Below are 115,343 nucleotides of genomic sequence, written 5' to 3'. Positions count from 1 at the left end.
TCAAGGTGTTTGCCAGATTGCATGACCAACCTAGCGCATTCACCACATTAAAACAACTACATAAGGATGAAAAATCAGCATGGTGGTAGCCAATCATTCTTTGATATTTACCCGATCTACTCAGACAATCGCCCTACGTATTGTCAATCCTGCATTTGTGCTACCAAAAGTCTCTGATACGACGGTACATATTTTGGCGTCAGGACCGAGCATCCAGACCAATGCCATTGACTTGCTTGGTTGTGAGTCGGTTATATTTGTAAATGGCAGTATTAGCCTGACCGAACACTATAAATTTGATAAGATTGTGGCGTATGTCATCACCGACCCACGCTTTATTAAACATAACTGTAGTATTCCGCTGCAGTATTATCAGGGGGGTTATCCGCTGTATATCAGTGCTTTAGTGGCAGAACAACTATGGCAAGATGCGCCCGATTTTTTAGTTCAATATGCTGACCATATCTATATCATCTATCCAGTCGATAGACCGATTGATGATAGTTTGATTGCCCTTCAGCAAACTAGCCTTTTAGGCAAAATAGCTGTCACACTCAATAAACGTACCCGACTAAAACACCTAAAACATAGCCCTTATCATACTATTAACAAAAAAATTGGGGTGTCTTGGGATATTCGTTACGGCTTTGTTGAAGGGGGAACGGTAGCGTTGGTGGCGTTACAGCTTGCCTATTCTCTAGGATTTCAAGTGATACATCTGTATGGCATTGATTTAATCAATAGCCAGCAGCCACGGTTTTATGAAAACCAAGAAAATGCTGCCCCGACCAAACTTGATAAGGCTATCACCCACCGTATCGTACCGTCGTTTGATTGGGTAGCCCACAACTATCAGCAAAAAGGCGTGCAAATTTATAACCACTCGCCCATTTCTAAGGATTTGTTTACATTTATTCCGTATCGGGCAGATTAGAGGTCACGAATCGCTCAATGTATTGGTTAGCGATATTTTTGGGTAAAAATCGCTCATCAAACGGCACGGCAAACGCCGATGGATTTGCCATTGCTTGTTCTAATAATTGGGCTAAGGCGTCAATATCATCAACAGGGACCAGATTTTGTCTTGGTAACAACTCACTAGGACCATACGGACAGTCGGTGCTTATCACAGGCGTATCCACGGCTAATGCTTCGGCAATCACTCGCCCAAAGCCCTCAAATCGAGAACTTAATACTAAGCATTTAGCGTGTTTGATATACGGATAGGGGTTAGATTTAAAGCCAATAAACACCACCTTGTCGCTAATGCCTAAATCAACCGCAAGCTGTTTGGTTTCTGCCATCAACTTACCTTGACCCACCAAATACAGCGGATAACGTTGCGATGTTTTGGCATAGGCTTTTAGCAGAATATCATGCGCTTTTTGGTATTTAAAGCTGCCCACATGCACAATAAACTCCGCAGTCTCTAGCGGGTATGTTTCTGCCATCGCCTCAATAAGCTTGTTATCAATCGGGTTATAAATCGTAGTAATATTCGTAAGCCCTAAAGTCGCCTTAAAATCCACCGCCACCCCTTCACTAATCGCCACACAAGGCTGCGCATGATAGGTCGTCTTTAGCTGGGCTATATCGATAGGCTTATTGAGAGCTTGGGCTAATTTCAGTTCTTGAGAAAGAGTATTACGAATCACATGAATAACATTGGGTAACTGGCTATAGCTTAATACCTTGTCCGCCCGTTCCAAATTTGCAATCGTCAAACATGGCTGACCAATATGGGTTAAAATATAGTTATCTAAATATTTAGCAAATTGTTGGTAACGCACCCTATCACTGGGGATTAATTTAAACCACTTAAAGTTGACAATATGAAAATCAATGTGGGGGCTAAGCTCATATTCTGTGGTGGCTTTAAATCGGATGACATGGACTTTATAGCCCAATTGATAAAAGCCTTCTGCGAGCGTCAATACTGACTTTTCTGCCCCGCCCCCCTGCAAGCAGTTGATAACCAACACAATGATATTTGAGGGGTTGCAGCTCACAAGTGGCTCCTTAGGTTTATTCAAAGGTAAGGTTGGTCATATATAGCGGGCGTGTCGCACGCAGGACTTCACGTTTGATTTTTTGTAGCCCTGTTAAGGGGCGTTTAATTTCTCGGCTTCTGGTTGCCTGCAGGCTGCTTGCCAAAGCAACTTGCGGTAATAAATGATGCTCCTGAATCACAATCGCAGGCACAAGCTGATATACAGGCAGGGCTTTGGGGTATTTCCCCACATCAAATAGCATCACATCGACTGCCTCAAGCTGGGGTAGGTTTCTGATATATTGTAATAGATACTGACAAGCGCGATGGGATAGCAGATAGCCTGCTCCGCCTAAATGGCGAGACTTTAATTCATAAATCGTCCGTTTACTCTGAGGTAAAACTATCGGATGAGCCAAATGCACCCTTGGGCTTACCTTTTCTAATTTTAAAATATCGATAGTTTGGCTTTGAAAAACATCAGTTTGACGAATCAACTGCTCGAACTGCTGACCTAAAAAAACATCATCCTCATAAATCCCGATATAATCAAGATTTTCATCCACACAGCGTTGCCACAGGCTAGCATGACTTAAAAAACAGGCAATTTCGGTGTCACTAGATACCGACTTTGTGATATCAATCGCCAGTCGCTGAGCGACTTGGGTATTTTTATCCGGGGTGACCGCCGAAAAAAAAGTAAAAGGTATGTGCTGCTTAGCAAACTCTTGTTGGATATGGCTTTGCCGCTTGCTATGATGAGCGAGACTAATCACATAATTTTTTAGCATCACTTTTCTCGCTTGAGCTTATTCACAATCAACCCCCATAAATGCCAAATACTGACGGGCAACATTTTGCGGCAAAAAAGCTTCGTTAAATGGCACGTTAAACTGGCTAGGATGGCTCATTAATTGGTTGATTTTTTCAGTTAACGTAGGGATATCTGCCACTGCCACCAAATTCTGCGGCGGCAAAATCTCACTAGGTCCTGACGGACAATCGGTGCTAATTGCAGGCACGCCCAATGCCAATGACTCTGCCAATACCAATGCAAAGCCCTCAAAATGCGAGGATAACACAAACCCTGTGGCGTGCTTTAGCAATGGGTAAGGATTCTTTTGAAACCCAGTTAAAATCACTTTATCTTGCAAGTTTAACGCGATAATGTTTTGTTCAATTTGCGCTTGCAGACTACCCTTACCCACCAATACCAAGGGCAATGTCTGTGCCGAATTGGCATAAGCTTGCAATAAAATTTCATGCCCTTTTTGGGCTTTAAAACTGCCCACATGGATAAGATAGCCCTGTCGGGCGACATTGGGTAAATCTGGGCTAGCTGCCTCAGCTAATACACGGATGTTATCACGGTCGATGGGGTTATCAATCGTGGTGGTTTTGGTCGGTTCTCCAAATTGACGGACAAAATCCTGCTCTACCCCGCCGCTCACACAAATAGCAGGATACTTGGTATAAATCCGTTGAAAGTGAGAAAGCTGCTTGGGCGGCAAGATAGCAAGTTTTAATTTTTCACTCAGTTGATTATGGATGACATAAGCCACCTTTTTTTGCTTTGAATAATAAAACACCTCATGTTCACGGTACAAGTTCACGAATATTGCCACAGGCTGACCAATATGTTTACTGATATAGCCATCAACCGCCCGTGCAAAAAAGAAATGCCGAATTTTACCTTTCGGAAAACGTCGATAATTGCGAAAAGGGATAAGATGATAGATTAAATTTTCGCTTAATGTATGTTCGACAATCGGGTCAAATCGGACAATATGCACCTCAAAACCCATCTGGTAAAAGGCTTCTCCCAAGGTCAAAACAAATTTTTCTGCCCCACCGCCTTGCAGGGAATTAATCACTAATACGATTTTTTGTGACTGAACCAATGACATTTAATACTCTATTGACTATTTAAACCAACGACTCAATAAAGAAGGTTTTTTCGCGGGACGAGTCACCGCATTACCCTTGTAACCTTTCTTGTAAGTTCTTTTTGGAAATTCGCCAAACGGCGTAGTGCGATAGTTTTCAATACTATAGCCCGCTTGTATCGCCTCTTGATAATAGGTATCGAAAAGCTCAACCAAATCTTGACGAGGGTGCGGCAAAATCTGCCCATCGAACCAATGCGTTTTGCCCTCGGCTTGTAAGCGCGGTAAGGAATATTTATGGCTAAACTGCGTTCCCATGTCCGAATAATGCAAAATCCGAATATCCTCAATCGCTAAATCTTCGCCATCCACACAATTAAAGCTGTCTTGGTATAGCTGTATGAGTTGCGGATTGGCTTTAAATTTTGCCATCATTTTGCTATGGCTCTCAGGATCGGCTTGTAGCTGGACTATAGGCTCAAGATAATCCTTGGCTTTTTGGCAATCCCATACGCAGGTGCACAGTCGCATCAAATCGCCATCGCCTTTAGCCGCAAGAATCGCCTCATCGGATATCGGATGCTGCCACAATTTAGCGATATCGTCCAACACCACCATATCGGCATCCATATAAATTGCCCGTCCGCTAAAGCCACAATATTCAGGGATTGCCCAACGAAAACCCGAAAACGGGGTCGCCCATTTTTCGGTATGCCAGCCCTCGCCTGTTTGCGGATTGGAATACCATACGCTGCTTGGGTCACGGCTTAACTGCATCCAGATAATCTCGACAGGCTCGCTTGTATGTTTGTGCAAGCTATAATCTAGCACCATCATCTGCTCAAGGTCGCTGTTATTAGGATCACAGCCGATAAAGATTTTGATAGGTTGGTCTAAGTTCGCCATAGTTTATCCTCTATTCTCGCCAATGCGTTGCCACCCAATCAGTCGGCAAAATAAAATGGCGTAAATGCGAAATCGGTTTTTTGATTTTTTCAGCAGTGAATAACTGCCCTAAATGTTCTTTAGCGTTATCGGCAGAATTTTTGTTGTATTGCCCTGCAATCGCATTTTGCGGATACAAATCCCCAGGGAAAATAATAATGCGTGCATCATGAGGCAGTTTTGGCGGAATAAAATAATTTAGCGGAAATGGCTGCCGGCATTTGCGGCGAAAATGCACCACCCACTCTTTAGGAAAAAGTTTAACCCCACCTGGGGCATTGCGCGTGACAAAACGCTGCTCAAAGCGATATTTATCCGCCACGCCTTGTGGATCGGCACGGAATTTTTCTAGCAAACTAACTAAACTACCGACTTTAAAGCGAAAACACGAGGTTTGACCTAGCTTCTCTAAGGGGTTACTTGGGTTATAAGATAAAACTGTCTGATCGTCATCACCAAAACTAAAAAAATCATCAAGGCTACCCACTACGACCACATCAAGATCTAAAAACAATACCGTTCCTGTGACATTGCCAAGCTGTGCATTCCAAAGCCGTGACTTAGGCCATTTACCAAGGGTATTGGTAGGCATCACAATATCGCTGGGCGGCAAATCCTGACATTCTACTTCAGGACGGATGCCATCGGTATTGTCGGTAAAGCAAACAAAGCGAAACGGTGGGGTGATATTACGGCTTACCATCCCATAGAGTTTATTAACGTAATCTGCGCCATATTTGGTGCCCCATTTGATACAAATAATTTGCTTAAGCGGGGTGGTTGCACTCGATGTTGTCATATCACTTCCAAAGTACCGATAATTTTTCAAAAAATAAGGATAGTCATTTTAACATAACTATCCTTTTATTTTCACTTATCTACAATTTTACCGATTATTCATCCACGTAGCTAAGCCAATGCGCGTATTTATCATTTTTGCCTTGTACCACGTCAAAAAATAGACTTTGCAGTTTTTCGGTGATTTCACCACGCGCGCCGCAGCCAATGACGTGGTCATCATATTCACGAATTGGGGTAATCTCGGCAGCAGTACCTGTCATAAAGATTTCATCCGCAATATAAAATTCATCACGGGTAATTCTACGCTCATGCACTTTGATGCCCAAGTCCTGTGCAAACTGTATCACCGTGCGACGGGTAATGCCGTCCAATGCCCCACCTGACAAATCTGGGGTATGCAGTTCACCATCTTTGACCAAAAATAAGTTTTCCCCTGAGCCTTGACAAACATAGCCTTGGGTATCCATCAATACCGCTTCATCATAGCCATGACGGGTGACTTCTTGGTTTGACATGATAGATACTGGGTAGTTGCTGACGGCTTTGGCTTTACACATGGTGACGTTTGGATGGTGATGGGTAAAACTTGAGGTTTTTACACGGATACCTTTTGCCATGCCTTCTTCACCCAGATAAGCACCCCAAACCCAAGCGGCAACGATGGTGTGAATGCTATTATCTTTGGCAGCGATGCCCAATTTTTCAGAACCGACCCAAATCAATGGGCGAAGGTATGCCGATTCAAGGTTATTTTCACGTACCACGGCTTTTTGTGCTTGTAATACTTCTTCATACGAATAGGGTACAGCAAGCTGGAAAATTTTAGCTGAATTTAGCAGGCGCTGGGTATGGTCTTCTAGACGAAAAATCGCCGTGCGTCCATCATGGGTTTTGTAGGCTCGAACCCCCTCAAATACGCCCATCCCGTAGTGCAGTGTATGGGTTAATACGTGGATTTTGGCATCACGCCAGTCTACCATGTTGCCATCCATCCAAATAAAACCATCACGGTCTGCCATGCTGGGAATTGTTGCCATTGATTACTCCTAGTGTTTAGTTTGAAATAAAAAGTGATTTGTTTAAATAATTTGTTTGAAATAAAAATTGGTGTTACATCTATTCTGGGCGCTGTCCAATCAAGCGATGCCATTGTTCATCAACAAAATTACGCAGCTCATGCCACTGGGCTTCATCCACCAGTATCGGCTGCTCTGCCAAAGCCAACTGATGTGTCATACTGCGGATACGAAGATAAGCGTGCGTTAGCTGTTGGCATATTTCGGTTTCGATAATACCTGTGTTGGCGAGCGCTTCAAAGATACGCACATTGTCACTCCAAACCGCCAACGCAGGATAACTATTGGCATACGCCAAGACAGCAAACTGGGCAATAAACTCAATATCAACCAATCCGCCTGCATCTTGTTTCAGATGGAATAATCCTTGCTGCTTGGTGTGCGGTTTGCTGCCCAAATGGTCTTGCATCTTATGCCGCATGGTGGATACTTCGATACGGACACTGTCTTTATCACGCGGCAGACACAATACTTCTTTACGAATTTGGTCAAATCGCGTCATCACCCGGTTATCCCCGCAAATGGCACGTGCGCGAACCAACGCTTGGTGTTCCCACGCCCAAGCTTTGTGCATTTGGTAAAGTTCAAACGCATGGGTAGATACCACCATCATACCCGCTTGACCCGAGGGGCGCAGGCGCATGTCAATCTCATAGACACGACCATCGCGCGTTTGGGTGGTCAAATAATTCATCAGTTTTTGGGCAAGGCGGGCGGCAAACTTCATACCGCTGATGGGTTTTTCACCGAGCGTCATCGCTTCTTCATCAATATCATGAATAAACACAAGATCAAGATCTGAGCTATAACTCATCTCAAGCCCGCCAAGCTTACCATAACCGATAATCGCAAAGCCATTATGCGCCTCACTCACAGGCTCGGCTTGGGCATTGACAGGATAGCCATGCTTTTTTACCAATTCACCAAATACCCGTTGCAACGCTTTTTCAAGCACCACTTCAGCGATAAAGGTGAGTGAATCAGAGACTTTCATCAACGGTCTATCCGCCAACACATCACTCGCCGCCACTGCCAAGACTTGGGTTTTTTTGAAAAAACGAAAGGCGTTGAGTAGCCCTTCTTCATCATTAGGCTCTACCCGTAACAACTGCTGACGCAGAATGTCACTAAGTTCTGCCTTATCAGGTAAATGACGGTATTTTTCACGGATAAATGAATCTAGCAGCACGGGATAACTTACCAATTCGCTCGCAATCCAAGGGCTCGCTGCCAACATGGGAATCAATTTGGCGGCTGCCGTTGGGTTTTCGGCAAACATGACCAAATAAATTGACCGACGACTTACCGCCTCTAGCAATGTCAACATTCTAGGTAACGCCAGGTTGATTGCATCTTCGCTTAAATCAGAATGTAACAACCCATTGATTAGAATCGGATAGGCATCATTTAGGCGAGTCTTGGCTTCTTCACTGAGTCCTGTGATGAGCTTACTTTGCCAAAACTGGCTTAATTTATCTTTATTCTCAGCGCTTAATTTTTGCTCCAGCTCAGATAAATTGTGCTGATGATCCACTTGCAGTTGTTCATCAGACTGTTGGCGATCACTGACTAGCTCGTCAAAAGGTATTTTTACCGTTTGGCGGTATTCATTGAGTTTGGCTACCAATGCCGCCCAATCGGCAAACCCCAATACTTGGGCCAGCTGATGTCGCTGCATGGCGTCTTGTGGTAGTCGCTGGGTTTGTTCATCATTGATGGCTTGGATACCATGCTCCAATCTGCGTAAAAAACGATAGGCTTGTGCCAATTGCTCATGGGTCACAGCATCGATAAAGCCATGTTTTTCTAATTGGCTCATCGCTTGTAGGCAGTTTTTTACTTTGATATCACTGACACGCCCGCCATAAATCAACTGAAACGACTGCACGATAAACTCAATATCACGGATACCACCTGCCCCAAGCTTGACATTGTCCGTATCTTGACGTTGTTCGACTTGGTTTTGAATCAGCGATTTCATCTCACGTAGGGCGGCAAAGGCACTATAATCGACATAATAACGAAATACAAACGGCTTGATAAGGGCTTTTAAGCTATCGCTAAAGGTGACAGGGTTGACGATTCTGGCTTTTAGCCAAGCAAATCGCTCCCACGCTCGTCCATGTTGGGCGAAATATTTTTCCAGTGCCGATAAATGAATTGCCAAGTCACTGCCATCCCCCCAAGGACGTAGGCGCATATCAATGCGAAATACAAAACCGTCTTGGGTGTTTTTATCAAGCAGATTGATGATGCCTTGACCCCATTTGGTAAAAAATTTCTTGTTGTCGATGGATTTAGCAGCTTTTGACGCTGGTTGTTTTAACGGGTCAACCACCGTGTCACCTTGCCCCTGATGAACAAAAATCAAATCGATATCGCTTGATAAGTTGAGCTCTTCTGCCCCCATTTTACCCATGGCGATGATGGCTAAATCATCCTTGTGTGGTTTATTTTTTTCATCAAAAAAATACGGCTCGCCATAGCGACTGATTAAATCTTGATACACATAGTCTTTGGCAAAGATGAGACAATAATCAGCAAATTTTGATAGCTCCCATGTCAGCTGCTCTAGGCTAATCAGATTTAAGGCATCTTGCCAAATCCAGCGCACCATCAACAAATTGCGTAGATGACGCAGCCCTCGCATCACGCTTGCTTCATCCGCCAATTGGTAATCTTCATCTAGCGTATAATCGCGTATTAAATCTTTGATATGCTGGACATCGAGCGTTTGGGAAAGCGGATAGCTTTTTAAAAAGCTTTGTGCAACGTTTGTTTTAGTCTGCCAATACTGATAGCCAAAATTACTAGCTTGCTGTAATACAGCGATTTGTTCTATCGTCGGTAAGAGTTGCGGCATTCTAATTTCCGTGTGACAAATAAATAAACAGACTAAATAAACAGACCCACCTCATCGTGGTATATAGTGGTATATATAAGTACTAAGCATTCACGCTTGCGTATCGATACAATCAATCTTGTACAATCAAGTTTGTACCATCAAGCAAGAAATTCAGCAATTAGCCTTGATTAAGTGCGGTTGATACAGGGTATTTTGCTCAACCTTACATTGCTCAAAGTTATCCTTATAGCCTAGCACAAACCGCTATTCTTGCAAATTTTTTTAGCACACAAACCTATAAATACTCGTTTGCGCGTAGCAAAATGTTTGTAATAAAAATAAAAACGTAAAAAATATTGGTAGTTATCAAATTTTCATATATGATGAAAAAAACAAGGAAGTAAAAGTCAACAAATTTATGTGAATATTCGGTCTATAGATTTTTTGTGACCCTGATTCAATCGCGTGTGACTGATTTTCTAGCCGCATGTGAATGTAAGAAAAACCAACACATTTATTTTATAAACTATCGTAATCATTGATTTTTTTATCACAACCAACAATCACAACAAACAAGGAGCGTACTGTGATGACAACGGACAACTCAACTGCAAATAAAAAAATTGCCCTGGTAACAGGTGCGCTAGGTGGTATTGGCACGGCTATTTGTCATGCGCTAATCCAAGCTGGCTATCACATCATCGCAACCTACACCCCTAAAGCGGATAGCACGGTCAACCGCGGCGAAGCTTGGTTAAAAGAAGAAGGCATGAATGCCAGCGATTTCACCTTTGTTGAAACCAATCTCACCGACCATGAAGCAGCCACCAAAGCCATCCTTGATGCAATTGATAAAGCAGGTCACATTGATGTGTTGGTAAATAACGCAGGTATCACCCGTGATACGACTTTCAAAAAAATGACTTATGAGCAATGGTCAGAGGTGATTGATACCAACTTAAAATCACTATTCACGGTCACCCAACCTGTGTTTAACAAAATGCTTGAGCAAAAATCTGGGCGTATTGTGAGTATTAGCTCAATTAATGGCTTAAAAGGTCAGTTTGGGCAAACCAACTACTCAGCCACCAAGGCGGGTATCATCGGCTTTAGTAAAGCGTTGGCACAAGAAGGCGCTAAATCTGGGGTGACCGTTAACGTGGTTGCACCGGGTTATACGGGTACTAAAATGGTGATGGCGGTGCCGGAAAAAGTAATGGAAAGCATCAAAGCAGGTATCCCAATGGGTCGTATCGCCCAACCTGAAGAGATTGCCGCTGCCGTGGTGTATTTGGTCAGCGATGGCGCTGCTTATATTACAGGTGAGACCATCAACGTAAATGGCGGTCAGTATATGCACTAATGAGCCTGCGATTAAGCTTGCTATCATCAGTTATAAACTAAATGGGCTATGAACTAAATCGGTTATAAATTAAAAAAGACCAGCCATCGTGACTTGGTCTTTTTTATTGTGTGACAACATTGCTGACAGCCGTTAACTTACTGGTGACTTACTTGGCTGTTAATTTTTTCACGCCATCTGCCGTTGCCATCAGCAAGATATCAGCGCGCTGTGCGCTAAATAACCCATTACACACCACCCCAACGATGTTGTTTAACCTTGCTTCAAACGCTGCTACCTGCTCAATGTCCAAGCCGATATCCAAGCCATAAACATCCAAAATCAAATTGCCATAATCGGTGACAAATCCTTCACGGTAGACCGGCTCACCGCCAAGCTGTACTAACTCACGCGCCACATACGAGCGCGCTTGCGGCAATACTTCAATCGGTAGTGGAAAGCCAACGCCTAATTGCTGCACCCATTTGCTTTCATCCACCATGCAAATAAACTGCTTAGATGCGGCGGCAACAATTTTTTCACGGGTTAAAGCGCCGCCACCGCCTTTGACTAGCTGTAAGTGTTCGTTTACTTCATCGGCACCATCAATATATAAGTCTAACTCACCGGTGAAGTTTAAATCCATCACCTCAATACCAAGCGCTTTAAGCTTATCTTCGGTGACTTTTGAGCTTGCCACAGCGCCCTTTAGGTTAACTTTTGGCAATAACTCAATGAGGCAGTTGACGGTACTGCCCGTCCCCACGCCCAAAATCATGCCTGATTCGATATATTTTAACGCGTCTGCTGCCACGGCTTGTTTTTGTTGTTGTTGCGTGCTTGCATTCATCGTACTCATAGTCCCAGCCTTGTTAGGAATTTATCAAAAAAACAGATAGAAAACTTAATGCTATCAATTACCCAACTTATTTTACCGTAAAAGCACTTGCAAGCTAAACCCTAAAGTCCTAATCTAATCACTTATTTTTTACTTCTCTAACGATTTGCTTTGTTTCGGTTATGAAAGCACACAGAGGGTAAAAATAAATCTTCAAACGTATTTTTCAAACTTAGGTCATTATTATGTTATCAGATTGGGTACGCCTTATCCTTCAAGCGACCGTGTATGATGCTGCTATTCAAACGCCGCTTGAACCCGCCAAAAAACTCAGTGAACGGTTTAACAACGATATTCGTTTTAAACGTGAAGATTTTCAGCCAGTGTTTTCTTTCAAGCTGCGGGGCGCCTACAATCGAATTAGCCAGTTGAGCGAAGTAGACAAAGCCAAAGGCGTGATTTGTGCCTCTGCCGGCAACCATGCGCAAGGCGTCGCCTTCTCGGCTAGCCGCTTGGGACTCAATAACATTATCGTGATGCCAACCACCACCCCCGATATCAAAGTCAGTGCCGTCAAGTCCTTGGGCGGTAATGTGGTGCTATATGGCGATAGTTTTGATGAATCTAACCGCTATGCGATTGAACGCGCCCAAACCGATGGCTTGACCTTTATCCCGCCGTATGACGATGAACTGGTCATCGCAGGTCAAGGTACCATTGCCATGGAGCTAGTACAACAATGGCGTAAAATGGAATATGTGTTTGTTGCGGTTGGTGGCGGTGGCTTAATTTCAGGTGTCGCGGCGTTTTTGGGGGAAGTCGCACCGCATGTCAAAGTCGTGGCGGTCGAGCCAGAAGAAGCAGCCTGTTTAAAAATTGCTTTAGCCACTAACGAACGCAAACGTCTGCCCCAAGTGGGGTTGTTTGTCGATGGGGTGGCAGTCGCGCAGCTGGGTGAAATACCGTTTGACGTCTGCCGTATGCCAAAAAGCGATAACTCAGGTCCCGTGGTCGAGCCTGATGTGGTCACTTGTAGCAATGATGAAGTGTGTGCGGCAATTAAAGACGTGTATGATGAAACCCGCACCATCGTCGAGCCTGCAGGCGCGTTGGCAGTCGCGGGTATGAAAAAATACATCGAAGATCATAATCTACAGGGCAAGAACTGTGTGGCGATTTTATGTGGTGCCAACATGAATTTTGACCGGTTACGCTATATCGCTGAACGTACCGAAATTGGTGAGAAAAAAGAAGCGATTTTTGGGGTGACCATTCCTGAGCGCACAGGCGCCTTTTTGGATTTTTGCCGCTCACTTAAAGGTCGCAACATCACCGAATTTAACTACCGCATCAACACCAACCCCAACTACGCCCATCACGCTGCCAATATTTTTGTCGGTATCGCCCTCAAAGAAGGGGAAAAAGAGCGCAAAGCAATCCACCAGTTACTCAATGAAGCCGATGATGCCGCGATTGATTTGACCGATGATGAAGTTGCCAAGACCCATATTCGCTATTTAATCGGCGGACACGCGGGATTAAAAGACGAGCAATTATTTCGCATCGAATTTCCCGAGCGTCCTGGCGCATTGCTTAACTTCCTTGAAAAATTGGGCTCACAGTTTAACATTTCTTTATTCCATTATCGCAATCATGGGGCGGCTGAAGGGCGTATCTTAGCAGGCATTCAAATGGGTGAGCAAACCGCCGAGCAATTACTTGCCAAACTACAAGACATTGGCTATGAGTGCGAAAACCTCACCGATAACTTAGGCTATCGCTTATTTTTACAATAGTTTTTAACGGTTTGGATAAAAAAGGTGTCATCGTGGCGCCTTTTTTTGTGCCAAGTTTTTTATGCCAAGCTATGCACAAAATTCGCTAAATTTCAGCACGGTACATAGCAAAAATAGCCATTTTCTGCTAATCTCAATACTTAAAACTTGATAATTTACCTGATAGTTTCACTGATAAATTAATTAAAAAATTCTGCTATAAGACAACCACTATGTCATCAAAAAAACGTTTTTTAAAACTTGCCGGTATGACTGCCAGTATCGCAGGGAAAGCAGCCAAAAATTCTATTAAGTCTTTTGCAGGCTCTGAAGAAGATAAACTCACAGCCCGTAGCGAAATGCTGCAAACCGTAGGGCTGCAAATCGCCGACACCTTAGGCGAAATGAAAGGCGCGGTGATGAAAGTGGGTCAAATTGCCTCGCAGTATAAAGATGTGTTCCCGCCTGAAGTCTCAAAAGCGCTGGAGAAATTACAAAAAGACGCGCCGCCCATGCCGTTTGCCGTCATCAAACAGCAGGTGGAAAAAGAATTGGGGCAACCGATTGAGGCGTTGTTTGCCCAGTTTGATCAATCACCCTTTGCGGCAGCCTCTATCGGTCAAGTCCATAAAGCGGTGTTGCCAACCGGTGAAGCAGTCGTAGTCAAAGTGCAATACCCCGACGTTGATACCAGTATCGATAGTGACTTAAAACACGTTCGCTTGGCGCTTAAGATAACTGGCGTGCTCAATATGGATAAAACCTTGCAAGATAAAATCTTTGCAGAAATCCGTGATAGCCTGTATGACGAGCTTGACTACAGCAAAGAAGCCCATAACTTAGCAATTTTTGGCAGTTTTCACAGTGAGGATGATGGGCTGATTATCCCCAAAGTTTTTCATAGCCATTCGACCAAACGGATTTTAACCCTATCACAAGAACTGGGTGAAAAGCTTGAAGTGGCTGCCACTTGGGACAATGACATCAAGCAAAAAATCGCCACTCGCCTATTTGATTTTAGTGCCGGTCAATTGTTCAAACTGTATCGTCTGCATTGTGACCCCCATCCCGGTAACTTTGCGTTTCGCCCTGATGGCTCGGTCATTGCCTATGACTTTGGTGGTATCAAATCTTACAGCCATGACGAAGTTGCGTTATTCAAACGCTTTGCCATCCACTGCCTAAGCGGTGATGTGACAGCGCTTGAGCAAGATTTGGTCAGCATTGGCATCAAAAAAGACAATGATGCGCCACTGCCCACGGACTTTTATAACGATTGGTTGCAGATTGGTTTGACCCCGTATGGTTTTACGCAATTGTTTGATTTATCCAAACACGCGCCTTACGACTTTGCCACCAGCCAGACCCATTTTCAAGCAATTGCCAAAGCAAAAGAGTCGCTTAAATACTGGCAAAGCTTTCAACCTGCCCCACTTACCATGATGCTTGATAGAACCATTTCTGGACAGTATTGGAACTTGGTCAATTTAAAAGTAAAAATTGATTTAAGTGAGTTGATACACCGCTACATTGATTTGCCGACATTGCCACGACCTGATGATTCGTCTCGCCCTTAGGTTTGATTTTAACTTTCAATAACATTTCCTGCGATAACATAGGCGCAACCCCCTATCAAAAATCGGGGTTGCTCGTTTATAATAGCGCACGCAAAATTTTGAAAACCAGATTGTTACGTTAGATAGTTAGATAAAGGATACACTCATGGCCGGACATTCCAAGTGGGCAAACATCAAACACCGTAAAGCCAAACAAGATGCGGCAAAAGGTAAAGTATTTACCAAAATCATTCGCGAGCTGGTCTCCGCTGCCAAACAAGGCGACCCAGACCCAGCAAGTAACCCACGTTTGCGTGCGGCGGTGGAAAAAGCCAACTCAGTTAATATGACCAAAGACACTGTAAAACGGGCGATTGAACGTGGTGCAGGCGGCGGTGACAATGACAACATGCAAGAAATCACCTATGAAGGCTATGGCTTGGGCGGTGTTGCGGTGATTGTCGAGACCATGACGGATAACCTCAACCGTACCGTTGGCGAAGTGCGTCATGCTTTTAGCAAAAATGGTGGCAACTTGGGTACATCAGGCTCAGTGGCTTATATGTTTAGCAAACGCGGTGAAATTACCTTTGATGATGTGTCGCTAGAAGACACCATCATGGAAGTCGCGCTTGAAGCAGGGGCAACCGATATTGAAAATAACGGTGATAGTATCACCGTGGTCACTGAGCCAGAGAACTTCGGTGACGTCATGGACGCCTTAGAAAAAGCCGGTTTAAAATCCGACAACGCAGAAGTAACCATGTCCCCTTCCACCATGGCGGATGTCACTGATGTCGAAGATGCTAAAAAAATCATGAAAATGATTGATATGCTAGAAGATTTGGACGATGTACAAGAAGTCTATACCAACGTCAACTTTACTGATGATGTCATGGAACAACTCGATGATTAAATGAAATTTTTCAGCATAAAAAGGCTAAATGTAGATTTAGCCTTTTTTATTGAGCAATTTGTAGCAGTGTCGTGGTGGGATATAAGGTTAAAAACACTCGATAAAACTCACTACCGTGATGCAATACTTCACTTGTGTCAAAAGTTAATAAGCCCTTTTCTTGCTGTTCATTGGTATGAATCAATAACCAGATTTCATCCAACACCCTTTTTTTGCGGTACGCTTGGACTTTATGCGCTTTTTTGCTCATCACCGCATCAATATCACTTTGATTGATGTAGGAATCAATCGGTAAATCTTCGTTTTCATCTGCCATATCGGTAAAAAACGCACTGGGTAACCAACGCATGGTTTTGGCAATACCGTTTTGTAATTTACTACTGAGCGTATGATGTGGCAAATCACTCGATTGCTCAATAAACTGCCGGGATAAATTCAGAATTTTACGGTTATCAATTTTTTGCCAATCGACCCGATTGGCCCAATTAGCTTTGACACCTACTATCTCACCTTTACCATTAAACCGCGTTGGTGTCAATTTGGTTGACACCTGTAGCAGCGACTGCCAGTACCAACGTTTTAGCATTAAATTGTCATTACCGAGTCTATCGCGTAGTCTTGGCAACGTGGTCAATTCGATGCCAATTGCATATTCACCTTTGTCACAATAAAAAATACAGGTAAAATCTGGCTCATTACCATCATCCGTACCTGAGATGGTTTTGGCAGGATGTAAATGCAGCATGGCTAAAAAATGCGCCAAATACACCCATTCACGCTGGCGTTTGAGCTGATTTTGTGACATCCGCATGATGCTTGGCGAATTTTTTTTGCTACTTGCCATTCAGCTACCTGCCATTCATTAATTACCTGATTAGCTTATTCAATGACTCAGTCTAACTTACCTATTTTAATTTACCCAGCCTATTATTTCTTTGACTAAAATATATCAAAAAAATTTTACTTACTTTAACCCCTCAGCTTATCAGCTCAATACGTCAAATACATGACAATAATCTGAACGGTTTTGGGGTCTGTGTGTGTTTTTAGTAATTTATCTGACTATTATGACGTTTAGCCTTGTATTTTAAGCTACTAACCTTATATAATTAACAGTTCATTTGGGGATGTTCTGGCTTCGACGCTGGTAATGAAACTCAATGATGCATGTCGAGTGAGTATGTCCACTCGTAAATAAAATATACATTTTAAACTAGTCGCAAACGACGAAACTTACGCTCTAGCAGCCTAAGGGCTGCTTGGGACGGCACAGATTGCCATTGGTCTGGTTGCTCTCCTTGAAGCGAACGCACGATGGATAGCTTAAATTGTTGTCTCGCCAATTTGAGCAAAACTTAAGAGGCTCGTGGTTGGCATCCTGACTGTCGGTTCGCCAACCATTAAAGCCATAGACAGAATCTAAACATGTAGAGTCATGGGCGTAGTGCTGGCGGACGCGGGTTCAACTCCCGCCATCTCCACCATATATAAAAAAGAGAATGCAATAACTTGCATTCTCTTTTTTTTGCATTTTTTATATCCGATTAGCTACTTAAGATATCATTTTTACACAAAATCAACAGGTTAGAAAAACTAGCTAATATAGTTACATAATTTATATATTTAGCAAAATACATCCCATATTGAAGATTTTGTTTACAATAAAATCTTTGCAATAACATAACTTTGTAATTAGAATACACACCGCTTAAGTGATATTAAACAATATTACTTTGTTTTTACTATGTAAATCACGGGAAATGCCCCTTGATACCTTTAAGCAGTCAGATTATTGACCGCTTTAATTGATAAAAGGAACATCCGATGAAATATATCATTGCCAGTTTGATTGTTACTACTTTAGCCACCCAGCAAGCCAATGCTGATGTTGTTTCATGGTATGGTGGCAAGCATCATGGTCGCACCACGGCATCTGGCGAGAAATTTAATCAACATGCACTGACTGCCGCCAGCAATGTGCACAAATTAGGTAGCCGGCTCAAAGTTACCAACAAAGCCAACGGCAAAAGTGTAGTGGTACGCGTGACTGACACAGGGGGATTTGGCAAATATGGCCGTACGCTAGATTTGTCAAAAGGTGCTTTTAGCAGAATTGCTAATCTTTCAAACGGCCTTGCTAAAGTCGATATCGTTAGATTATAGCGTTATTTTTATTAATGTATTTTACCGTAAAAAAGGGCGCTATTGATTGATAGCGCCCTTCATGTTTTATCACTTAAAAAATTTAATCCTCTAAAAAACGCGTATCATTCGACCATTGCTGCATTTTGATACTTTCATCCAAGTATTGCTCGATAGCCGGCAAGTTAAACCCGTCGTTTTCACTGATAAAGCTAATACTCATGCCTTTATTGCCTGCCCTACCGGTGCGACCGATACGATGAACGTAATCATCAGGACTGTCTGGCAGCGTATAATTGACCACACAAGCCACATCATCCACATGAATACCTCGCCCTGCGACATCCGTAGCCACTAAAATATTGGCATCGCCTTGACGAAATTGTGCCAAATACTTCTCGCGTTTGGCCTGTATGACATCCCCTGACAATATCACTACTTTATACTGACGATTAAGTTTGTCATACAGGCGTTTGACTTGGTCTTTACGATTGGCAAAGACAATCATTTTCTTGGGAGAAATTTTTTCAATAATTTGCTGTAACGCCGCCAGCTTATCCGATTCCATCAAGGTGAAAAATAGCTGCTCGATGTTTTGACTGGTTTTTTGCTCGGGCGCAATCTCTACAAAAATCGGTTGATATAACCAGCGATAAGCTAAATTCATCACATCTTGGTTAAAGGTAGCGGAGAAAAGCAGGGTTTGCCGATGCGTATTGGCAGGCATCATACGAATCAACCGTTTGATATCAGGTATAAACCCCATATCCAGCATTCTATCCGCTTCATCTAATACCAAAATTTCAAGACGATCGAGATACACATGGTGCTGAAAGCAAAAATCAATCAAACGACCTGGGGTGGCGATGATGATATCGACAAACTTTTGATGCAGCTGCTTTGACTGCGTGTCATAGTCTGTGCCACCGAGCAAACAAACAGTATGCAGTTTGGTAAACTTGGTGAGCTCAAGGCAATCTTGATAAATTTGTTGAGCCAGTTCTCGAGTCGGCGCGAGCACCAGCGCACGGGTTTCACCCAAAAAACGATCGCCATCAACCTCAGGGTTTAGAGGATTATTCAGCAATTCATTGATGATGGTGAGTAAAAACGTTGCTGTCTTACCTGTACCTGTTTGCGCCTGCCCAATGGCGTCTTGCCCAGCGAGTGTATTGGGCAATATCTGCGCTTGGATAGGGGTCAGCGTTTGATAGCCTAGTTGGTCAATCGCTTGTTTGAGCGCTGGATGAAGGGGTAATTGTGAGAAAGTTTGAAACACAGAGAGTTAACCTATTTTGACCAATCAATCATTGGCTATGAGAAACAACAAAAACCAAGTTAATTGAATCAACTTGGTTTGCAAAAAGGTCAAAAATAACACTTCAACCCCTTTTTGGCTCAACTTATTCGACTTTGGTAACTTCTTCAGCTTGAAGACCTTTTTGACCTTCAACCACGATGAATTCAACTTTTTGACCATCTTGAAGTGAACGGTAGCCGTCACCTTGAATCGCGCGGAAATGAACGAAAATATCTTCACCGCTGTTACGTTGAATAAATCCAAAACCTTTTGAATCATTAAACCATTTTACAATGCCTTGTTCACGAACTGACATATTATAACTTCCTTTAACACTATTAATGGTAGGTTTTTAAGGTAGTTGCTTAACTAATCAAGACTAGTTAAGTTTAGCTACTCGCTACCTACGCCTGCTAAATAATGTACTAGTTAAGCTTTTGTAATAGTTTGTTAAAACATTTCTCTACAATGTCGCTTACATAGTAAATTGTTCTTATAGCAATCATAGCATGGGTTTTTTACAAAAAAAAGTAATTTCGTAAGAATTGGTTATTTTTTTAAACAGCGATTTTTTAGCCTTATTTAACGGTTTACAATAATAAAACTGCAAGGTTTGCTACTAAAATTGCCAATTATTTTAGCGTCGGTTTGCACACATTGTATGGGCTTATCTTTAGCATTTATCTCATCGATGCCAATAAGTTGATTGATAACTTCCTCACCCAATTCATCTAGCACATCATGTTTTAATTCTTTGATTAATTGCTTATCGACATTCTGATGGGTTTTGATGGAACATTCTTTAAGTCGCCATAGCAGGTTTCGTAAAACTGCTTGATTGACAGCAGGCTTTTGATTCAACCATTGATATTCATGGGGTGAAAAAAAGCGTGAAGCAACCTGATGACTAATTGCGCTGTCTTCAACATCAATGCCGATATTGGCATAGGGCGAAATCAATACTGCGGCATGTTGGCGGCTATGGCTAAAACTGACATACCAAATGTAACCATTAGCGGTTATAAAATGATAAGGAAAGTTTGCCTCCATTAACTCGCCTGTCACATTGAGCGCTTGCTGTAGCTTTTTTAGCAATTGACGACAAGACATCGACCCTAATTTATGGGTTGATGCTGCTTTATTGGTTAATAGCGTAGCCTGTTCACCCAAATTATGGTGAATATCAATAGCCACCCAGCTATGGTGTTTGATTGGATAAAGCTGCATCGGTTATGGTAGTGCCTTATGGTATAAGCAAATTTAACGATAGCTTAAAGTATTAAAGTATTTTTTTATACCAAGGTTGGTTGGCTTTCTTCTTTTGTGCTTGCGCAATCGCTTTACGTTTCTTTTGATACAGTACATTATTACTGATGAGAGTGATAGCGCGAGTGTCTTGCGCGATGACTTCCCCTAAGACGTTTTCAACCCCTACGGTAATGGTATAAGGGTTAGGATCGAGCGTGGTAGTTGCAATAGTATAGCTAGTGGCTTTTATGGTTGCTAAAGTTTGGTTATTGAGTTGATAGACGATTCTATCCCCTGTTTTTAAACTCGGTGTCAAAGCAACGTTAATCTCAATGGGTTGACTACCCCGTCGCAGCGTTTGCCCGGCTTCAGGCGATACAATGTTTAATACATAATCGCCCTGCTGGCTTGCTGAGATGGATTGGGTGGATAAGCGACCAGTTAAGCGATCACCTAAACTATCAGGCAAGCGATTGTCAGTAGCCGTACTCGCTGCGTTATTAACTTCATTGTTCAAGTTATTAGATGTCGTTGTTGATTGATTGGTCGTCGATGATACTTGTGATTGGGTGGGTAATTTATCTAATACGCTGATACTCTTGCTGTTTTTATTGTATTGATAAGCGGTATTAATATTATCAGTATATACCACTTGACCCTCTGAGGTGGTCGTCTTGTACACTTCAGCATGACTTAACTGTGACAACAATAACACGACAGCCGTGAGTATCAAGCTATACCGTAAATCGCTATTATTATTGGTACTATATTTTGTCAAAATCATTTAAGCCTTCCCCTCAAAACCCATTATTGTGCATATTTTAGCAAGCTTGATAATCAATCCCTAAATAATTTTGCCTATTAAACTAAAAATTTCACATAAAAAAACCCAACTTAATGTGAAGTTGGGTTTTTTGAAAAGCGAACTTATTAGCAGCTGTAGTACATATCAAATTCGATTGGATGAACTGATACGTTGTAACGCTCTACTTCTTCTTTTTTCAAGGCAATGTAAGCGTCAAGCATTTCTTTGGTAAATACGCCACCTTTGGTTAAGAATTCATGGTCGTCTTCTAACGCTTTAAGCGCAACTTCCAAGTTCTCCGCAACTGTTGGGATCAATGCTTCTTCTTCTGGTGGAAGGTCGTATAAGTTTTTGTCTGCGGCTTCACCTGGATGGATTTTGTTTTGGATACCATCAAGCGCTGCCATCAACAATGCGGCAAAGCAAAGGTAAGGGTTGGCTGCTGGGTCTGGGAAACGTGCTTCGATACGCTTGCCTTTCGGGCTTGCCACGTATGGAATACGAATTGACGCTGAGCGGTTACGCGCTGAATAAGCCAGTTTAATAGGCGCTTCGTAATGCGGTACTAGGCGTTTGTAGCTGTTGGTTGATGGGTTGGTAATGGCATTTAATGCACGAGCATGTTTGATAATCCCACCGATTGCGTATAAAGCAGTTTCTGACAGCCCTGCGTATTCATCACCGGCAAAGGTGTTTTTGCCATCTTTTTGGATTGACAAGTGAACGTGCATACCTGAACCATTATCACCAACCATTGGTTTTGGCATAAAGGTCGCAGTCTTACCATATTCGTGTGCAACGTTGTGTACCGCATATTTGAACTGTTGTACTTCGTCCGCTTTACGAACTAGGGTATTAAATGATACACCGATTTCTAGCTGGCAAGAGGCAACTTCATGGTGATGGACTTCAACACGGCCTTCACCCATAATCGCTTCTACCGCAGCACACATATCAGCGCGCATATCTTGTGAGCTATCAACGGGTGGTACTGGGAAGTAACCGCCTTTGACGCGTGGACGGTGCGCATAGTTACCGCCTTCCATTTCTTTATCGGTTGACCAAGCGGCTTCATCAGCTGAGATGGTATGACGGGCACCTGACATGTCGATTGACCATTTTACATCATCAAATACGAAAAATTCTGGCTCTGGACCAAAGAATGCGGTATCACCGATACCCGTTGATTTTAGGTATTCTTCAGCACGTCGCGCGATTGAGCGTGGGTCACGGTCATAACCTTGCATGGTTGATGGCTCGATAACGTCACAGGTCACAACAACTGTCGTTTCACGAAAGAAAGGATCGACAAATGCGGTATCGGAATCCGGCATCAAAATCATATCTGACGCTTCAATGCCTTTCCAACCAGCGATTGATGAACCATCAAACATTTTACCTTCTTCAAAAATGTCTTCGTCCATGCTGTCAGCTGGATAGCTCACATGTTGCTCTTTACCTTTAGTATCGGTAAAACGAAAATCTACCCACTTTGCTTCGCTAGATTTGATTAAATCTAAAAATTTATTCGACATTGCTCGTTTCCTTTTACGCAAAAAATGATTAAAAAAACGTTACGCCACTTTATACTCTTTTTGGTGCTGTGACAAGAGATAAACAAAGAGGTGCTTGTTGAAGTTAAACTTTCAAGTTATGTGCCAACTTTTGCACTATCATGCTAAATATTAAATTTTTATATCAAATTCAATGAGTTATTTGAGAGTGGATTTAATGATAAAATTGGCTGATATGACTATCTGCCTAGATAACCTTCAAATCACTATAGGGCCTTAACACTTGCACCATTTTAATTAAAATTTTATCGATATTCACTTTTATGGTGCATAAAATATGTATTTAACTATTTTAGTGAAAATCATTAACATTGATTTCTGCTACTCTGTTTCACTTATTCGGTTTCAGTTACTTGTAGAATGGTTGTGATAAAATAATTAACTAAAATAACGGTGAAGTTTTTTCATCGGCTAACCATCGTCCAATAATTACATGATAGGATTTCTGGATTGCTACTTTTTATTGATAATTACGACAGTTTTACCTACAACTTGGTGCAGTATTTTGAGCAATTGGGACAACCCGTTGAAGTCTGGCGCAATGATGCTTGCAGCAGTGAAGACATCATTCGTTTAAATCCTGATTATTTGGTCATTGGCCCTGGACCTTGTACGCCAAGCGATGCGGGCAATACGTTGAGTTTTATCAAAGACTGTGCCGGCATTATTCCTATATTAGGCGTTTGCTTGGGTCATCAAGCCATTGGGCAAGCATTTGGCGCCCATATTATTCGTTGCCCAACGATTATGCATGGGCGGGTGTCGCAAGTTTTTCATCACCATCAAGGGATATTTGCCGGGCTTCCCTCACCTTTTAACGCCACTCGTTATCATTCTTTAGCGATTGCGGCAGACAGTTTGCCTGCTTGTCTAGAGATTATCGCATGGTGTGATGATATTCACCCACATGATTCTCTGCCATCCCCTACTGTGATGGGCATTAGGCATCAAACATTGCCGATTGAAGGGGTGCAGTTCCATCCAGAATCTATTTTGAGTGAGCATGGGTATGCGATTTTGAAAAATTTTTTAGCTAATTATGAAAACTATCAAAACGCTAACCCTTAGACTGGGGTAATTGATTTCTGCGGGTTAAAGTTTGGCTTTAAAACTTGGCTTTAAAACCTGGCTTTGTTATAGTATACTAGTACAATGATATATCAAGTGTAAGCCATAAAACTCATACGAGACTGACATGACCCATACTGTAACGCCCTATCTTGGTGACATTACCACGGCTATTGAAAACAACCAACCATTAACCCCAGAGCAAACCCAACTACTACTTACCACCGCGCTGGATCGCGCCATCAATACCATTGACCTAACTTATGCAGAAATGCGCGGCGTCATGCTAGCCATCATGCAAGGTCAATGCCCCGATGCCATGATGGGCGCGCTGCTCACCGCGCTGCGTATGAAAGGTGAAAGCATCGAAGAAATCACTGCCGCCGCCCAAGTGATGCGGGAGCTTGCGATTAAAGTGGATTTATCGGATGTGCCCAACGTCGTCGATATTGTGGGTACAGGGGGCGATGGCGCGAATTTATTTAATGTCTCTACCGCCGCTACTATAGTCGCAGCGGTTGCCGGCTGCCATGTCGCCAAGCATGGTAATGGCGGCGTTTCCGGCAAATCTGGCAGTTCCGATTTGCTTCAGCAAGCGGGTATTAATTTGGCGTTAAATACTGAGCAGATTACCCAGTCGATTAAGACCCATGGCATCGGTTTTTTGTTTGCGCCCAATCACCATGTAGCAATGAAACATGCGATGCCCATTCGCCGTACCCTAAAAACGCGCACGGTGTTTAATATTTTAGGACCTTTGACCAACCCGGCGGGCGTCAAAAATGCCATGATTGGGGTATTTAATCCTTCGCTGTGCGAACCGCTTGCCAATGTGTTCAAAAACCTTGGCGCAGAGCATGTGCTAGTCGTCGGCTCAGTGGATAACCTTGATGAAATCTCACTAGCGACTTATACCCACGTGGCTGAACTTAAAGACGGCAAAGTCAGCGTATATGATATCGAACCTGAAGATGTTGGTATCGAATCGCAAACGCTCAAAGGCTTAATCATTGACAGTCCAAGCCAAAGCCTAGCCCTCATCCGCGAAGCACTCGACAACAATCCCAATAAAACCCCCATCGCCAAAAAAGCAGCGGATATGATTGCCTTAAACGCCGGTGCGACCATCTATGTAGCAGGTAAAGCAGATACCATAAAACAAGGCGTAGCCATGGCACAAGATATCATCAGCAGTGGCAAAGCCTTGCAAAAAATGGCAGCATTAGCAAGCTTTACTCAGCAATTCACCTCTCATTAAATTTTTGGAAAAAACATGCCTCATCAAGCAGTCCCCTCGGTATTACAAAAAATTGTCGACACCAAACGTCAAGAACTAGTCAGAGCCAAACAACAACAATCTTGGCACGACCTTGAGCAAATTGCCGCAACGAACCGCGATGACATCCGTGATTTTGCCGCTAGCTTGCGCAAAGCGGGTATCCGTGTCATTGCAGAAGTCAAAAAAGCCTCGCCATCCAAAGGCATCATCGCCCCTAATTTCGATGCTGTCGCCACTGCAGTTGGCTATGAACAAGCGGGTGCCGCTTGCCTATCGGTATTGACGGATACCGACTACTTCCAAGGCTCGGATGAGTATTTATTGCAAGTACGCCAAGCGGTAAGCCTACCTGTGCTACGCAAAGATTTTATGATTGAGCCGTATCACATTTTGCAATCACGTGCGCTTGGGGCAGATTGTATTTTGCTAATTATGGCGTGTTTATCGGATGCGCAAGTCGCTGAGCTACACGAATTGGCGTTAAAACTTGGCATGAGTGTACTCATCGAGTGTCATGATGAGATAGAAGTGGAACGAGCGTTACGCTTGCCAGCCCATCGTCAAAACGTGTATGGCATTAATAATCGCAATCTACATAACTTTGATGTGAGTTTGGACACTACCCTACGCCTAAAAACCCTGTTTCCACAAGATAGCTTATTGGTGACAGAAAGTGGGATTCATTCGGCAGAGGATGTAAAATTGATGCTGGGCCATGACATCCATGCGTTTTTGATTGGTGAGCAGTTTATGAAAACGGGGGATGCAGGTAGTGCTTTAGCAAAGTTATTGGCAGATAGTTTATAGTGTAAGCTTCTAATATCTTTATATTATGTATGACTTAAAAAAGGGTGCATAAAAACACCCTACCATTGAGTATTAAACAGTTTTTAATCTTTAGAAATTAGATAAAGATTATTACAAGCTCACATATATTCTACAAACATTAAAACTTTTAAATTTTCTTCGCTTATTTTCATACCATATTTCTCAAATATTTCTTCCCAACTATCAACGACATTACCTAAGAACGACATAAGTTCAAGAGCATCTCCATCCTTTGTTTCTATTTTAAATGTTAACCTTTCATTATTAGAATTTTTGATAGGATTTCCATTTGAATCTATTAATATATGTTCTGATGCTTGACCATCGACTGAAGTAATATGTTCAATTCTGTCAGTATGAAGTTTAAGGTGCTTAGATGAATTTGCAATTGAAGCACAGTAATTCAACCATTGATTATTAGAATGCTCTTTGTAAAAATCACGTTTATGTGAATCAATTAATCCCAAGTAGGATATACACCAGTCTCTTATAGAGACGGATGTAACGCAAAAGTTAAAAAAATGGTCACTTTTTTCCCTTAAATCTTGTGATAACCAAGTTCTTCTGCCTTCTCTAACTAATTTTCCTAGCATATCCTTTGGACAACTATATACTTGTATTACAGCCATATTTAAAATTCCTAATACTAGTTGTCTCAGAATGACAAACAATATTTTACAATATTTATTCTTAGCAACGAAATTTTATGAGTAATTTTATAGCGTATAAGACGCATCTTACAAAATGACCATAAAATTTTTTGAGTTTGATATAATAGCCGTTTTCTTTACGAGAACTTCTAAAATGGCAGATTTATTTTCAAAAGAAATGCAAGACAAGTTAAAGCAGCTTAAAACCGAACTGGGTAAAGGTCGCAGCCAAACCAAAGAGACCGATGAAAACGGCAAACCGACTGAAACCGTGGGTTTATTGAGCAAGCAACAAGTCGCCAAACAAGTTAAAAAATATAATAGCGAACATCTTGATGATGATAAATTGCTATTTATGCAAGCCATGTCAGGCGTCCAGCCAATCAAAGATAAAAACTTAGCGGATAAAAACAACGCTGGCAATAAGCTTGATGCGACAACACTAGCCAAACGCGCGGCGGCAGTCGGTGGTGACGATGATAGCGGGCATGTATTGTCTGATATGCAAGCGCTGCTCAACCCGGTATCTGGCGATGCTTATTTAAGTTATAAAACCGCAACGTTACAAAACAAAGTGTTTAATGACCTCAAACAAGGCAAGATTCGCTGGTATGATGCTGTAGATTTACACGGTGCCACTATTGAAGAGGCCCGTGAAGCCATGAGTCAGTTGATTTTGCAGGCTCAAAAAAACAATGAAAATTGTGTGAAAATCATTCATGGCAAAGGCATTGATAGTATCTTAAAAACTTGCGTGAATGGCTGGTTGCGTCAGATTCCTGAAGTGCTTGCTTTTTGCTCAGCACCTGCGGCACAAGGTGGCAATGGTGCAGTGTTGGTATTACTCAAAAAACGTGAAAAAGCCAATCGCGACCAATAACCATTGTGCTGCTATTTTGACTATAGGTTAAATTTTACAAAATCATGCATAGAACAATCCATGCATGATTTTTTTAACGAGATTTTTTAATTGTTCATAGTTTATTCTTAGTTTTTGTTTATAATAGGCTCTTTTTTTTCATGGATTAAATGTTCTGCATTAATCTACTCTCAACTGGCTAAAAACAGCGACCATTTGACTTTTGACAGCTGACTGTTTTTAACACCACTGGGTATAGGAGAAAGGTAACTTTGAACAATACCACCACTGCGACTAATTCGCCCGCTAAATTGCAACGTCAATTGGCACTCTGGCACATTATCATTATTGGTTTGGCGTATATTCAGCCCATGACCGTATTTGATACCTTTGGCTTGGTTTCTGAAGCCAGTCATCAGCACGTTCCAACATCTTATATTATTGCATTGATTGCTATTTTGCTTACCTCGCTAAGTTACGGTAGCATGATTCGTCGTTATCCTTCGGCGGGTTCGGCATATACCTATGCCCAAAAATCGATTCATCCCAATGTCGGGTTTATGGTGGGTTGGTCTTCTTGGTTGGATTATTTATTGTCACCGCTGGTGAATATTATCCTAGCGGTGATTTATCTTGAAGCGCTGTTCCCTGATGTCAACAAATGGATTTGGGTATTTATTCTGACGGGATTTATGACCTGGATTAATGTGCATGGCTCCAAAGTCGTGGCTTATTTTAATAGTTGGATTGTGTTTATTCAGCTATTGATTATTGGTGTATTTACGTGGTTGGTGTATAGCAAATTGATGGCGGGCACCAATGCGGATGGCACTATCAATGCCGCAGCTTACCAATTATGGAGCTTAAAGCCGTTTTGGAGTGATATTGCCAACATGACGGCACTTATCAGTGGTGCAACGATTTTATGTTTCTCTTTCACAGGCTTTGACTCACTAAGCTCATTGGCGGAAGAAACCAAAGATGTGCAAAAAACCCTACCAAAAGCGATTTTCTTGACCGCATTGATTGCAGGTATTGTGTTTATCATTAGTACTTACTTTATGCAGATTTATTTCCCACAAACCCCTGACAAATATTTCCGAGATGTGGCTGCTACCCAGCCAGATATTTTGATGTTGGTCGGTGGTTCTGCGTTTCAAGCCGCTGTACTGGGCTTTGCAATTGTCACGGTAATGGCGTCAGGTATTTCTGCGCATGCCGGTGTCTCTCGTTTGATGTATGTGATGGGGCGTGATGGGGTCATTAATAAACGTATTTTTGGTCATATTCATCCAAAATACTTGACCCCAACCTACAATATCTATATCGCGGGTGTGATTGCCTTAACCGCGGGTTTTATTGAGTTTGATGTCATCGCGCATTTGATTAGTTTTGGGGCATTGACGGCGTTTAGTTTTGTTAATTTATCCGTGATTGCGACCTACATCATCCGTGAAAAACGCTACCACAGTGCCTATGATTTGTTGATGTATTTGATTGTGCCGCTGCTTGGCTTTATCAGTGTTGCGCTGATGTGGAAAGAAAGTGAGCCTATCGCCATCAAAATGGGCTTAGGCTGGGCAGTAATCGGTATCATCTACTTGGCATTTAAAACCGGTGGTTTTAAGCGTCACCCACCGATGCACAACGAACATGAATAATGGTTAACGTGGTGAAAAGGTCAGATAAGATTCTGACCTTTTTTATGTCTGTGGCTTTTTGGAAAACCCTATGTTAGAAATTTTATATCAAGATGAATACTGTGTGGCTGTCAATAAGCCTGCGGGTATGCTCGTTCATCGAAGCTGGCTTGACCGTCATGAAACCGAGTTTGTGATGCAGACCCTACGCGATCAATTGGGTCAATATGTTTATCCGATTCATCGCTTAGACCGACCGACGTCAGGGGTGTTACTGTTTGCTTTATCAAGCGAATCAGCGCGGCAACTGTGTGAGCAATTTGAAAACAGGCAAGTGCAAAAATCTTACTTAGCCATCGTGCGCGGATATTTGACAGTTAATGCGCAGACATCCCAGCAGACATCTGGGCTGATTGATTACCCACTCACACAAATTTTGGATAAAATTGGCGATAAACCAAGTTTGCGGGCGCTGCAACAAAGAAAGCTTAGTTCGACAGATATGTTTGATGAATCCCTTAGAAACCCTACTGAATTAACCTTACTGCAACCTGCGCAAACGCATTGGCAATGCTTGGCAACAACTGAGCAGCCGTTTCAAGCGCGCGCACGCTATCCCACTTCACGCTTTAGTCTGGCTAGATTGACGCCCATTACCGGACGAAAACACCAACTACGTCGCCACATGAAGCATGTATTTCATCCGATTATTGGTGATACCAGCTATGGCGATCATCACCAAAATCGCGCCATCCGTCAACATATCGGCGTGCATCGATTGATGTTACATGCGCATACCTTGGCTTTTCATAGACTGACCGACAATCGCCGTGTTGATATCACGGCACCTGTGGATACAGATTGGTTAACGATGTGTGCACAGTTTGGCTTTCATTTGCCTTAATAGTTTGCGATATCATTATTTGGCGACATCCTTTACGCAACCAAGTAATCACTCACTTTGCTACCGAGGGTCGCAAATGTTGCGCCAATGCCTGCCCCCACCAACACATCGGTGGGATAATGTAACCCAAGCACCAAGCGCGATAATGCCACCAGCATTGTAAATGGTAGCAATACCCATAACATCATCGGCACTTGATGACCTATCATGGTAGTAAACAATACTGCTTGCAGCGTATGCCCTGATGGAAAACTAAATACATCCAAAGGCCGTTCGCCTAAAGTAATGGTCTGGTGTACTTGGTAAGGGCGTGGACGCACTGTGTGTACTTTTAAATACTTATACAGCAAATAACCGCAAAAACTGCTGAGTAACACCGCACACACTTTCATAGCAACGATACTAGCGACCAGTCCTTGCGATAATAACGCTACTAACATCACTACCGTCGATAGCGCCCAAAACCAACCATCGCCTAAGCGGCTGATGGTTTTGAAAAACTGCGCAAAAAACTTCAATTGCGACAGTAAATTTACCCGTAAACATAAGCGGGTATCCCATTGCAGCACGCGCTTTTGCAAATGATATAGTTTAGGTTTACTGTGCAAAAACTGATAATAATTGCGCATTAAATTGGGTAAGTTTTCGACAGGGCTAGCAGAGGTACAGGTGAATTCTGAATTGGCAAGTGACAGTTTGGATTTTTTTATGGGTTGATTCATTGATTGATTCATGGCGCCATCCTTTTTTTGCCTATTTGAATATCACGTTTTGGAGAAAAACGCGGCAGATTCAGCGGGTCTTTGGGCTGGGTGACTATTTTGGTTTAAGTGACTATTTTGGGGTGAATGACTATATCGGGGGTGGTTTTTTGCCACGACAGTCGGGTGAACTGACTCAGGTGTGAGGGCGATTGTTGAATCCGCTAGCGGATGTTGAGCGAGTGCTTGAGAAGGCAAAATGGCTGGCGTCACTGTGCTAGCTGTTAGGGTGTTCGTCTGGATTGATAGCACCTCATAAAACATGGTCAACATTTCTTGGGCAGGTTTTTGCCAAGAAAAAGCAGCTACCTTGTGTCGCGCAGCTAGTCGCATCTGATCAAGCTGTTGTTGTTTGGGCAATTCACTAATCATCTCTACAAAGCGTTGTTCTTGCCCAAGCGGTACGGTTTTACCACAACTATCATCCACCAACAGCGCCGCAGCCGCATCATGATAGGCAAAAATTGGCAAACCCGATGCCATCGCTTCGGTGACGACATTACCGAAAGTTTCCACTTGACTAGCAAAGACAAAAGCATCGGCACTGGCATAATAACTTGCCAGCGCCTCACCTGTTTTAAAGCCTGCAAAAATAATGCTTGTATCATTGGCATGCCTTTTAACGAGCGCTTCTTTGTATGGTCCATCACCGACAATCACTAATTTGACATGACGATGCAGCTGCTGTAATTGTAGCGCTTTGAAGCTTTTAATGACGGTATCCATACCTTTTTCAGGGGAAACACGGCTCACACACATTAACACTGTGGTACCCTCGCCCACGCCCCAGCTTTGCCGTAATGCTTGGCTACGTTTGCTCGGTGCATAGCGCACTGTATCAACGCCACGACCGACTTGGTACAAATGCTTGAAACCAAATTCAGCCAGCTGATGTTGGGTGGTCTGGCTTGGAATACACGTAGCATTGCACTGGTTATGAAAACGCTTCATATACGCTAGCAAAGGCACTGAGACAACTTTCCAGCCAAAATATCGGCTAAAATCATGAAACGCAGTGTGATAACCAGAAGAGACTTTAATGCTTTGCTGTTTGCCAGCAATCAACGCCGCAAGCCCCAAAGGACCCTCCGTCACGATATGCACGATATCAGGACGAAGCTTGCGCAGCTGCTTCGTTAAAAATCGGTAACAAGGTAGCCCCATGCGCAGATGCGGATAATAAGGAATGGGCAAACTTGGCACTTGTAAATCAGTGGTAACAGCCGCAGTGTTAAGCCCTGTCGTTAGGGTATGTTGTTCGACTTCATCGCTTTGTTTGGGGCGAATCAACGTAATGCGATGACCCATCGATTTGAGTTCGCGCATGATTTGATAAACGCTTGAGGCTACCCCATTGATATCTGGCAACCAAGTTTCAGTCACCAAAGCGATATGCAATGATGGCCTAGTGTCATGAAAAGGCGTGCCTGCAACTTGAGTTGAGAGATTCATGTGATTTGCTGACGTCGTCTGAGTGTCAGACGAAGCCTGGTAGAAATTAGTGTTTACAGTGTTGTCACTCATAGTATGTTATCAACCATTACAACCGACTGCTTTGTTTGACTACAAAAGCCGTTTCGGTAAATTAAATCAATCCTTTGTATGGGTTAAGCTTATAAGCCGCCATTGACAACCTCATGTCAATTTGATAACAGTTTGATGACAATTGCATCGCAAATAGGGGTCGATTTTGCTAAAATAGCGAGCAGAATGCAGCTTTATAGATTAATGCCTTATTAATGCCTTATAGATGGTTAAATGACTGATTTGATAACTACATCGAATAATACCACCATGCCAAATACTTCGACGTTGGATACACCGATTGTGATACTGATGACACATGCGCCTAGTCATCCGCTCACCAAACAAGCGCTTGAATGCGCCCAATCGCTATGTGCAAACGATAGTAAAACAACCGATGAGCAAAACTCGTTGACTAGTACCGATTTTAAAATTTTCTTATATAGTGATGCGGTGATGTTGGCCAACCGATTAATTTGGCTGCCCGATGATATCGAAAATATGGCAAAAAATTGGCAACACTTTGCTATAAGTCATGATTTAACCATTCAAGTGTGTGTGAGTGCCGCTTTGGCTCGCGGGGTGACAGATGCTGACAATGCGACTAGGCATCAGCTACAAGGTGACAATTTGGCAGATGGCTTTGAATTAGTCGGTTTGGGTGAATTAGCCATGCATCTGCACAGTGCAAAAACGGTTTATCAGTTTTAATTGGGATGGGTTTAGCGATAGCGATTTACTATGAAAATTGTCATTAATATTCACGCTGACACGTTTTTGCTTTGTCATGAAGCCTTATCAATGGCGTTTGCGCTGGCAGCGTTTGATCACCAAATTCAGCTGATTATCGGTGATGGCATGCTAAACTTACTACTTGATGAGCCTACGGGCAAGCTTGCCCATATGCTAGCATCCCTTGATATGTATGATATCCCGTCCGCTTGGCTGGCGCTAGCGGATTTTGATAGATTAAAAGCATGGCAAGCGAACCAATCAACAACCTTCGATTGGTGTGCTCAAGTCGCGCTACAGCCAACCACACCGCCTCATTTTGATACCACTTTTGACTTATAAATACTATGACCCAACTTCCCGAACTTGACCAAGACGGTCATTTGATAGCTCATCAAACATGGTCACCACATATCGCGCAACAATTGGCGAACACGCTGGATGTCACGTTAACCCCTGAGCACTATCAAATCATAGCCGCGGTACGTCAATATTATGATTTATACAGCCATCCACCGACGACCCGTCCTTTAATCAAGTTTTTATCCAAGCAATTGCCCTCATTGGCGATTGATAATGCCAAATTGCAAGCCATGTTTAACACGGGTCTTGTCGCGCGTCATGTCAACCGCATTGCAGGGTTGCCAAAACCTGCAAATTGCTTATAAATTTTGAGATTATTTTGGGTCATAAGGGACGAGATTGTCATAACCGATACTGTGACCGTTATCACCGCCAAACCCCTGCTGACGCCAAACTTCAAATAATGTAATTGCCACGCTGTTAGATAAATTCAAACTGCGAGAGGTCGGCAGCATAGGCAAACGCAACCAGTTGTCTTGCCCAATTGCCGCGCGAATTGGATCGGGTAACCCGGCTGTCTCTGACCCAAATACCAAAGCGATATTTGCCAGTTGCGCAAAATCTTCATCATATAAAGGTTTGCTAAGCTTGGTGGTCAAGGCAACGATTCTTTGTACCCCACTTTGACTTAGGCTGTCCTGTGCATCCTGCCAATTGGCATGTACTTTGACATTTGCCCATTCATGATAATCGAGCCCTGCTCGGCGTAATTTTTTATCTTCTAATTCAAACCCTAGTGGCTCAACCAAATGTAGCGTTGCGCCCGTATTGGCGCATAACCGAATAATATTGCCTGTATTGCTTGGCATCTTGGGTTCAACTAATACTACGTGAATCATATCGACATCCCTAATTAGATTAAAATAAAACAGATTGAAATAAAAAAACGCTAAATGCGAAGATTAATTTACAAAAAACCTATACTTATTGCGTAAATTTAAGTTTTTTTTACAACTTGATAGTTTTGGTTACATTAACGCTATAGCGACGTTAGACTAAACTGCATTACCATGACTCTACCAAGCATGTTTTACTTTATTTTAACTTCTATGAACCAATCTTCTATGAATCAATAAAGTCGCATGATTTAACCTGGTAGCTAAAAACTGTTAAAAAATAATGGATATATCTGAGGAAATTTAAAATGAAAAAATTAATCGCTGCATCAATCGTTGTTATGTTTGCTGTCACAGGTTGTAATACAATCCAAGGTTTTGGTAAAGACGTATCAAAAACAGGTGGCGCAGTAACCAATACCGCACAAAAAACTGAAAACAAAATCTACCGCACAAATAACTGAAAACAAAATCTAATCGTAGATTCTCTGTTTAAGTAAAAAAACCCATCTCGCTGATGGGTTTTTTATTGCCTATTTTATTGGCTATCGGTTATAACCCTAGTAGGTTATAAAACTAGCCGTTTTTTGGCAAATTTTCAGGTAAATAACAACGTAGATAAGCAATCACCGCTGTAATCGCTTCTTGGCGATAGGTATCGGTAATTTCTTTTTCTGAGCGATAGGCTAAAATAAAAATACCATTAATGATACCGTATGCGACTAACAATTGCTGATGAATGGTTTCTAAAGCCGGCATTTTATAATGCTCAGACAACTTATCATACACCATTTGGGCGAGGCTTTTTTCGATTTCACTACCAAACGCATTGCCCTCAAAATCTGGGGTATTGGTCTCATAAATCAAACGGGCAACCGTTAAATCAGATTGAATAATATCAACGCCTGTCTCAATGACTGTGGTGATATAAGCCTGCCAACGACTAAATTGTTTGGCATCGACTTTTTCAAGCTTGTTAAAAATTTCTATTGCATTTAAAAAACGCAATGCCAAAAAAATCGCTTCTACGTTTGGAAAGAAGTGATATGCCGAAGCTCTGGGAATGTCCGCTCGTTCACACACATCCGCCAAACTAATCTCACTGACAGGTCGGGTCGCGCTCAACTCTTTGGCAGCGGCTAATAATTTTTGGCGACGCAAACGACCTTGCTGGCTAGTGAACTTGAATTTGTTAGGGACCAAGCGGCGAGCGAGCTCAGAGTCCACCAACACATCCTCAATTTTTTCATCATAAGCGCTTGACATATTTCCTCTCTATCGACTGATTATGAATAAAGTTTAATTTGTGCCCGTACCAATCCATGATCGGTTGGGCGTTGTTCTACAATAAATTTGAGATGATCGTTAAAATAATCAACTTGTAATACTTCACCGATGTTAAATTTACTATCAGCTAAAAATTGTTCAGATACCAAAATTTGGTCAAGCACTTCTGGCATACCTTGGTGGATATGGGTGTACGCTACATCTTTGAGCCAGTGCATACGGCTTTGTATCGTAGAGGCATCATACAGCACGATATCCCGCATCGACTTATCATAAAATACTTCGCCCGATTCGCTTAAAAGCTGACAAGTGACACTTTGCATCACATCATTCATATCCCCTAACAAAATCAGCGGATGGTTGTTGTGTGACAGTTTTTCGATGACCACTTGGCGAATGCCTGCCGCTTCCGCTGCCCGCATACAAAGACTGCGCAGCTTGGCGCGGACTCGAATTAGCGGATCATTGCGATCTTCTAACGGCTCGCCTTGCGCGTTTTCTAAAAACTCAGGGCGTTTACTTTTTAGATGCGCCACAATCACGGTGACCACCATGCCATTTGGCAATCTGATGTCGGCAATCAGCGGGGGACGATTAAATTGTTGATAAAGCCCAACATCAGGAACGTCCAACAACGCAATCGCAGGCATCTGCGTGAGCAATTGGGTGTTAATAATTTCAAAACGCGATACCAAACCTACGCTAGGGGTGCCAACTGCGCCTCGCCCTTGGGTTAATGGACTATCTGGCTGATTACTGGCTAGTGGCACAGTGACATGATAGTCATTGAGACCGGCCGCACGACATAAGTCAATGAGTGCTTGCTCATCCCAAATTTCTTGGCAACCAATGATATCAGCTTGCAATTGCCGAAAGATGGGGGCAAGTGCATTGATTTTTTGTTGATATTGCTGCGGCGTATACACGTCTTGGTTTCGATAAAAAACCCGATTGGGCAGTGCAAAGTTGAGTAAATTTGCCGTAGCGATAACAAATTGATTGTCCACTGTCATATCCTTAATGTTTAGTTACCAGTTATCCCTGCTTGCTTGTAGCAACATTGTCCAAAAAATTTCCTGACTTTCATCTTCATAATTTTCATCACTGTCAACACAGTGTCGAATTTCGAAGCATTATACATTTTTTTATTCAATTTCTACACAAAAAATCACTTTTTTTAGCCAAAATTTGCTGATATTTTTAAGCAGGGTTTAAAAATTGGGTACATAAAGTGCTTTTTTTTACTTAATGTACTTAATTGCTAACGAAAATCACTCTCGTGTCGAGTCTTTCAAAAAATTTGTCATATAGTTAACCATTTGTTTTTACATTATTTTTATTTTTTTAAAGCTATGTTAATGATTCTCTTGCTTTAATTTTGTTCGTTTAATAGTTGATTAATATAAAACTGCCAACGCTCCACGATGGCTTGGCGTTCAGACAATGCCATCTTAGGCTCAAAGATACGGTCTAACTGCCAACTTTCACCAATGCTAGTGTCATCATATAGCCCCACCGCTTGCCCTGCCAATAGTGCCACCCCTTTTGCGGTACTCTCAGTGGTCGTTGGTCGCAGCACAGGGACATTGAGTATATCGGCTTGAAATTGCATTAAGATATTGTTATTGGCAGCGCCCCCATCCACGCGCAGTTCGTGCAGTGGCACAGGGCTATCTTTTTGCATGGCGATTAACACATCATAAGCTTGTAGCGCAATCGCTTCTAACGCGGCTCTTGCGATATGCGCTTTGGTAGTACCACGTGTCAGCCCGATAAGCCTTGCGGTGGCTTCTGCTCGCCAGTAAGGTGCGCCAAGCCCTGTAAAGGCAGGAATCAGGGTCACTCCTTGGCTATCTGGTACTTTTGCTGCCAAGGTTTCAATGTCCTCACTGCGCGCTATCATACCTAAGTTATCGCGTAGCCACTGCACGATGGCACCTGCCATAAACACACTGCCTTCAAGCGCATATTGTGTTTGCGTGACGCTTGTTTTTTTATTTCGTTGTAAATTTTGTAAAGGTTTTAACAAGCTAGGCAATTTACCTGAGGGTTCATGCCGGTTAGGTTGACGAGTGTGATTCGCCGCTGTGGTTTGCCAAGCGACGGTGGTGAGTAATTGCTGATGACTGACACAGGGTTTATCGCCGGTATTCATTAATAAAAAACAGCCGGTGCCATAGGTAGATTTTGCCATGCCTGCTCGGTTACAGCCCTGCCCATACAATGCCGCTTGCTGATCGCCTAGCACTGCCGTGACTGGGATTTGTTTGCCAAACATCCCTTGTTTGGTGACCCCAAAATCGCCATCCGATGGCTTGATGGTAGGTAACATGGTTTTGGGAATATCAAATAAATCCAATAATTCATCAGACCAGTCGCCTGTTTGCAAAGACATCAGCATGGTGCGTGAGGCATTGGTGATATCAATGCTATGCTCGCCTGTCATGTTAAACAGTAGCCAACTATCCACGGTACCAAAAGCCAACTCACCTGATAACGCTTGTTGGCGAAGCTTAGGGTTTTGGTTTAACAGCCATACGATTTTGCTGGCACTAAAATACGGATCTATACGTAATCCGGTAATTTGCTGGATTTTGGCGTCAAAGCCTTTATCACGCCAGTCTCTGCACCACTGATGGGTACGTCTATCTTGCCAGACAATGGCGGGTGCGACAGGCTTACCCGTCTTTTTATGCCAAATTATGGTGGTCTCACGTTGGTTGGTGATACCAATGGCTGAAATATCTGTCGCCAATAATCCTGCTTTGGCAATCACTTCTTGGGCAGTACTAATTTGGGTTTGCCAGATATCATTGGCATTTTGCTCGATAAACCCGGCTTTTGGGGTGATGATACCCAGCGGCTTTTGGGCGATGGCGATGGGTGTTAATTGGTTATCAAAGATGATACTGCGGCTTGAGGTAGTGCCCTGATCCAGCGCTAAAATAAATCCGTTTTCTGTTTTAGCCATGTTGTTGTCTCAAACGATTGTGTTAAGCGTCAATATGTTATCTTAGCAAATACTTGCCCACCAACTTTTATATTACTGCGGCTGAAACCTTAAGGCAACGATTCGCGAAAAAATAGCCATTGATTTTATCAACAAAAAACCACATCATACTGATACTTTATTACCACTTACCAAGACCTATCTGTTAACTATAAGTGACCCTAAAGCTTAGACTTTAGACCCTGAGCACTGTCACTCTAACTGTCATTGTTTATCTTTCCCACTACCGCTTTTTAATGCGTTGATGAAACTTGTTTTATGAAAAATACCCTTGCAAAATCTGTTCGTACTACCCCTGTTACTTCAAAATCCTCCGCTATCATTACCGATACCATCAAATCTGACAATTTACAGCCTGTTGCAATCTCGCACTTGCGCCGTTATACCGACCCAGCGACCTTGCCAAAAGATAGCCACCATACCAAAACGCTTGAGATTGGCTTTGGGCAAGAGCGAGCCTGTAAAGCGATTGCCACTGCACTTGACATCAATGCCAATGGTTATCATATCTTTGCTGCAGGTGAAAACGGACTGGGCAAACGCACCTTAATCACTCGCCTGCTACAAGCTCACGCCAAACAAAAACCCACGCCCAATGACTGGGTGTATGTGCATAATTTTGTTGATGCGCGCACCCCGATTGCGCTTGACCTTCCTGCCGGCATGGGCAAGCAATTAGCGGAAGATGTCAAAACCTTTTGGCTAACCACCAAACGTCAGCTCAATCAGCGTTTTCGCAGTGAGCACTATCAAAGTAAAGTAGAAGCCATAAAGAATGAAATTAGCCTTCGTGAAGAACAGGTCTATCATGCGCTGCATGAAGAAGGCAAACAGTATTCACTTGCATTGGCGCTGCGACCTTCAGACAATAAACCGATTTTTATCAAATCTGATTTTAGTGACAACCGAGCCGATGGCAATGACAATGACAATGACAATGACAGTTACAATGATAGTGAGCCAAGCGATGGTTATTTATCAATCAAACCTGCTAATAAATTGGGTCGCCAAAAATCCAGTGGTAAAGCACCAGTTTTACCAATTAAAGCCAATCAAACCTCTAGCACCATTAATAATACCTCGAGCGCAACCAATCAAGCCAGCTTTGGCTTAACCCCAAAGTCGCCGTATGTTGCCAATTATCAAGATAAGAACCATATGCAAAAACGCTTGAGCCAATTGACCGTTGAGCTTGAGCAAATTGAAGATGAAGCCAATCAGACCCTACAAGCGCTACACCACTCATTGACTCGGCGTACCTTAAAACCATTGATGGAGCCGTTATTTGACAAGTATCAAGCCTTACCAAAGGTTCGTAAGTATTTGCAAGACGTGCATGACGATATCGTCAATCATGTAGAACGAATCATCAATGAAGATGATGAAGAATTTTTGCCCAGCCATTTTTCGCCATTGCCAGCGCGCTATTTTGTCAATGTGATTGCAAGCCATGCGCCCGATCAAGGCGCACCGATTGTATTTGAAGACTTACCCACCCATTTAAATTTACTCGGGCATGTCGAGCAAATTACCCATTTGGGTACTGTGTCAACAGATGTCAGTCTGATTCGCGCCGGTTCACTGCACCGTGCGAATGGCGGTTATTTGGTGCTTGAAGCAACTAATTTGCTTGAATATCCGTATGCGTGGCAAGGTCTCAAACGTGCGCTGCAAAGCCGCCAAATCAAGATGTCGAGCCTTGAGCAAATGCTGACACTAACAGGCAGTATCAGCCTTGAGCCACAACCGATTAAGCTTGATGTCAAAGTCATTTTACTCGGTGAGCCAGACTTGTATTATGACCTGCTAGATTTTGAGCCTGAATTTAATGCCGTATTCAAAATCCGTGCAGATTTTCATGATCGCGTGGTACGCAGTCACGCCAACGAACAAGCAATGACCGCCAAAATTGCCGACATGATAAGCAAATACCAATTGCTAACGTTTGATAACACCGCGTTGGCGTGTTTATTGGATTATCTTAGTGAGCAAGCGGAAGACCAGCATGAGTTAAGCCTACATGGGGACAGATTGGCGCAGCTATTACTCGAAGCCAATCGTCATGCTATCATCAATCAATCAGAGCTTAGCCCTGCAAACACAGTAACCGCTAGCCATGTCCGCCAAGCCATTGAGGATATTCGCCATCGCTCGGGTTATTTACGGCAATTGTTCTGGCAAGAGCTAGAAAAAGGGCAACAGCTGATTAGCACCCAAGGCAAAGCGATTGGTCAAATCAATGCGCTGACGGTCATCAGCTACGCAGATAGTGAATTTGGTATGCCTGCGCGATTGACAGCGTCAGTGCATCACAGTGCCGCGCACGCCGATATCGTTGATATCGAGCGCGATGTGGATTTAGGCGGCTCTATCCATGCCAAAGGTGTGCTGATTATGAGCAGTTACCTAAAAGCGCTGTTTGCAGAAGACCACACGCTCAACTTTACTGCATCGCTGGCTTTTGAACAAAGTTATGGCGGTATCGATGGCGATAGCGCGACAGTAGCCGAAACCTGTGCGCTGCTGTCTGCCCTATCGCAAACCCCGATTAATCAAAGCTTGGCGGTTACAGGATCGATGAACCAATTTGGTCAAGTCCAAGCGGTCGGCGGCGTCAATGCCAAAATCGCCGGGTTTTATGATGCGTGTGTCGAGCAAGGCTTGACGGGTAAACAAGGGGTGATTGTGCCCAAAGCCAATTTGGCGCAATTGATGCTACGTCAAGATATCATCGATAGCGTGACGGCAGGTAAATTTACCATCTATGCCGTAGAGCATGTCAATGAAGCCATGTATCTATTGACAGGTCTGGCGCCTGATGAGATGACCAAAAAAGGCAAATATCGTAAAAATACCGTTTATGGTCGTATTTATGAACGCTTAGAAACTTGGGAAGAAAAAGATGCAGATGACAAACAATAACGCCTCATTGGGTTATTGTTTATCGCTGATAACTTGCTTGCTCTATATCAAGCAATGTTTGCTTAATCTCAACCCCACCGGTATAACCGCCCAATTTGCCATCGCTGGCAATCACGCGATGGCAAGGAATGATGAGACTTAGTGGGTTGCGGCCATTGGCCTGCGCGACTGCGCGAAAGCCTTTGGAATTATCCACTTGTAGCGCAAGCTGTGCATAGCTGATTGTTTGACCGTAAGGGATTTGTCGTAATGCTTGCCATACTTTTTGCTGAAAGGGTGTGCCTGTTGAGATATCAAGCGGTATGTCAAAAAACTGCCTTTGACCATCCTTATATTCTTTTAACTGTTTGATAGTCTCAGCGAGCACTTTTGCATCCGCATCTGGTGAATCGCTTAAAGCTGCCGAATTCATCGATCCCGATTTTACTTTTAACTTAGAGAAAATTCGATCTGTCTTTTGCGTATGCCAATCGAGCGCAATCAAACAGCCTTGATGTGCCACAAGCGTCACCGTTGGCAAATTTTTCGCAAGTTGATAAGACGTCATTATCATGTTATTCATCTTTTTCAAATAGCGCTTTGACAAAATCATCGGCTTGAAATGGGCGCAAATCATCAATTTTTTCACCCACGCCAATAAAACGAATCGGCACATTGGTATTTTCAGCGATATTAAATACCACGCCGCCTTTTGCCGTGCCATCTAATTTGGTGACGGTCACGCCTGTCAATGGCACGGCTTCATTGAAGATTTCTACTTGATTTAGGGCATTTTGTCCTGTACCCGCGTCGAGCACAATCATGGATTCATGCGGCGCTGTCGGATCGGCTTTTTGCATGACGCGAATCACTTTTTTCAGCTCTTCCATCAAATTGGTTTTATTTTGTAGACGCCCTGCAGTATCGGCAATCAGTACGTCAATGCCACGGGCTTTGGCAGATTGAATGGCATCAAAAATCACCGAGGCACTGTCTGAACCATGACCTTGGGCGACAACAGGGATATTATTGCGCTCCCCCCAAACTTGCAATTGCTCGGTGGCTGCCGCACGGAACGTATCGCCCGCTGCTAACATCACTGATTTGCCTTCGCCTTGCAGACGTTTGGCAAGTTTACCGATGGTGGTGGTTTTACCCACGCCATTGACCCCAACGACCAAGATGACAAACGGTTTTGTGCTAGCATCCACCACTAGCGGCGCAACTTTGGGTGTCAAGATATCGGTTAGTTCTTTTTGTAGCGCTTTATACAGTGAATGAGAATAAATCAAATCACCGCGGGCAGTGGCTTCGGTCAAGTTTTTGATAATGCGATTGGTAGCATTCACCCCAATGTCAGCGACCAACAGTTGGTCTTCGACTTCTTCAAGTAGCTCATCATCAATTTCTTTACCACCAATCAAAATATTGGTTAAGCCTTCGGTCAAGTTTTTACGACTTTTTGACAAGCCTTGCTTCATGCGGCTAAACCAGCCCCCTTTTTGTTCAGGCTCTGCGGTTGGCTCAGCCGTATTGGCAGATGGCTGCTGTGTGGGTGCAGGCTGACTTTGGTGTTGGCTTTGCGGCATGGGTGACACAGATTGAGGTGTCGCAGGTGCTTGCAGCGTTGACGTTTGGGCGGCTTCAGCGATACGCGGCGTTTCAATAATTGGCACATCTTGCACAGGCAGATTGGGCATCGTAGCATCATCAAAATTAGTCGGTTGGTTATTAAAATTAATTACCACCTTATTAGAAGCATTGTTATTAAATTGGTTGCTACTCATATCATCGCCTATGGTTAAATTTGTCATTAAAATATTGAGATGTATAAAATTATAACAGTGTTTGTTCGCAGTTTGAAATAAACATGCTGTCAATCCCTTAAACCCATAGGATGTGTGGTATGGGAAAAAACTGTCCGTTTACAGCTTGCTGCGCTAAAAATTTGCAGCTCGTACTTAGTCGCATGTAGAAGCTCGTATCTAGTCATACTTAATCGTGCAATGGCCTTTCAAATAGCAATCAATGCCAACATCCGTTATCATGGTCTATCTTTTATAATGCCTGCAAACCCCATTGCCCCACAATCAAAAAACCAAATTAAAGATTAAAAGTTAAAGAGAAACTATGTTAAACCGAAACCCTGTGTCAAAACCTACATTTTGTAATCTTACCCTCCTCGCTGCCGCCCTGACCTATGCGCTCAGTGTATCAGGTTGCAGCACTGCGCAGACCATCGCAGCCAAAACCATGCCGACCAAAACTACCCCGACTGTAGCGAATACGCCTATTAAAGTGCATCCAACTGCTAACGCGATAACTGATGCAACCCAGCAAACGCCGAGCCCCACCGATTTTGACAGCGATAAGGCAGCAACACGCCATGAATATACGCTGGCTAATGGCTTAAAGGTGATAGTCAAAGAAGATCACCGCTCCCCTGTGGTGATAAGCCAAATATGGTATCGCGTGGGTGCCGCGGATGAACCCACTAACTTAGGCGGTATGTCGCATTTGCTTGAGCATATGATGTTTAAGGGAACAAAAAACGTGTCCTCAGCAGATTTTGAACGCCTTATTGCCAAATTTGGCGGTAGCAATAATGCCTTTACCAGCTATGACTACACCGCATATTATGAAATTTTCCCTGCCAATCGCTTAGCGCTCGCCCTAGAGCTTGAAGCCGATCGGATGACCGATTTACAGCTAAAGGAGAGCGACTTTACCGCTGAGCGCCAAGTGGTAATGGAAGAGCGCCGCCAGCGGACCGATGATAACCCAAACGCTCGCGCCTATGAGCAGTTTATCAAAATGGCTTATCCGAACAGCCCCAAAGGAGAATCGGTCATTGGTCCCATGGCAGAAATCGAATCCATTGGATTAAAAGACCTAACCGATTGGTATAAAACATGGTATGCACCCAATAATGCGACCTTGGTGATCGTGGGCGATGTCAATCCCACAGAGGCCATCAATGAAGTCAAAAAATACTTTGCCAATAAAAAACCGCAAACCCTGCCAACACGCCCCAGCGTGATACAGCCAGGCTTTCGTGGTTATCAAGAAAAAACCACCCAATTACCGGTACAAGTGCCTATGGTTATGATGGCGTTTAACGTGCCGACGCTTACCACAGCAAAAGACCCCAAAACCGCCTATAGTCTATCGCTACTAGCCGATGTACTCGATGGTGGTCTATCTGCACGCCTAGAAAAACGCCTAGTACGGGAAAAACAGCTACTAGCCTCAGTCGGCAGTGGTTACAGTGCCTTTAGTCGGGGCGATGGGCTATTTTTAATCCAAGCTACCCCGCGAGATGGCGTTACGCTTGCCCAAGCCAAACAAGCAATCATTGCTGAGATTAACGCGCTCAAAACCCAACCGATTGCACAAAGTGAACTGACCCGTGCCAAAACCAACACCATGACCAGCTTGATTTATAGCCAAGATAGTATCAGCGGACAAGCGCAGATGATTGGCAGTCTAAACAGCATTGGGCTTGATGATCGAATGGTGTTTAACCTACCCAAAACCTTAGATACCATCACAGAAAGTGACTTACACGCTGCCGCTAGCAAATATTTGGTTAACGACAATTTAACCGTGCTCAATGTGGTAAAAGAAAATAAACCCAATAAATAACTATAAAACCAGTAACTTAACTTATCCTGACTTAATTTGCCCACATTGCTTGTCAGACCATCCTTAGAATTTTGAGAAAAAAAATGAAACCACGCTTAGCTAAAATCTTATTACTAATGACCACCATTACCACGCAAGGAGGCCATGCCGAACCTGCCACCCATAGCGATGCTCACAGTAGTGGCAATGTTGACCCCACCGCACCTATTGCCGCTTTAGACAAATTAACCAGTCTAAAAACGACGGCACCGTTAAAAGTGACATTACCCGATATCATCCACTTTACGACGGATTCGGGTACCCCAGTGGCTTTGGTACAAACCCACAATTTACCGATTGTGGATGTCAGTGTGTATTTTAATGCAGGCTCGGCTCGTGATGAAGCCATTAAAAAAGGCGGTTTTGGGATTGCCAGTCTGACCGCGAGTATGCTGGATCAGGGCACACGCCATAAAAGTGAAGATGAGATTGCCGAGACTAGTGAGCAGCTTGGGATTGATTTATCTGCCCGTGCTTATAAAGACATGTTTATCGTGAGTTTGCGCAGTCTATCCGATGAGGCGCGTTTATCCTCTGCGCTTGGTTTAATGAGCGATATGATAACCCAGCCTACGTTTCCAAACAAAAATTTTGAACGTACCAAAGCCCAGTATTTAATTAGCCTGCAACAGGCCAAAGAAGACCCAGATAGCATCGCAAGCAAAGCCTTTGCTGCGGCGCTTTACGGGAATCATCCCTACGCCCACCCCACCCAAGGCACGGAAGACAGCATTGCCAAAATTAATACCACCGATCTCAAAGCTTTTAGCCAGCAGTTTTTGGTAGCGAAGAATGCGAATATTGCCATTACAGGCGATATCAGTCTTGAGCGCGCGCGGGCGCTTGCCAATCAGCTAACCGCTCAAATGCCTGTTGGCACAGCTGCCCCAAAGCTTGCCGATGCCAAACCTTTGAGCGTGGCTAAAACGATTCATATTCCATTTGACAGCACCCAAACTACCGTATTGATGGGACAATTGGGTCAAAAACGCGTGGTAGATACTTTAGGCTTACAGCATCAAACCAACTTTGCCATTGCCGATGAAATCGTCGGGGGCGGCAACTTTCAAGCCAGATTGATGGAAGATATCCGTAAAAAACGCGGGCTCACCTATGGTATCTATAGTACCACCACGCCGATGCTTGCCCAAGGTAGTTATACCATTAACTTTTCTACCCGTAACCAAAAGTCGCAAGAGGCGATTGAGGCGACCAAGCAAGTCATCAAAAATACGCTAGAAAAAGGGGTAACGCCAAACGAATTGGCTTTAACCAAAGACAGTCTAATCAACAGTTTCCCCACCAGTTTTGCTAGCAATGCCGCCATGAATGCCACAGTTGGTATGATGGGGTTTTATCAGCTGCCAGATAGTTACTTGACCGAGTACGTGACGCGCGTGCAGCGCGCCGACCTTAACGCGGTCAATCAAAGCTATAAAGACCTCATTGACCCTAACAAGTTTTTGATAGTGACGGTTGGCAGCGCCACGCCAGACACAACAAAAATCGCTAAATAGCCAATGTTAACACCTTAACAGTTGCGACAGGGTTAAAAACGGCAGGGTGATGAGCTTGAGCTATGGCTTGCGCCCCATTTTCGAAAGCCTTGCGTATCAAGATGCACTGAGCCTGTCGGATACAAGCCAAGTCCAAAATTATAGCTTTGCCCGTTGGACTGCCAAAACTGGCAAAGCCCATCAAAGGTACTTTCTATCGCCCATTTGTTGGCTTCGTTTTCAGGTATCCAAATATCAATTGCGCCATTGGTCATGTGCTTACTCTCGCCCGCACCGCCGGCACAATCATTCAATGCAGGGTTTCGATACACGGAGCGTATCACTGTCGAATAAGGCAAATAACCTTGTTTTTGCAGTTGCTGCAGCATTTGCAGGGTGGGCACGATATTTTGCCACAGCGATGCAGGCGGTACTTCATACGGCTCAAAACCACAGCGCCGTGCATCTCTGGCACTCGCGATTAACTGCTCCATCGGCGGAATACTGCCTAATTGGCTTTGCAAGAAATTTTGATAAGCCAACACTTCTGATTGCTGGTAGCTGTGGCTAGCCAGCCAATCCTTAAAATCTGCATCATTGGTATAGACAACGCTACTATTGTATCGTGTGGTATTTTTGAGTGCGCCATAATCTATTGTAGGTCGGGTTGTGTTTTGACGGTTGAGAATAAGACCGCGCATATTGTCAGTCTGCGTGACAGTGGTATTTTTAGGATTTGGCTGGGTTTGACGAACGATGGTCGTAGTAGGTTTTCGGTTATCGACGGGTGTGACAGGATGATTACACGCGATAAGCAATGTCATTATCATCCCTGAGCCAACAATGCCTGTTAAAATCTTGGTTTTGGTATTCTGAGTCTTGGTAGTGTTTATATTCTTGGTCTTGGTATTGGCATACTGGGCTGTTTGCGCGTTGTCTTCGATAATGGTTGGTTTATTTTTGGTCTTGTTTTGATGTGTCATGGACTGCCTATTCACGTTTCGTCAAAATGGAAAAACACCACGGACTTATGAGCAACTGTCAAAAAAGTCGGCTTGATAGGCTCAGTTAATCATACCCACTTGATAGTTATACTCACTTAATTAATAGCTCACTTAATATAGTGACTTATTTCTATGAAACAAGTGTTATAAACTATTACATTATTAAGACTACCAAAATCACATTAAGCCATATAAACTATTGAGCCTATTTTTGTGTCTTTTTACAGACTTATTGTCACCGGGTTAATTTGATGTTTGGTGTGTATGGTAGATAAGATTGGACAGTACCGTTTTTCTAGGCAAGCTCATCACTTTGGTAATGACAGTCTACCCTCCTTTTGGCAGCGCGTGCATTTAGACCCTTGGTTATTGATGCTATTGTTTGTCACGGCTTTATTTGGTTTAGCCATTTTATATAGTGCCTCTACTCAAGACATGGGAATGGTCATCCGTCAAACCATTAGTTTTACCATCGCGTTTGTAGTGATGATTGTCATGGCGCAAATCCCGCCCAGTCTTTACCGTGATTTTACCCCGTTTTTTTACGTGGGTGGCGTGGGGTTACTGATACTGGTCAAAATTATTGGTGAAGTGCGACTGGGTGCGCAGCGCTGGATTGATATTCCTGGGTTTGGTAGTGTGCAGCCGTCAGAGTTTATGAAGCTTGGCATGCCGATGCTCACTGCTTGGTTTTTATCCAAACGCGACTTACCGCCAAGTTTATCAACAGTGCTTATCACGCTAGTGGCGATTGGTATTCCAGTACTGCTAATTGCTGAGCAGCCCGACTTGGGTACCTCTTTATTGGTGGCGTCTAGTGGCTTATTTGTGCTGTTCTTATCGGGTTTACCTTGGTGGATGATTGGCTCTGCGGTGGCACTGTTTATTCCCTTTGTTTTTGTGGCTTGGGAATACCTGCTACACGACTACCAGCGCAGACGCGTGCTAACTTTGCTAGACCCTGAAAGCGATGCCTTGGGGGCTGGATGGAATATCATGCAGTCAAAAACCGCGATTGGCTCAGGGGGACTCACAGGTAAAGGCTACTTGCAAGGCACACAATCTCATCTACACTTTTTGCCAGAAGGTCACACCGATTTTATCATTGCGGCTTTTTCCGAAGAGTTTGGCTTAATCGGTGTGATTTTACTGATGTTTTTGTATTTTTGTATTCTATGCCGCGCCTTATTTATTGCTTACTCCAATACTGCTGTCTATAGCAAATTACTCTCTGGCGCGATTGCCATGTCATTTTTTGTGTATGTGTTTGTAAATGCAGGCATGGTGGCAGGCATTTTGCCAGTTGTCGGCGTTCCTTTGCCATTTATCAGCTACGGCGGTACTGCTTTAATTACTTTGATGGCAGGATTTGGTTTAGTGATGTCAATTGCCTCGCATAATGTTAAATAACTCTTAGACTATTTTCAAAAATTTTTCGTTTGTAAATAGGCTATTTATAAACAATTCTTTATGTAACTATTTATGTAACTTGGTATTTTTAAATGTAAAAAACGTAAAAGAGTTAGCATAAAAGATATCCTTTTTATGAGTAGTTTTAAACAATTATGATGGTAAAACTTAATAATTTTTACCGTTTATCTATTTTTTTATACCGTTTATCTAAATAAATCGTGATTTTAATCGCGTAATTGCTTATTGTGGGTCATCAAGATTGAACAATTACATACCGAAACAAAGTAAAATTTGTAACCTAATTGTTAAATCTAATAAATTTTCTTGGTGCCCTATAAGCGATTTGTATGCATGACATATCAAGGCTTATGTGCTCCCAAATATAAGGCGCTCATTGTAAAGAGCGATTGTTCAGAGGTCATTATGTCAAAGCGTCAATCGAATTTAGCTAATGTAGCGACGTTACTTTGCTTTTGTGGCGTAACGGCGCTTAGCTCAACTTCCCAAGCAGCCACGAACAATTTAGATCACGTACTTAATGAGTTAACCCGCCAGCACAACAATGCATCAGACTTAGTCAAATCAGCCCGCCAACCTCGTAACCTTGCCTTAGACAGCCAACTTATCAGCCAAGACACTTCACAAGCTAGCAAAGATTCAGACGTGTTAGAACGTCTTTCTGCCGTTGCATCCAATACAGTCAATCGCTTTAGCCAAACGGGTGTCGCCTCTTGGTATGGTCGTCAATTTCAAGGTCGTAAAACTGCTAGCGGTGATACTTTTGATTCCAATTCATTGACTGCGGCGCATCGCTCATTGCCAATGAACTGTTATATCAAAGTAACCAACAAATCAAACGGTAAAAGCGTTGTAGTAAAAGTCAATGACCGCGGTCCGTTTTCAAGCCATCGCGTCTTAGATTTATCGTATGCCGCCGCCAAACAAATTGGCTTAGCCAGCACAGGTACAGGCAACGTCGTTATTGAGCGTGTGGCCGGTCCAAACTAATGTTAGCTGACTAGGCAGCTTTTAGCTTAATATCAACTTTTAGGTGACTAGCAGATTTTAGGTAAACTAGCAGCCTATCAGCACAAAAAAAAGCATGAAATTGATTTATGCTTTTTTAATTGCCTTAACAATACTACCGCGCCAAATACTTGGTCATATCTTCAATACCATGCAAGGTCATCGGGTACATATGCCCTTGCATGATATCTTTGATTAAGCCGATGGTCTGGGTGTATTGCCAGTAGCTTGGTGTCTCAGGGTTGAGCCATGCGACTTTATCAAAGTGGTTAGTGATACGTTTTAGCCACGCCTGCCCCGTATCTTGGCTCATATACTCAACGCTACCGCCGACAGATAGCAACTCATAAGGCGACATTGCGGCATCACCAACAAAAATCACCCGATAATCACTGCCATATTTGTGTAGCACATCCAATGTGGGCACGGCACTGGCATTACGGCGGGCATTTTCTGTCCAAACATATTCATACACACAGTTATGAAAATAAAAAAATTCAAGCGTCTTAAATTCGTTTTTAGCGGCAGCAAATAAGCGCTCACACGCTTCGATATAGCTATCCATGCTACCACCGATATCAAATAGCATGAGCACTTTGACACGATTGCGGCGTTCGGGACGCAGCTGCACATCGAGCATCCCCGTTTGCGCGGTTTTCTTGATGGTTGAGCCAATATCAAGCTCATCAGCCGCCCCATCACGGGCGAATTTACGCAGTTTTCGCAGTGCCATCTGCATCGAGCGGGTTTCTAACTGGTTATCCGTGTCCAAATCGCGGTATTTGCGCTGCTCCCACACCTTGACCGCTGAGCGTTTTCGGCTTTCACCACCCACGCGGATACCTTCAGGATGGTCGCCATACGCACCAAAAGGCGATGAGCCGCCTGTGCCCACCCATTTGTTACCGCCTTGGTGTCGCTCTTTTTGTTCTTTTAGCCGTTCCTCTAGGGCTTTCATGAGTGCTTCAAGCGAACCATATTTTTTGAGTAGGCGCCGCTGGGCTTCGGTGAGATTGTTGGGGTCAAGTTTAAGTTCCAGCCATTCTTTGGGGATATTACCCAATTTTGCCATCAGCTCGTCGATATCGAGTGTATCAATACCTTCAAAATAATCTGCCATGGCACGGTCAAATTTATCAAAGTATTTTTCGTTTTTGACCATACATAGGCGAATCAGCTCGTAGAATTGTTCACGGTCGGCAAACACAATGCCTGTTTCTAGCAAAGCATAAAGGTCTAGCAATTCACGAGTGGAAACTGGCACGCCATATGTGCGTAAGGTATAAAAAAGATTGATAAACACACCAATCCCCTATCGACTACGACGCAGCATAAAGCCCATACGTTCAAGTAAACTCAAGTCATTTTCATTCTTTAATAACGCCCCCGCCATGGGCGGTAAGTTATCGCTTGGATTTTTCAACCGCTCAATCGCATTTTGACTGCCCGCTTGCAACTCATCTGCCATCAGCAAACTAATCCAATCTACCAATTCAGAGGTGGATGGCGGTTTTTTTAAGCCTTTGACTTCACGCAGACCGTAGAACACCTTGAGTGCTTCATCCACCAAGTCTGCCTGTAGATTGGGGAAATGCACATCCACAATTTCGCGCATGGTTGCTTGGTCAGGAAAATCAATATAATGAAAAAAGCAACGACGCAAGAAGGCATCAGGCAGTTCTTTTTCATTGTTTGACGTGATAATAACGACAGGACGATGATCGGCGGTAATCGTTTCGCCAGTTTCATACACATAAAATGACATTTTATCGAGCTCATGTAGCAAGTCGTTAGGGAACTCAATATCCGCTTTATCAATCTCATCAATGAGCAGTACCACACGCTCAGGACTGGTAAATGCTTGCCATAGCTTGCCTGCCTTGATGTAGTTAGCAATATCATACACGCGGTCATCGCCCAATTGACTATCCCGCAGGCGTGATACCGCATCGTACTCATACAAGCCTTGTTCAGCTTTGGTGGTTGATTTGATGTGCCAAGTTAACAGTGGCATATCTAAACTTTTTGCCACTTCTTCAGCCAGTAGCGTTTTACCCGTGCCAGGTTCCCCTTTGATGAGTAACGGTTTTTGCAATCGAATCGCAGCGTTGACGGCAAGTTTTAGGTTGTCAGTGGCGATATAACTATCGGTGCTTTTAAAACTGCTTTGGGTTGCGCTGTTTTGGATGGCAGCATTTTGCTGATGGTCAGACATAAAAAAACCTATGATAATCGTCAAAAATGAGTTTCAGACTATCATAAGTTTTAGGGAAAGTTAAGCTGTAAAAGATTAAGCTATAAAAAGTTAAGCGGTTACAGCTTGCTGGCTTATCACTATCATAGCTTAACGGCTAGGCTGGCTGATATTGGCGTTATTTAGCGCATGTTTTTTGTTGGTTTTATCGATGCCCATTCGAAGAATTTGCCAAATAAAACCCAAAATACAGCCCACTGTAATGACAACCATAATTGGTAGCAACCCATTAAAGATAATTGCTGGATCTTTGAGTAAAATCCCATACACCACGGAAATACTCGCTGGTGCGATGTCAGGCGGGGTGCCAAGGGAAGTGGTGGGCGTGAGCAAAATCGCAAATAGAATAATCCAACTCAAGCCTGCAAGCGTTTTTGGCAAAATCCGTACCACTAAAATCCAAAGCAGTAATACCACAATGGAAGATCCCACATAAGCATATAAGGGTAATTTGTCTGGCGGCACACCTTGAACCAGCTGCGCCCACCAAATGATGATTTCGCCTAGCACATTACCGATTTGGTCGAGTGATAAAAATGCAAACATAGTTTTGCCTTGCCAAAAATAGATAGATTATTTTAGCATGATTCAACTCATTTTGTTAAAATTTTGCTACTGCCACTTGTTCTGCTGCGCTTCTGCCATATTCAATTTTGCTTGGCGTAACAGCACATCTTCAGGCGGCATTTGCACAAAATACCCCTGACTTTGCAGTTTTTCTAACACTTCTGCTTTATTGACCCGTGCAAGCTTTGTCGTATTCGTCAAATCCAAATGCATCACAAAGGTTTCGCGCCCAATCGCTTGACGAAAATCCTTGGGCAACACTGACAACCAGTCACGAATCTCGTCCGTGTCATTGGGATAATCTGGGCGAGCAATGTACACATACAGGTCATCTTTTTTGCTAAATTTATAAATATCGCAATGCATCATACAACCCTATTATTACTGTAAAATTTAAAGTGCCTCTATGATACCATAAAATGGTTTGTCTGAAATTAAACCCCTTTTTCTATTAGCGACTTTTGCTATCAGCCCTGTGTACTATTAATCTAGGCATTTCACATGTTAGCTCATAAAAAAAAGAGCAACTAGGGCAATTGCTCTTTTGGGGATAAAAACTATTGATAAATTTGCGCTTTATAAAAGCTAATTAATGATGCTCAGTATCGGCAATCTGCGCTTGTGCCAACGCAGACAAGGCGGCTTTTAACATCGCTGATACAGTGCTTGAGCAAGTGCCGATACCTGAATAAATCTCACCTTCAATATTCAACTGTAAGTAAGCAACGGCATTGGCATCACTGTTGTTTTGGGTGAGCGGGCTTTGACTTTCAACCGTTAACGCATGCTCTGCATAGTTGATAACGTGAATATTTTTGTTCAATTTGGCAGAGATGGCATTAATAAAGGCAGACAACGGACCATTACCATTACCAACGACGTCTATGATATCATCCCCCATGCGCACAGAGCCTGTAAAGCTTACTGAGCCAGCGGTGTTTTTGATTTCATAATCTTGCAACGCCAAAGTAGATTGGTTCAAATAAGTGTTTTCAAACACGCTAATGACATCATCTGATGTCAATTCTGACTGACGGCTCTCGGCCTCTTGCTGAATGACACGGCTAAAGTCAATCTGCGTCCAGCGCGGCAAATGAAAACCAAAGTCACGTTGCAAGATATAAGCAACACCACCTTTCCCTGACTGGCTATTGATACGCACGACATCCTGATAGCCGCGTCCGATATGAGCAGGGTCAATCGGCAAGTATGCCACATCCCACAAGCCTTGGGTAGCTTCGGCATTTTGCTCGTTATAATCTAGCGATTTTTTAATGGCATCTTGGTGCGAGCCACTAAAAGCGGTAAATACCAACTCGCCCACATAAGGATGGCGTGGATGAATCGGTAACTGATTGCACTCACTCACCACTTGGGCGATTTCGCTCATGTTACTAAAATCAAGCTGTGGGTCTACCCCTTGGCTATACATATTCATCGCCATGACCATGATGTCCATATTGCCTGTGCGCTCGCCATTGCCAAAAAGCGTGCCTTCGATACGGTCAGCGCCTGCCATCAAACCCAACTCACTGGCAGCCACAGCACAGCCACGGTCATTGTGGGTGTGAAGGCTCACAATCACATGCTCTCGCATGGGTAAGTTTTGGCAAAAATATTCAATCTGATCGGCATAGATATTGGGCGTTGAGCTTTCTACGGTTGATGGCAAGTTAAAGATTACTTTTTGACCTAAGTCCGGGCGCCAAACTTTACACACCTCATCACAGATTTTGACCGAAAAATCGACCTCGGTTTGCGAGAAACTTTCAGGGGAATATTCAAAAATCCATTCGGTTTCAGGGTATTCTTTCGCCAAATCACGCAATAATGTTGCACCTTCAACCGCAATCGCAATGATGTCATCATAATCTTTTTGATACACTTTTTCGCGCTGCACTTTTGAGGTTGAGTTATACACGTGGACGATGGCACGTTTGGCACCTTTTAGCGACTCAAAGGTACGGCGAATCAAATGTTCGCGTGCCTGCACCAATACTTGCAAGGTCACATCGTCGGGTACGTGTCCGCCTTCGATTAATTTGCGGGTAAAGTCATACTCGACCTGCGCCGCTGATGGAAAACCAATCTCAATTTCTTTGAAACCCACTTGCACCAACAAATCAAAGAAGCGCATTTTTTGTTCAATGCTCATCGGCTCAATCAAGGCTTGGTTACCATCTCGCAAATCCACCGACGTCCATATGGGCGCTTTGGTGATGGTTTTATCGGGCCAAGTACGCTGGGTCATCTTTGGTGCAAATGCAAAGGGTTGGTATTTTTTATGATTAAAAGCCGCGTTTTTGGGTTGTATTGACATGCTAATTCTCCACATTTAATTTTACTTAAAATTCTATGATGAAATTATATCCATTTTTTTGTAGTTGAAGTAACTAAATTTTGCTATAAAAAACACAGAATTTGATATTTATGGCTACTATAATTATATTGTTTAGTTAAAATCACTAATTTTGAGAGTTTGCCATGACTTCATTAGATAAAATAGACAGACAAATTTTAGCGCTATTACGAGAAAATGCACGCATGAGTAACCTTGAATTGGCAGAAAGCGTAAACTTAAGCCCTACCCCCTGTGCGCGCAGAGTCAAGCAATTAGAGGATGCCGGTGTGATCACGGGTTATAGTGTCACCACCGACCCTAGAAAATTAGGCTATCAACTGTCAGTCTATATTGCCATTAGCATGGATAAACATACGGCAGAACGCTTTAGCAATTTTGAAAAAAAACTACGAGAATTTCCTGAAGTGGTCAGCTGTAGTATAGTGACAGGGCGCAGCGAAGACTATCTTATCAAAGCTTTGGTCAAAGATATGGCGCATTATGAAGAATTTTTATTGCATCGTCTAAACCGTATCGAAGGTATCGCACAAGTGCATACCAGTTTTGAATTACGAGAGGTATTTTCTCTTCCCGTTATCACAGATACTATATGATGCTGTATTAATCATATAAAAAAAGATACCCACGAATGAGTATCTTTTTTAGTAATTGACTGAAATTAGAAACGGTAAGTTGCACCGATTTTAGCGATTGGATACCATTTTGAATAATCTGAGTCATCCAAATCTTGTTGTAAGTCAGATTTTAGACGATTATTATCAAATTTTGTAATTTCTTCACCGTTGGTATCTAGAACTCGTGTTTTAGCATCAGTCACTTTTAAGCCACCAGTATAAGCTGCACCGATTTCACCAAATACACCAAAGTTATTAGTGATATTAGGACGGAAACCGATAGTTAAGTATGGATTTAAAGTGTTTTTATTTTCAGCTGACGCTTCAATGTTACCATAGTAAGTGTTACCATTGATTTTAACTGGTTTGGTTTCAGTTGCTTGTTTTTTCAAAGTGATTTCGTTGTCACCAAAAATAGTACCAACACCCACAGTAAACCAATTTCCAGCAGGGCGTAAATTCACACCAAGATACGGATTGCTTGAATCTGTTTCTAAGTCATATTCAACATCTTCAATTTCGATGGTGTCTTTTAAATCACCGATATCGCCGCCAGCCCAACCAGCTACGAGTTCAGTTTTATCGTTTAGCGCCCAACCAATATTGGCACCATAACCTAAAGTACCTACTTCGGCACTGATAGCAGCAGGATTTGTTACGGTATCAAAAAACGTTCTAGTACCAGTAACCAATTGAGTTGTTGTGTTTTTTACTACACCTGCGTTTGGATCGTAAGTGGTAGTAGATACGGCAACAGGCTGTGCAACAACTTGTTGATCAACAACGACAGTTTCAGCAAAAGCAGAAGTTGCGATTAAAGCAGCAGGAATAGCAGCTAATTTTAAAACTTTCATATAAATCTCCTAAGGACAAGATAAAGTAAATTTACCATTTCTCTTAAAAATCTAAAAGACTTTCAAGCGATGAATGACATATAAAGAAAAAGTAAATTAGTTGACATATTTTGTTACGTTTCTCTTAGGTATATTAAAACGTAATTTTTCAGCAATGTCTTTTAATTTTGTATAACTTTTCTATATATTTATGTAATTACATAGGATGAAGTGTAATATTTTATCAAAAATGTTGCTTTTTTAAAAGACTTAAGTTGATGTTGCAATTAAAAGAATGACTTTTATGTTAATTTTTTTTACAATACACCTATCGAGAGATGCTGCAGCTTAAGGTTGGCTTAATTTATATTTGCTTGCCTGAGCTAGGCTCGTTTTTTGTGTTTTAACCAAAATAAATCCAAAATAAATAACCGCATCTGCGTTTTTACTTTAACTTTTTTTACCGGTTTTAAGGAGTGGACGCAGTGTCCCTGTCTATCAATTCTACTGATTCAAATTTTTCTGATTACAAAGTTGCCGATATTAGCCTTGCCGACTATGGTCGCAAAGAAATCAAACTGGCTGAAACTGAAATGCCTGCTTTGATGGGTCTACGCCAACGCTACCAAGCCGAGCAGCCTTTAAAAGGCGCCAAGATTGTGGGCTGTATCCACATGACCATCCAAACAGCAGTATTGATTGAAACGCTCGTGGCGCTGGGTGCTGAAGTACGCTGGACTTCTTGTAATATTTTTTCAACCCAAGACCATGCCGCTGCCGCCATCGCAGCAGCCGGTATTCCTGTGTTTGCTTGGAAAGGCGAAACTGAGGAAGAATACGAATGGTGTCTTCGCCAGCAGATTTTTGAAGGCGGTGAAGCCACGGGCAAGCTGTGGGATGCCAATATTATTTTAGATGATGGCGGTGACTTGACGGCGCTGATTCATAACGACTACCCGCAAATGCTCGACAACATTCACGGTATCTCAGAAGAGACAACAACAGGGGTACATCGTCTAATTGAAATGCTCAATGCAGGCACCTTAAAAGTACCCGCCATTAATGTCAATGACGCAGTGACCAAATCAAAAAATGATAACAAATATGGCTGTCGTCATAGCCTAAACGATGCCATCAAACGTGGTACCGATATGCTGTTAGCGGGTCGTCGTGCACTTGTTATCGGTTATGGCGATGTGGGTAAAGGTTCTGCTCAAAGCCTACGTCAAGAAGGTATGATAGTACGAGTGACGGAAGCCGATCCAATTTGTGGTATGCAGGCTTGTATGGATGGCTATGAATTGGTCTCGCCATTTGTGGAAGGCGACCCTGCCAAAGGTGTCAACAACACCCTTATGCAAGATACTGACTTGGTGGTCACTACCACTGGTAACTACCATGTCTGTAATAGCGATATGTTAAAAGCCTTAAAAGCCACCGCAGTGGTTTGTAATATTGGTCACTTTGATACCGAGATTGATACCCAGTTTATGCGTGACAACTGGAAATGGGTGGAAGTGAAGCCTCAAGTACACCAAGTCTATCGATCAGAAGATGAAAACGATTACTTGCTTTTATTGTCTGAAGGTCGTTTGGTCAATTTGGGTAATGCCACAGGTCACCCATCACGTATTATGGATGGCTCTTTTGCCAACCAAGTATTGGCACAAATGCACTTATTCAAAGAAAAATTTGCTGATTTGCCTGCGGATAAGAAAGCGGACAATTTATATGTCAAAGTATTGCCGAAAAAACTCGATGAAGAAGTGGCAGCAGCCATGGTCGCAGGCTTTAATGGGGTACTGACTAAATTGACGCAGCAACAAGCCGATTATATCGGTGTGCCAATTGAAGGTCCGTTCAAACCTGATAGCTATAAATACTAATAGCTATAACTACTATTTGTTAAAGGTTCAATCAAAGCCATGCCAATGGACATGGCTTTTTTTATGCAGTTTAACTCAATATTTATGCCAAAAAATTCAATTTTTTTACTGTTATACCCGTTATAATGGTGCTATTTTTTATCATTTTGGATACTTTCATGACCACCATGACAACGCCGTTTTCTTTTGAGTTTTTCCCCACCAAGACCGATGACGGTCAAACCAAATTATTGACAACCTTTGATGAATTAAATGCTTTAAAACCTCAATATTTTAGCGTCACGTATGGCGCAGGTGGGTCAACCCGTGAGCGCACCTTAGGCATTGTTAAGGCACTGAGTGAAAAAAGTGACACGCCCATTACCCCGCATTTATCCTGCATTGGCGATGATAAAGCCAAAATTGGCGAGTTATTGGATTATTATAAATCGTTAGGCATTAATCGCTTGGTGGCGCTGCGCGGTGATTTGCCATCAGGTATGGTAGGTCTTGGCGAGCTGCCGTTTGCTGTCGATTTGGTTAAATACATACGTGAGCATAGCGGTGATTATTTTCGTATCAAAGTCGCTGCATATCCAGAAATGCACCCGCAAGCCAAAAGCTTTGAGGCCGATATCCAAAACTTGCTCAATAAATACCACGCAGGCGCGACTGAAGCGATTACCCAGTTTTTCTACAACGCTGACAGCTATCTATATTTGCGTGATGCCCTTGCCAAAAAAGGGGTGACTCAAGATGAGTTCCCGATTATCGCAGGCATTATGCCCATCACCAATGCGTCAAATTTGATTCGATTTGCCGATGGCTGTGGGGCAGATATTCCACGTTTTATCCGTAAACAGCTTGCCGACTATGGCGATGACAAAAAAGCCATTCGTCAATTTGGGTTTGAAGTGGTGGTCAATCTATGTGAGCGTTTGATTGCCGAAGGCGTACCGTCAATGCATTTTTACAGCATGAACCAAGTCAGCCCAAATAAACAACTGATTGAAGCGCTTGGATTGGTTTAAGTGCGTATAGAACTTACGCACTATCTGACAGCAAAAAAAATGACAATGGCGATGTTAAACTGTCTGTTCAACATCGTAAAATTGGGGCATCGCAAGATAACGCTTATCTTAAACAATTTATCTGGAACAGTTTATCTTGAGCAGTTACTGTTCGATAAAATTTTATAGTGCCATTGCCCTGATGGTCAGATGCTTACCCAATTATGCTTACCTAGTTAAATGTCGTTATGCATTAGATTTGCGCCAGTATTTTAACTTTGAAGTGTGACCAATCCCCACATTAAAGGTGTTGGTAGGATCTAGCTTTCGATAAAAATTGGCTAATGCAGGCTTAGCAACATATAAATGACCCACATTGTGTTCTGCGGGATATTCTGCCCTACGCTCGTCTAGCAGCTGCCACATCTGATGTTCAATATCCAGTGGATTAGTGCCTTTTTTGACAATGTAATCTTGGTGAAATACATGACAAAAAAAGTGCCCATAATATAATTTATGCAACATATGTTGTTCGAGATCTGCAGGGATTTTTTCTACCCATTCTCTATCGTTACGTCGTAACGCAATATCCAATGCCACAATATCCTCAACCTCTGCTCGGTGGGTATCACGATATCGTATCGCCGCCCCAGCAACAGCAAAACGGTGTAAGAAAGCTTTGCGACCTTCTTCCTCCGTACAGGCAAAATACGAGCCAGTAGAATGAACGGCAAAATACTCATTTAAAAACTGCTGTGTCTGTTCTGCGCTTTGCTCATCTACTCGTAGAATCAAATGATGCTCAAAACGCTGATGAAACGCTAGCATGCGCTGCGGTAAATGACTAGGTAAGAAAAAGGTAATAGCTTGTAAAATTTGATCAGTCAAACCCCGTATCTTGATTTTCTCTAACCACCCATCGATGCGATCTTTGAGTGCTAATGCTCTGGGTATATTCACCGTGCCAAAACGCTCAATAAACAAGAAAGTGTCTTTGCCATACTTTGCACCAATACTAAAGGCATCACGATGAATATATTCCCCAGCAATCGGCAAGCTGGGTAGTGATGTCAGCAAATAACGACGTATCGCCGTTAAGTCATCATGGTCATTTGAGCCGATATAAAAAACCTTACTCTCAACTTTTTCAAAGGTATCGAGTCGTACCGCAAACACACAGACTTTACCCGCTGAACCCGATGCTTCATATAATCGTGTCGGATCTGCATTAAATCTAGCAGGACTGTCTGCATCGACTTGTTTAACGTCATGGGCATAACGATTGTCTGATGCCAGCTGAGTGGTTTGCGTGGTTATCTGACTGGTTTTATAGTCTTGTTTTTGCAGTCTGGTGAGTATTTCTTCGGCCGTGTTGCCTAAATCAATACCTAGATGATTAATCAATTCTAACTTACCCGATTCATTGACACGCGCATACAACGCCATTTCAGTATAAGCAGGTCCACGACGTACCAGTGCGCCACCTGAGTTGTTGCAGACCCCACCTAAAACTGAAGCCCCAATACATGATGACCCAATCACAGAATGCGGTTCACGATTATAAGGTTTTAAAGTACGCTCAAGATTATCCAAAGTAGCGCCAGGTAAACACACCACTTGTTTGCCATCTAAAATCACTTGAATGCCTTGTAGACGCCGAGTACTCATAATAATAACTGGACGATCATATTCATCACCATAAGGAGTAGAGCCGCCTGTCAGTCCTGTATTGGCAGCTTGCATAATTACCACACAATCTGCCTCAATAATTGTTTGTAGCGCCTGCCACTGCTCAAGTAAAGTACCTGGACATACCACAGCCAACACTTTTCCCTCACCAAAACGTATACCTTGTCGATAATGACGGGTATCTTGTTCATCGATGAGTACATAAGACTTCCCTACGATCTTCGTTAATTTATCGAGTGTCGGTTTATACTTTTTTAACATGATAAATATCCTTATTGATTAAATGAGTCATGAGGTTTTATTGGCGATTATATTGACTTGTTGATAGTTGAACCGGTCTGGTTTTATCAAAGATAGGATTGTGTTCGATGGTAGAGCTACGCATAGCGTTAACATGGTCAAGTGTGCGTTTACCATCGGTGGCTCGATTATAGATGCGGTTATCGCTGATTTGTGGTACTAGATTTTTTATTAGGAGATTTTTTACTACGAGATTTTGTGCTAGATGTGGCTTGGCGTAGTGGCTAAGTGTGTAGCTTTCTTGGGTTACCCGTAAGTATTGGCAGTGGTATAAGCGAGTGATGGGTTTTTGTTTCATCCCTTTATGCTACTATATTTTAATCAATTTACGCAAAAATTTATGCGCTTTGTATCAGCGCTCAATGTAAAAGGAGACTATTGAAGTCCCCTTTTTCACCGCTGTGAGTATGTCTTAGTTTGATGTTAAATGATTACATAGCAGCTGCGAAGATTGCTACGACCTGTTCATGATTTGCCTTGCGTGGGTTAGTAAGCATACAAGCATCGTTTTGGGCATTGGTTGCCATGATGGCAAGGTCTTCTTGTTTAACACCAAGTTCAGTAAGTCCTGTAGGAATACCTACCGATTGGGATAGCTCACGAATTGCATTGATGCCTGCCTTACCTGCTTCTGCCCGAGTCATGCCTTTGATATCAATGCCCATAAATTCAGCAATATCTGCATAACGCTCAGGGGTTGAAATCAGGTTAAACTCACAGACGTGCGGTAACAAAATCGCATTACAGACACCATGTGGCAGATTGTAGAATCCACCTAACTGGTGCGCCATTGCATGTACATAGCCTAGCGAGGCGTTATTAAACGCCATGCCTGCTAAGTATTGGGCGTAGCTCATAGCCTCACGCGCTTCAATGTTTTCGCCATTCGCTACTGCTTGACGCAGCCATTGTTGAATCATTCGAATGGCTTTTTCAGCACAAGCATCTGTAATCGGATTTGCAGCAGTCGATACATACGCCTCTACCGCATGGGTTAACGCATCCATACCTGTTGCTGCAGTTAAAGATGCAGGTTTAGCAGTCATCAGTCGAGGGTCATCAATAGCAATGAGTGGGGTACAACGCCAATCTACAATCGCCATTTTGACGTGGGTATCGGTATTGGTAATAATACAAAAACGTGTCATCTCTGATGCCGTGCCTGCCGTGGTATTGATAGCAATCAATGGCGTCATTGGCACTTTACTTTTATCAATACCTTCATAGTCACGGATATGACCACCGCCTGCCGTCACTAGACCAATCCCTTTTGCACAGTCATGTGACGAACCACCACCCAATGAGATGATAAAATCACAGCCATTATCCTGATACGCTGTGACGCCATCGTGGACATTTTTGTCAGTTGGATTTGGCTCTGCGCCTGCAAATACGTAGCTATCAATACCTTGTTCGCTTAAATGTTTAATGATGATGTCTGGAACACCTGCTTTGTTCAGCCCTTGGTCAGTTACAATAAGCGCTTTTTTAGCACCTAGATCTTTGGCTTTTGAGCCCACTTCTTTGACACAGCCAGGTCCAAATAATGATACACAGGGAATAAAAAAGCCACTGGTTTGATCGGAGATTTGCTTATAAGCCATGATTAAATTCCTTTTAATCTTTTATGTTAGGGGTCTATAGTAATTTTATTCGTACGCCTAGTTTTTTGTCATCATTACAACTAGATAAGATGTACCAATATATTTTTATAAAATCACTATGACTTGATTTTAGTTCAGTCATCCAATGCTCTCTACCTACTATTAACCTACCTTAGTCAAAAAATTATTCTAGTTGATGTATTTTGAAAAAATAAAGCACGCTATTTGCGCTATGTCCCTCATGGCTTATGCTGTTAACGATACAGCAAAAGTCTTGAATCCCTACTCACTTCAATACCAGGTTTTTTTGTATTCGTTCACACAAAAGTCATATTACTATAAAATTGGTATTACCAATTTACAAAAAACCTTATAAATATCGCTGTTTTTTTGAAATTTAATTGAATTAGGGTGTAATATTCTTTATTATTTCACTAATTAAAGACACCTCGACTATTTTGGTAATACCAATTATTTCACGGAGGAAATAATGATGCAACATTGGCAACAAATTTATGATCCCATGGGTAATATTTGGCTTTCAAGTGCCATTGCCCTCATCCCAATTATCTTCTTTTTTCTAGCCTTGGCGGTATTTCGTTTAAAAGGTAGTGTTGCAGGCACTATTACCGTTGTTTTGGCGCTGCTTGTTGCCCTATTTTTATATCAAATGCCGGTGACGTTAGCATTATCATCAGCGATTTATGGATTCTTCTATGGGCTTTGGCCCATCGCCTGGATTATTATCGGGGCGGTGTTTTTATACAAAGTCACGGTAAAAACAGGGCAATTTGATATTATCCGCTCCAGTATTTTATCGCTGACCGAAGACCAACGGTTACAGATGTTACTGGTCGGGTTTGCCTTTGGTACTTTTTTGGAAGGCGCAGCAGGCTTTGGTGCACCCGTGGCTATCACGGCAGCATTATTGGTCGGATTAGGGTTTAAGCCTTTATATGCGGCTGGACTTTGCCTCATCGTCAATACTGCCCCTGTTGCCTTTGGTGCGATGGGAATTCCTATCATCGTGGCAGGACAAGTATCTGGGGTAGAAACCCATGCCATCAGCCAAATGGTCGGACGTCAGTTGCCTTTTATTGTGCCGATTGTATTAGTGTGGATTATGGCGATTATGGACGGGTGGCGCGGGGTTCGTGAAACCTTTCCAGCGATTGTGGTCGGTGGTGGGTCATTTGCCATTGCGCAGTTTTTGACCTCAAATTATATTGGACCTGAGTTGCCTGATATTACCGCTGCTATTGCCTCGTTAGTCAGTTTGACGTTGCTATTTAAAGTGTGGCAGCCCAAGCATGTGTTCCGCTTTGAAAATCAAGTCGATGGCAAAAATCAGATGGGTGATACCACAAGCGTATCAGCACCGTTGCCAACCATCCATTACTCGCCCGCTCAAATCATCAAAGCTTGGATGCCGTTTGCCATTTTGACAGCGATGGTGTCGTTATGGAGTATTAAGCCGTTTAAAGATTTGTTTATCAAAGGCAAAGATGGTCATCCTGATGGGGCGTTGGTCGATATGGTGATGAGTATCAATGTGCCGTATTTGCACAATGCAGTACAAAAATTGCCCCCAGTCGTCACCAAAATTACCGACTATGCAGCCATTTATAAATTTGATTGGTTCTCAGCAACAGGTACTGCCATCGTGCTCGCGGCAATTATCTCTATCGTGATGCTAAAAATGCGTCCTAAAGAAGCGTTAGCGACGTTTGGCGAGACCGTTAAAGAACTACGCACCCCGATTTATTCTATTGGTATGGTGTTGGCATTTGCGTTTATCGCCAATTATTCAGGGTTGTCTGCTACATTAGCGTTAGCATTGGCGCACACGGGCAAAGCTTTTACCTTCTTTTCACCATTTTTGGGTTGGTTAGGGGTATTTTTGACAGGCTCAGACACGTCAGCCAATGCGTTATTTGCCGCACTTCAAGCCACCACTGCTCAGCAAATTGGGGTGCCTGAGGTGTTGTTAGTGGCAGCAAACACCTCGGGTGGGGTGACCGGTAAAATGATTTCCCCGCAATCCATTGCCATTGCCTGTGCCGCTACAGGTTTAGTGGGTAAAGAGTCAGATTTGTTCAGATTTACCGTCAAACATAGTATTATTTTTACCATTATGATGGGCGTGCTCATCACGCTACAAGCGTATGTCGTGCCTTGGATGATTCCACAAGGATAATGATGGGTAAGGTATGAAGGTTGCAACGCAGGTCATTGAACAATTAATTTCGCTAATAGACCGTGAAGGGCTAAAAAATGGCGATAGATTACCTGCCGAGCGCCATTTGTGTGAGCGACTAGGCGTATCTCGTACCGCACTGCGTGAAGCGTTACAGCAGATGAATAGTGTCGGTATTACCGAAAGTCGTATTGGGTCGGGAACGTTTGTCAAAGATGTGCAAACTATCAAACAGCGCCAACCCCTTGTAGCGCTGTCTGATAATCTGATATTACAAACCCTAACCCCGCTATTGGATGCTGATCCACTGTATCGACTTGATGTGCAAGAAGCAAGAATTGTACTAGAAGGCGGTACAGCCTGGTACGCTGCCAAAAGAGCTACAAAACAAGACATTGAGAAAATCCGCTTTTACTACGAGCAGTTAGCAAATAGTCAGGCACATGGCGATACCGAACAAGCCGCTATTGCCGATGCCAATTTTCATTTAGCGATTGCCGAAGCTTCCCAAAATGCGGTATTGTTGCAGATGATGAAAAATGTTTTTCACCTAATGAGACATAACGTGGTATTAGCTCGGCGAAAAATTTACACCGAGCATTATGGCTTTGAAACTTTACATACGCAGCACATGGCAATGATGAATGCGATTATCGCGCGTGATAGTGAATTAGCTCGCAAAGCCGTGGGTGAGCATATTGAGTTTGTGATAAAACAAGTTGCCAAGATTGATGAGGCAACGGCTCGCAGACAGCGAGTTTCCCGATTGGCCACTGATGCTTTTTAATACAGATGCTTTTTAATACTGATGCCTGTTAATGCAGGCGCATTTTATAAACGTATTTTAGTGTAAACAGTTTTGAGTGCCAGTGGCTATTTTTACCATTAATAACTTAAGATAGGGATATTATGATTATTTCTTCTGCCAATGATTACCGAGAAGCGGCTCGCCGCCGTTTACCCCCCTTTTTATTCCACTACATTGATGGTGGCGCGTATGCAGAATACACCCTAAAACGTAATGTTGAAGACTTATCAAGTATTGCCTTACGTCAGCGGGTACTAAAAGACATGACGCAGCTTGATTTATCCACTGAGATTTTTGGTGAGCAGCTGTCTTTGCCTGTGGCACTCTCGCCGGTGGGTTTGACGGGGATGTATGCTCGCCGTGGTGAAGTCCAAGCAGCCATGGCTGCCGATAAAAAAGGCATTCCATTTACCATGTCGACGGTATCAGTCTGCCCTATCGAAGAAGTCACCCCAAAAATCAATCGCCCTATGTGGTTTCAGCTGTATGTGTTGCGTGACCGTAAATTTATGCAAAATGTGCTAGAGCGCGCCAAAGCGGCAGGCTGCTCAACGCTGGTGTTTACCGTCGATATGCCTGTCCCAGGGGCGAGATATCGCGATGCGCACTCGGGCATGAGTGGACCCAATGCCGCCATGCGCCGCTATCTACAAGCGTGCACCCATCCGCACTGGGCAATGAACGTGGGATTGCTAGGAAGACCCCATGACTTGGGTAATGTTTCTAAATATCTTGGTAAAGCAATTGGCTTAGAAGATTATATCGGTTGGCTTGGTAATAACTTTGATCCCTCTATTTCTTGGAAAGACTTAGAATGGATTCGTGACTTTTGGGATGGCGCTATGGTCATCAAAGGTATTCTTGACCCACAAGACGCCAAAGATGCGGTACGTTTTGGCGCTGATGGTATCGTGGTTTCCAATCATGGTGGGCGTCAGCTTGATGGGGTGATGTCAACCGCCACTGCCCTACCCAAAATTGCCGATGCGGTTAAAGGTGATATCAAAATCTTGGTCGATTCGGGTATCCGTAATGGCTTAGATGTGGTGAGAATGTTGGCATTGGGGGCAGATTTATGTATGTTAGGACGTGCGTTTATCTATGCGTTAGCCGCCGATGGTGAGGCTGGGGTAACCAATTTACTCAACTTGATAGACAAAGAAATGCGCGTGGCAATGACATTGACCAGTGCAAACCGAATTCAAGATATCAATCGAGACTGTTTAGTAGATTTTAGTACTGTGACTTGATAGACTGACAGTGACTAGTCAACCTTAGCGTCTCCATGATATTTTTGATTTTGGTAAATGCTAAGATTTTATGGCTAAACTATAAGTTTTTTAAACTAAGTGGGCCACTTGGTTCTTTAAAATCTATCAACTTAATTGCCTAATAACCGCTTATTGTGAGTGGTTGATTGAGCGATGGTGAATGAATTAAATATTGATACTTTTTATTTTCGATAAAAAAACCGCTCTATGAGAGCGGTTTTTGTTGTTTCTGAGCTATCAAATTCTAGAAGAAGCCCATCGGTTTTTCAGAATAGCTGACCAGTAAATTTTTGGTATTTTGGTAATGCTCTAGCATCATTTTGTGGTTTTCACGCCCGATGCCTGATTTCTTGTAACCACCAAATGCGGCATGGGCTGGATAAATGTGGTAACAGTTTGTCCATACTCGCCCAGCTTGAATAGCACGCCCTGCACGGTAAGCAGTATTGCCACTACGTGCCCACACGCCAGCACCTAAACCAAACATAGTATCATTGGCAATACGCATGGCATCATCAAAGTCTTTAAAGGTTGTCACAGACAGTACTGGGCCAAAAATCTCTTCTTGGAAGATTTTCATATCATTGTTGCCTTTAAAAATCGTCGGCTCGATATAATAACCTTCACCCACCTCATGTCTTGCATTACCACCGGTTAAAAGCTCGGCGCCTTCTTGTTTACCTGTAGCAATACAGCCTAAGATTTTGTCTTGTTGTTCCTGAGAGGCTTGCGCACCAATCATGGTTTCCGTATCCAATGGATGACCTGTTTTGATACGTTTTACCCGTTCTACGGCTTTCGCCAAAAAGGCATCGGCGATACTTTCATGCACTAAGGCTCTCGAAGGACAGGTACATATTTCACCTTGATTGAGCGCAAACATAGTAAAACCTTCAAGCGCTTTTTCTAGGTAATCATCTTCTTTATCCATGACATCGGCAAAGAAGATATTGGGTGATTTACCGCCTAGTTCTAAAGTAACTGGAATAATATTCTCTGTCGCATACTTCATAATAAGCTGACCGACAGGGGTTGAGCCAGTAAAGGCAATTTTTGAAATGCGTGGGCTTCTAGCTAAATGACTACCCACCTCTTCGCCATACCCATTCACGATATTTAAGATGCCTGCTGGTAGCAAATCTTGAATCAATTCAACAAGTACCAATAAGCTTACAGGCGTCTGTTCGGCGGGTTTTAAGACGATGCAGTTACCCGCGGCTAGTGCAGGCGCTATTTTCCAGGTAGCCATTAAAATTGGAAAGTTCCAAGGAATGATTTGTCCAACCACACCTAAAGGTTCATGAAAGTGATAAGCGACAGTGTCATCATCAATGGGTGAAACGCCGCCTTCTTGCGCGCGAATTGCACCCGCAAAGTAGCGAAAATGGTCAATGGCAAGTGGTATATCCGCAGCCAAGGTTTCACGGATAGGTTTACCGTTTTCCCATGTTTCAGCTACTGCCAATAACTCAATATTTTGCTCAAGGCGATCTGCGATTTTTAATAATAGATTAGAGCGCTCTGTGGGTGAAGCCGCATTCCACTTAGTTTTAGCAGTATGGGCAGCATCAAGTGCAAGTTCAATGTCTTCTGGACTTGATTTGGCGACTTTGGCGAAGGGCTTGCCGTTGACGGGTGAAATGTTATCAAAGTACTCACCTTTAACAGGCGCAACCCATTGGCCGCCAATAAAGTTGTCATACTTTTCTTTAAAATTGATTTTAGCACCGTCAGTATTAGGGTCAGCATAACGCATAATGACATTTCCTTTTGTCAGTTGGTAGATAAACTGCTTCGTGCAGTTGGGGGTTTACAAATTCATATTATTACAGAAACGGTAGGTAAAAGGTAGGTGTTTAATTCTCCTTTACAATAAGGAATGGACATTATACTATTGAGGATAGCTTATTTTAAAAACCAAGGATTGGTTAGTGCATTAGGATATTTTAAAATATGAATAAAAATAGACTGTTAGAGCAAAGGCATCGGATTGATAAGAGGCGTTTTAACATTACCTTTACCGATAATAATGCAGATCTTATCCAACAAAGTATTGTTCAGTCATGGCACCGCTCTGACAGTGCTAACATTCCAACTGAGCGCCAACAAGCACCCATTAACGCCACCAAAAGCGATCAATCGTATTATCTAAAAAAAGCCTTAGGCTATTGTCAAAATCAATTACAACATATTACGTTGCAATCCTCCATGGTGATGGCTGTGGCTGATATCGGTAGTACGATTATTTGGACGACTGCCAGCAAGTCTATGCAAAAAGCGGCAGAAGCGGTTAACTTCATCGAAGGCGGATGCTGGGGGGAAAGCCAAGTTGGCACAAATGCGCTGGCTTTATCGCTAAAAACGCAGCAATCAACTTGTGTTTTTGCCAATGAACATTATATGCCTTCGGTTCATGAATGGGTCTGTTATGCCACGCCTATCATTGAACCGCATACCAGGCAGGTCATTGGCGTCTTAGATTTATCGACCACTTGGCAAAATCACAATAATTTTGGCATATTTGCTGCTGAACGCTGTGCCAGTATTTTACAATCCGCTTTAAATGAATGCCAAAGACACTATCTGTATATTCAAGGATTTAATGAACCCAGGGTGATATTCAATGGCAAAACCTTGCGGCTGACCCCTCGGCAAGTCGAGATATTGACAGTGTTAGCGCTTTGTCCCCAAGGCATGAGCTTAGATGCCTTACACCAAGCGATCTATGGTGAGCGTAAAGTGTCACAAGGTACGCTAAAGACTGAAATGTCGCAGTTACGTGATACACTTACTGGTTTATTGGGTTCTCGTCCGTACCGCTTATTAATGCCTATTGATGGTGATTTTTTGCGGGTTGAACAATCATTAAATGCAGGTTATTTAGAAGCCGCCATCAAATTATATACCGGCATATTTTTTAGCAAAACTGAAAGCCCTTTTTTATGCACTTGGCGCACCTGTTTAGAAGCTCGCTTGAGCCAAGCCATTTATCATTCAGATCAGGTTGACTTATTACTCATGCATTTGTCAAATTGCCCCGATGCTAGCGACGCTATAGAAAGGTTGATTGAGTTAATGCCAGATAACCTCTCGATTCACCAACATTTAGAGGTACTGTCAAATCGGTAACTATCAATTTTTCTTTAACCATCAATTTCTCCCTAATCATGCACTTTTCGTTGAAAAAGCCGTTGCAAGGCTTTTTCGATATGGCTGATACCTTCACCAACCCATTGGTTGTGTTTTATTCTTGACTTCCCGCTTTACTACCATGTCTTTTTCCTGTGCCTGCAAGCATTTCTAAAATACCATCGACCTATCAAAATAAAAGCATAGCATGCCTCTATGCACTTTCGGGTGGTAATGTTTGTGTATTTTTTATCGAAAATTTATAGTACGTAAATTCTGTGATAATTACCGTTCGTATTATTATCATTACCATTATCGCTCATAGCATTAGAAGGCTTGCGATTTCAAGCGTTTTTTCTTGGGTCAAAAGTGCTACAATGTGACAAAAAATTTTGAGACCCTTATGAATAACGCGTTATGGCTTCCTTGCACACAGATGCAAGCCCTTGAAAACAATCCCCCACTCCACCTCGTCAAAGCTCAAGGCAATCAATTATATGATCAGCACGGTAACGCCTATTACGATATGATTAGCTCATGGTGGGTCAATTTACATGGACATTGTCATCCCTTTATCAACGAAAAAATAAAACAGCAGCTCGATACGCTTGAGCATACTTTAATCGCTAGTGTCACTCACCCGCCCATTCTGACGCTTGCAGAAAAATTGGTTGCCATCACGCCCAAACCACTAACCAAAGCTTTTTTTGCTGACAGTGGCTCAGGGGCGGTGGAGGTCGCGCTTAAGATGAGTTTGCAGTACTGGCAGCAATCAGGGCAAACGCAAAAAACCAAATTTATCTCATTGGAACACGGTTATCACGGTGAAACCGTTGGCAGTCTTGCGGTGACAGATATCCCGCTGTTTAGCGAGCAATATAAAGATTTGATTGTCAGTCAAATTCGTATTCCTTCCCCCGCGCATGTTTTCAATACTGACGCCATCCCAGCGCAGCTGCATGAGCAAAAAAGCTTGGATGCACTAGAACGCATCTTGGCAGAAAAATCCCGCGATATCTGTGCGATTATCCTTGAACCTTTGGTACAAGGAGCGGCTGGCATGGCGATGTATTCTGCTAATTATTTGCTTGGCGTTGCCAAACTTGCGCACCATTATCACATCCATGTGATATATGATGAGATTGCCGTGGGTTTTGGTCGTACAGGTACTATGTTTGCGGTAGAGCAAATGCTAGCCTTGGCAGATGCGGATAAACAAGACGATTATTGCCCTGACTTTATCTGTCTGTCAAAAGGTCTAACGGCAGGCTATCTGCCAATGTCTTGCGTCATGACAACCGATGATGTTTATCAAGCGTTTTATGATGACAAAGTGGAAAAAGGGTTTTTACATTCGCATAGTTTTACCGGCAACCCACTGGCTTGTAGCGCGGCTTTGGCATCGCTTGAACTGTTTGAACGCGATAATGTCTTGCTACACAACCAATCGCTTATCCAAGCGATGGCTGATGGCTTACAGCAATTAGTTGATGCCAATTTACCCATAAAGTTTGTACGTCAAACCGGCATGATTGCAGCTTTTACCTTGGATTTTGCTCAAAATTTGGGCAAAGCTTTTGTCAATTTATGCCTTGATCAAGGCGTGATGATTCGTCCGATTGGCAACCATGTTTATCTTATTCCGCCTTATTGCACGACCCCAGCAGAGATTGGGCACATCTTTGGCAGATTAAATCATTGTTTGCAAAAGCTTTGTGACCATATCCCCCAAATACCCCAAGGCTCGTTGCAAGCCATTGATTTGCCTTAACACCTTTACTAAGACCTCATGAAATTTACTAACTAATTAATTGTAAATAAATGTTTGTTATCATAATTAATCGTCAAAAGTTAGGATTTGTTACAAACGTTCAATTCTTACTGTATTATAAAAAATTGTATTAGAATTCACAGCTTATGCCTACATTGCTAATATTTAACGTATAATCCATGAGATTATCGTCAAAAAATATTTAACTTTTGTAGGAATTTTAACCAACTTAACTGAATCGTGAAACTTACTTAGATGATTTATGCGTAGATTTTTTTATAACCAACCAAATTTGCTACAAGTTGGCAGCACTGTGCCTTTGACCGAAGATATTTTTCATCATTGGTGTAAAGTGTTAAGAGCAAGTATCGGCGAGCAATCGTTGTTTTTTGATGGTCAAGGTGGTGAATATACCGTCACTTTAACGGATGTCACTAAAAAACAAGCGCTCGTTACCATCAACGATTTTAATCCAATCAATCGAGCTTTACCATTTACTGTCAACATTGCCTTGGTTATGAGCCGTGGCGAGCGCATGGATTATGCCATTCAAAAAGCCACAGAACTTGGGGTGTCATCGATTCAACTGCTCACAAGCCAACATGGCGAAGTACGTCTAAAAGCAGACCAAGCCGATAAAAAGCTCGCCCATTGGCAGCAGATTGCGGTATCGGCTTGTGAGCAATGTGGGCTTAATATCGTGCCAAACTTACTGGCACCAAAAGCTTTTAGCGACTGGATTGATGAGCCAGCAGGCGTGCCCACTTCTACCAACGTGACCAAATTAATTTTAGCCGTTCCTCCTGATGACAGTGGCGTAGTGCCACCTTGTAATCAAATTGAAGGTAACGACATTGAGCATAACGATATTGAACCCATCACGCCCTATACCAACCCACTACCTCATATAACAAACCAGTTTAGACAGTGTACTTTAGCCCAATTTTGGTTACTAATTGGGGCAGAAGGTGGGTTTTCAGAGCAAGAAATAACGCAAGCTATCGAGCGAGATTTTATGCCTTGGCAAATTGGCGAGCGTGTGCTACGAACTGAGACAGCCCCTGTCGTCGCATTGTCTTCATTGTTGACGCTACATCAAACTTTGACCCTTGCACAGGAATAATCATGTCATCGAATAATGATCCAGTCATGCCGATAGACCATCGTGATTGCTTTACGGGTGCTAACAAGTTTTGTCATGATGAGTTAAGTCAGTATGGGTTTATTGTCGATAGCCATTTTTTTGATCAACAAATTTCGCTTGAACATCAAAATGCGGTGTTTGCCTCGGTTTTTTCAAAAATCCATGATGGCATTTTTATGCTTGATGAACAGCTACGTTTTATCTGTGTCAATCAGCAATTTTTAAACATTACCGCCTTGCCACGCGATCAGGTGATAGGTAGCCCGTTTTATTTTTATCCGTATAAGACCTACGCCCCACACTTACAGCAAGCGATTGCCGCCATCATTACCAAACTGGATAATCGACAATCAATTTCGACCAATTTAGTGCTTTCTTATCACAATTCACCTGAAGTGGCGGTTTGGCTAGATATCTGCGTGTGTGAAGTCGATGATAATCGGGTGATGTATGTCGGGCTACTTACCAATTTAACCAAAAAAGATGCGCAGCTTAGCCACACCTTACATCTATACAATTATGATGAATTAACGGGTCTGCCCAATTACGATAGCTTTTATGACAAATTAAAAAGCTGTATTGACTACTACCAGACAGCCGATAATCAGCGTGAGTGTCTGGGGGTATTGCTACGCATCAATATTGATAAATTGCAGTCTTTTAACATCAGCCTTGGCATTGAAAATACCAATACGCTGATTCAAGGGTTTGTCAAACGGGTAAAATCGTTAAAAATTTCGGGTGCCAGTTTAGTCACTTTTTCGCGGTTTGGGGGTGATAGTTTTGCGGCGATGATTTCGGTACAACACCTTGATGCCTCACATCACTACGTGGCAGCGCTCAAACAGTTATTTGACTTACCTTTTAGCATTAACAACCAATCAATTTATTTAAGGTTGTCGATTGGCGCATCGATTTTCCCCACTCATACCCAAGATGCTCAGACATTACTATTACAAGCAGACACGGCGTTAAAACATGCGCGGCTCATCAGTGATGAAGATTGTGTTTGGTATGATGCCAACCAGCAAAAAGGCAATTTTAAAGACATTCATTTGCTCAGTGCCTTTAAAAATGCGTTATTAAAACAGCAAATTTTGCCTCACTTTCAGCCTAAGTTAGAGTTTGCACAGCCCGACTTGCCGATGTTTGAAGCGTTGGTGCGCTGGGAGCACCCCACCCTTGGACTCCTCTATCCCAACGATTTTTTGGCGGAGGTGCTCGATAAGTCATCGCAGCCGCTATTTGAAAAAATTGTTTTAGCTTGTATTGAGCAGATTTTGACATGGCGTGAGATGGGCTATAACTGCCTCATCTGTATCAATATTGATACTCGTCAATTAATTAGTGACAAATTTATTGCGTTTATTGAAGGGACGATACAACAATATAGTTGGCTTGCGCAATTAATCAGTTTTGAAATCACGGAAGTCTGCAAAATTCATGATGAATTAAAAGCGCAAGCGATGCTAGCAAAACTGCGCCAGTATGGTTTTAGCATATCGATTGATGACTTTGGTACAGGCTTTGCCGCGATGCAATATTTGATTAAATATCCGATTGATGTGCTTAAAATTGACCGCTTATTTATCACCAATATTTTACAAGACCCAAAAAAACAAGTGATTGTCAAATCAGTGATTGAGATGGCGCACTCGTTATCCATGCAAGCATTGGCTGAGGGCGTCTCTAACCGTGAAGAAATCGAATATCTGCGTAGTCTTGGTTGTGATTCGATTCAAGGCTTTGGGTTTGGTAAACCCATGTCTAGTAAAGATACCACAGAGTGGCTCAAAGCCAACTATAAACCAAACTATTTGCTATAATTTTTAATTTGACCAATTAGATTTTTTTATGACCCTATAGTCATGTTAGTACCTTGTCACCTTTGCCAAATTTTCCTATCTTAGGAATATAAAACCTTAATAATGGGGTAGGTTTTTTTCTTTTTAAAACACTAATCAAGGATATCGTATGCAATATAAAGCACCGCTTCGTGATATGAAATTTGTTATGCATGAATTATTAAAATTTGAAGATCACTACAAAACCATTCCTAGCTATGCCCATACGGATAAAGAAACGATTGATAGTTTCATAGAAGCAGGTGCAAGCTTCTCAGAAGCAGAGCTGTCACCCCTTAACCGTTCAGGCGATGAAGAAGGCTGTCGTTTTGAAAACGGTAATGTGTATACCCCAAAAGGCTTTAAAGAAGCCTATAAACAATACTGTGAATTAGGCTTTCCTTCTTTATGTGCCGATGAAGAGTTTGGCGGTCAAGGCATGCCATTGTCATTAGGCTCAGCGGTCAACGAAATGGTAGGTACCGCTAACTGGTCTTTCTCAATGTACCCAGGTCTATCTGAAGGCGCCATCCGTACGCTTGAGCACCACGGTAGCGATGAACAAAAACAAAAATATTTATTGAAACTCGTCAGTGGTGAGTGGACAGGTACCATGTGCCTAACTGAAGCGCATGCTGGTTCTGACCTAGGGATTATCCGCAGCAAAGCTGAACCCAATGAAGACGGTTCATACGCTATCACGGGTCAAAAAATCTTTATCTCAGCGGGCGAACACGACATGGCAGACAACATTGTCCATATCGTACTAGCGCGTTTACCGGGTGCGCCAGCAGGCACCAAAGGTATCTCATTGTTCATCGTACCAAAATTCAATGTCAACGAAGATGGCTCTATCGGTGAGCGTAACACCGTCACCTGTGGTTCGATTGAACACAAAATGGGTATCAAAGCCTCTGCAACTGCGGTACTAAACTTTGATAAAGCCAAAGGTTATTTGATTGGACCTGAAAACAAAGGTCTAAACTGTATGTTTACCTTTATGAATACCGCCCGTATTGGTACTGCGATTCAAGGTCTCACTGCGGCGGAATTGGCTTTCCAAGGTGGCTTAAGCTACGCCAAAGATCGTCTTGCGATGCGCGCATTAAGCGGTGCAAAAGCGCCAGAACAAGTGGCTGACCCAATCATCGTCCATCCCGCAGTGCGCAACATGGTATTAACTTGTAAAGCGTTTGCTGAAGGTGGTCGTGCCCTCGTCTACTATCTATCACAATTCTCTGATGTGGTAACTAAAGGCGAAGGCGAATCACAAGCTTACGCTGACCAAATGTTGTCTTTTTTAACCCCAATTGCGAAAGCCTTCTTAACTGAAACAGGTTATGAAGCAGCCAATCACGGTGTGCAAGTGTATGGTGGTCACGGCTTTATCCGTGAATGGGGCATGGAACAAAACGTACGTGATACGCGTATTGCTTGTATATACGAAGGTACCACTGAAATCCAATCACTCGATTTGTTAGGTCGTAAAGTATTGGGTTCACAAGGTAAAATGCTAGCTAACTTTAGCAAAGTCATTTATCAATTCTGTGAAGAAAACAAAGACAACGATGCGATGGGTGAATTCATTCGTCCACTGGCACGTCTAAATAAAGAATGGGGCGATTTGACCGCTCGCATTGGTATGCAAGCCACTGAAAATCCTGATGCAGTGGGTGCAGCGGCGGTTGACTACATGTACTATAGTGGCTACATCACCCTAGCTTACCTATGGGCTCGTATGGCGTTAGTCGCTCAGCAAGCGCTCCAAGGCGACACCACTGAGACCAAATTCTATCAAGCGAAAATCAAAACCGCTCAGTTCTACTTTGCAAAACTATTGCCTCGCACCTTAACTTACGTCAAACGTATTGATACAGGTCTCGAGCCATACATGAGCATGGACGTTGACGAATTCCAATTCTAATTTTTTGCTAAGCTATCTAGTGTAGTAATAAAATTATGATAGAATCATTGATAGTTTATTTAATCCTTAGGTAGCAAAAGCTGTCTAAGGATTTGTCTCATTTCGAATTACGAGCTAACCCATAAAAGGAAATAATATGCCTATTTATAATGCGCCAATTCAAGACATGAAATTCATTTTGAATGATGTATTCAATGCAGCCGATTTTTGGCAAAAAAATGAACAGTTAGCCCATGTTGACAGTGATACGGTCAATATGATTTTAGAAGAAATGTCAAAATTTGCTAAAAACACGTTACTGCCTATCAACCGCTCGGGTGATGAAGAAGGGGCACAATATCTAGGTGAAGGCAAAGTAAAAACCCCAACTGGTTTTAAAGCAGCATTTGACGAATACGCACAAGGCGGCTGGATTGGTTTGGGCGGCGATCCGAATCACGGCGGTCAAGGCATGCCAAAAATGGTGACTATGCTCGCTGAAGAGATGGTATTTACCGCCAACCAATCATTCGCGCTCTATCCAAACCTGTCTGGCGGCGCGTGTATGTGTATCTATAACGCAGGCTCTGAAGAACAAAAACAAACCTACCTAGAAAAAATCTACTCAGGTGAGTGGACAGGTACGATGTGTTTGACCGAACCGCACGCAGGTACGGATTTGGGTATCATCAAAACTAAAGCCGTGCCAAACGAAGACGGTAGCTACAATATTACAGGTACCAAAATCTTTATCACCGCAGGTGAACATGACTTAGCGGACAACATCATCCATTTGGTATTGGCAAAAACCCCAGATGCCCCAGCAGGCTCAAGAGGGATTTCATTGTTTATCGTACCTAAATTCCATGTGAATGCCGATGGCTCATTGGGCGAGCGTAACGCGGTAAGCTGTGGCTCTATCGAGCACAAAATGGGTATCAAAGCGTCAGCGACTTGCGTCATGAACTTTGATGGTGCCAAAGGCTTTATGGTAGGCGCGGAAAATACCGGTCTTGCGTCCATGTTTATCATGATGAACTATGAGCGTTTGACCATGGGGTTACAAGGTATCGGCGGGGCTGAGTTAGCGTATCAAAACGCCACAGCTTATACCCTTGACCGTATCCAAGGTCGCGCCGATAGCGGTATCCAAGAGCCAAACAAAGCCGCTGACCCAATCGTATTTCATGCCGATGTTCGCCGTATGCTGTTAAATGCCAAAACCATCAGTGAAGCCTCACGCTGCTTTGCGATGTATGTCGCCAAAGAACTTGATACCAACAAATATACCGATGATGCTGAAGCAAGAAAAGCCGCTGATGACCGCGTTGCTCTTTTGACGCCAGTTGCTAAAGCATTCTTAACCGACCGTGGTCTTGAAGCATCAATTGATGCACAGCAATGCTTTGGTGGTCATGGCTATATCCGTGAATGGGGTATGGAACAAATCGTACGTGACACCCGTATCTCGCAAATTTATGAAGGGACCAATGGTATCCAATCACTTGACTTGTTGGGTCGTAAAGTGGTGAAAAACGGCGGTGCGTTTGTGACAACGTATGTGCAAGAAATGCGTGATTTTGCTAATAACATGAACGCCAACCATGCCATCAAACAAGCGATTTTAACATCAGCGGATAAACTTGAAGACTTAACCAAAGCGGTAGTAGCAGCGGCAGCGGTCAATAAAGACGAAATCAATGGCTGTGCGGTTGATTATTTACAAGCCTTTGGTTATGTCAGCTTTGCTTATATGTTTGGCTTGATGGTTGAAGCCGCAAATGGCAAGGAAGGCGATTTCTATGCTAACAAAGCAAAATTAGCAGACTACTATGTCGGTCGTATGTTGCCACGCTTAGATGCGCATATTGCGATGGTAAAAGCAACAAGCCAACCTATCACAGCGTTTGACCGCGATTATTTTGCCGCAACCATTGCTTAATCCCTACTTAAATATAAAAAAAATCGGCGCTAGTAGCCGATTTTTTTTATGGATTAACATGTTAGCGAAGCATATCGTCATCGTCATCTGCCAACGATTCATCTTCATCAAAATCAAAGTCTTCATATTCATAATCCGCTGAGTTGTTTTCTTCAACGACAGCAACGCACTCTTCATATAATTCAAAGATATATTCTTTGATATCACTTTCTTGTTGGTGTTTATTTGGCGTGAGTTTTGCTTCTTCTTCATAGATAAATTTTGCCAAATTTAGCGCGACATAGTTATTACTTAGTTCAATCATGGTGTTATCCTTTTTATGTTCGATATTATTTTTTTAAAACGATAGCGATAGCGCATCGTTAGTATGACATATTCAAAAATAGAAAGCTTAAAGCAGTTGTAAGCTCGTGTAAAATTTGAGCGTTTAACAATTTGTCGCCATAAAATATAAAACCCACCGAAGTGGGTCTATATGACTGCTTACTGCTTATCGTTTAGGCTTTGGGTAAAGTCACGCCCATTTGACCTTGGTATTTACCACCACGGTCTTTGTAGGAAGTTTCGCATACATCATCGGCATCACTTTGGAAAAATAGCATTTGCGCCACGCCCTCACCGGCATAGATACGCGCGGGCAAGTTGGTGGTATTACTAAATTCAAGCGTTACATGCCCTTCCCATTCTGGCTCAAGCGGCGTGACATTGACGATAATACCGCAGCGCGCATAGGTAGATTTTCCCAAACAAATGGTCAATACATCGCGGGGAATACGAAAATACTCGACAGTACGAGCCAAGGCAAATGAGTTGGGCGGGATGATACATTCGTCGCCCACGATATCAATAAAGCTGCGCTCATCAAAGTTTTTTGGGTCAACGATGGCAGAATGGACATTGGTAAATACTTTAAATTCGCGCGCACAGCGGACATCATAACCATAGCTTGAGGTGCCGTAGCTGACCAATTTTTGTCCCTGCTCGCCCACACGTATTTGACCTGCTTCAAATGGCTCAATCATGCCATGCTCTTGTGCCATTTGGCGTATCCAGCGGTCGGATTTGATTGACATTCTATTTCCTCAAATTTCAAATTTAGGCAGAATTATACTGTAATTTGCCAGACATAGGCGAAAAAAAACGGCTTTCAAGTGAGAGCCGTTTTTTTTGGTGAGAAAATTAACTCATACGCAATTTATCAAAGGTCAATTTACCTTCGGCATCGACATCCACTTTGATGGTATCACCCGCCACAAACTCGCCCGATAGCAATTTGACTGATAGTGGATTTTCGATTTCTTGTTGAATGGCGCGTTTTAGCGGTCTTGCACCATACACAGGGTCATAACCCACAGCGACCAATTGACTCATGGCTTCATCTGACAATACAATATTCATGTCGCGCTCTTGAAGACGTTTACGTAAGCGTGACAGTTGAATATCTGCAATACCCGCCATTTGCTCTTGGCCTAATGGATGGAACACCACGATTTCATCAATACGGTTGACAAACTCTGGGCGGAAATGCTGATTGACTGAATTCATCACTGCCGCTTTGATTTCTTCGTAGCTATCGCCTGCCATCTCTTGGATTTTATGCGAACCAAGGTTTGAAGTCATGATAATGACGGTGTTTTTAAAGTCCACAACGCGACCTTGACTGTCGGTCAAGCGACCATCGTCTAGCACTTGCAGTAAGATATTAAACACATCAGGATGCGCTTTTTCTACTTCATCAAACAATACCACACTGTAGGGTCGGCGGCGTACCGCTTCGGTCAATACCCCACCTTCTTCATAACCCACGTAGCCTGGGGGTGCACCGACAAGACGGCTGACACTGTGTTTTTCCATAAATTCAGACATATCAATACGAATCATGGCATTTTCATCATCAAACAAGAAACTTGCCAATGATTTGGTCAATTCAGTTTTACCTACGCCTGTCGGACCTAGGAACAAGAACGAACCACTGGGACGATTGGGATCAGACAGCCCTGCACGACTACGGCGCACCGCATTGGCGACTGCTTGTACCGCTTCATCTTGACCGACTACGCGCTCATGCAATTTTTCTTCCATGTGCAGCATTTTTTCACGTTCGCCTTGCATCATTTTGGTAACAGGGATGCCTGTTGCAGCGGCAACGACTTCAGCGATTTCGTTTTCGGTGACTTTGTTACGTAGCAGTTTGACGCTTGGCGCTTCCCCTGCTTGCTCTTTTTGCTCAGCCAAGTCAGAATCTTTAATACGTTTTTCCAGTTGTGGAATGGTTTCGTATTGCAGTTTTGACATGGTCTCATAGTCACCTTCACGCTGGGCTTTTTCATAGGCGATACGTGCTTTATCAAGCTCGTCTTTGAGCTGTTGGCTACCTTTAACAAGCGCTTTTTCTGCTTGCCAAATTTCATTTAAATCTGCGTATTCCTTTTCAAGCTCGCTGATTTGGGTGTCCAGCAGTTTTAGCTGGGATTTTGCGCCTTCGTCATCTTCATGCTTTAAGGTTTCACGTTGCATTTTGAGCTGAATCAAACGGCTGTCTAATTTGCCCAAGGCTTCTGGTTTACTATCAAGTTCCATTTTTAGACGGCTAGCTGCTTCATCCAACAAATCAATGGCTTTGTCGGGCAATTTGCGGTCGGTGATGTAACGGTTACTCATCTGCGCGGCGGCAATAATCGCACTGTCTTGGATATCGACCCCATGATGCAGTTCATAGCGCTCTTTTAAACCGCGCAAAATGGCAATGGTATCTTCCACGGTAGGCTCATCAACCAATACTTTTTGAAAACGACGCTCAAGGGCGGCATCTTTTTCGATATATTGGCGGTACTCATCAAGGGTGGTCGCGCCCACGCAGTGCAGCTCGCCACGCGCTAACGCAGGTTTGAGCATATTACCCGCATCCATCGCGCCATCGGCTTTACCCGCACCTACCATAGTATGAATTTCATCAATGAATAAAATGACTTGCCCTTCACTTTTTGCTAGGTCGTTAAGTACCGCTTTTAGGCGTTCTTCAAACTCACCACGGAATTTTGCCCCTGCAATCAGTGCGCCCAAATCAAGCGATAATACGCGTTTATTGCGCAAGCCTTCTGGCACGTCACCATTGACGATTTTTTGTGCCAATCCTTCAACAATGGCCGTTTTACCTACACCCGGCTCACCAATGAGCACCGGGTTGTTTTTGGTACGGCGTGATAATACTTGAATGGTACGGCGGATTTCGTCATCACGCCCAATCACGGGGTCAAGTTTGCCCGATTCAGCACGTGCGGTTAAATCGATGGTATATTTGTTTAAGGCATCACGTTGGTCTTCGCTATTTTGTGTATCCACTTTATCACCCCCACGAATAAAATTAATGACTTGTCTTAGTTTTGGCTCATTGACCCCTGCTTTTGTGAGCAGTTTTGCGGTGTCGCCCGTCTCTGCTAGGGCAACCAGCACCCAGTCAGTAGATAAGAACTGATCGCCCGCTTTTTGCGCGTGGCGCTCTGCTAGATTTAAAATCTTAGCCGTATTTGGGCTGAGATTGACATCACCTGTGGGTGTACCAATCACCGCTTGGTTGTTGAGCGATTGTTGCACGTCTGTTTTTAACTGATTCAAGTTTGCGCCTGCCTGTTCATACACATTGGCATTACTCGGTTCATTGAGTAGCACTGACAATAAATGAATCGGCTCAATCGCGGTATGATCACGAGTGACAGCAAGCGTTTGTGCCTGCTGAACCGCGTTTTGTAAGGCATTAGTAAATCTATCAAATTGCATTATTATTTTTCCTTTTAGCTTTAAACTAATTAGCTTTGAACTAAAATTGATATGGTGTTTTGATAAATCGTTTCAATATCCACCTTTAAAATTTTTTGATTGTCAATGTTTTTTTTGATGATTGATGATGGCTGTGTTTTCAATTATCACTTGGGTCAATAGCTTGCAAAATTCATCGTGTTACCTATTAAAAATTGACAATAAAAATGTAGATAAAGTCATAAACCAACAAATTTTGGCTTAATGCATAACTTCCAAAGGGATACACCTAATCAGTTTTACTGACTGAGTTTTTGTTGTTGGCTGATATGCGTTTCCTTTTAATACCTAATAGCGAATTAGCGGCTTGATTTTTATTAGCCGCCTTGACCGTTATTTTTTAAAAAAATTACGCGAACCAAAGTTTAAGCCATAGCTAAAAATTGATACTAAAATTTTATGGACAATTATTAAAATTATATAATATTTTCAATGGTTTATTTTAAGATTACTTACATTACATTAACCTATCTACTACATGAATAGACAACAACCATGCATGGCGCATGTTACTCTGCACAACATCAAATGATAACGCCCCATAACATATTAGTTCAGTGGCGCTGCTTTATTTGGTGAAATAACAGTCAAAAAACAATAACATCAAAACAACAACTAGGAGTAATACCCATGCGTGCATTAACCTACCACGGTGCCAAAGATGTTCGAGTCGACAATGTTCCCGACCCACAGTTACAAGCCAAAGATGATATTATCTTAAAAGTTACCGCTACCGCCATTTGTGGCTCGGACTTACATTTATACCGTGGCAAAATCCCTGCGACCGAAGAAGGCGATATTTTTGGTCATGAATTTATGGGGGTTGTCGAAGAAGTGGGCGCTGACGTCACAGCGGTAAAAAAAGGCGATCGCGTGGTGATACCTTTTGTAATTGCCTGTGGTAGCTGCTTTTTTTGTCAAAATGATTTGATGGCAGCCTGTGAGACCACCAACGAGGGTCCAGGCGCGGCGATGAACAAAAAGCTTATTCCGCCACCTTCGGCGTTGTTCGGTTTTAGTCATTTATACGGCGGTGTGCCTGGTGGACAAGCAGAATATGTGCGTGTCCCAAAAGCCAATTTTGGCCCTTTTAAAGTTCCAGGTTCATTGCCTGATGAGAAAGTGTTGTTCTTATCGGATATTTTGCCGACTGCTTGGCAAGCGGTGACGAACGCCAATGTTACCAAAGGTTCGACCTTGGCTATCTATGGTGCAGGACCCGTGGGCTTGCTATCAGCTGCCTGCGCCAAAATGTTAGGCGCGGCACAAATATTTATCGTTGACCACAATGACTATCGTCTGAAGTACGCACAAGATACGTATGGCGCAATTCCTGTCAATTTTGATAAAGTTGATGCCGCAGAAGCTATTATTGAGCAAACTGCGGGGCATCGTGGTGTCGATGCGGTGATTGATGCCGTTGGTTTTGAATCAAAAGGCAGCGTGGTTGAAACGGTATTAACTACCCTCAAGCTTGAAGGCTCAAGTGGCGCGGCATTACGTCAGTGTATGGCAGCGGTACGCCGTGGTGGTACAGTCAGTATTCCTGGGGTGTATGCAGGTCCAATTCATGGTTTCTTGATGGGTGATGCGTTTGACAAAGGATTAACCTTTAAAATGGGTCAAACTCATGTACATAAATACTTACCACAACTGCTTGAACATATTGAAAATGGGGATTTATCGCCTGAAGCGATTATTACCCATCGTATGAATTTATCGGATGCGGCAAAAGGTTATGAAATCTTTGAAAAACGTGAAGAAGAGTGTCGAAAAGTGATTTTGACGCCGTAATTTTACCTCGTCATGGATAGCTTTGATTAATAGGGATAGTTTTGATTTATTTAGAATGATTAAATGAGCATTAGTCACTTTCATACCATTACCTATCATTCAGTCAATAGCCCCTCACAACTTTTGGTCGATAATGTAGCCAAAGTTGTGCAAGGGGTTTCTGATTTGTTGCTATTATTAGATATTGATGGGACGCTTAGTGAATTTCACCCCGATCCCCAGCAAAGTTTTATCAGCAATGATAATTTAACAATTTTAGCGCAGTTACAAAATCATCTACCCATTTGGCTGGTGACAGGGCGGTCAGTTGCTGATGCTAGACGCTTGACAGCGCCGCTGAGACTGCCGGTGATTGGTAGTCACGGTTTGCAATGTGATACGCTAATCGATAGCTATTCTTTGGTGGACATCAATTTAGCACAGCTACAAAAAATTAATCAAAGCGTCATTAACGCCACTGGTGATCGTCCACACTGGCGCATTGAGCAAAAACCTTTTGGTGTGGCACTCCATTTTCGTGAGCATCCCGAACTTGCCGATAGCGCTTTAACTATCATGCAAGGTATTGGGCATGATTTTAATGATTGGCAGCTTAAAGCGGGCAAATGTGTGTATGAGCTATTGCCGCAAGGGGTCGATAAAGGCAGTGCCATTAACCATGTTTTAACCCACTATCACCCTCATTGCCGTCCGATATTTATTGGCGATGATGTGACCGATGAAGCAGGATTTATTGCTGTACAAAGTTATAGTGATACATCAAATAAGAAAGGTAGTGATATCAAAGGAATTGGTGTCAAAGTCGGTTATGAACCTACCCATGCCCATTATTATGTGAGCGACATCTCAGCGGTTACCGCGTTACTTCAAGGATTATTGACCCTATGTCAAAGTTGATTGTGTTATCGAATCGGGTTAATTTACCTAATAAACAGTCACCTAAAGCCGTGGCAGGAGGGTTGGCAGTAGCGCTTCAAGAAGCCCTTGCCAAAGATGGCGGTATTTGGGTCGGTTGGAACGGTCAAGTAGTAACAAATATCAGCGATATGCCCGATACCGTCAACCAATTTGCGACTGAGCAGCATGACAAAGTCACCTATGTCACGACGGCTTTTTCACCCATGCAATATGAAAAATATTACTGCGGTTACGCCAATAATCGACTTTGGGCGGGGATGCATGACCGCACGGATTTGATTGTATCAAGTAGTGAAGATTTTAGCGTTTATCAAGCTGTCAATCGTATGTTTGCCAAACAGCTGCAGCAAATCGCACAGCCTGACGATATGATTTGGATACAAGATTATCATTTTTTTGCGATAGCAAGGCATTGCCGTGACTTAGGCATGAAACAGCGCATTGGCTTTTTTTTGCATATTCCATTTCCCCAGTTATGGGTGTGGGATTTTTTGACTTATGGTCAAACTTTAATCAATCAATTACTCGATTATGATGTGGTTGGATTACAAACCCAACAAGATGCTCAAAATTGTGTCGCGGTGATTGAGAAGCTACTCCCCCACGCCATCCAGATTACGCAAACAAATGCGCGTACACTCATTACCCATGGCAATCATACCACCTTAATACAAGCCTATCCGATTGGTATCAATCCTGTCTATATTCATGAACTTGCCAGTCAACCGCTGTCAGACCAAGCTGTGTTAAAAAATCTCACTTCAACCATCACCACTATTCTAGCGGTGGAACGACTGGATTACACCAAAGGCATTCCCGAACGCTTACAAGCTTTTGCCGCCTTTTTGCAGCGTTATCCGCAATATCTTGAACGAATTCAGCTGTATCAAATTGCTTGCCCGTCCCGTCTCGATATTCAGACTTATCAACAGTTACGACAACAAGTGCACACCCTAGTTGAGCAAATCAATAGCCAATTTGCTACTGCCAGTTGGCAACCGATTATCTATCAAGAAGACCCAGTCAGTCATGACAATTTAATGCCTTTATTTAGGCAATGCCAAATTTGTTGGGTTAATTCGCTAAAAGACGGCATGAATTTGGTGGCAAAAGAATATATTGCCGCACAGGATGAACAAAACGCAGGGATTTTGATTTTGTCTAAAAATGCGGGGGCAGCGCACCAACTTCAGCAAGCTATCTTGGTCGACCCTACGAACAACGACAGCATGATAGAGGGCTTATACCAAGCATTGACCATGACCAAACAACAACGGGAACAACGTCACCAATCGCTACTAAAGAGCATCAATGAGACCGATATTGACACGTGGCGAGCGCATTTTTTGGCAGATTTAGCCCATATGGATAAAACCAAATAAGTCAATAAAACAGATAATAAAATAGACAACAAAACAGCCAATGAGAAACTCACAATGACACCAGTTTTGGATCATGCTTTACCTACCGACTATCACCAATCGGACTTGAGTAAATTAATCACCGCTATTTTGCAAGACTTTCGCAGAACGGTTGATACATCACCTAAACTAAGTGATGCCGCTTATGTCACACAATTAAAGCAAACTTTGTCGCAGTTGGTGCTTTTGTCCGCTCAAATTGCCTTGCCTGCTGACGGTAATACTTTACAGCGCTGGCAAGTATTGGCACAGGTTGCGGCTTGTGATTTGAACTTGGTCAAATTTTTTGAGTCGCATCTTGATGCATTGGCGATTCTGGCAGAATTGGGCGTGGACGATATCGCTGAAGGCCTATGGGCCGTATGGGCAGCAGAAGGTGGTAATGACCCACTGCGTTTTGATGGCGAAACATGCACGGGACAAAAACTGTGGTGTTCGGGTGCGACCTTTGTCGATCATGGTTTGGTTAGTTTCCGAGATGCCCATAATAACGCCCAATTGCTGATGTTAGCCATGAACCAACCGCAAGTGACCATTGATGACAGCGGTTGGTATGCGGTAGGTATGCCCTACACGGCGACAGCCACGCTCCATCTAAAAGGCGCTAACGCCACCCAAGTCATATCAAATGCGATTGCTAAAGGTAGCAGCCCTTATCTCGACCGCCCAGGATTTTGGCAGGGTGCAGCAGGAGTAGCGGCTTGTTGGTATGGCGCGGCTGCGCAGTTGGCACAGTTTTTATTGGACAGTTATCGGCAAAAACCCCAAGCCTTTAAAGCGCTTTATCTTGGCGAAGTGTCGCAAGCACTCAGTGTCACCCAAGCCTACTTTCATCAAGTTGCGCAATTAATCGATAGTGAGCCTAGCCAAAGTCATGCACTCCCCATCCGTATCTTAAGAGCGCAAGTGGAGACTACCGCCATGCTAGTACTTGAAAAAGTTGGTAAAGCCTTGGGCGCAACGCCTTATTGCAAAAACGCCCATTTTGCACGGCTAGCCGCAGATTTATCGGTATTTATCCGTCAAACCCATGGCGCATTTGACAGTGAAGCGATTGGCAAATTGACTGCCGAACAGCTAGGCGATTCACAAGGGGCATTATGGCAACTGTAGATTCTAAGCGCGCCCCACTGCATCCGATTGTGGGCGACCGTTTGATTGCAGGCGACGGCACATCTGCACAAGATTGGCAAGCGTGGCAAGGGTTGGACAGTCTCACCAGACTGGATATATCGACCCATTTTCCCACCCATCGGCGTGTGTGTATTTTTGCGCCGCACCCAGACGATGAGATTTTGGGCTGTGGCGGGCTGCTGCAAGGGTTGGTGGCTCAAGGTAATCAAATATTGATTGTTAGCGTCACCCAAGGCGAGAAAAGCCACCCTAACTCACCGCTATATCCGACCGACAAACTGGCAAAAATCCGAGCACTTGAAAGCCAGCTTGCGCTTGAAACGCTCGATAGCAGTTTGGATTTGCCCAATGTGTCGATGACGAGCTTAAATTTTCCTGATGGTGAAGTTTTTGGGCGACAAGCGGATTTTTTTGACAAGTTAACATCGCTGATTCAGCCCGCTGATATTTTGATCACCCCATTTGCGTACGATGGTCATCCCGACCATGAAGGCACTGGGCAAGTGATACAGCGTTTTGCCCATGAATTTAAAAGTCAGTTAAATTTAACCTGCTATCAAGTGCTGATTTGGGCATGGCATTGGGCAAAACCTGGCGATAGCCGTATTCCCTGGCACAAGGCATGGCGATTTGATTTAAGCGAATTGCAGGCGCAGCGAAAAAGTTATGCCATGCGCTGTTTTAGCAGTCAAATCTATGCTGACCCAATAACGGGAACAGCGCCTATTTTGTCAGATACCACGTTAACTAGGCTTAGCCAACCATTTGAGGTATATCTTCATGACTGATGTGTCAGCGTATTTTGCCCAAATTTATGCCGATAGTAGCGACCCTTGGCAATATGAAAAACGCTGGTATGAAGTGCGAAAACGCGCGATTTGCTTGTCATTGTTGCCCTACCCGCATTTTGCCAAGGCGATTGAACTGGGCTGTAGCAATGGCGTATTTAGTGAGCAGTTAGCCCAGCGCTGCGATTATTTGCGGTGTGTGGATGGGCAACTTGAGGCAGTCAAACTTGCCAGTGAGCGTCTGCAAAACCAGGCACATGTGCAAGTTATGCAAGGTTTGATACCGCAGGATTTGCCCAGTGAGCGATTTGATTTGATTGTGGTCAGTGAGATTTTATATTACTTGGCGCCTGCAGCCCTGACCGAAGTCATCGCTTGGCTCAACACTGCATTAACCGACAATGGCGTGATTTTAGCCTGTCATTGGCGCTATCCGATTGACGGGTTTCAACTGACAGGCGAAACAGTCCACGACAGTTTGCAACAACAGCTGCACTACCGTCAGCAAAGCCATGTGATTGACCAAGATTTTTTGTTGACCATTTGGCAAGCCAATCACCAAAGCCTTGCCAAGCAAGAAAATCTAGTGGAATAACTGAGAAAAGCATTATGGCAAATACTACTGTCCCACAGCCGCTACCCAAAAAAATCGGCATAGTCATCCCTGCCCATAATGAAGCCGATAGCATCAGCGCGTGTTTGGATGCGATTAAACAGGCGATTGCTCAGCTATCAAGCGACATAGCGGTACAAACGGTGGTCGTGCTAGATAGTTGTGATGATGATACTTTATCAAAAGTGCAAAACGCCCACGTAGACTGGCTGCGCTGTGAGTTTCGCTGCGTGGGTAAAGTCAGGGATTTGGGCGTGCGCTACTTGATTGAGCAAGGGGCTGATTGGATTGCTTGCACCGATGCCGATAGTATGGTGGAAGCTGATTGGTTAATGGCACAAATCAAACATCTAAAAGCTGAGCCCACAACTACGCCCACCACTAGGCCCACAGCCATGATATGTGGCGTAGTGAGCATCGATTGTTGGGATGCGTTGTCAGAGAGTACCAAACAGCAATACCTCGCCCATTATCAAGATTGTATGGATCATCGCCATATTCATGGGGCAAATTTGAGCTTTGCCAGTCAAGATTATCTGGCGGTGGGTGGTTTTGATGAATTAACTTGCCATGAAGATGTGGGTTTGGTGAAAAAATTTGAGCAAGCCAATTTACCCATTATTTGGAGTAATTTGGTACGCGTGGTGACTAGCAGTCGCCTTGATGCTCGTGCGGATGAAGGGTTTGCCCATTTTTTAAGGGGCTTAGAGAATCAGCCTTCGGCTTAAATAAGAATCCGCCTTTGTTTTAAATGAAAACCAGCCTTTGGCTTAAATAAAGGTAAAAAGTTGGGTTTAACACAGTTCACTTACAAAACTATTGTGATATTCCTTGCTATCTGCCGGTATTACTATATACTGGACAACAGCTAGAAAGCAGTCAGAAGTTTCAATCGCATTACATTAAGTCTATTCTAAGTTCGTTTCCATTACGCTTGTGTCCTAGATTTTAAGTCAATCGTGTATCAAAACTACCGCAATTCTTTCATACCGAATAGAATCGTGTTGTGGCTTAGTTCCAGCTTTAGGGTCAGATGACCACTTTTAAAATCTATCTAATCAAGGACAATCCTATGTCAAATACTGTAAACGGCACCGTAAAATGGTTTAACGAATCAAAAGGCTTTGGCTTTATCGAACAAGACAATGGCGGCAAAGACGTTTTCGCACATTATAGCCAAATCGCAAGCTCAGGTTTCAAAACATTGAGCGAAGGTCAACGCGTATCTTTCGTTGTGACCCAAGGTCAAAAAGGCGACCAAGCTAGCAATATCGTTGCTATCTAAGGTTAGCTAAGCCTACTATCGTAAATGGTCTGATAACGCGTGGCGTGAATAACGCTTCATTCATTGATTAGCCATTTGCCTAGATATCAAAAAATAGATATCAAAAAAGCGCTTATTTATTATACGCGCTTTTTTTGTGTTTTGTGCTCACCCAACTATTGGGCTAACTCGGCTGACAATTTATGGGCTGCTGTGTGCGGTTAAAAAAGGTTATTGCGCATCCACTTTACGTTTTTTTTGTAGTTTGCGCTGTAGTGTGCGCCGGTGCATTTTTAGTACCCTCGCGGCTTCACTGATATTGCCTTGGCATTCATCTAATACTTGGTGGATGTATTCCCATTCGTGATGTTCAAGTGATAAACGTTCATCTGTTGCACTACCGATTGACTTTGTAGGGGCTACTACGATGTCCAATACTTTATAGATTTCATCCAGGCTACAAGGCTTAGGCAAATAATGATACGCGCCCATTTTGACCGCACTGACGGCGGTCGCAATGCTGGCATAGCCGGTAAGCATTAGAATTTTGGCGGTGGGGGTAATAGCGAGTAATGGCTTAATCAGATGAATGCCGTTGTCATCACCGATGTTGAGATCCAGTATAATAAACTTGGGTAACTGCTCCTTCGCCAGTTGTAGCGCGCTATCGGCATTGCTGGCAGTCAATACCTGATTGCCCTGTTTTTCCAACGACTTTTTTAAGATACGGCAAAACACCTCATCATCATCAATGATAAGCCATGTCTCTGCTAACAGGGGTGGGTGTTGCAACCTAGTCTCCTACAACAAACTGGCGGGCGCATCGATTACTGGTAACGTTATCTTCACGCACGTACCTGAATCATCTAACCTTTTTTGCAGGGGTGAATTTTGCTTATTGGTCAGCTCAAGGTGTCCGCCAACATATTCTATAACCGTTTTGGCAATCGTCAAGCCAAGCCCTAAGCCATGATCAGATTCGATAGCAGTTTGGTGTTGGATACGCTGTATCATGCTACTGTCGATACCCTGCCCGTTGTCTTCAATAATAATTATCACGTTTTGAGCAAGCTGTACGCTAATAGCAAGCCTTTTGGCTTGTGCCTGCATGGCATTATTGAGCATATTCATCACAATAGAATACAGCTGTTCTTCACTCAAGGGGACGGCTATCGGTTGTGGTGGTACATTGAGCGCTACTTCAACATGGCGGTTAATAAATTGCCAATCATTGACGACTTTGGGCAGTAGCGTTTGTAAATTTGATGACGTTACCCATGCCAATGGCTCTGATTGCGCTGGCGGGAGCGCATTGGATTGGATATGGGATTTGAGCTTGTGCAGCGATTGGCGGCAGACGTCGATTTGTGACTGTAACAGTTTTATGTCATCCAACAGTTCGTCGTCTTCCTCTAATTGCTGGGCAATATCATCGCTTAGTAATTGCATCGACGCAATCGGCGTGCTCATCTCATGGGCGATATTGGCCGCAAGACTACTGATGGCAAGCAACCGACGTTGTTGGTGAATGGCTTGCTGCGCTTGCTCAAGCGCCTGATAACTGCGGCTCATCGCCTGTTTAAAATAAACCGTTAAGGCGGTTAACATGATTGCCGCAAAAATAAAAACCCCAAACATACCCAGTAAATGGAGTTTTTGACCCACCGCATGATCATGGTGGTTAAGGGTCAGCGGCACATAACAATACCATAACAGCGTATACAGCCCAACAGACAGCATTGACAAGCCGATGATGTGCACGGTGCGCATCACCATAGACGCCACGGCAATCACCGTCAAAAACAAGGTAATCAACGGATTGGCCGCCCCACCCGAATAATAAATAAAGGCTGACCACGCCAGTAAATCCCCGATAAACCCCGCCAACATGAGCCAAGAGTGTTGTGGGTGAAAGTGTCGAGTAGCTATTAGGCGTTTAGTTAGCTCAACGCTGACCCCATACATAATGATAATCGCGAGCAGATGATTGATTTGCTGTTTGGCAACGCCCCATTGGTCGGCACAAATCATGGCGGCGACCATAATAGCTAACCAAGTATAGCGAGCAATCATGGGGGCTTTTGCGACGTTCTTGATGGCTTGATGCATGGACAAACTTTTGACGAACCATAAAACAAGATTTTAGCATGAAGCAGCCGCACTGTGAGCGAACTTTGAGCGAATTAACGTGTCAAAAGTAAATCAATGGCTAGTCAATGCTAGGATAACCATCAATACACCAAAAATTTTCGCTTTAAACCCTATGGATGATGGCATAATTTTTTTAATGTTAATTTTTAAAACTTTAAAGTGTGCTTATTTGCTGATTCAGTTACAATCAGATAAAGGCTCACTTTATGTTTGTAATCAAAAATTTATTTGAGTGCCAACTCACAGCTATCTTTGACGCTTTACAAATAGATGAGAAATGTACCATGGTCAATTTTCCTCAAAGTGCTAAGAATTTAACCGCTACCCTATTAATCAGCAGCCTGCTGTTGCTAGGTTGTCAAAAAATGAATGCCAAAGAAAACGCTGGCTATGCGGGTGCTACCAGCAAAGCGGATGTATTGCCGACCGATACGTTAGCAACCTTACAAGGTTTGAGCCAAATCAATCCCAAATTAGGCAAAATGGGTCGTCATGTCATTGACCCCAATAAACCAACTGTGGTGAAGTTTTGGGCAAGCTGGTGCCCGCTGTGTTTGGCAACGCTCCAAGAAAGCGACGCATGGGCAAAGCAGTATCCCAATATGAATGTCGTCAGCGTGGTCAGTCCAGGTCATTTGGGTGAAAAATCCCCGCAAGATTTTCAAACTTGGTACACAGTGCTTGCCAAAGACTATATTAACCTACCGGTGCTTATGGATAACAATGGCAAGCTGATTAAACAATTTGGCGTGCAAGTCTATCCCAGTTTTGCGATTTTGGATAAACAAGGTAATTTATTAAAACTGGTCAAAGGCAATCTTACCCCCGCACAAATCCAAGCCTTATCAGACAATGCTAGCAACGACTTTGCAGAGCTCAAAGCCATGAATGAAGCAAAAACTCCGAGCCAGTCTGACCAAGCTGATGAGCAGGCTAATAACCAAGCTAGCAAGCAAGCCGCTAGCATCAAGGCTTTAGCACCGATTAACCATAACGGTGTGTATTATCAAGCAGATGGTAAAACCCCGATTCGCACGCGTACTATCTATCTGGCGGGTGGCTGTTTTTGGGGGCTAGAAGCCTATATGGAGCGCGTGGATGGCGTGGTCGATGCGATATCAGGTTATGCCAATGGCAATAGCGCCAACCCCAGCTATGAGCAGGTGATAGCAGGCTCAGGACACGCAGAAACCGTCAAAGTTATCTATGATATCGATAAAACCAATCTTGCGACCCTCTTGGCGTACTACTTGCGAGTGATTGACCCGACCAGTCTCAACAAACAAGGCAATGACCGCGGGGCGCAATACCGCACCGGCATTTATTATACCGATGCCAATGATAAGCCAATCATTGATAAAACCCTTGCCGATTTGGCAAAAAAATATCCGCAAAAAATTGTGGTAGAAAATAAACCCTTGTCGAATTTTTATGACGCAGAAAATTATCACCAAGATTATCTGAGCAAAAATCCCAATGGCTACTGCCATATTGATATTAGCCTTGCCAATCAAAAAATCCCCGTTATCAAAGCCTTAGCGCCTGCCACGACGGTCACCGAGGCGCTCAATCCTAGCCGCTATCAAAACTACGATAAAAATATAAAAAGTCGGTTAACCCAAGCGCAGTATGACATCACCCAAAACGCAGCTACAGAGCGCGCCTTTAGCCATCAATACGACCATTTGTTTGCTAAAGGTTTATATGTGGATATCGTCAGTGGCGAGCCGTTGTTTTTATCTACGGATAAATATGATTCGGGTTGCGGCTGGCCGAGTTTTACCAAACCCATTAGCGCAAACGTCATTACCACCTCAACCGATAGCAGTTTTAACATGACACGAACGGAAGTGCGCTCGCGGGTCGCCAACTCACATTTGGGGCATGTGTTTGATGATGGTCCCAAGGATAAAGGCGGATTACGCTACTGTATCAATGGCGATGCGCTACAATTTATCGCTTTGGCAGACATGCAAGCGGCAGGCTATGGCGCACTTATGCCCTTGGTAAAATAGCCAGTCAACTAGGCAGCACGTTGACTGGTATCGATATCAAAAACGCTTTGACAAGCCATCAGCTGTCAAGGGGTTTTTGATTATGCTGAGAATTTAAAATTTTTTAAATATGCGCTTATAAAAATTTGGTCATCACCCTGAGCGGCAATATTTTCATACCAATCCCAATCGGTAGCCAAGGCCATGCCGGGACAAAGGCTTCATTCACTTTGGCTTCAATCGCTTCGACAATTGCTTCGACGCCCTCTTCCTCTGTACTTTCAAACGGCAAATATTTGGCACCGATATTGAGCTCAGTACGGATATACCCAGGATAAATCGTGGTGACAGTAATCGGACGTTTTTCCTGCATCATATCAGCGCGAATGCCTTCGGCCAAATTTGCCAGTCCCGCTTTGGCAGCGGCATAGGTGGTAAGATGACGGGGCAAACCGCGAACCGCTGACATACTTGAGATGACCACCAACTGACCGCTGTTTTGCTGGCGAAAAATCTTCATCGCCGCCTCACACTGGGCAATCGCTGCGATAAAATTGACTTCCGCGGTATGGCGATTGGTCTCAAAGCGTCCATGACCAATGACGCGGCTATCGCCCACCCCTGCATTGACGATAATTTTATCAATCGTTTTCCCTCGGGTTTTGCAGTCACTCACAAAGCTATCAAATACCGTAAAAATCTGCTTATAATCGGTCACATCCAAAGTTTTGACAGAGACTTTGATAGGGTACTTGCTTTCAATGTCTTGCTTTAACGCATTTAATCGCTCTTCTCGTCTGGCACAAATTGCCAAGTCATAGCCTAGATAAGCAAATCGGCGTGCCATCATCGCGCCAATCCCTGAGCTGGCACCGGTAATCAATACGGTTTTGCCTTGACCGATACCTTGTAGCTCAGCTAATGAGCGTCGATTGACCAGTTTTTTCATCACAAATTGACCGTATTTATCAATTTTTTGTAGCGCGTTTTCAAGTTTTTTCATCGTTTGGTTGCCTGTACCACTCAGTTATCGTAACAATAAAGAAAATTCATCAAGGAGTCGCTGATTTTATCATTACGACCCTTGTTTAGCCTACTGCAAATATCGCTATAGGCGTTAAATGCCTCACATGAAAAACTATAGGTACAGTATAGGTATATGGTTAATGATGACTGAAACCCTTTAATCCTACATACTGGTTAGCCCTTCATACTCATTATTTTTATAACATCCTTTTACTGGGTAATGTCAAATCTGTCGCCAAAGGCAAATATACAGGCTGGCAGTACCCTATATGAAGACAATAAAAAACCCAAATCAGCGCAAGGTCTCATTTGGGTTCTTTACGACTTTTTGGTTTATGCCAAACCATTGACCCATGTCAGTGGGGCGTTTTTCATCCAATCACTCATCATTGTCCACGGTTGTTCAGGGACACACGCTTCATCAGGCTCGCCTTCAATCGCGATTGCCAATGCTTTTGTGCCGATTTCCTCACTCACTTCAAAGGGTAACGGTTTAGCACCTTCATTAATCTCAGTGCGTATATACCCTGGATAAATCGTTGACACTTTAATCGGTAACTCAGAGAGCAGCATATCGGCGCGAATCCCTTCAGCAAGCTGTGCAATCGCTGATTTACTTGCCGCGTACACGGACATGTGTTTTGGCAGACCACGGAATGCCGACATACTTGAGATAACCACTAAATGACCGCTATTTTGGGCGCGAAAAATTTCCATCGCCGCTTCACACTGGGCAAGACCTGAGATAAAATTGATTTCGGCAGTTTTGCGATTAATCTCAAAATTACCCTTACCAATCCGGCGACCCTCACCGACCCCTGCATTGATGATGATACGATCAAGCCTGCCAAACTCTTGGGCAAATTCATGAAACACTTTAAAAACCTGATTATAATCAGTCACATCGAGCGCCTTGACACTGACTTTAATCGTCGGATTATCCGCTAATAAGTTGGCTTTGAGTTGCTCTAGGCGGTCGGTGCGGCGCGCACAAATTGCCAGGTTATAGCCCATGCGAGCAAAATGGGTCGCCATGCCTGCCCCCAGCCCCGAGCTTGCGCCAGTAATCAAAATGGTTTTACCCTTGCCCACTTGGTTATCTATAAAACCAGATAAGTCAGTGTTCGGGGGTGTCATTGTGGTTTGAACTTGCTGCAGTAATTCCGGTAGTGTTTGCATTATTTCATCCTTAATTATTTGTTAAATTTTTTTAAACGTTAAACTGCTAAGCTAAATTTTAGCGCCAAGTCACCATCTGCTCACCTTGTTGATACAAATAGCTAAACTCATTAAAGGTCTGTAAAAAAACACCTTGCTCACTCACGCGAAATTGGTGAACACTGGCGTTAGCGATATGCCAGTTCAAATCAAAAGCTTGGACATCTGATAGTTTCATCACTTGCTGCATGATACTGGCAATCACGCCACCTGAGGTAAATACCATCGCATGTTCATGCTCGCCAGTTTGCACCATCAAGCGCTCAAAACCACTCCAAGTGCGCTGCAAAAAGTGTTGCCAACTTTCATCATAATCGCTGTCGTACTGACCGCTTTGCCAACGGCTCATGGCTTGGGTAAAAATCTCAGTAAAGCTAATTTCAGGGTGTGTTTGACTGGATAAATACGCCATAAAACTGGCTTTATCCGCAAATGGCAATCCCGCTTTATAAAGAATTTGCTCATGATTAAATTCATTAAAACTGCTATCTTCACCCAGCAACAATGGCATGGTGACACTCGGATTTGCCTGATTTTTTAAAGCGTTTTGCACATGGTGAGTGATTTCGGTCAGTTCAATGCCTTCACGGGTGACATAATAATGGCTTAAAAAATGCTTGAGACTGTCCTTTTGCCGCGCCATGCTGCCTGACATCAGCGCGTGCACTTGCCGACCTGACTGGCGGAAACTATCGCCAAGCCATTGGGTCTGAGCGATACCTTTTGGGGACAGTTGGTCATAATTGTCTGCGCCAAATGACGCTTGCCCATGACGGACAAGGCTGATGAGTTTCATGAGAATCCCTATGATTTATTGTTATTTTTTTCGATAAGCTCGATACAGCGGTCGTGCAAGGCGTTGACAATCACGCCAAAATCTTTGAACGCCGGATTATCCGTCTGCCCATGATAATAGCGGTAATAAATCTGCTGTGCAATCGCTGCCAAACGAAACACCCCAAACACTTCGTAGAAGCGCCAGTTGTCGACTTTCAAGCCTGTTTTTTGCAGGTAGTACTCGACCACTTCGGCACGGGTCATCATGCCTGGCAGATTGGTTGGCTGACGGCGCGTAGCTTTCATCACCGCATTGTCATCGGCTTGGATCCAGTAAGCTAACGCACACCCCAAATCCATCAAGGGGTCGCCTATCGTTGCCATTTCCCAGTCGAGCACACCAATGATGTTGGTTGGATTGTTTGGGTCCAAAATCACATTGTCAAAACGCCAGTCATTATGAATCACGCTAGTTTTGACATCCGTTGGGGTGTTGGCTTTTAACCACTGACGCACATCGGCAAAATCAGGCACATCAGGCGTGCGAGCTTGCTCATAGCGCTTATCCCACCCCATGACCTGGCGCTCGCAGTAGCCGTCACCTTTGCCAAGTGCCACCAAATCAGGGTTTTGGGTGTAATCGACCTTGTGTAAATCAATCAACGCATCGACTACCTGCCTGCACAGCTCGCTGACTTGCTGTTCGTTTAACGTCAACGCTTTGGGCAAATTGGCGCGGGGAATAATGCCCTCGATGCGATCCATGACATAAAAATCGCAACCAATCACGCGGTCATCGGTACACAGGGCGACCATATTGGGGACGAGTGGGTATTGCGATTGCAGCGCTTTTTGCACTTTGTACTCACGCACCATATCATGGGCGGATTTGGCTTTGGTACCTTTGGGTGGCCGGCGTAAAATCAAATCACGGTTGGCATATTTTAGGCGGTATGTCCAGTTAGATGCGCCCCCTGAAAACTGGGTGACTTCTGCCTGACCTTGCAGAGCGATGCCTTGGCTCATTAAATACTCGGTGACCGCATTGCTGTCAATCTCTTCGCCTTTGCGTACTGGGTTCGCAGTATCAAGCATAATTTCATCCTTGTTTCTTATCTTGTTTCTTATCTTGTTTTTTAACTTGTATTTTTAACTAGGTAAAATAGCAAAATGACGTAACCTGACATTACGCCTTTTCTGTTAGCTAGCTATTATTTATTTGGTAGCTATTTGGTCGTCGCTTGTTGGCGTTTTTTCACTTCAAGTTTGGCAATCATGCCTTTATGCACTTCGTCAGGTCCATCGGCAAGGCGTAGGCTACGGGCTTGGTTAAAAAACATCGGCAACAGCGTATCTTGGCTCACACCCATGCCTCCATGCAGCTGAATCGCCATATCGACGACTTCTTGTAGTACCGTTGGGGCGACCACTTTAATCGCTGAGATTTCGGTCAACGCTGCTTTGGTGCCAAGTTTATCCATTTTATAGGCAGCATACAGGGTTAACAGACGCGCTTGGTCAATTTTGACACGGGCGTCAGCGATACGTTCACGGTTACCCCCTAAATCAAGCAGCGGTTTGCCAAATGCACTACGGCTTAGCCCCCGATCGACGGCAAGCTCCAGCGATTTTTCTGCCGCGCCAATACAGCGCATACAGTGGTGAATCCGACCCGGTCCTAAGCGCCCTTGGGCAATCGCAAATCCCTCGCCTGCCCCGCCGATGACATTGCTAAGCGGCACACGCACGTTGTCAAAACGCATTTCGCCATGTCCATGCGGTGCATCATAATCATTAAATACTTTGAGCATACGTTCAATCTTAACGCCTTTGGCATCTATAGGTACCAGTACCATGGTGTGCTGATGGTGGCGATCTTTGCTCTCATCTGGGGTGTGTGCCATAAAAATAATGAGTTTAGCGTTTGGATCACCTAGACCTGAAGACCACCATTTGCGACCGTTGAGCACAATTTCATCACCTTCGACAATCGCTGTGGCTTGCATATTGGTGGCATCACTACTGGCCACTGCAGGCTCTGTCATGCCAAACACAGAGCGAATCTCGCCTGCCAATAACGGCGTTAACCATTGCTGTTTTTGGGCGTCGTTACCGTATCGCCAAATCAATTCCATATTGCCACTATCGGGCGCATTACAGTTAAACACATGGGGGGCAATAAGACTTCTGCCAGACAACTCAGCAATATGAGCATATTCTTGCACGCTTAATCCTTGACCCAGTTGCTGGTCTGGCAAAAACATATTCCATAAATTTTGCGCACGGGCTTTGGTTTTTAATTCTTCAAGTTTGGCAGGCCACTGCCAAGTCGTCCAATCGCCTGTGGGATTAAGCTTATGCGCCGCTTGCCAAAATTCTGCTTCAATCGGTTCGATTTCGGTTTGAATAAATGCTTTGGTACGGGCGATGTAGTCTTTTGCTTTATTGCTAAGTTGGAATTCCATTGGGCGTTGTCCTTTTTCGGCTAAAACAATCATTGAATCAGCTTAACGGATTTATTATCATGAATAAAATGATTTTAATTAGTAGAATACTATGAATAAAATTCATACGGCTGGGATGTCTTAGCCAAACTATTGAGCAAATAACCGTCATTTACTTGTAAGGTATTATCCATATGTTGCATAAAAGCCCATTGAAGAAGCTTGACTTAAACCTGCTTAGGCTATTTATTTATATTTTTGAGCTTAAAAATCTTACCCATACCGCAGAAGCTTTGCATTTGAGCCAATCTGCCATTAGCCATGCGTTAGGTCGGTTACGCCAAGCGCTGGGGGACGAACTTTTTTATCGGGAAAAAGGTGAACTGCACCCCACCCTGTATGCCAAACGGCTTTATCCCACCGTCAAACAAAGCTTTGAAAATCTCGAACAAATATTTCAAACTAACCATTTATTGAGCGAGGACAAACTTGGCGAGCTGGCGCAGCAGAGCTTTGCTAAGTTGACGATTGCCATGCACGATGAAATTGAATTGATTGTGTTTAACAAATTGGTCAGCCAAATTCATCAAGTCCTGCCCAATTGTCAAATCACCAGTAGCCGGCTCAATCGCTCAGAACTCGCGCATGAACTAAAAGTTGGACAGCTGGATTTTGCCATTGATGTGGCGCGGGTGGTGGATAGTGAGATTGTGCATCAACCCTTGTTGCGAGATGAGTTTGTGCTGGTGTTGTATGCGCCAAATTTTGCGGCTGAATTGGCGAACGAACCGACTATCACCCAAGCCCAGTATTTTGCCAGTCAACATATTACTGTGTCATCACGGCGGCTAGGTCTGTCGATTGAAGATAGTTTATTGTCCAAAGCAGGTTGGCAGCGGCAGAGTAAAATCCGTTGCCAACATTATGCCACTGCTTTTCAATTGCTAAAACAAGACAAACTATTGCTTACCTTGCCACGCCAGTTAGCCACCACATTTTTGCCACCCGCACAAGGCTGGCAAATTTTGGATTTGCCGATTGCGTTGACCCATATCGAGTTACACGGCTATTGGCACCAACAACAACAGGTTGACCCGCTATATGGCTGGCTAAGACAGCAGATTTTTAGTGCTTTTAACTAGTTAGACTATTCAGACAATAGCTGCTCAATACGGCCAGCGTGGCGCTCTTGCTGTTTAACGAGTGTCAAACGATTGGCGATGATGATTGATTTTAACTCCGCTAATGCCACGTCGAAATTGTCATTAATCACCACATAATCAAAATTCACGTATTGCGACATTTCATTGACCGAACCGGCAAGACGTCTTTCAATCACCTCTTGACTGTCTTGTCCGCGATTGGAAAGCCGTTGGCGCAGCGATTGGCGGTCGGGCGGTAGGATAAAAATGGTCGTGGCATCGGGACGCAATTTTTGCACTTGCAGCGCGCCCTGCCAGTCGATTTCTAAGATGACATCTAAGCCATTGCTCAGCATAAATTCTACTGTGGACTGGGCGGTACCATAGTAGTTTTCAAACACTTCAGCATGCTCCAAAAATTCACCTTGCTTAATCATATCAGCAAATATCTCGCGGCTGACAAAATGATAATGCTGCCCATCAATCTCACCAGGACGTGGCTTGCGAGTCGAATGCGAGATACTAACCGCCAAGTCATTGGTCGTTGCAATCAGCTGTTTGACCAGCGATGTTTTGCCAGTACCGCTTGCTGCGGTGATGATAAATAATGAGCCTTTGGTCATGACATATCCTTAGGGGTTTGATGAAGTGGGTAGTAGCCATTTTTGAATCGGCTATTTTAGCAATTTTTGCTAACAATTTCTGCGTAATTTAGCCTTTCAATACCGATTCGCTGATTTTTTACGTTTAACATATTTTGCGTGTATGAACTCATGGTAAACTAGCCACATGAATCATCAATGACTGAAGAACTGCATTATGAAAATTTTACTCGCCAATCCTCGTGGTTTTTGTGCTGGGGTCGATAGAGCCATCGAAATCGTCAATGTCTGCCTTGAGCGCTTTGAACCGCCTATTTATGTACGCCATGAAGTGGTCCACAACAAGTTTGTGGTAGAAGACCTGGCCAATCGCGGTGCGGTATTTGTCGAAGAGTTGGATGAAGTGCCGGATGGGGCGATTGTGATTTTTTCAGCGCATGGCGTCTCCAAAGCGGTGGAAGATGAAGCCGAACGCCGTGATTTGACCGTGTTTGATGCCACTTGCCCACTGGTTACCAAAGTCCATATCGAAGTCAATAAATTTGCCAAAACAGGCGTAGATGCGGTGTTGATTGGTCATGCCGGTCACCCAGAAGTAGAAGGCACGATGGGACGCTTCGATCCACAATACGGTGGGCGTATTCACTTAATTGAAGATGTGGTAGATGTTGCCAACCTGGATTTACCGACTGATACTGATTTGGCTTTTGTCACCCAAACCACCCTATCGATGGATGACACCGCAGAAGTGATTGATGCGCTAAAAAATAAATTCCCAAAAATCCATGCGCCGCGTAAAGATGATATTTGTTATGCCACCCAAAACCGTCAAGATGCGGTCAAGGAGCTTGCGGCGCGTTGTCAAGTGGTGTTAGTGGTGGGCTCACCCAATTCATCCAACTCCAACCGCCTGCGTGAACTCGCGGAGCGCTTGGGCGCCAAAGCGCATTTGATTGATAATGCCGGCGAAATGCAAAAAGACTGGTTTGCAGGCGTGGATACGGTAGGCGTGACTGCGGGTGCATCCGCGCCTGAAGTATTGATTCAAGAAGTGTTAGATACCTTACAATCCTGGGGCGGCGAAAAACCTGAAGAATTATCCGGTATTTTGGAAAACGTGACCTTTAGCTTGCCCAAAGCGTTGCGCTCACCCCAACTGTCTAATCCTAGTGAATCCAAGATTTAAAAGAGATATAGTATCGGATAGATGGCAAGTAAAGCCGAGTATAAGTATGCTCGGCTTTTTATTGGTCATTTAATTATTGAATATTTAAACCCTGCTTGCATCATTGTTTTCATTTTTTAAAAATTAAAAAATTGTGCCGCTTGTGCTTGAAATAGTTTTAGACTCACCCTAACTATGACAACGAACCATCATAAATTGGGTTAATTATTTTTATTCTTACTTTTAGGAGTTACTTACTATGGCAGATTCAAACAAGCCTGAGCCAAAAAAACATAGCTTTGAAGCGGAAGTCGCGCAACTATTACATCTAGTCACCCACTCGCTTTACTCCAATGCGGATATCTTTGTGCGTGAGCTGGTCTCAAATGCGTCTGATGCCTGTGACAAGTTGCGTTTTGAAGGCAATCAAAACGACGCGCTGTATGAAGGTGACAGTGAACTACGCATTCGCATCGATATTGATAAAGATGCCAAAACCATCAGCTTTATCGACAATGGTATCGGTATGAATGAAGCCGATGCCGTAGAGCATTTAGGTACTATTGCCAAATCAGGCACCAAAGCTTTCTTAGAAAAATTATCCGATGCACAAAAACAAGACGGCAATTTGATTGGTCAATTTGGGGTGGGGTTTTATTCGGGTTTTATCGTAGCGGACACCATCACGGTGGAATCTCGTAAAGCAGGTGAGCCTGCCAGCCAAGGCGTACGCTGGGTTTCAGACGGTACCGGTGAATTTACCACCGAAACCATCGAAAAGCCTACCCGTGGCACGACCGTGATTTTACATATCACCGATGAACACAGCGAATACCTTGACCGCCACAAAATCAAATCTTTAGTCAATAAATACTCTGACCATATCAGCTTGCCCATCCAAATGCGCAAAGAAGTTTGGCAAGAAGAAGAACTCACTGACGCGCAAAAAACTGCTAATGCAGAAGCAGGGGGCGAAACTGCCAAAGGTGAGATGCCCCAAGGTCAAATGATAACCACTGACGAATGGGAAACCATCAACCAAGCCAATGCCCTATGGACGCGCTCACCTTCAGAAATTGAAGACGAAGAGTATCAAGAATTTTATAAAAATCTTACCTATGACTATGATGAGCCGCTAACTTGGACGCACAACCGTGTCGAAGGACGTCTACAATATACCCAGCTGCTATATATCCCTAAAAAAGCGCCGTTTGACCTGTACCAACGTGAGCAAAAACACGGTCTAAAACTGTACGTCAAACGTGTATTTATTATGGATGATGCCGAGCAGTTATTGCCGATGTATTTGCGTTTTGTCAAAGGGGTGATTGATACCGCTGATTTACCGCTTAATGTCAGCCGTGAAATCCTGCAAGAGTCTCGCGATGTCAAATCTATCCGCGATGGTAACGCTCGCCGTATATTGACCGTGCTAGCTAGTCTAGCCAATAGCGATGAAGCCGAAAAGCAAGAAAAATACCAACAGTTTTATGCTGAATTTGGCAACGTCTTAAAAGAAGGCTTGGGTGAAGACCAAAGCAATAGGGATAAAATTGCCAAATTATTGCGCTATGCCACTACCACTGATGACAATGTGGTCACCAGCTTTGACGACTATAAAGGCCGTATGAAAGACGGTCAAAAGGCGATTTATTATCTAACAGCTGAAAACCTTGCCGCCGCCAAAGCCAGTCCGCAACTTGAAGTGTTCAAGAAAAAAGGCATTGAAGTCATCTTAATGACCAACCCCGTTGATGAATGGGCAATGAACTTTATGTTTGAATACGATGGCACACCGCTACAAAACATCGCCAAAGGCGCGGTAGACTTGGGCGATTTGACCGATGAAGCCGAAAAAGAAGAAGCCAAAAAAGCGGAAGAAACCTTCAAGCCTGTGGTAGAAAAACTCAAAGGCGTGTTGGGTAGCCGGGCTAAAGATGTGCGCGTGTCAAATCGTTTGGTGGATAGCCCTGCTCTGCTCGTTACTGCGGATGGTGAACTATCACCACAGATGATGCAAATGCTCAAACAAATGGGTCAGCCTGTGCCAGAGAGCAAACCAATTTTGGAAGTCAACCCAAACCATCCGCTCATTCAAAAATTGGAAAGCGCGGAGCAGTTCGATGACCTCGCGCAAGTGATTTTTGACCAAGCATTACTTGCCGAAGGCGGTCAGCTTGAAGACCCGGCCGCTTATCTAAAACGCGTCAATGCGTTGTTGATGAAGTAAGTTATTTTGCTGGCTTCAAAATAAAACTGATAAACAAAAACCGAAGCCTAGGCTGTTACTTAGGCTTCGGTCTTTTTTGAAAACTACCGCCATCGCATCGGCTAGTGGTTGTAAGCTCCACTATTTTATCAGCGCTCGGCAAGCATACACTGTTTGGGAATTTGTTTGCGGTTGAGTGAGGTGATACAGCCCCAACTACCATCGACTTTACTATCGCCAATACGATACATGGTCAGCGTCTGACCATTGAGCCAGCGATTGGGAAACGGCACGCCTCGTACTGTCGCTTGAATCATGCAATGACTGTCAGTTGGAATGCTTTCTGCTTGCGTCAGCACTTTTAACACCACTTTTTGGTTATCTGTGCTTAGCGGTGTATTGACAGGACATTGACCGGTGGCTTTGTAGATGGCATCGACTCGCCCCTGTGCGCTTTCTACGATATCAAGCACTTCAAACAGCGTGGCATTGGCTTTTTGTTTGGCATAAATCGGCAAAAACTGCACTTGAATCACAAACAAAGAAAACGCATAAAACCCAAACGCCAGCGCCAAACCCACCAAACTTACACCGCCGTGCCTGCGGATATGCGCCAGCTGTTTTTCCTCATCCCGCGGATACATTTCAATGGCATCGGCGATTTCACGGCGCGCCATCCGATAATAATAAGCATCGCTCCAACGTGCTACCATTACCGACCAAAACAGCCAAATCGCAAGCCCAATGCCAATACGTAGCGGCATACGAATCACTTCATCAAGATTGCGTATCAATAAATACTCTATCGCCACCAAAATGATGGTGACATTGAGCTGAATAAATGACCATCCCGCCACCGAATAGACAATGCTATCTAAGAATCGCTTACGGTATAACAGCCAAGGAAACGTCATCAAAAAACCTGCCCAATGCCACTTTGCCGTCAGTCGCCCTGCCTGATCAAACTGGGCAAAACGCTTGAGATAATACGCCTGTGAACGATTGCCGATAAAGGCTTTGTCATACATCAGACGCTGTTTATCAGTTAGCTGTGGCTGCCAAAATGGCGGCGGTGATGTTTTTTCAAGAAATAACATGGCGATTAGGGATTATCCATTGGTTGTTTTCACTTGTTGAGGTTTTTACTTTTTGGGGTTTTCACTTATAATAGCCGAATTTTATCACAACCACCCTTTATCACACCAACTACGATTTTTGCAAATGATGACACCCCAACATACCCAAACTTCTGAGACAGTCGATGCGGCTAAACCCGATGCCCAATGCCTTTCTCCCAATCCATCCACTGCCCCACAACCGAGCGATGAAAACTCTTTATCCCCGCACTATCGCGCCATTCAAACTTTTATGAAGCGCAAAACCCATGTGGGCAAAAAGGCAGAAGCTGGGTTACAGTCAGACTTTGCCCATTTTTTTGTCCAGCCCAATTTGGATGCAATTCAAGCAATGGATATCGGTGGTATAACCAATTTGCGTGAGCTATTTTCAAACCCTGATGCGCCTTTGACACTCGAAATCGGCTTTGGTATGGGCACAAGCTTGGTGGAAATGGCAAAAAATGACCCAACACGAAACTTTGTCGGCATTGAAGTGCATGAGGCAGGACTGGGTAATTGTGCATTTTTGGCAGGGGAACTGGGTCTCAATAACCTCAAACTCATCAGTGGCGATGCCATTGCCCTGATGCAGCAATTACCAGCGGCGCATATTGACACGCTGCAGTTGTATTTCCCAGACCCTTGGCAAAAAAAGCGCCATTACAAACGCCGTTTTGTCAGTGCCGATCGCATGAGGGTGGTGGAACGGGTGCTTAAAAAAGGCGGCATGTTTCATGCTGCCACCGATTGGGAACATTATGCCCACTGGATGATTGAAGTCATGGATAGTTTAACCGCGTTTGAAAATGTAGAAGGCAAAAACAGCGAAGGTATAGGTAACTTTCTGCCACGTCCCGATTTTCGCCCACTGACTAAATTTGAAAAACGCGGTATAGAGGAAGGTCGCGCTATTTATGACATTATGTATCGCAAAGTTTAGCGCGTTGACAATTTTATGCCATAAACAGGATAATCACAGCGATTATCCTTTTTTTATGCCTAAAATTTTTCTACAATGTGACTTTTCGTTATTAGATGGTATCTATCAGGATGTCGATTAGCGTGTGATGCCACGTAAAATCTCTATGACTGCTATCAATTTTTAGTGGTTTTATTACCTTGAATCGGGATGACCTTAGGAGTGATGGGATGACACCCGTTTATATTACATTTACGTTGTATTTGATTTTGGTATTGGGCATCGGGTTTGCGGCATATTTTGCCACGCGTAACTTTGATGACTATATTTTGGGTGGTCGTAGTCTGGGCAGTTTTGTGACCGCGATGTCGGCGGGTGCGTCAGATATGTCAGGATGGCTGCTGATGGGGTTACCTGGGGCGATTTATGTATCGGGGCTGAGTGAATCTTGGATTGCAATTGGCTTGGTGATTGGTGCGTATTTTAACTGGCTTTTAGTGGCGGGTCGACTGCGGGTGCATACTGAGTTTAATAACAATGCGCTAACTTTGCCTGAATACTTTCACCACCGCTTTGGCGCCAACAATCAATTGATTAAAATTGCTTCAGCGGCGATTATTTTGTTTTTCTTTACCATTTATTGTGCCTCAGGCATTGTCGCAGGTGCGCGGCTATTTGAAAGCTTGTTTGAAATTGACTATGCCACGGCTATGTGGCTAGGGGCTTTTGCCACCATTATCTATACCTTTATTGGAGGATTTTTGGCGGTAAGCTGGACAGATACTATTCAGGCAAGTTTGATGATTTTTGCGCTGGTATTTGCGCCCATCATGGTTTATTTAAACTTAGGCGGTATGGATGAAATTCATGCGGCGGTCAGTATGGCGGCACAGGCAAATAACAAAAACTACGGTAACTTGCTGTTTGGTACTTCATTGGTCGGTATCATCAGTGCGGCTGCGTGGGGCTTGGGTTATTTTGGTCAGCCGCATATTTTGGCGCGTTTTATGGCGGCAAATTCGGTCAAATCACTAAATAATGCCCGCCGTATCGGTATGACTTGGATGATTTTATGCCTAGCAGGCGCGGTGGCGGTCGGTTATTTTGGGCTTGCCTATATGACGGTGCATCCTGAGCAAACTGCCATCTTAAAAGATAACAACGAGCGTATCTTTATCGGTTTGGCACAATTGTTATTTAACCCTTGGATTGTCGGTGTGGTATTGTCGGCTATTTTGGCGGCGGTCATGAGTACCCTAAGCTGTCAATTATTGGTATGCTCAAGCGCGATTACAGAAGATTTTTATAAAGGGTTTATTCGCCCTACTGCCACGCAAAAAGAGCTGGTTTGGATTGGTCGCTTCATGGTGCTTTTGGTCTCAGCGATTGCCATTGTCATTGCCCAAAACCCAGACAGCAAAGTGTTGGGATTGGTCTCGTATGCTTGGGCAGGTTTTGGCGCGGCGTTTGGTCCTGTGGTATTGATGTCGTTATTTTGGCGACGTATGACTGGGACAGGCGCGTTGGCGGGTATGCTTGTAGGCGCGTTGACGGTCATCGCTTGGAAACCATTAACCGGTAGTAGTCTTTATGAAATCGTACCAGGTTTTATTTTAGGCATGATTGCTATCTATGTGGTGTCGCTGTTAACGCCCGCATCTGACAAAGTCATGGCACGTTTTGATGAAGCAGCAACCGCTTTTAAAAATGCTCGTTAACACATTGGCGATACACCGTGCAGACGAAACGCTAAATTTTTGAAAAAAATTGCAGATTATCCTTGACGAGATAGGTCGAAATACGCATAATATGCGACCACAAGACAGACACAAAATGTCTATCCTACATGGCGATGTAGCTCAGCTGGTTAGAGCGCACGACTCATAATCGTGAGGTCAAGAGTTCAAGTCTCTTCATCGCCACCATATCAAAAAAGCCAATAACTTAATGTTATTGGCTTTCTTATTTGCCAAATGTGTATTTGTGCCTTGAAATCTCGTCGAAATTTACCATAATAGTATCAACGTGCCAAAATATTATATTGGTTACTGTCATACTCCCCTAATCTCTCAACCTTATGATTTATCACAACTATAAAAACCCATAAAAGGAAGCACTCTTGAGCGATACCATCAGCAGAACGGTCGATTTATCATCTCTAAAAGCCCACCAACTCAAAACCCTATTGGGCGAATACAATAACCACATTAAGTACCTTGAACATCGTCTGTCAGTCCACATTCACCAACGCAAAACCGATTTTGTGATTTCAGGTGAACTCGATTCAGTCACGCGTGCTGAGCGTATCTTGGTACAGCTTGCCGATGAAGCACAAAGCAACGACGTCATCTCGCCAGAAGATTTGCATCTGCTCGTGCAAACCAGTTTTAGCCGCGAGCAAGATTTAGCGCTAGAGAATGATGCCGCTAGCGCAAATGGCAGCGAGCGCGCCGATAGCACTGAATTCACCCCGATTAGTTTGAGAACCCGTAAAGGAAAAATCATTCCCCGCGGTTACAACCAACAGCAATATGTCAAAAAAATCTTACTCTCTGATGTCTCGTTTGGCGTAGGTCCTGCAGGGACGGGTAAGACTTACTTGGCGGTGGCTTGCGCGGTCGATATGCTAGAGCGCAATGAGATTGAGCGTATTTTGCTTGTACGCCCTGCGGTAGAAGCAGGGGAAAAACTGGGCTTTTTACCGGGGGATTTGACCCAAAAAATCGACCCTTATTTACGCCCACTTTATGACGCTTTATATGAAATGCTAGGGTTTGAAAAAGTGGCAAAACTGATTGAAAAACAAGTCATTGAAGTAGCCCCTCTCGCCTACATGCGCGGTCGTACCTTAAATAACTCATTTGTGATTTTAGATGAAGCACAAAACACTACCCCTGAGCAGATGAAAATGTTTTTGACCCGTTTGGGTTTTGGCTCGCGGGCGGTCATCACGGGCGATATGTCACAGGTCGATTTACCTCGTGGCACCAAGTCAGGCTTGCGGCATTCGCTAGAAATCTTGGCGGATATTGAAGAAATTCATGTGACGCGGTTTGATAGCAAAGATGTGGTACGCCATCAATTGGTTCAAAAAATCGTGCAAGCCTACGATAAATACGATGAAGCGCAAGAAGCGATTAAAGAAGCCAAAAAGCAATCGCGCCTACTCGAACAAAGCCAAGCACAGTCCCAAGCCGCAAGCTTGGCTATCGCGGTGACGGATAACAACGCCCCGATTAATAAAGCTCCGATTGATAACACACCGATTGATAACACACCCATTGATATAGGTATCGCGGAGTAGCTTATGTCATCAGCTTTGCCAACCCAAATTGATTTAACAGGTGATTTAGCAAGCGCTGTGCCGCAAGCGCCGATGAGTCAAGTGCCGATGAGTCAAGTGATAATTAGTTTTGCTGAAGACTTAATTGCGCTGCCAAATTTTGGCGAACTTGAAGCCTTGTACCAACAAGACAAGATTGCCGCTATTTTGAAGCAAGTGCTGCAGTATTTTCAAACCCATCAATACACCACTGAGATACCTAGTCAACTGGGTGAATTTATCTTTCAAAAAACGGTTGAATTAGAAATTTATGTCACGGAGCCTGTGGAAGCTCGCGCTATCAATTTCGATGCGCGTGGCAAAGACTACGCCACCAATATTTTATCCTATGCCAGTGAGTTGCCTGAAGCTGTACTAGAATTACTGCCCGCACTGCCGCTAGGTGAACTAGTGATTTGCCATGCGGTGGTAGTCAGTCAAGCCGCTGAACAAGGCAAGACAGTAGAGCAGCATCTGACCCATTTGCTGGTGCATGGGATACTGCATTTGCTGGGTTTTGACCATGAACTTGGGCAAGCTGAGCAAGATGAAATGGAAGCGATTGAAATCGCTGTCCTTGATAAGTTATCCGTTGCCAACCCTTATGAGTAAAATTTCAATTGAGTAAATCTATCACCAAATCAGGTATTGGCATTATCTACGCGGGCGGCACTTTTGGCAGTTATGGCAAACCGCTTGCTAGCTTAGATGCCGATATTTTTTTACCTGTGTTATCACAGATATTACAGACCCATTTTGCCACCTACCCAAACCATGCACACGACCCTGTGAATTGGCGGATATTGGATAATGATCTCATTAAAGACAGTAGCCAGTTAACACCTGCCGATTTTGCGCATTTTTATCAATTGATATTACAAGCCATTGCGCAAGGGCTTCGCCAATTTGTGGTGCTAACAGGCACGGATACGCTCAGCTACCTTGCGGCTTTTTTGGCAGAGTGTTTTGCGGGTAGTCATATCAGTATTGTGGTGACAGGGGCGATGAGACCTTTGCTTGATAGCAATGTGTTAACCGATTACCGCATCGACCCGCAGAGCGATGCCACACAGAATTTATTTGATGCTTGCAAATTAGCCCGTCATGGTGAACCTGGGGTGCGGGTGTGTTTTTCTGGTGAAGATTGGCCTGCGCAAACTGTGCAAAAAATTCATAGCCATGATTTAATGGCGTTTGTGGGGCACCACCGTGCTGGTTATCCCGCCAATAGCTATATCTCAAAAATCACTCAGGCTCAGCATCAACTTTGGCTAGAAGATCGGTTGAGTGAGTTGCCGCAAGTCTTTGACAGCTTGTCCCATGCCAATATTGCCACACTCTATTTGACGCCCGTAGATACGCATTTGCTCGCCACTCGCTTGGATAATTTATTGGCTGAAAAACCTGATGCCATCATTATTTTGGCATTTGGTGCAGGCAATGTGCCGTATGCCGAATCCATCAAAAACCAATTATTACAGGCGAAAAAACAAGGCTGTCTGGTTGCAGTGACCACCCAATGCGCGTATGGCGGCGTCAGCCAAGCGTATGAAGCGGGGGCATGGCTGGCTCAGTGTGAAGTTTTGATGACGGGACGATTGACCTTACCTGCGATATTTGCGCGTCTGCTTTGGTTGATTGGCAGTTATGATACCCCTGCTCGCCGCCGTCAGCGCTGGACACATTGTCTAAAAGATACCCACACCGTCGCCTAATAACTGATTAGTTGTTATACTAGGCTTTTTTATCGTAGGTTTTGGCAAAATTGGCTTTTTTATGACTGTAAATACTTATGCGATCAGCATCGAATTTATTGGTACTCGCTATCGCGGCTGGCAACGACAACAAGAAGTTGATAGTATTCAGCAGCATGTTGAAGCAGCGTTATCAAAGATAGCCAATGAACCCATAGAAGTTATTGCTGCGGGTCGTACTGATGCCGGCGTCCATGCGTCAAATATGATTGCCCATTTTCAAACCAGTGCCACCCGTCAGCCTTATAATTGGCTGCGTGCCGCAAACTCTCTACTACCTGATGATATCGCGGTGCGCTGGATACAAGTGATGCCTGCTGAGTTTCATGCGCGCTTTTCTGCCATTGCTCGACGCTACCGCTATATTACCTTCAACCACCCCTTTCGACCTGCGATACTCAATCAGCAAATTACTCATGAGTACGCCCCGCTTAATGTCCAACTGATGCAGCAGGCAGCGACCTATCTAGAAGGCACTCATGATTTTACCAGTTTTCGTGCCGCTTCCTGCCAATCTAATCAGCCTGTGCGCCATGTCCATTTTGCCAAATTGATTCAGCATGGTGAGCTGTTGGTACTGGATATCCAAGCCGATGGTTTTTTGCATCACATGGTGCGAAATATTATGGGTACGTTATTTGAAATTGGGCGCGGTGAAAAGCCAGTCGCATGGATTGAAACATTGCTACTTAGCAAAAACCGGTCACTTGCGGCAGCGACCGCCGCTGCCGATGGGTTATACTTTATCAACGCGCTATATCCACCCCAATTTCAATCACTGTTGCCGGTAACAAGGCTATCCCCTATTTGGCTAAATTTGGCTGAATAAGGACGCGATACGCGCAAATCTTTTAGCTGTTTTTTTTCAATTGATTGATTTAGGGGTTAAAAGTTGCGATAACACACGCATCAGCGTATAATCTACATTTATACATTTGACTCATAGATATAGGTATTATGGCAAAAAAAGACGATGTAATTGAATTTGAAGGCGAAGTGGTCGATACTTTACCTAACACATTATTTAAAGTGCGTTTAGAAAATGGGCATGAAATTATTGCGCATATTTCTGGAAAAATGCGTAAGAACTATATTCGTATCTTAACAGGCGATAAAGTTAAAGTTGAAATGACACCTTACGACTTATCGAAAGGACGTATCACTTACCGCGGTCGATAGTTGTTTAGCTAGATATAGTCAGTAAAAAGAGGGTGTTAACTCATTGGGTTAACATCCTCTTTTTTTTCGTGACTGCTCAGGTCAATAAATTCTTACAAAAATGTGATTCTACGGTTGTCAATTGTTAAAATTTTGATTATTCTTTACCTAACCAAAGGAAGGTATTACGTCAATTTTAATTTACTGATAAGTTTTTATTAAATTAGCTGTTAGACGTAATGATTAAAATCAAACAGGGAGCTTCACATGTCATTTAAAATTTCTTCTCTTGCGCTAGCCATTGCTACGCTTTCTACTGTTTCTATCGCAAACGCCGCAGGTCTAGACCGCTCTACCCAACCAAGCTGGGCTTTTACTGAGGAAGGTACTTTTGCCTATGTTGAGCACATTACTATCGATCCAACAATCGAGGGTAAAGATAACGCAAATGTTGCGACAACTGACGCAAACTTTACCGCTGGTCGCAATGTCCCTGATATGGCAGAGGATTACCAGTTTTTAAACTTTGGCGCAAAAGCCGATGTCAATGACACTATCAGCGTAGGGGCATTTTTTGATCAACCTTGGGGCGCAGATGTTGAGTTTTCTGGCGATAACAACTTTGTTGGTGCACCAACTTCTATAGTGAATGGTATCTATGCGCAGGCAGCAGCGGGATTGCAAAATGCAGGTATTGCACTGCCTGTTACCAATGCTACAGAACTGCAAACCGCTATCTCAACCATCCAAAGTCAAGTTAATGATGGGCAAGCGCGATTAGATGCCGCAAACACCCAATTGACTCAAGCCCAAGCCGCTTTGGCTGCTAACCCTGCATTAGCGCCTGTTTTAACACCACAAATTACTGCACTTCAACAAGGGATTGCTGCAGGTACTACCCAAGTTGCGGCTGGTAACCAAGCAGTTAATACTTTATCTACCGCACAAACGGCATCACAAAATTTATCTCAAGTTACAGGTGCAACCAATGTTTCTCTCAGCAGCCAAAATTTCACAGGACTGTTGGGGGTAAAACTGGGTGAAAAGAAAAATATTCAAATTTATGGTGGTCCTACGATTCAGCGTTTAGAAGGTGATGTCCACTTACGTGGTAACGCTTATAAAACTGCCTCTGGGTATGATGCAAATATTGCTCGTGATACGGCTTATGGCTGGATGGCTGGG

The 115,343-nt window shown here is 43.5% G+C and carries 99 protein-coding genes, 1 tRNA gene, 1 other RNA gene and 1 pseudogene (2 of these 102 cut by a window edge); 56 read left to right on the top strand and 46 right to left on the bottom strand.

The window, feature by feature from the left end:
- On the top strand, positions 1 to 89 hold the 3' portion of the coding sequence (locus RTS09_RS00780) for a hypothetical protein (RefSeq protein ID WP_312533334.1). 721 nt of this gene lie to the left of the window's left edge; the window shows 89 of its 810 coding nt (coding positions 722-810); its start codon lies beyond the left edge, outside the window; its stop codon occupies positions 87 to 89.
- On the top strand, positions 80 to 934 hold the full coding sequence (locus tag RTS09_RS00775) for a hypothetical protein (RefSeq protein ID WP_312533332.1): 855 nt from the start codon (positions 80 to 82) through the stop codon (positions 932 to 934). Before RTS09_RS00780 ends, RTS09_RS00775 begins: the two co-directional genes overlap by 10 nt.
- Here the strand turns inward: RTS09_RS00775 and RTS09_RS00770 are convergent.
- The 7 genes from RTS09_RS00770 to glnE all read right to left on the bottom strand — a co-directional run bounded on the left by RTS09_RS00770 (position 912) and on the right by glnE (position 9,561).
- Positions 912 to 2,009, bottom strand: coding sequence for a glycosyltransferase (locus RTS09_RS00770; protein WP_312533330.1), 1,098 nt, complete (start codon positions 2,007 to 2,009; stop codon positions 912 to 914). The genes RTS09_RS00775 and RTS09_RS00770 overlap by 23 nt on opposite strands.
- Positions 2,010 to 2,025: 16 nt before the next feature.
- Positions 2,026 to 2,781, bottom strand: coding sequence for a glycosyltransferase family 25 protein (locus RTS09_RS00765; protein ID WP_312533327.1), 756 nt, complete (start codon positions 2,779 to 2,781; stop codon positions 2,026 to 2,028).
- 18 nt (positions 2,782 to 2,799) lie between these two features.
- On the bottom strand, positions 2,800 to 3,897 hold the full coding sequence (locus RTS09_RS00760) for a glycosyltransferase (protein ID WP_312533325.1): 1,098 nt from the start codon (positions 3,895 to 3,897) through the stop codon (positions 2,800 to 2,802).
- 15 nt (positions 3,898 to 3,912) lie between these two features.
- Positions 3,913 to 4,782 (bottom strand): glycosyltransferase, encoded by an 870-nt coding sequence (locus RTS09_RS00755; RefSeq protein WP_312533322.1) that lies wholly within the window; start codon positions 4,780 to 4,782, stop codon positions 3,913 to 3,915.
- A 10-nt stretch (positions 4,783 to 4,792) separates the two neighbouring features.
- Positions 4,793 to 5,620: a hypothetical protein gene (locus RTS09_RS00750; RefSeq protein WP_036604325.1), complete on the bottom strand. Its 828-nt coding sequence runs from the start codon at positions 5,618 to 5,620 to the stop codon at positions 4,793 to 4,795.
- A 94-nt stretch (positions 5,621 to 5,714) separates the two neighbouring features.
- Positions 5,715 to 6,659, bottom strand: a complete 945-nt coding sequence (locus tag RTS09_RS00745; RefSeq protein WP_007116868.1) for a branched-chain amino acid transaminase — start codon at positions 6,657 to 6,659, stop codon at positions 5,715 to 5,717.
- 79 nt (positions 6,660 to 6,738) lie between these two features.
- Positions 6,739 to 9,561: a bifunctional [glutamate--ammonia ligase]-adenylyl-L-tyrosine phosphorylase/[glutamate--ammonia-ligase] adenylyltransferase gene (gene glnE / locus RTS09_RS00740; RefSeq protein WP_312533314.1), complete on the bottom strand. Its 2,823-nt coding sequence runs from the start codon at positions 9,559 to 9,561 to the stop codon at positions 6,739 to 6,741.
- A 571-nt stretch (positions 9,562 to 10,132) separates the two neighbouring features.
- Here glnE and phbB point away from each other — a divergent pair.
- Positions 10,133 to 10,906 carry an acetoacetyl-CoA reductase gene (phbB, locus tag RTS09_RS00735; protein WP_312533312.1) on the top strand — a complete coding sequence of 258 codons (774 nt, stop codon included), beginning with the start codon at positions 10,133 to 10,135 and terminating at the stop codon, positions 10,904 to 10,906.
- A gap of 148 nt (positions 10,907 to 11,054) precedes the next feature.
- Here phbB and rpiA read toward each other — a convergent pair whose 3' ends face one another.
- On the bottom strand, positions 11,055 to 11,744 hold the full coding sequence (gene rpiA, locus RTS09_RS00730) for a ribose-5-phosphate isomerase RpiA (protein WP_312533310.1): 690 nt from the start codon (positions 11,742 to 11,744) through the stop codon (positions 11,055 to 11,057).
- Positions 11,745 to 11,968: 224 nt separating this feature from the next.
- Between rpiA and ilvA the strand changes: the two genes are divergently transcribed.
- The 3 genes from ilvA (at position 11,969) to RTS09_RS00715 (ending at position 15,970) form a co-directional block, all read left to right on the top strand.
- Positions 11,969 to 13,519, top strand: coding sequence for a threonine ammonia-lyase, biosynthetic (gene ilvA / locus RTS09_RS00725; protein ID WP_282840926.1), 1,551 nt, complete (start codon positions 11,969 to 11,971; stop codon positions 13,517 to 13,519).
- Positions 13,520 to 13,731: 212 nt separating this feature from the next.
- Positions 13,732 to 15,075 carry an ABC1 kinase family protein gene (locus tag RTS09_RS00720; RefSeq protein WP_312533305.1) on the top strand — a complete coding sequence of 448 codons (1,344 nt, stop codon included), beginning with the start codon at positions 13,732 to 13,734 and terminating at the stop codon, positions 15,073 to 15,075.
- Between the two features lie 145 nt (positions 15,076 to 15,220).
- A complete protein-coding gene (locus RTS09_RS00715) occupies positions 15,221 to 15,970 on the top strand; it encodes a YebC/PmpR family DNA-binding transcriptional regulator (RefSeq protein WP_060994896.1) in 750 nt (249 codons plus the stop codon).
- Positions 15,971 to 16,016: 46 nt separating this feature from the next.
- On the opposite strand, the gene RTS09_RS00710 is transcribed toward RTS09_RS00715, so the two are convergent.
- Positions 16,017 to 16,814, bottom strand: a complete 798-nt coding sequence (locus RTS09_RS00710) for a hypothetical protein (protein WP_312533302.1) — start codon at positions 16,812 to 16,814, stop codon at positions 16,017 to 16,019.
- A gap of 279 nt (positions 16,815 to 17,093) precedes the next feature.
- Between RTS09_RS00710 and ssrA the strand changes: the two genes are divergently transcribed.
- Together ssrA and RTS09_RS00700 are read left to right on the top strand one after the other, a co-directional pair.
- Positions 17,094 to 17,454, top strand: a transfer-messenger RNA (tmRNA) gene (gene ssrA / locus RTS09_RS00705).
- Between the two features lie 340 nt (positions 17,455 to 17,794).
- Entirely contained in the window at positions 17,795 to 18,133 is a 339-nt protein-coding gene (locus tag RTS09_RS00700) for a septal ring lytic transglycosylase RlpA family protein (RefSeq protein WP_188874337.1), read from the top strand.
- Between the two features lie 82 nt (positions 18,134 to 18,215).
- Here RTS09_RS00700 and RTS09_RS00695 read toward each other — a convergent pair whose 3' ends face one another.
- The 5 genes from RTS09_RS00695 to glnA form a co-directional block, all read right to left on the bottom strand.
- A complete protein-coding gene (locus RTS09_RS00695) occupies positions 18,216 to 19,391 on the bottom strand; it encodes a DEAD/DEAH box helicase (protein WP_312533299.1) in 1,176 nt (391 codons plus the stop codon).
- A 124-nt stretch (positions 19,392 to 19,515) separates the two neighbouring features.
- On the bottom strand, positions 19,516 to 19,728 hold the full coding sequence (locus RTS09_RS00690) for a cold shock domain-containing protein (protein ID WP_007116878.1): 213 nt from the start codon (positions 19,726 to 19,728) through the stop codon (positions 19,516 to 19,518).
- A gap of 266 nt (positions 19,729 to 19,994) precedes the next feature.
- A complete protein-coding gene (locus tag RTS09_RS00685; protein WP_312533296.1) occupies positions 19,995 to 20,639 on the bottom strand; it encodes a 4'-phosphopantetheinyl transferase superfamily protein in 645 nt (214 codons plus the stop codon).
- A 52-nt stretch (positions 20,640 to 20,691) separates the two neighbouring features.
- Positions 20,692 to 21,444, bottom strand: a complete 753-nt coding sequence (locus tag RTS09_RS00680) for a DUF4124 domain-containing protein (RefSeq protein WP_099833805.1) — start codon at positions 21,442 to 21,444, stop codon at positions 20,692 to 20,694.
- Positions 21,445 to 21,590: 146 nt separating this feature from the next.
- The gene (gene glnA, locus RTS09_RS00675; protein ID WP_036604344.1) at positions 21,591 to 23,000 is read right to left on the bottom strand and encodes a type I glutamate--ammonia ligase; all 1,410 of its coding nucleotides are present in this window, start codon (positions 22,998 to 23,000) and stop codon (positions 21,591 to 21,593) included.
- Between the two features lie 489 nt (positions 23,001 to 23,489).
- Here glnA and RTS09_RS00670 point away from each other — a divergent pair, with 489 nt between their 5' ends.
- The 3 genes from RTS09_RS00670 to trpC all read left to right on the top strand — a co-directional run bounded on the left by RTS09_RS00670 (position 23,490) and on the right by trpC (position 26,193).
- Positions 23,490 to 24,107, top strand: a complete 618-nt coding sequence (locus RTS09_RS00670; protein WP_312533292.1) for an anthranilate synthase component II — start codon at positions 23,490 to 23,492, stop codon at positions 24,105 to 24,107.
- Positions 24,108 to 24,234: 127 nt separating this feature from the next.
- Positions 24,235 to 25,365, top strand: coding sequence for an anthranilate phosphoribosyltransferase (gene trpD, locus RTS09_RS00665; RefSeq protein WP_312533289.1), 1,131 nt, complete (start codon positions 24,235 to 24,237; stop codon positions 25,363 to 25,365).
- Positions 25,366 to 25,380: 15 nt separating this feature from the next.
- Positions 25,381 to 26,193, top strand: coding sequence for an indole-3-glycerol phosphate synthase TrpC (gene trpC / locus RTS09_RS00660; protein ID WP_312533286.1), 813 nt, complete (start codon positions 25,381 to 25,383; stop codon positions 26,191 to 26,193).
- Positions 26,194 to 26,312: 119 nt separating this feature from the next.
- On the opposite strand, the gene RTS09_RS00655 is transcribed toward trpC, so the two are convergent.
- Positions 26,313 to 26,843, bottom strand: coding sequence for a hypothetical protein (locus RTS09_RS00655; RefSeq protein ID WP_312533283.1), 531 nt, complete (start codon positions 26,841 to 26,843; stop codon positions 26,313 to 26,315).
- A gap of 175 nt (positions 26,844 to 27,018) precedes the next feature.
- Here RTS09_RS00655 and RTS09_RS00650 point away from each other — a divergent pair, with 175 nt between their 5' ends.
- The 3 genes from RTS09_RS00650 (at position 27,019) to RTS09_RS00640 (ending at position 30,267) form a co-directional block, all read left to right on the top strand.
- On the top strand, positions 27,019 to 27,744 hold the full coding sequence (locus RTS09_RS00650) for a Smr/MutS family protein (RefSeq protein ID WP_312533280.1): 726 nt from the start codon (positions 27,019 to 27,021) through the stop codon (positions 27,742 to 27,744).
- 251 nt (positions 27,745 to 27,995) lie between these two features.
- The gene (locus RTS09_RS00645) at positions 27,996 to 29,384 is read left to right on the top strand and encodes an APC family permease (protein ID WP_312533277.1); all 1,389 of its coding nucleotides are present in this window, start codon (positions 27,996 to 27,998) and stop codon (positions 29,382 to 29,384) included.
- Positions 29,385 to 29,454: 70 nt separating this feature from the next.
- Complete coding sequence (locus RTS09_RS00640) at positions 29,455 to 30,267, top strand: pseudouridine synthase (protein WP_312533275.1); 813 nt, start codon at positions 29,455 to 29,457, stop codon at positions 30,265 to 30,267.
- A gap of 32 nt (positions 30,268 to 30,299) precedes the next feature.
- On the opposite strand, the gene RTS09_RS00635 is transcribed toward RTS09_RS00640, so the two are convergent.
- A complete protein-coding gene (locus tag RTS09_RS00635; protein ID WP_312533907.1) occupies positions 30,300 to 30,896 on the bottom strand; it encodes a phosphatase PAP2 family protein in 597 nt (198 codons plus the stop codon).
- 135 nt (positions 30,897 to 31,031) lie between these two features.
- Complete coding sequence (locus RTS09_RS00630; protein WP_312533272.1) at positions 31,032 to 32,480, bottom strand: glycosyltransferase family 4 protein; 1,449 nt, start codon at positions 32,478 to 32,480, stop codon at positions 31,032 to 31,034.
- A 342-nt stretch (positions 32,481 to 32,822) separates the two neighbouring features.
- Here RTS09_RS00630 and tusD point away from each other — a divergent pair, with 342 nt between their 5' ends.
- Genes tusD through RTS09_RS00615 form a run of 3 tightly spaced genes read left to right on the top strand, consistent with a single transcriptional unit; the run spans position 32,823 to position 33,952 of the window.
- A complete protein-coding gene (gene tusD, locus RTS09_RS00625) occupies positions 32,823 to 33,263 on the top strand; it encodes a sulfurtransferase complex subunit TusD (RefSeq protein WP_409418364.1) in 441 nt (146 codons plus the stop codon).
- 30 nt (positions 33,264 to 33,293) lie between these two features.
- Entirely contained in the window at positions 33,294 to 33,626 is a 333-nt protein-coding gene (locus RTS09_RS00620; RefSeq protein WP_312533268.1) for a hypothetical protein, read from the top strand.
- Positions 33,627 to 33,631: 5 nt separating this feature from the next.
- Positions 33,632 to 33,952, top strand: a complete 321-nt coding sequence (locus RTS09_RS00615; RefSeq protein ID WP_065252499.1) for a TusE/DsrC/DsvC family sulfur relay protein — start codon at positions 33,632 to 33,634, stop codon at positions 33,950 to 33,952.
- Between the two features lie 9 nt (positions 33,953 to 33,961).
- Here the strand turns inward: RTS09_RS00615 and RTS09_RS00610 are convergent, their stop codons facing one another.
- Positions 33,962 to 34,486: a tRNA (cytidine(34)-2'-O)-methyltransferase gene (locus RTS09_RS00610; RefSeq protein WP_065252498.1), complete on the bottom strand. Its 525-nt coding sequence runs from the start codon at positions 34,484 to 34,486 to the stop codon at positions 33,962 to 33,964.
- A 305-nt stretch (positions 34,487 to 34,791) separates the two neighbouring features.
- Between RTS09_RS00610 and RTS09_RS00605 the strand changes: the two genes are divergently transcribed.
- Positions 34,792 to 34,947, top strand: a complete 156-nt coding sequence (locus RTS09_RS00605; protein WP_065252497.1) for an entericidin A/B family lipoprotein — start codon at positions 34,792 to 34,794, stop codon at positions 34,945 to 34,947.
- A gap of 112 nt (positions 34,948 to 35,059) precedes the next feature.
- On the opposite strand, the gene RTS09_RS00600 is transcribed toward RTS09_RS00605, so the two are convergent.
- From RTS09_RS00600 to glpK, 3 genes are all read right to left on the bottom strand, one after another.
- The gene (locus tag RTS09_RS00600) at positions 35,060 to 35,749 is read right to left on the bottom strand and encodes a TetR/AcrR family transcriptional regulator (RefSeq protein ID WP_065252496.1); all 690 of its coding nucleotides are present in this window, start codon (positions 35,747 to 35,749) and stop codon (positions 35,060 to 35,062) included.
- Positions 35,750 to 35,769: 20 nt separating this feature from the next.
- Positions 35,770 to 36,777, bottom strand: a complete 1,008-nt coding sequence (locus RTS09_RS00595) for an endonuclease/exonuclease/phosphatase family protein (RefSeq protein WP_404932301.1) — start codon at positions 36,775 to 36,777, stop codon at positions 35,770 to 35,772.
- Positions 36,778 to 37,142: 365 nt separating this feature from the next.
- Positions 37,143 to 38,741, bottom strand: coding sequence for a glycerol kinase GlpK (gene glpK / locus RTS09_RS00590; protein WP_312533256.1), 1,599 nt, complete (start codon positions 38,739 to 38,741; stop codon positions 37,143 to 37,145).
- Positions 38,742 to 39,038: 297 nt separating this feature from the next.
- Between glpK and RTS09_RS00585 the strand changes: the two genes are divergently transcribed.
- Entirely contained in the window at positions 39,039 to 41,702 is a 2,664-nt protein-coding gene (locus RTS09_RS00585) for an AAA family ATPase (RefSeq protein WP_312533253.1), read from the top strand.
- Positions 41,703 to 41,721: 19 nt separating this feature from the next.
- On the opposite strand, the gene RTS09_RS00580 is transcribed toward RTS09_RS00585, so the two are convergent.
- Positions 41,722 to 42,255: a methylated-DNA--[protein]-cysteine S-methyltransferase gene (locus tag RTS09_RS00580; RefSeq protein ID WP_284033872.1), complete on the bottom strand. Its 534-nt coding sequence runs from the start codon at positions 42,253 to 42,255 to the stop codon at positions 41,722 to 41,724.
- Position 42,256: 1 nt separating this feature from the next.
- On the bottom strand, positions 42,257 to 43,468 hold the full coding sequence (gene ftsY / locus RTS09_RS00575) for a signal recognition particle-docking protein FtsY (protein WP_409418359.1): 1,212 nt from the start codon (positions 43,466 to 43,468) through the stop codon (positions 42,257 to 42,259).
- Between the two features lie 343 nt (positions 43,469 to 43,811).
- Here ftsY and RTS09_RS00570 point away from each other — a divergent pair, with 343 nt between their 5' ends.
- Positions 43,812 to 45,326: a M16 family metallopeptidase gene (locus tag RTS09_RS00570; RefSeq protein WP_312533249.1), complete on the top strand. Its 1,515-nt coding sequence runs from the start codon at positions 43,812 to 43,814 to the stop codon at positions 45,324 to 45,326.
- Positions 45,327 to 45,409: 83 nt separating this feature from the next.
- Positions 45,410 to 46,882 (top strand): M16 family metallopeptidase, encoded by a 1,473-nt coding sequence (locus RTS09_RS00565; protein ID WP_312533246.1) that lies wholly within the window; start codon positions 45,410 to 45,412, stop codon positions 46,880 to 46,882.
- A gap of 32 nt (positions 46,883 to 46,914) precedes the next feature.
- Here the strand turns inward: RTS09_RS00565 and RTS09_RS00560 are convergent, their stop codons facing one another.
- Positions 46,915 to 47,844 carry a D-Ala-D-Ala carboxypeptidase family metallohydrolase gene (locus RTS09_RS00560; RefSeq protein WP_284033869.1) on the bottom strand — a complete coding sequence of 310 codons (930 nt, stop codon included), beginning with the start codon at positions 47,842 to 47,844 and terminating at the stop codon, positions 46,915 to 46,917.
- A 285-nt stretch (positions 47,845 to 48,129) separates the two neighbouring features.
- On the opposite strand from RTS09_RS00560, the gene rodA reads away from it, so the two are divergent.
- On the top strand, positions 48,130 to 49,275 hold the full coding sequence (gene rodA, locus RTS09_RS00555; protein WP_248105635.1) for a rod shape-determining protein RodA: 1,146 nt from the start codon (positions 48,130 to 48,132) through the stop codon (positions 49,273 to 49,275).
- Between the two features lie 666 nt (positions 49,276 to 49,941).
- Positions 49,942 to 50,286 (top strand): annotated as a pseudogene (locus tag RTS09_RS00550) (septal ring lytic transglycosylase RlpA family protein); the annotation flags it as partial.
- Between the two features lie 133 nt (positions 50,287 to 50,419).
- On the opposite strand, the gene RTS09_RS00545 reads toward RTS09_RS00550, so the two are convergent.
- The 5 genes from RTS09_RS00545 to leuA all read right to left on the bottom strand — a co-directional run bounded on the left by RTS09_RS00545 (position 50,420) and on the right by leuA (position 55,445).
- Positions 50,420 to 51,607: a vWA domain-containing protein gene (locus tag RTS09_RS00545; RefSeq protein ID WP_312533239.1), complete on the bottom strand. Its 1,188-nt coding sequence runs from the start codon at positions 51,605 to 51,607 to the stop codon at positions 50,420 to 50,422.
- Between the two features lie 9 nt (positions 51,608 to 51,616).
- A complete protein-coding gene (locus RTS09_RS00540) occupies positions 51,617 to 52,519 on the bottom strand; it encodes an AAA family ATPase (RefSeq protein ID WP_312533236.1) in 903 nt (300 codons plus the stop codon).
- Positions 52,520 to 52,648: 129 nt separating this feature from the next.
- Positions 52,649 to 53,104, bottom strand: coding sequence for a hypothetical protein (locus RTS09_RS00535; protein ID WP_007116910.1), 456 nt, complete (start codon positions 53,102 to 53,104; stop codon positions 52,649 to 52,651).
- A 66-nt stretch (positions 53,105 to 53,170) separates the two neighbouring features.
- Positions 53,171 to 53,491, bottom strand: coding sequence for a YcgL domain-containing protein (locus tag RTS09_RS00530; RefSeq protein WP_065252484.1), 321 nt, complete (start codon positions 53,489 to 53,491; stop codon positions 53,171 to 53,173).
- Between the two features lie 223 nt (positions 53,492 to 53,714).
- The gene (gene leuA / locus RTS09_RS00525) at positions 53,715 to 55,445 is read right to left on the bottom strand and encodes a 2-isopropylmalate synthase (RefSeq protein ID WP_312533233.1); all 1,731 of its coding nucleotides are present in this window, start codon (positions 55,443 to 55,445) and stop codon (positions 53,715 to 53,717) included.
- 164 nt (positions 55,446 to 55,609) lie between these two features.
- Here leuA and RTS09_RS00520 point away from each other — a divergent pair, with 164 nt between their 5' ends.
- Positions 55,610 to 56,080 (top strand): Lrp/AsnC family transcriptional regulator, encoded by a 471-nt coding sequence (locus tag RTS09_RS00520; protein ID WP_312533230.1) that lies wholly within the window; start codon positions 55,610 to 55,612, stop codon positions 56,078 to 56,080.
- A 65-nt stretch (positions 56,081 to 56,145) separates the two neighbouring features.
- Here the strand turns inward: RTS09_RS00520 and RTS09_RS00515 are convergent, their stop codons facing one another.
- The gene (locus tag RTS09_RS00515; RefSeq protein ID WP_312533227.1) at positions 56,146 to 56,955 is read right to left on the bottom strand and encodes a hypothetical protein; all 810 of its coding nucleotides are present in this window, start codon (positions 56,953 to 56,955) and stop codon (positions 56,146 to 56,148) included.
- A gap of 476 nt (positions 56,956 to 57,431) precedes the next feature.
- On the opposite strand from RTS09_RS00515, the gene ahcY reads away from it, so the two are divergent.
- Both ahcY and metF read left to right on the top strand, forming a co-directional pair.
- A complete protein-coding gene (ahcY, locus tag RTS09_RS00510; protein WP_312533903.1) occupies positions 57,432 to 58,820 on the top strand; it encodes an adenosylhomocysteinase in 1,389 nt (462 codons plus the stop codon).
- A gap of 167 nt (positions 58,821 to 58,987) precedes the next feature.
- The gene (gene metF / locus RTS09_RS00505; RefSeq protein ID WP_312533900.1) at positions 58,988 to 59,830 is read left to right on the top strand and encodes a methylenetetrahydrofolate reductase [NAD(P)H]; all 843 of its coding nucleotides are present in this window, start codon (positions 58,988 to 58,990) and stop codon (positions 59,828 to 59,830) included.
- A gap of 225 nt (positions 59,831 to 60,055) precedes the next feature.
- On the opposite strand, the gene dld is transcribed toward metF, so the two are convergent.
- From dld to mdh, 3 genes are all read right to left on the bottom strand, one after another.
- The gene (dld, locus tag RTS09_RS00500; RefSeq protein WP_312533224.1) at positions 60,056 to 61,759 is read right to left on the bottom strand and encodes a D-lactate dehydrogenase; all 1,704 of its coding nucleotides are present in this window, start codon (positions 61,757 to 61,759) and stop codon (positions 60,056 to 60,058) included.
- Positions 61,760 to 61,796: 37 nt separating this feature from the next.
- Positions 61,797 to 62,096, bottom strand: coding sequence for a hypothetical protein (locus RTS09_RS00495; protein WP_312533221.1), 300 nt, complete (start codon positions 62,094 to 62,096; stop codon positions 61,797 to 61,799).
- 133 nt (positions 62,097 to 62,229) lie between these two features.
- Entirely contained in the window at positions 62,230 to 63,402 is a 1,173-nt protein-coding gene (mdh, locus tag RTS09_RS00490; protein ID WP_007116525.1) for an iron-dependent methanol dehydrogenase, read from the bottom strand.
- Positions 63,403 to 63,892: 490 nt separating this feature from the next.
- Here mdh and lldP point away from each other — a divergent pair, with 490 nt between their 5' ends.
- The 3 genes from lldP to lldD all read left to right on the top strand — a co-directional run bounded on the left by lldP (position 63,893) and on the right by lldD (position 67,657).
- Positions 63,893 to 65,599: an L-lactate permease gene (gene lldP / locus RTS09_RS00485; RefSeq protein ID WP_312533217.1), complete on the top strand. Its 1,707-nt coding sequence runs from the start codon at positions 63,893 to 63,895 to the stop codon at positions 65,597 to 65,599.
- Positions 65,600 to 65,612: 13 nt separating this feature from the next.
- A complete protein-coding gene (locus RTS09_RS00480) occupies positions 65,613 to 66,386 on the top strand; it encodes an FCD domain-containing protein (protein WP_312533214.1) in 774 nt (257 codons plus the stop codon).
- A gap of 122 nt (positions 66,387 to 66,508) precedes the next feature.
- Entirely contained in the window at positions 66,509 to 67,657 is a 1,149-nt protein-coding gene (lldD, locus tag RTS09_RS00475) for an FMN-dependent L-lactate dehydrogenase LldD (protein ID WP_060994706.1), read from the top strand.
- Between the two features lie 265 nt (positions 67,658 to 67,922).
- Here the strand turns inward: lldD and exaC are convergent, their stop codons facing one another.
- Entirely contained in the window at positions 67,923 to 69,434 is a 1,512-nt protein-coding gene (exaC, locus tag RTS09_RS00470; protein WP_076774262.1) for an acetaldehyde dehydrogenase ExaC, read from the bottom strand.
- Positions 69,435 to 69,631: 197 nt separating this feature from the next.
- Between exaC and RTS09_RS00465 the strand changes: the two genes are divergently transcribed.
- The 6 genes from RTS09_RS00465 to RTS09_RS00440 all read left to right on the top strand — a co-directional run bounded on the left by RTS09_RS00465 (position 69,632) and on the right by RTS09_RS00440 (position 79,411).
- Complete coding sequence (locus RTS09_RS00465) at positions 69,632 to 70,807, top strand: transcriptional regulator (protein ID WP_312533205.1); 1,176 nt, start codon at positions 69,632 to 69,634, stop codon at positions 70,805 to 70,807.
- Positions 70,808 to 71,210: 403 nt separating this feature from the next.
- Positions 71,211 to 72,578 carry an adenosylmethionine--8-amino-7-oxononanoate transaminase gene (gene bioA, locus RTS09_RS00460; protein ID WP_312533202.1) on the top strand — a complete coding sequence of 456 codons (1,368 nt, stop codon included), beginning with the start codon at positions 71,211 to 71,213 and terminating at the stop codon, positions 72,576 to 72,578.
- Between the two features lie 262 nt (positions 72,579 to 72,840).
- The gene (locus RTS09_RS00455; protein WP_312533200.1) at positions 72,841 to 73,701 is read left to right on the top strand and encodes a 16S rRNA (uracil(1498)-N(3))-methyltransferase; all 861 of its coding nucleotides are present in this window, start codon (positions 72,841 to 72,843) and stop codon (positions 73,699 to 73,701) included.
- 2 nt (positions 73,702 to 73,703) lie between these two features.
- Positions 73,704 to 75,548, top strand: coding sequence for a putative bifunctional diguanylate cyclase/phosphodiesterase (locus RTS09_RS00450; protein ID WP_312533197.1), 1,845 nt, complete (start codon positions 73,704 to 73,706; stop codon positions 75,546 to 75,548).
- 148 nt (positions 75,549 to 75,696) lie between these two features.
- Positions 75,697 to 77,490: an acyl-CoA dehydrogenase C-terminal domain-containing protein gene (locus RTS09_RS00445; RefSeq protein WP_312533194.1), complete on the top strand. Its 1,794-nt coding sequence runs from the start codon at positions 75,697 to 75,699 to the stop codon at positions 77,488 to 77,490.
- A 136-nt stretch (positions 77,491 to 77,626) separates the two neighbouring features.
- On the top strand, positions 77,627 to 79,411 hold the full coding sequence (locus RTS09_RS00440) for an acyl-CoA dehydrogenase C-terminal domain-containing protein (RefSeq protein WP_312533191.1): 1,785 nt from the start codon (positions 77,627 to 77,629) through the stop codon (positions 79,409 to 79,411).
- Between the two features lie 61 nt (positions 79,412 to 79,472).
- Here the strand turns inward: RTS09_RS00440 and RTS09_RS00435 are convergent, their stop codons facing one another.
- From RTS09_RS00435 to clpB, 3 genes are all read right to left on the bottom strand, one after another.
- Entirely contained in the window at positions 79,473 to 79,715 is a 243-nt protein-coding gene (locus RTS09_RS00435) for a hypothetical protein (RefSeq protein ID WP_312533188.1), read from the bottom strand.
- Between the two features lie 193 nt (positions 79,716 to 79,908).
- Positions 79,909 to 80,484, bottom strand: coding sequence for a dCTP deaminase (gene dcd, locus RTS09_RS00430; protein WP_219331062.1), 576 nt, complete (start codon positions 80,482 to 80,484; stop codon positions 79,909 to 79,911).
- A 106-nt stretch (positions 80,485 to 80,590) separates the two neighbouring features.
- Positions 80,591 to 83,188 carry an ATP-dependent chaperone ClpB gene (gene clpB, locus RTS09_RS00425; protein WP_312533183.1) on the bottom strand — a complete coding sequence of 866 codons (2,598 nt, stop codon included), beginning with the start codon at positions 83,186 to 83,188 and terminating at the stop codon, positions 80,591 to 80,593.
- Positions 83,189 to 83,857: 669 nt separating this feature from the next.
- Here clpB and RTS09_RS00420 point away from each other — a divergent pair.
- The 8 genes from RTS09_RS00420 to RTS09_RS00385 all read left to right on the top strand — a co-directional run bounded on the left by RTS09_RS00420 (position 83,858) and on the right by RTS09_RS00385 (position 91,180).
- Positions 83,858 to 85,021: a zinc-dependent alcohol dehydrogenase gene (locus RTS09_RS00420; RefSeq protein ID WP_065252466.1), complete on the top strand. Its 1,164-nt coding sequence runs from the start codon at positions 83,858 to 83,860 to the stop codon at positions 85,019 to 85,021.
- Positions 85,022 to 85,084: 63 nt separating this feature from the next.
- Positions 85,085 to 85,918 carry a trehalose-phosphatase gene (gene otsB, locus RTS09_RS00415; RefSeq protein WP_312533178.1) on the top strand — a complete coding sequence of 278 codons (834 nt, stop codon included), beginning with the start codon at positions 85,085 to 85,087 and terminating at the stop codon, positions 85,916 to 85,918.
- A complete protein-coding gene (locus RTS09_RS00410) occupies positions 85,906 to 87,321 on the top strand; it encodes an alpha,alpha-trehalose-phosphate synthase (UDP-forming) (RefSeq protein WP_312533175.1) in 1,416 nt (471 codons plus the stop codon). The genes otsB and RTS09_RS00410 overlap by 13 nt, the downstream gene beginning before the upstream one ends.
- Positions 87,322 to 87,375: 54 nt before the next feature.
- Positions 87,376 to 88,473 (top strand): acyl-CoA dehydrogenase, encoded by a 1,098-nt coding sequence (locus RTS09_RS00405; protein WP_312533172.1) that lies wholly within the window; start codon positions 87,376 to 87,378, stop codon positions 88,471 to 88,473.
- Positions 88,461 to 89,282 carry a PIG-L deacetylase family protein gene (locus tag RTS09_RS00400; RefSeq protein ID WP_312533169.1) on the top strand — a complete coding sequence of 274 codons (822 nt, stop codon included), beginning with the start codon at positions 88,461 to 88,463 and terminating at the stop codon, positions 89,280 to 89,282. Before RTS09_RS00405 ends, RTS09_RS00400 begins: the two co-directional genes overlap by 13 nt.
- Positions 89,275 to 89,877, top strand: coding sequence for a class I SAM-dependent DNA methyltransferase (locus tag RTS09_RS00395; RefSeq protein WP_138019072.1), 603 nt, complete (start codon positions 89,275 to 89,277; stop codon positions 89,875 to 89,877). Before RTS09_RS00400 ends, RTS09_RS00395 begins: the two co-directional genes overlap by 8 nt.
- A 14-nt stretch (positions 89,878 to 89,891) precedes the next feature.
- The gene (locus RTS09_RS00390) at positions 89,892 to 90,623 is read left to right on the top strand and encodes a glycosyltransferase family 2 protein (RefSeq protein WP_312533166.1); all 732 of its coding nucleotides are present in this window, start codon (positions 89,892 to 89,894) and stop codon (positions 90,621 to 90,623) included.
- Between the two features lie 344 nt (positions 90,624 to 90,967).
- Positions 90,968 to 91,180 (top strand): cold-shock protein, encoded by a 213-nt coding sequence (locus RTS09_RS00385; RefSeq protein WP_007116258.1) that lies wholly within the window; start codon positions 90,968 to 90,970, stop codon positions 91,178 to 91,180.
- A 210-nt stretch (positions 91,181 to 91,390) separates the two neighbouring features.
- Here RTS09_RS00385 and RTS09_RS00380 read toward each other — a convergent pair whose 3' ends face one another.
- Together RTS09_RS00380 and RTS09_RS00375 are read right to left on the bottom strand one after the other, a co-directional pair.
- Entirely contained in the window at positions 91,391 to 91,951 is a 561-nt protein-coding gene (locus RTS09_RS00380) for a response regulator transcription factor (protein WP_312533164.1), read from the bottom strand.
- 9 nt (positions 91,952 to 91,960) lie between these two features.
- Positions 91,961 to 93,268 (bottom strand): sensor histidine kinase, encoded by a 1,308-nt coding sequence (locus tag RTS09_RS00375; RefSeq protein WP_312533161.1) that lies wholly within the window; start codon positions 93,266 to 93,268, stop codon positions 91,961 to 91,963.
- 326 nt (positions 93,269 to 93,594) lie between these two features.
- Between RTS09_RS00375 and msrAB the strand changes: the two genes are divergently transcribed.
- Positions 93,595 to 95,325 (top strand): bifunctional peptide-methionine (S)-S-oxide reductase MsrA/peptide-methionine (R)-S-oxide reductase MsrB, encoded by a 1,731-nt coding sequence (gene msrAB, locus RTS09_RS00370; RefSeq protein ID WP_312533159.1) that lies wholly within the window; start codon positions 93,595 to 93,597, stop codon positions 95,323 to 95,325.
- A 115-nt stretch (positions 95,326 to 95,440) separates the two neighbouring features.
- Here the strand turns inward: msrAB and RTS09_RS00365 are convergent, their stop codons facing one another.
- The 5 genes from RTS09_RS00365 to RTS09_RS00345 all read right to left on the bottom strand — a co-directional run bounded on the left by RTS09_RS00365 (position 95,441) and on the right by RTS09_RS00345 (position 100,790).
- Entirely contained in the window at positions 95,441 to 96,253 is an 813-nt protein-coding gene (locus RTS09_RS00365; protein ID WP_253852186.1) for an SDR family oxidoreductase, read from the bottom strand.
- 410 nt (positions 96,254 to 96,663) lie between these two features.
- Positions 96,664 to 97,467, bottom strand: a complete 804-nt coding sequence (locus tag RTS09_RS00360) for an SDR family oxidoreductase (RefSeq protein WP_312533894.1) — start codon at positions 97,465 to 97,467, stop codon at positions 96,664 to 96,666.
- Between the two features lie 100 nt (positions 97,468 to 97,567).
- Positions 97,568 to 98,344 carry a histidine phosphatase family protein gene (locus RTS09_RS00355; RefSeq protein WP_312533157.1) on the bottom strand — a complete coding sequence of 259 codons (777 nt, stop codon included), beginning with the start codon at positions 98,342 to 98,344 and terminating at the stop codon, positions 97,568 to 97,570.
- Positions 98,345 to 98,352: 8 nt separating this feature from the next.
- Entirely contained in the window at positions 98,353 to 99,420 is a 1,068-nt protein-coding gene (locus RTS09_RS00350) for a phosphotransferase family protein (RefSeq protein ID WP_312533155.1), read from the bottom strand.
- A 131-nt stretch (positions 99,421 to 99,551) separates the two neighbouring features.
- Positions 99,552 to 100,790: an acyl-CoA dehydrogenase family protein gene (locus RTS09_RS00345; protein ID WP_312533892.1), complete on the bottom strand. Its 1,239-nt coding sequence runs from the start codon at positions 100,788 to 100,790 to the stop codon at positions 99,552 to 99,554.
- 173 nt (positions 100,791 to 100,963) lie between these two features.
- Between RTS09_RS00345 and RTS09_RS00340 the strand changes: the two genes are divergently transcribed.
- Positions 100,964 to 101,911 carry a LysR family transcriptional regulator gene (locus tag RTS09_RS00340; RefSeq protein ID WP_312533152.1) on the top strand — a complete coding sequence of 316 codons (948 nt, stop codon included), beginning with the start codon at positions 100,964 to 100,966 and terminating at the stop codon, positions 101,909 to 101,911.
- 5 nt (positions 101,912 to 101,916) lie between these two features.
- On the opposite strand, the gene gmk is transcribed toward RTS09_RS00340, so the two are convergent.
- Positions 101,917 to 102,534 (bottom strand): guanylate kinase, encoded by a 618-nt coding sequence (gene gmk / locus RTS09_RS00335; protein ID WP_312533150.1) that lies wholly within the window; start codon positions 102,532 to 102,534, stop codon positions 101,917 to 101,919.
- A gap of 196 nt (positions 102,535 to 102,730) precedes the next feature.
- Here gmk and ispH point away from each other — a divergent pair, with 196 nt between their 5' ends.
- On the top strand, positions 102,731 to 103,699 hold the full coding sequence (gene ispH, locus RTS09_RS00330) for a 4-hydroxy-3-methylbut-2-enyl diphosphate reductase (protein WP_076774283.1): 969 nt from the start codon (positions 102,731 to 102,733) through the stop codon (positions 103,697 to 103,699).
- A gap of 238 nt (positions 103,700 to 103,937) precedes the next feature.
- Positions 103,938 to 105,908 carry a molecular chaperone HtpG gene (gene htpG / locus RTS09_RS00325; protein WP_312533147.1) on the top strand — a complete coding sequence of 657 codons (1,971 nt, stop codon included), beginning with the start codon at positions 103,938 to 103,940 and terminating at the stop codon, positions 105,906 to 105,908.
- Between the two features lie 128 nt (positions 105,909 to 106,036).
- Here the strand turns inward: htpG and RTS09_RS00320 are convergent, their stop codons facing one another.
- The gene (locus RTS09_RS00320; RefSeq protein ID WP_312533145.1) at positions 106,037 to 106,984 is read right to left on the bottom strand and encodes a pilin; all 948 of its coding nucleotides are present in this window, start codon (positions 106,982 to 106,984) and stop codon (positions 106,037 to 106,039) included.
- A 124-nt stretch (positions 106,985 to 107,108) separates the two neighbouring features.
- Between RTS09_RS00320 and trmB the strand changes: the two genes are divergently transcribed.
- The 9 genes from trmB to RTS09_RS00275 all read left to right on the top strand — a co-directional run.
- Positions 107,109 to 107,945: a tRNA (guanosine(46)-N7)-methyltransferase TrmB gene (gene trmB, locus RTS09_RS00315; RefSeq protein WP_312533143.1), complete on the top strand. Its 837-nt coding sequence runs from the start codon at positions 107,109 to 107,111 to the stop codon at positions 107,943 to 107,945.
- Positions 107,946 to 108,154: 209 nt separating this feature from the next.
- Positions 108,155 to 109,642 carry a sodium/proline symporter PutP gene (gene putP, locus RTS09_RS00310; protein WP_312533141.1) on the top strand — a complete coding sequence of 496 codons (1,488 nt, stop codon included), beginning with the start codon at positions 108,155 to 108,157 and terminating at the stop codon, positions 109,640 to 109,642.
- Positions 109,643 to 109,772: 130 nt separating this feature from the next.
- A tRNA-Met gene (locus tag RTS09_RS00305) sits at positions 109,773 to 109,849 on the top strand.
- A 194-nt stretch (positions 109,850 to 110,043) separates the two neighbouring features.
- Positions 110,044 to 111,228, top strand: a complete 1,185-nt coding sequence (locus RTS09_RS00300) for a PhoH family protein (protein WP_312533138.1) — start codon at positions 110,044 to 110,046, stop codon at positions 111,226 to 111,228.
- Between the two features lie 3 nt (positions 111,229 to 111,231).
- Positions 111,232 to 111,858, top strand: a complete 627-nt coding sequence (gene ybeY, locus RTS09_RS00295; RefSeq protein ID WP_312533135.1) for an rRNA maturation RNase YbeY — start codon at positions 111,232 to 111,234, stop codon at positions 111,856 to 111,858.
- Between the two features lie 8 nt (positions 111,859 to 111,866).
- Positions 111,867 to 112,961 carry an asparaginase gene (locus RTS09_RS00290; protein ID WP_312533133.1) on the top strand — a complete coding sequence of 365 codons (1,095 nt, stop codon included), beginning with the start codon at positions 111,867 to 111,869 and terminating at the stop codon, positions 112,959 to 112,961.
- 61 nt (positions 112,962 to 113,022) lie between these two features.
- Positions 113,023 to 113,829, top strand: a complete 807-nt coding sequence (gene truA / locus RTS09_RS00285; RefSeq protein WP_312533131.1) for a tRNA pseudouridine(38-40) synthase TruA — start codon at positions 113,023 to 113,025, stop codon at positions 113,827 to 113,829.
- Between the two features lie 128 nt (positions 113,830 to 113,957).
- Positions 113,958 to 114,179 carry a translation initiation factor IF-1 gene (gene infA, locus RTS09_RS00280; RefSeq protein WP_007116282.1) on the top strand — a complete coding sequence of 74 codons (222 nt, stop codon included), beginning with the start codon at positions 113,958 to 113,960 and terminating at the stop codon, positions 114,177 to 114,179.
- 246 nt (positions 114,180 to 114,425) lie between these two features.
- On the top strand, positions 114,426 to 115,343 hold the 5' portion of the coding sequence (locus RTS09_RS00275) for an OmpP1/FadL family transporter (protein ID WP_312533128.1). Its footprint extends 597 nt past the window's final position; 918 of the gene's 1,515 nt are visible here — the first part of the coding sequence; the start codon lies at positions 114,426 to 114,428; its stop codon lies beyond the right edge, outside the window.

Source organism: Moraxella sp. CTOTU47618, assembly GCF_032017425.1.
In the GTDB taxonomy this organism is placed as follows: Bacteria; Pseudomonadota; Gammaproteobacteria; order Pseudomonadales; family Moraxellaceae; genus Faucicola; species Faucicola tetraodonis.
This window is presented reverse-complemented; position numbering and strand designations above follow the sequence as displayed.

What these genes read in the sequence shown, in the direction of transcription:
- RTS09_RS00775 (WP_312533332.1), top strand. Translation starts at nt 80, where the DNA reads ATGGTGGTAGCCAATCATTCTTTGATATTTACCCGATCTACTCAGACA.
- RTS09_RS00765 (WP_312533327.1), bottom strand. Translation starts at nt 2,781, where the DNA reads ATGCTAAAAAATTATGTGATTAGTCTCGCTCATCATAGCAAGCGGCAA.
- RTS09_RS00760 (WP_312533325.1), bottom strand. Translation starts at nt 3,897, where the DNA reads ATGTCATTGGTTCAGTCACAAAAAATCGTATTAGTGATTAATTCCCTG.
- RTS09_RS00755 (WP_312533322.1), bottom strand. Translation starts at nt 4,782, where the DNA reads ATGGCGAACTTAGACCAACCTATCAAAATCTTTATCGGCTGTGATCCT.
- RTS09_RS00750 (WP_036604325.1), bottom strand. Translation starts at nt 5,620, where the DNA reads ATGACAACATCGAGTGCAACCACCCCGCTTAAGCAAATTATTTGTATC.
- RTS09_RS00745 (WP_007116868.1), bottom strand. Translation starts at nt 6,659, where the DNA reads ATGGCAACAATTCCCAGCATGGCAGACCGTGATGGTTTTATTTGGATG.
- glnE (WP_312533314.1), bottom strand. Translation starts at nt 9,561, where the DNA reads ATGCCGCAACTCTTACCGACGATAGAACAAATCGCTGTATTACAGCAA.
- phbB (WP_312533312.1), top strand. Translation starts at nt 10,133, where the DNA reads ATGACAACGGACAACTCAACTGCAAATAAAAAAATTGCCCTGGTAACA.
- rpiA (WP_312533310.1), bottom strand. Translation starts at nt 11,744, where the DNA reads ATGAGTACGATGAATGCAAGCACGCAACAACAACAAAAACAAGCCGTG.
- ilvA (WP_282840926.1), top strand. Translation starts at nt 11,969, where the DNA reads ATGTTATCAGATTGGGTACGCCTTATCCTTCAAGCGACCGTGTATGAT.
- RTS09_RS00720 (WP_312533305.1), top strand. Translation starts at nt 13,732, where the DNA reads ATGTCATCAAAAAAACGTTTTTTAAAACTTGCCGGTATGACTGCCAGT.
- RTS09_RS00715 (WP_060994896.1), top strand. Translation starts at nt 15,221, where the DNA reads ATGGCCGGACATTCCAAGTGGGCAAACATCAAACACCGTAAAGCCAAA.
- RTS09_RS00710 (WP_312533302.1), bottom strand. Translation starts at nt 16,814, where the DNA reads ATGGCAAGTAGCAAAAAAAATTCGCCAAGCATCATGCGGATGTCACAA.
- RTS09_RS00700 (WP_188874337.1), top strand. Translation starts at nt 17,795, where the DNA reads ATGAAATATATCATTGCCAGTTTGATTGTTACTACTTTAGCCACCCAG.
- RTS09_RS00690 (WP_007116878.1), bottom strand. Translation starts at nt 19,728, where the DNA reads ATGTCAGTTCGTGAACAAGGCATTGTAAAATGGTTTAATGATTCAAAA.
- RTS09_RS00685 (WP_312533296.1), bottom strand. Translation starts at nt 20,639, where the DNA reads ATGCAGCTTTATCCAATCAAACACCATAGCTGGGTGGCTATTGATATT.
- RTS09_RS00680 (WP_099833805.1), bottom strand. Translation starts at nt 21,444, where the DNA reads ATGATTTTGACAAAATATAGTACCAATAATAATAGCGATTTACGGTAT.
- glnA (WP_036604344.1), bottom strand. Translation starts at nt 23,000, where the DNA reads ATGTCGAATAAATTTTTAGATTTAATCAAATCTAGCGAAGCAAAGTGG.
- trpD (WP_312533289.1), top strand. Translation starts at nt 24,235, where the DNA reads ATGACCCATACTGTAACGCCCTATCTTGGTGACATTACCACGGCTATT.
- trpC (WP_312533286.1), top strand. Translation starts at nt 25,381, where the DNA reads ATGCCTCATCAAGCAGTCCCCTCGGTATTACAAAAAATTGTCGACACC.
- RTS09_RS00655 (WP_312533283.1), bottom strand. Translation starts at nt 26,843, where the DNA reads ATGGCTGTAATACAAGTATATAGTTGTCCAAAGGATATGCTAGGAAAA.
- RTS09_RS00650 (WP_312533280.1), top strand. Translation starts at nt 27,019, where the DNA reads ATGGCAGATTTATTTTCAAAAGAAATGCAAGACAAGTTAAAGCAGCTT.
- RTS09_RS00640 (WP_312533275.1), top strand. Translation starts at nt 29,455, where the DNA reads ATGTTAGAAATTTTATATCAAGATGAATACTGTGTGGCTGTCAATAAG.
- RTS09_RS00635 (WP_312533907.1), bottom strand. Translation starts at nt 30,896, where the DNA reads ATGCGCAATTATTATCAGTTTTTGCACAGTAAACCTAAACTATATCAT.
- RTS09_RS00630 (WP_312533272.1), bottom strand. Translation starts at nt 32,480, where the DNA reads ATGAATCTCTCAACTCAAGTTGCAGGCACGCCTTTTCATGACACTAGG.
- tusD (WP_409418364.1), top strand. Translation starts at nt 32,823, where the DNA reads ATGCCAAATACTTCGACGTTGGATACACCGATTGTGATACTGATGACA.
- RTS09_RS00620 (WP_312533268.1), top strand. Translation starts at nt 33,294, where the DNA reads ATGAAAATTGTCATTAATATTCACGCTGACACGTTTTTGCTTTGTCAT.
- RTS09_RS00615 (WP_065252499.1), top strand. Translation starts at nt 33,632, where the DNA reads ATGACCCAACTTCCCGAACTTGACCAAGACGGTCATTTGATAGCTCAT.
- RTS09_RS00610 (WP_065252498.1), bottom strand. Translation starts at nt 34,486, where the DNA reads ATGATTCACGTAGTATTAGTTGAACCCAAGATGCCAAGCAATACAGGC.
- RTS09_RS00605 (WP_065252497.1), top strand. Translation starts at nt 34,792, where the DNA reads ATGAAAAAATTAATCGCTGCATCAATCGTTGTTATGTTTGCTGTCACA.
- RTS09_RS00600 (WP_065252496.1), bottom strand. Translation starts at nt 35,749, where the DNA reads ATGTCAAGCGCTTATGATGAAAAAATTGAGGATGTGTTGGTGGACTCT.
- glpK (WP_312533256.1), bottom strand. Translation starts at nt 38,741, where the DNA reads ATGGCTAAAACAGAAAACGGATTTATTTTAGCGCTGGATCAGGGCACT.
- RTS09_RS00585 (WP_312533253.1), top strand. Translation starts at nt 39,039, where the DNA reads ATGAAAAATACCCTTGCAAAATCTGTTCGTACTACCCCTGTTACTTCA.
- RTS09_RS00580 (WP_284033872.1), bottom strand. Translation starts at nt 42,255, where the DNA reads ATGATAATGACGTCTTATCAACTTGCGAAAAATTTGCCAACGGTGACG.
- ftsY (WP_409418359.1), bottom strand. Translation starts at nt 43,468, where the DNA reads ATGAGTAGCAACCAATTTAATAACAATGCTTCTAATAAGGTGGTAATT.
- RTS09_RS00570 (WP_312533249.1), top strand. Translation starts at nt 43,812, where the DNA reads ATGTTAAACCGAAACCCTGTGTCAAAACCTACATTTTGTAATCTTACC.
- RTS09_RS00565 (WP_312533246.1), top strand. Translation starts at nt 45,410, where the DNA reads ATGAAACCACGCTTAGCTAAAATCTTATTACTAATGACCACCATTACC.
- RTS09_RS00560 (WP_284033869.1), bottom strand. Translation starts at nt 47,844, where the DNA reads ATGACACATCAAAACAAGACCAAAAATAAACCAACCATTATCGAAGAC.
- rodA (WP_248105635.1), top strand. Translation starts at nt 48,130, where the DNA reads ATGGTAGATAAGATTGGACAGTACCGTTTTTCTAGGCAAGCTCATCAC.
- RTS09_RS00540 (WP_312533236.1), bottom strand. Translation starts at nt 52,519, where the DNA reads ATGTCTGACCATCAGCAAAATGCTGCCATCCAAAACAGCGCAACCCAA.
- RTS09_RS00535 (WP_007116910.1), bottom strand. Translation starts at nt 53,104, where the DNA reads ATGTTTGCATTTTTATCACTCGACCAAATCGGTAATGTGCTAGGCGAA.
- RTS09_RS00530 (WP_065252484.1), bottom strand. Translation starts at nt 53,491, where the DNA reads ATGCATTGCGATATTTATAAATTTAGCAAAAAAGATGACCTGTATGTG.
- leuA (WP_312533233.1), bottom strand. Translation starts at nt 55,445, where the DNA reads ATGTCAATACAACCCAAAAACGCGGCTTTTAATCATAAAAAATACCAA.
- RTS09_RS00520 (WP_312533230.1), top strand. Translation starts at nt 55,610, where the DNA reads ATGACTTCATTAGATAAAATAGACAGACAAATTTTAGCGCTATTACGA.
- RTS09_RS00515 (WP_312533227.1), bottom strand. Translation starts at nt 56,955, where the DNA reads ATGAAAGTTTTAAAATTAGCTGCTATTCCTGCTGCTTTAATCGCAACT.
- metF (WP_312533900.1), top strand. Translation starts at nt 58,988, where the DNA reads ATGACAACGCCGTTTTCTTTTGAGTTTTTCCCCACCAAGACCGATGAC.
- dld (WP_312533224.1), bottom strand. Translation starts at nt 61,759, where the DNA reads ATGTTAAAAAAGTATAAACCGACACTCGATAAATTAACGAAGATCGTA.
- RTS09_RS00495 (WP_312533221.1), bottom strand. Translation starts at nt 62,096, where the DNA reads ATGAAACAAAAACCCATCACTCGCTTATACCACTGCCAATACTTACGG.
- mdh (WP_007116525.1), bottom strand. Translation starts at nt 63,402, where the DNA reads ATGGCTTATAAGCAAATCTCCGATCAAACCAGTGGCTTTTTTATTCCC.
- lldP (WP_312533217.1), top strand. Translation starts at nt 63,893, where the DNA reads ATGATGCAACATTGGCAACAAATTTATGATCCCATGGGTAATATTTGG.
- RTS09_RS00480 (WP_312533214.1), top strand. Translation starts at nt 65,613, where the DNA reads ATGAAGGTTGCAACGCAGGTCATTGAACAATTAATTTCGCTAATAGAC.
- lldD (WP_060994706.1), top strand. Translation starts at nt 66,509, where the DNA reads ATGATTATTTCTTCTGCCAATGATTACCGAGAAGCGGCTCGCCGCCGT.
- exaC (WP_076774262.1), bottom strand. Translation starts at nt 69,434, where the DNA reads ATGCGTTATGCTGACCCTAATACTGACGGTGCTAAAATCAATTTTAAA.
- RTS09_RS00465 (WP_312533205.1), top strand. Translation starts at nt 69,632, where the DNA reads ATGAATAAAAATAGACTGTTAGAGCAAAGGCATCGGATTGATAAGAGG.
- bioA (WP_312533202.1), top strand. Translation starts at nt 71,211, where the DNA reads ATGAATAACGCGTTATGGCTTCCTTGCACACAGATGCAAGCCCTTGAA.
- RTS09_RS00455 (WP_312533200.1), top strand. Translation starts at nt 72,841, where the DNA reads ATGCGTAGATTTTTTTATAACCAACCAAATTTGCTACAAGTTGGCAGC.
- RTS09_RS00450 (WP_312533197.1), top strand. Translation starts at nt 73,704, where the DNA reads ATGTCATCGAATAATGATCCAGTCATGCCGATAGACCATCGTGATTGC.
- RTS09_RS00445 (WP_312533194.1), top strand. Translation starts at nt 75,697, where the DNA reads ATGCAATATAAAGCACCGCTTCGTGATATGAAATTTGTTATGCATGAA.
- RTS09_RS00440 (WP_312533191.1), top strand. Translation starts at nt 77,627, where the DNA reads ATGCCTATTTATAATGCGCCAATTCAAGACATGAAATTCATTTTGAAT.
- RTS09_RS00435 (WP_312533188.1), bottom strand. Translation starts at nt 79,715, where the DNA reads ATGATTGAACTAAGTAATAACTATGTCGCGCTAAATTTGGCAAAATTT.
- dcd (WP_219331062.1), bottom strand. Translation starts at nt 80,484, where the DNA reads ATGTCAATCAAATCCGACCGCTGGATACGCCAAATGGCACAAGAGCAT.
- clpB (WP_312533183.1), bottom strand. Translation starts at nt 83,188, where the DNA reads ATGCAATTTGATAGATTTACTAATGCCTTACAAAACGCGGTTCAGCAG.
- RTS09_RS00420 (WP_065252466.1), top strand. Translation starts at nt 83,858, where the DNA reads ATGCGTGCATTAACCTACCACGGTGCCAAAGATGTTCGAGTCGACAAT.
- otsB (WP_312533178.1), top strand. Translation starts at nt 85,085, where the DNA reads ATGAGCATTAGTCACTTTCATACCATTACCTATCATTCAGTCAATAGC.
- RTS09_RS00410 (WP_312533175.1), top strand. Translation starts at nt 85,906, where the DNA reads ATGTCAAAGTTGATTGTGTTATCGAATCGGGTTAATTTACCTAATAAA.
- RTS09_RS00405 (WP_312533172.1), top strand. Translation starts at nt 87,376, where the DNA reads ATGACACCAGTTTTGGATCATGCTTTACCTACCGACTATCACCAATCG.
- RTS09_RS00400 (WP_312533169.1), top strand. Translation starts at nt 88,461, where the DNA reads ATGGCAACTGTAGATTCTAAGCGCGCCCCACTGCATCCGATTGTGGGC.
- RTS09_RS00395 (WP_138019072.1), top strand. Translation starts at nt 89,275, where the DNA reads ATGACTGATGTGTCAGCGTATTTTGCCCAAATTTATGCCGATAGTAGC.
- RTS09_RS00390 (WP_312533166.1), top strand. Translation starts at nt 89,892, where the DNA reads ATGGCAAATACTACTGTCCCACAGCCGCTACCCAAAAAAATCGGCATA.
- RTS09_RS00385 (WP_007116258.1), top strand. Translation starts at nt 90,968, where the DNA reads ATGTCAAATACTGTAAACGGCACCGTAAAATGGTTTAACGAATCAAAA.
- RTS09_RS00375 (WP_312533161.1), bottom strand. Translation starts at nt 93,268, where the DNA reads ATGCATCAAGCCATCAAGAACGTCGCAAAAGCCCCCATGATTGCTCGC.
- msrAB (WP_312533159.1), top strand. Translation starts at nt 93,595, where the DNA reads ATGGTCAATTTTCCTCAAAGTGCTAAGAATTTAACCGCTACCCTATTA.
- RTS09_RS00365 (WP_253852186.1), bottom strand. Translation starts at nt 96,253, where the DNA reads ATGAAAAAACTGGTCAATCGACGCTCATTAGCTGAGCTACAAGGTATC.
- RTS09_RS00360 (WP_312533894.1), bottom strand. Translation starts at nt 97,467, where the DNA reads ATGACACCCCCGAACACTGACTTATCTGGTTTTATAGATAACCAAGTG.
- RTS09_RS00355 (WP_312533157.1), bottom strand. Translation starts at nt 98,344, where the DNA reads ATGAAACTCATCAGCCTTGTCCGTCATGGGCAAGCGTCATTTGGCGCA.
- RTS09_RS00350 (WP_312533155.1), bottom strand. Translation starts at nt 99,420, where the DNA reads ATGCTTGATACTGCGAACCCAGTACGCAAAGGCGAAGAGATTGACAGC.
- RTS09_RS00345 (WP_312533892.1), bottom strand. Translation starts at nt 100,790, where the DNA reads ATGGAATTCCAACTTAGCAATAAAGCAAAAGACTACATCGCCCGTACC.
- RTS09_RS00340 (WP_312533152.1), top strand. Translation starts at nt 100,964, where the DNA reads ATGTTGCATAAAAGCCCATTGAAGAAGCTTGACTTAAACCTGCTTAGG.
- gmk (WP_312533150.1), bottom strand. Translation starts at nt 102,534, where the DNA reads ATGACCAAAGGCTCATTATTTATCATCACCGCAGCAAGCGGTACTGGC.
- ispH (WP_076774283.1), top strand. Translation starts at nt 102,731, where the DNA reads ATGAAAATTTTACTCGCCAATCCTCGTGGTTTTTGTGCTGGGGTCGAT.
- htpG (WP_312533147.1), top strand. Translation starts at nt 103,938, where the DNA reads ATGGCAGATTCAAACAAGCCTGAGCCAAAAAAACATAGCTTTGAAGCG.
- RTS09_RS00320 (WP_312533145.1), bottom strand. Translation starts at nt 106,984, where the DNA reads ATGTTATTTCTTGAAAAAACATCACCGCCGCCATTTTGGCAGCCACAG.
- trmB (WP_312533143.1), top strand. Translation starts at nt 107,109, where the DNA reads ATGATGACACCCCAACATACCCAAACTTCTGAGACAGTCGATGCGGCT.
- putP (WP_312533141.1), top strand. Translation starts at nt 108,155, where the DNA reads ATGACACCCGTTTATATTACATTTACGTTGTATTTGATTTTGGTATTG.
- ybeY (WP_312533135.1), top strand. Translation starts at nt 111,232, where the DNA reads ATGTCATCAGCTTTGCCAACCCAAATTGATTTAACAGGTGATTTAGCA.
- truA (WP_312533131.1), top strand. Translation starts at nt 113,023, where the DNA reads ATGACTGTAAATACTTATGCGATCAGCATCGAATTTATTGGTACTCGC.
- infA (WP_007116282.1), top strand. Translation starts at nt 113,958, where the DNA reads ATGGCAAAAAAAGACGATGTAATTGAATTTGAAGGCGAAGTGGTCGAT.